This is a genomic window from Streptomyces sp. CC208A (assembly GCF_030010625.1).
GTDB lineage: Bacteria > Actinomycetota > Actinomycetes > Streptomycetales > Streptomycetaceae > Streptomyces.
The window spans coordinates 1-113,177 of record NZ_JASCXN010000008.1 but is presented as its reverse complement, the minus strand read 5'-3'; the positions used below and the strand labels follow the sequence as shown (position 1 = coordinate 113,177).

The window sequence follows — 113,177 nt, the reverse complement described above, 5'->3', positions numbered from 1 at the left end:
CTCCGGCGGGCATGCAGGGGCTCCAGGGGATGCCCGGCCGGCCGGGCGTGCAGGGCCAGCCGCCGATGGGCCAGCCGGGGCAGCCCGGAATGCCGGTCCAGGGTCTGCCGGGGGTTCCCGGTCAGCCGGTGCCGGGTCAGCCCGGGATGGCGGGCCCCGCCGGTCTGCCGGCCCCGGCAGGCATGCAGGCCCCCGGTCCTGTGCCGGGCCAGGGCGGGCCGGGCGGGCACTCCGGGGTCGTCGCGATGCGTTCGCTTCAGCAGGGCTGAGCCGGTGGCCGCCGGAGAAGTCCGGGCCGTGACGAGCCACTGCTGCGAGACGATGCGCAGGCAGATCGAGCACCACTGCGACGACCACGCCGACGCGTACGACTGTCCGGACGCGGTCGTCGCGTTCAGCACCCGCTTCCAGGAGTACGGGCTCATCATCCACGACGGTGGCAGGTCGAGCTTCGGCATCGCCTTCTGCCCCTGGTGCGGTAGCCGCCTTCCCGAGTCACAGCGCGACCGGTGGTTCGAGGAGCTGGAACGGCTCGGCCTCGACCCCTGGGAGGACGAGGTACCGCCCGCATACGAGGACGACCGCTGGCTCACGGGGGCCGGGCCCTCGGTGGGACCCGCCGCAGACTGACCGGACGGGCCACCGGGGGCGACCGAACCCGTCCCCGTCGGGTCGTCCGATCGGTGGACCCCCTGGTCCACCGGAGGGGGCAGAGGGCGTAGACGGGTGGGTGAGGGGGCCGGGGCTCCGGGGGACGGAGGATCGGGGGGCGGGAGGGGCCGGTTCGCGCGGTGTCCTCCTTCCGTCCCGCCCCGAGGAGCCCGAGATGACGAAGATCCGCCGCACGTCCCGTACCGCTCGCGTCCTGCTGTCCGCGGCGGTCGCCGGGGGCCTGCTCTCGGGATGCGCCCAGGCGGGCCCGGCTCCCGCCGCCACCGGAACCGTCATGCCTCCGGCCTCCGCCGGGTCGACCCCGGCGCCCGCGCCGAAGGCCGGGACGCTGCTCGTGAGCGACTTCGGGGCGGACACCGTGACGTTCGTCGATCCCGCGCGCGGGGCCACCGGTTCCGTGCGGGTGGGGACCGCGCCGTACGGGCTGGCGGTCGGGGAGGACGGGCGGGCGTGGGTCGCGACCGCCGAGGGGGTCGCCGTCGTCGACACCGCCGCCCGGGAGCGCCTGGCCCTCGTGCCGTACCGGACGGACACCGGTCCTGTGACCACCGGCGAGTACCGGGGCGGCGGGATGGGCATCGCGCTCTCGCCGGACGGGAAGCGGGTGTACGTGGGGGTGAACGTGCCCGGCGGGAACGGGACCCTGGAGGTGATCGACACCGCGTCCGTGGAGGTCGTGGACGTGGTGGAGGTGGGGCGCCGGCCGTTCGACGTGGACGTGAGCCGGGACGGCTCCGCCGTGTACGCGACGAACCACGACTCCTTCGACGTGACCGTCGTCGACGCGGGCTCGCTCGACGCCCGGCGCGTCGAGGTCGCCCCGTACGGCACCGGGGGCGGGCTCGGTTCCTGGCTGAAGCCGCACTACGCGGCCGTGCGCCCCTCGGACGGGAAGCTGCTGCTGCCGTTCGAGGGCGAGCGGCTGGCCGTCGTGGACCCGGCCACCGGGAAGGTCGGGATCGAGGAGATGACCGCGAACACCCACCAGCACGGGGCGACCGTGACGCCGGACGGGACGCTGTTCGCCGTCGGCACAGGACCGATCGACCCGAGCGTGGACCGGGGCCCGTCGCTGACCGTGCGGTCGCCCGGGGGCGTCGAGCGGGTCTACCCGCTCGACGGGCCGCACGAGGACGTGGCCGTCTCGGAGGACGGCCGGACCGCGTATGTGACCGGTGGTTTCACCCGGGACGGCTACTGGGACGGGATCAGCGTCGTCGACCTCGCCTCGGGCGAGGTGAAGCGCCTCGCGGCCGGGTCCCGTCCGCTCGGCGTCGTCGTCCTGCGGCTTCCGGAAAGCCGCTAGGAAGCACGCCGGTCCGCCGTGACCAGCCAGGCCGTGCTGAGGAGCCGCACGGTGCCGTCGGGCGCCTGGTGGGCGCGGAGGTGGTCGGTGAGGGCGGCGCGGGCGCGGGTCCCGGCCGGTTCGTCGGCCTGCCGCATCAGGTGGCGGCCGGGGCCGGTGCCCAGCAGGAAGTCCGCCGCGTCGGCGGCGTCCCGGCCCCAGGTGCCGTACGCCCTGCTCTCCTCGATCTCCACCGACGTGAATCCGGCGGCGGTGAGAACGGCGCGGACGTGGTCGGGCTCGGCGAGGGAGAACATGCCCGGCTCGCCCGGGCGGGCGGGGTCGCCGACGGGGAGGATGCCGCGCAGGGAGGCCATGGCGGTCGCCCAGCCGTTGAGGGCGGGGTCGGACGGGCAGACGAAGGCGATCCGTCCGCCGGGGCGCAGGGCGCGGGCGATGTTGCCGAAGGCCGCCTCGGGGTCGGCGAAGAACATGATGCCGTAGCGGCTGATCGCCGCGTCGAACGCGCCCTCGTCGAGGGGGTGCGTCTGGGCGTCGCCCCGGGTGAAGGCGACGTTGCCGACGCCCTCGCGGGCGGCCAGGGCGCGGGCCTCGGCGAGCATCGGGCCGGACAGGTCGAGGCCCAGGGCGTGTCCGCGCGGGGCGCGCCGGGCGGCGAGCCGGGTGGTGCGGCCGGCGCCGCAGCCGATGTCGAGGGTGCGGTGGGCGCCGGCGATTCCGGCGGCGGTGAGCAGCGGCTCGTCGAAGCCCTCGTTGACGGCGTTCCAGCGGTCCTGGTGGCGGGCCCAGTGTTCGCCTTCGGGGCCGTTCCACGCCTGGTCCTGCGCGGTGTTGACGATGCCGGTCATGGCTGCCTCCAGGGGTGACGTAAAGAATGGGCGAGTGCCCATTCTTGCGCGGCCCATAGTATGGGCGCATGCCCATTCCGGCAACGCCGTCTACGATCCAGGCAGTCGGGATGCCGGAGAGACACGAGGGAAAGGACGGCAGGGTCATGTCACCGCGTGGAGTGGCGACGCCGGACGTGCGCGAGCGACTGTTCGCGGCGGCCGAGCGGATCGTGGAGAGGGACGGGCCGGGCGCGCTCACCAGCCGGTCCGTGACCACCGAGGCGGGCTGCGCCAAGGGGCTGTTGCACACGCACTTCGCCGGGTTCGACGAGTTCGTGGCCGAGCTGTGCCTCGACCGTTTCGCCCGTACGGCGGTGAAGGCGGAGGCACTGGCGGGGGCCGTCGGGCAGGGCACGGTGGCCGGGAACCTCGACGCCGTCGTCTCGGCCCTCTTCGACTCCGGCGGCCCCGCCGTCTCCGGCCTCGCCATGGCCCGGCCCGCCGCCTCGCTCCGCGTCCGCGAGGCACTGGAAGGCGGGGCGCCGGGCTTCGCGGCGATCGAGGGGGCCGTCGCCGCCTACCTGGAGGCCGAGCGGGGTCTCGGCCGCGTCCCCGCCTCCCTCGACCCCGCCACGGCGGCCCTCGCCCTCGTCGGTACGAGCCACCACCTCCTGATGACCACCTGGCCCGACTCCCCCGACCCCCGCCCGGCGGTACGCCGCCTGGTGACCGCGCTGGTCGGGGCGGGGGCCTGAGGCGAGGGCGGACCGGGGCGGACCTCGCCGAAGAGCGATACCGCCGCATTGGCGATAGAAAGGGTGAACCACGGATAGTCAGCGAAAAGCTGCCGTACGCGCCCTTATGGGGTCATAGGCGACGGCGCTTTGCACGCTCATAGGGAAGGGCGGACAGCGTGACGCGACCGAGGATCCTCGTGGTGGGCGCCGGTTTCGCCGGAGTGGGCTGTGTGAAGCGGCTCGAACGGCGGCTCACGGAGCGGGAGGCGCGCATCACGCTGCTCTCCCCCTTCTCGTACCAGCTCTATCTGCCGCTGCTCCCCCAGGTGGCGTCGGGCGCCCTGACCCCGCAGTCGGTGGCGCTGTCGCTGCGGCGCAGCCAGAAGTACCGGACGCGGATCGTGCCGGGCGGTGCGGTGGGCGTGGACACGGCGGCGAAGGCCGTGGTCGTCCGGACGATCACCGGGGAGTACGAGGTGGAGCCGTACGACCACCTGGTGCTCGCGCCCGGCAGCGTGACCAGGACCTTCGACATCCCTGGGCTCTCCGACCACGCCCGGGGCATGAAGACCCTGGCGGAGGCCGTCTACGTCCGGGACCACGTGATCTCCCAGCTGGACCTGGCGGACGCGAGCGACGACGAGGCCGAGCGGGCCGCGCGGCTCCAGTTCGTGGTGGTCGGCGGCGGTTACGCGGGCACCGAGACGGCGGCCTGCCTCCAGCTGCTCACCCACAACGCGGTCAAGCGGTATCCGCGGCTCGACCCGGCCCTGATCAAGTGGCACCTGGTGGACATCGCGCCGAAGCTCATGCCGGAGCTGGGCGAGAAGCTCGGCAAGGCCGCGATGGACATCCTCACCCGGCGGGGCATCCAGGTCTCGCTGGGGGTGTCGGTGGCCTCGGTGGACGACGAGGCGGTCACCCTGACGGACGGCCGGGTGCTGCCCTGCCGCACCCTGATCTGGACGGCCGGCGTGGCCGCGAGCCCGCTCGTCGGCACGCTCGGCGCGGAGACCGTGCGCGGCCGGCTGGCGGTGACCCCGGAGATGAACGTGCCCGGCCTCGACGGGGTCTGGGCGCTCGGCGACGCGGCGGCCGTGCCGGACGTCGCCAAGGGCGAGGAGGGCGCGATCTGCCCGCCGACGGCCCAGCACGCGATGCGGCAGGGGAAGACGCTCGCCGACAACCTGGTGGCGACCCTGCGCGGGGAGCACCTGCGACCGTACACCCACAAGGACCTGGGCCTGGTGGTGGACCTCGGCGGGATGGACGGCGTGTCGAAGCCGCTGGGCGTGGAGCTGCACGGGGCGCCGGCGCAGGCGGTGGCACGGGGCTACCACTGGGCGGCGCTGCGGACCAATGTGGCGAAGACCCGGGTGATGACGAACTGGCTGCTGAACGCGGTGGCCGGGGACGACTACGTAAGGACCGGGTTCCTGGCCGCGAAGGCGGGGACGCTGCGGGACTTCGAGTACACCGACGCGTATCTGACGCCGGAGCAGGTCCGGGAGCACACCGGGGCGTTCCGGGGAGCGGTCGGCTGATCCCGCGCCCCGCGACGCTCCGGCCGGCTCCCGGACGCCCGTTCAGCGGGCGAGTTCGGGGGCCGGTCCCATGACGACGACGGGTTCGGCGGCCGGGTCGAGGGCGACGAGGAGGGTGCGCAGGTCGTCCCGGTCGAGGGCGACGCACGCCTGGGTGGGGCCGCCGTGGTCGACGTGGATCCAGACGCCGCCGCCCTTCCCCGCGCCGAGGGGGCGCTCCTTGTCGAGCGGGGTGCGGCCGGGGACGCGGTTGTAGTCGATGGCGATGACGTGGTCGAAGGAGCCTTCGAGGGGTTCGCCGTGGAAACCGGTGCCGCTGATGGCGAACTCGGGGTCCTCGTCGTACGGGAGGCGGGCGCCGGGGTCCGGCAGCCGTCCGCCGGCGTCGCCGAGGCGGAAGACGCCGGTGGGGGTGCGCAGGTCGCCGGCGACATGGTCGGCGGTCCAGCCCTTGAGGGCGTTGCGCGCGGACCAGGGGCCGCCGGCCTGGTACCAGCGGCCGTCGGGGCCGCGCTGATGGAGGACGGCGGTGGCGGTGTTGCTGTTCTCGGTGTCGCCGGTGACGACGAGGGCCTGGGCGGTGCCGTCGGGGAGGCGGGCCTGGGTGAGGGGGCCGATGCCGGGGATGCGGGAGACGCCGTCGGGGCGGGCGTCGGTGGCCTCGGTCGCGCCGGAGGGGGTCGGTGCGGCGGAGGTCTTCACGGTGGTGGGCGGGGTGGTGGGGGCGGGGTGTGCGCAGCCGGTGAGCAGCAGGGCCGCGCACAGGGTGCCGGCGCCGAGGAGCGCGGGGGCGCCCTTGCGGACGAAGGCGGGCATGGGAAGGCATCCTCCTGGCCGGGGGCAGTGGAGCGATCCGTACCCGCTCGGCGGGCGGCGGCGCGCGGGAGGGCGGCGGCCCACCCGTACGGAGGAGCGGGCGGGCCCGGGAAAGCGGTTGACCGGCCGGCGGCGGGCGGGGTTGGCTGCCCGGATGAACGTTCTTGAGGGGTCCGGGGAGCTGCGGGTCGTTCCGGCGGCGGGCGAGCGGGAGCTGGCCGACTGGCGGGCGGTGCACAACGCGATCATCCCGACGGCGGTGCTCTCCGCAGAGGAGGTGCGGGAGCGGGCCGGGCGCAACCGGCTGGAGACGGCGTACCTGGACGGGGTGGCCGTGGGGTGTTCGACGGTGCGGCCGCCGGACGAGGAGACACCGGCGGCGACGGTGATCGCGCGCGTCCTGCCGGAGTACCGGCGGAGGGGCTTCGGGACGGCTCTGTACGAGCGGGGGCTCGCGCACGCGCGGACGCTGAGCGAGGACGGGGTGGAGACGGTGGTGCTGGCCTCGAACGAGGAGGGGCTGCGCTTCGCGCTGGCGCGGGGCTTCACGGAGGTGGAGCGGTATCTGCTGCCGGGGGACACGATCCCGTTCGTGGCGCTGCGGCTGGCCTGATCTCCCGTACGGCACACGCAATCTGACGTAGCGTCATATCGGGGGGCCGCGGGTCTGGGAACCTCGCTCCCCCGGCGCTACCCTCCGCGCATGATACGGACGGTGGTGTGGGGAACCGGAAATGTCGGGCGGGCGGCCATCCGGGCCGTGGACGCCCATCCCGGGCTCGAACTCGCGGCGGTCCTGGTCTCCGACCCGGCGAAGGTCGGCCGGGACGCGGGGGCGCTCGCGGGGCTCGGACACGAGCTCGGCGTGGCCGCGACCGACGACGTCGGGGCGGTCCTCGGCACGCGGCCGGGGGCCGTGGTGTACGCGGCCTCCGGCGACGTGCGGCCCGACGGGGCGCTGGCGGACGTGGTGCGGGCGGTCGCGGCGGGCGCGGTGGTGGTGACGCCGTCGCTGTACCCGCTGTACGACCCGCGGAACGCGCCGCCGGAGTTCCGCGAGCCGGTGCTCGCGGCGGTGGCGGAGGGCGGCGGGTCGCTCTTCGCGTCCGGGGTGGACCCGGGCTGGGGCAACGACGTGCTGCCGCTGCTCGTCAGCGGGCTCGGCACGACCGTGGACGCGGTCCGCTGCCAGGAGATCTTCGACTACTCGACGTACGAGCAGGAGTTCTCCGTGCGCGAGCTGATCGGCATGGGCAAACCGCTGGAGTACGAGCCGCCGATGCTCCTCCCGTCGGTCCCGACGATGGTGTGGGGCGGGCAGATCCGGCTGATGGCCCGGGCGCTCGGCGCCGAGGTGGAGGAGATCCGCGAGACGGTGGACCGGCGGCCGCTCGAAGCGGCCGTGAGGACGCGGACGATGGGGGTCTTCGAGGCGGGCACGCAGGGCGCGGTCCGCTTCGAGGTGCAGGGGATCGTCGGCGGCGAGCCGCGGATCGTGATCGAGCACGTGACCCGGATCCATCCGTCCTGCGCGCCGGACTGGCCGGTGCCGCCGGACGGCGCCGGGGCGCACCGGGTGGTCGTCGAGGGCCGGCCGCGGATCGAGGTGACGGTGGCGGCCGTCGACGAGGGCGAGAACCGGGCGGCCGGCGGGAACGCGACCGCCGTCGGGCGTCTGGTCGGGGCGATCGACTGGCTGGCGGCGGCCGGGCCGGGACTCTACGACGCGCTGGACGTGCCGGTGCGTCCGACGGTGGGGAAGCTGGGAAGGAGACCGCGATGATCATCGACATTCCCGAGGGGCAGGAGCCGATCGGGTACGTGTGGGGCGACCTGGTCCCGGGGATCGGGACGGCGGCGGCGAACTTCTCGCTGTCGGTGTACGCCCATACGACCCTGGGGCTGCGCGAGTTCGAGGCGGCGCGGCTGCGGATCGCGCAGATCAACGGCTGCCGCTTCTGTCTGGACTGGCGTACGGACCGGGACGGGGTGAAGGTCGAGGAGGGCTTCGACGAGCTGGTGGCGGCGTGGCGGACGACGGAGGTGTCGGAGTCCTTCGACGCCCGGACGCGGCTGGCGGCGGAGTACGCGGAGCGGTACGCGCTCGACCACCACGGTCTGGACGAGGAGTTCTGGGCGCGGATGACCGCGCACTACGGCCAGGCGGAGATCGTGGAGCTGACGATGAGCCTGGGGTCGTGGCTGGCCTTCGGGCGGCTGAACCGGGTGCTCGGGCTCGACGAGGTGTGCGTGCTGCCGACGGGGTGAGGGGGCGTGCGGAGGGCCGGCCGGTCCTCCGCACTCCGCGGGTCACGTTCAGAAGTCCTCGGCGATGAGGCGCTCGATGTTGCGTTCGGCGAGGGCGGTGATGGTGACGAAGGGGTTGACGCTGGTGTTGCCGGGGATGAGGGCGCCGTCGATGACGTAGAGGCCCCGGTAGCCGTGGAGGCGACCGTGGTTGTCGGTGGCGCGGCCGAGGACGGCGCCGCCGAGCGGGTGGTAGGTGAGGTGGTCGCCCCAGATCTTGTAGGCGCCGAAGAGGTCGGTGCGGTAGATCGTCCCCTCCTTGGCGTTGATCCTGTCGAAGATGGACTTCGCCATGTCGATGGACGCCTGCTTCCAGGACCGGTCCCAGCTGAGGTCGACCCTGCCGGTGGCCGGGTTCCAGGTGAACTCGGCGCGGTGCGGGGTGCGGGTGATGGAGAGGTAGAAGGAGGCGTAGGTCTCGATGCCGGTGGGGAGCGGGGCGACCTCGGCGAAGGCTCCGCCCGCGTCCCAGTTGTCGATACCGGCGGTGGGCATGGCGGACTGGAGGGTGCCGGTGGGGTCCCACATGTGGTTGGCGCGGCCGCACATGACGTTGCCGTTGTCGCCCCAGCCCTTGCCGATGTGCTCGTTGAGGGCGGGCAGCGCGCCGGTGGCCTTGAGCCGGGTGAGGAGCTTGCTGGTGCCGACGCTGCCGGCGGCGAAGAAGACCCGGTCGGCGCGGACGGTCTTGGTGGCGAGGGTGGCGCCGGTGGTGTCGATCTGGTCGACGGCGACCGTGTAGCCGCCGGCGGCGGCCGGGGTGACCGAGGTGACCCTGTGGAGGGCGGAGACGGTGACCCGGCCGGTGGCGGCGGCCTGGGCGAGGTAGGTCTTCCGCAGGCTCTTCTTGCCGTGGTTGTTGCCGTAGATGACCTCGCCCGCCAGGGCGGACTTCGGGACGGTCCCGGCGGCCTCCTGCTTCATGTAGTCCCAGTCGTAGACGTTGGGCACGAAGACGAAGGGGAAGCCGGAGCGCTGGGCGTGCTTGCGGCCCACGCGGGCGTACTGGTAGGCGGCCGTGTTCTCCCACCAGGTCTCGTCGACGGGGGTGACGCCGAGGCCCGCGTTGGCGCGCGGGTAGTAGGTGGCGTACATCTCGGCCGGGTCGACGGTGGGGAGGATCTCGGGGAAGCGTTCCCGGCGCGGGGTGACGGCCATGCCGCCGTTGACGAGGGAGCCGCCGCCGATGCCGCGGCCCTGGTAGACGGTGATGCCGGCGAAGTCCTCGGCGTCGAGGATGCCGGTGTGGCGGGGCACGTCCTTGTCGAGGGGGTAGCCGAGGAACTGGCTCAGCGGCTGCTTGGTGCGGGTGCGCAGCCAGAAGGAGCGGTAGTCGGGCCGGGTGGTGTTGGCGAAGATCTTGCCGTCGGGGCCGGTGGCGTCCCAGGCCATGCCCATCTCGATCATGTGGACGTCGACGCCGGCGCGGGCGAGGCGGAGGGCGGCGACGGAGCCGCCGTAACCGGTGCCGATGACGAGGACGCGGACGTGGGAGCCGTCGGGGACGGGGCAGACGTTCAGGCCGGGGACCTCGGCGCGGGCGGGGGTGGCGAGGGTTCCGGCCAGGGCGGTGGCGCCGAGAAGGGAACCTGTTCCGGTCAGGAAGCGGCGGCGGCTGGTCCCGTGAGTTCCCTGGGCGGACAGGGAGCGTTCACTCATGTGATCTTCCTCACTCGTGAGCGAATGGGAACATGTTCTACGACCGCTCGTCGAGGAAGTCACGAGAAACCGACGGGTAACTTGTGGCTGGATATGCCCTCTTGATCGACCCGGCCGCAGGGGGGCGGGCCGGGTCCGAAGGGTTGTTTCCGGCCCGCGGGCGGAGGAGGGGGAGGTCGACGCCCGCGAGCCGGTGATCGGGGAGGCGTCAGACGCGCACCGGGAGCGGCGCGGCCTCGCGGGAGGTGCCGGTGGCGAGGGCGGGTTCGGCGCGGACCGGGCCTTCGAGGAGGCGGCGCAGGAGCACGGTGCGGCGGGCCGGGTCGTCGCCGTCGGTCGCGGCGAGGAGGGCGGCCAGGACGGCGATGCGGGCCTGGCCGGCCCGGAGGGTGCCGGCGAGCAGACCACCGGCGGCGACCAGGTCCACGGCGCCGCCGCCGGTGTAGATCTCGGCGAGCGGACCGGCGGGGACGCGGGTGGTGACGGCGACGAGGACGCCCTGGGCGGTGGCCTCGGCGACGGCCTCGGCGATCTCCGGGGTGGCGTTGCCGGCGCCGGTGGCGACGAGGACGATGCCGCGGGCCCCGGCGGCGAGGGCCGCGTCGAGGTGGAGCCGGTCGCCGTCGGTGTGATGGAAGACGATGTCCACCCGGGGCAGCGCGGGGCCGCCGGAGGCGTCCGGGTCCGCGGTGCGGGCGGCCTCCGGCAGCGGGAGGACGGCCGGGCGGTCGGGCAGGCGCTCGATGTCGACGCGGGAGAAGCCGACCCGGCCGAGCCGCTCGGCCGAGGGGTCGGAGAAGGCGTCGGCGGCCAGGGTCTGGGTCTTCACCGTGCCGCGGGCGGCGTGGACGCGGCCGTCGAAGACGACCAGGACGCCGAGTTCGCGGACGGTGGCGGCGACCTGGAGGGCGTCGTACAGGTTGCCGGGGCCGTCGCCGTCGCCGGTGCCGAAGGGGCGCTGGGCGCCGGTGAGGACGACCGGGCGGGCGTCGTCGTGGTGGAGGTCCAGGAGGAAGGCGGTCTCCTCCAGGGTGTCGGTGCCGTGGGTGACGACGATGCCGTCGACCCCGGGGTCCGCGAGGGTCTCGTGGACCGTGCGGAGCAGCGCGAGCTGGTGGGCGGCGGTGAGGCGCGAGCTGTTGACGTTGAAGAGGTCGCGGACCTCGACGGTCACGCCCTCGGGCAGCGGGGCGGTGGCGAGGACGGCGTCGCCGGAGGCGTCGGCGGCGTAGCCGGTGCCCTGCCAGCGGCTGGCGATCGTGCCCCCGGTGCTGATGACGACGATCCGGCGCGGGGTCCCGTCGTTCGTCCGCTGCATGTCCGTCGCCTCCCTGGCTGCCTGGGCCCCGGCGGTTCCGGGCCTGGCCCGCAACCATAGGCCAAAAGTATGAGCACGCGATTGCCGATATGGGCGGAGAAATGTTTCGGCGTGGCAGATGATTGCGCCATGGACAGAATCGATCTCCATATCTTGCGTGAGCTCCAGCAGGACGGCCGGCTGAGCAATCAGGAGCTGGCCCAGCGGGTCGGCCTGAGCCCCTCCCCCTGCCTGCGCCGGGTGCGCCAGCTGGAGCAGGACGGGGTGATCCGGGGCTACCGGGCGGTCATCGACCCGGAGGCGGTGGGGCGGGGCTTCGAGGTGCTGGTCTCGGTCGAGGTGAAGCGGGACCGGGAGACGGTGGAGGCCTTCGAGGAGGCGCTCCAGTCGATCCCGGACGTGATCGAGGCGTACCGCCTCTTCGGCAGCCCGGGGTGCCTGCTGCGGATCGCGGTCGCGGACCTCTCGGCGTACGAGCGGCTGTGGATCGAGCAGTTGACGGCGCTGGCCGGGGTCACCGAGGTGAACTCGCAGATCATCATGAAGCGGATCAAGGAGCCGAAGGGGATGCCGGTGGACCTCCGGGACGCCTGAGGCCGAAGGGGCAGGCTTCCCCCTCGGACAGTTGTCCTGTATGCGAGAACGTCACCGAATGGCTCTTTGTCCGTAACACGACAACACCCTCTCCCGTGCCACCCTCCCGGATGACACGCAGTCAACACGCGTAGAGCACCGGGCCCTGAGCCGGGGACGGCGCTCACCCGCGTGCCGTCCCCGGAAAGGGCCCCCATGTCGGTTGCACGGATACGCAGATGGAAGGTCTGGGCGGCGGTTCCCGCCGCCCTCGTCGGACTCACGCTCCCCGCGGTCACGGCGACGCCCGCCGCCGCCACCACGACCGCGTACGACAGCACGTACTACAAGAACGCGATCGGGAAGACCGGCACCCAGCTCAAGTCCTCGCTGCACACCATCGTCAGCGGCCAGAGCAAGATCTCGTACGACGCGGTCTGGAACGCCCTCAAGACCCTCGACCAGGACCCGAACAACACCGCCAACGTGCTGCTCCTGTACAGCGGCACCTCGCGCAGCAAGAACCTCAACGGCGGCTCCGTCGGCGACTGGAACCGCGAGCACACCTGGGCCAAGTCGCACGGCGACTTCGGCACCTCGACCGGCCCCGGCACCGACCTGCACCACCTGCGGGCCTGCGACGTCCAGGTCAACAGCATCCGCGGCAACAAGGACTTCGACAACGGCGGCGGCGCGGTGAACGGCGCCCCCGGCAGCTACACCGACTCGAACTCCTTCGAGCCGCGCGACGCCGACAAGGGCGACGTGGCCCGCATGATCCTCTACATGGCCGTGCGGTACGAGGGCGGCGACGGCTGGCCGGACCTGGAGCCCAGCGAGTCGACCTCCAACGGCAGCGTGCCCTTCCACGGCCGCCTCTCGGTCCTGAAGCGGTGGAACGAGCAGGACCCGCCGAGCGCCTTCGAGGAGCGCCGCAACAACATCATCTTCTCGACCTACCAGGGCAATCGGAACCCGTTCATCGACCACCCGGAGTGGGTCGAGGCGATCTGGTAGTCCGTCAGGACCGCGCACCGGGCTCCCCGCCGGCGGGGAGCCCGGCCCCGGTTTTGGTTTGTCGGACGATCCTCAATACGATCCGCCGATGATCACGAGAAAACGGCTGGCGACCGGAGCCTGCGCGCTGCTCGTCGCCCTGACCGCCGCACTGCTGCCGACGAGCGCGTCCGCCGACGAGCCGGCGGCGAAGGAATCCCCCAAGGTCGAGCTCGTCCTCGACGTCAGCGGCTCCATGCGGGCCAAGGACATCGACGGCAAGTCCCGCATGAGCGCCGCCAAGCAGGCGTTCAACGAGGTCCTGGACGCGGTGCCCGAGGAGGTCCGGCTCGGCATCCGCACGCTCGGCGCCGACTACCCGGGCAACGACCGCAAGCGCGGCTGCGAGGACACCCGGCAGCTGTACCCGGTCGGGCCGCTCGACCGGACCGAGGCCAAGACCGCCGTCGCCACCCTGGCCCCCACCGGGTGGACCCCGATCGGCCCGGCGCTGCTCGGCGCGGCCGACGACCTCGGCAAGGACGGGGCGACCAAGCGGATCGTCCTCATCACCGACGGCGAGGACACCTGCTCCTCCGACCCGTGCCAGATCGCCCGCAAGATCGCGGCCGAGGGCATCCACCTCGTGATCGACACCCTGGGCCTGGTGCCGGACGCCAAGACCCGGCAGCAGCTCACCTGCATCGCCGAGGCCACCGGAGGCACGTACACCTCCGTGCGCCACACCGAGGAACTCTCCCGCCGGGTACGCCAGCTGGTGGACCGCGCCGCCGACCCGGTGGTGACCCCGGTCGCCACCGAGGGCACCCGGCAGTGCGCGGACGCCCCGCAGCTCAGGCCCGGCCTCTACACGGACCGCGAGACCTTCGGCGAGCACCGCTGGTACAAGGTCGACCTGCTGCCCGGCCAGGAGCTCCGCGCCTCCGTCAGCGTCTCGGCCGACCGGGCCGTGAACAACGACTACGGCGTGCTGCTGCGGGCGGTGACCAAGCACGGCCGGGAGATCGTGCGCGGCTCCGAGGCCGGTGACGGCCGCACCGACGTGATCTCGACCGGTCTGCGCTACCCGAAGCCCGAGCGGGACGACGCGGACGCGGACGGCAAGCCAGCCGCCGAGACCGTCTGCCTCCAGGTCAGCAACTCCTTCTCCGCTCCCCCGGCGGTGAAGACCACGCCCGGCATGCCGATCGAGCTGACCGTGGACGTGGTGGACGGCCCGGCGAGCGCCTCGGACGTGGCCTCCTTCGGGCTCGGCCGCGGCTGGTGGCTGCTCGGCGCGCTGGTGCTCGCCGGTTTCCTGGCCGGTCTGATCTGGGGCTGGCTGTCCCGCTGGCGCGTCGCCGTCTGGAGGACCCACTGATGCGTACCGTACGGATGCTCGCGGCCGCCGCGCTGGCCGGCGCCGCCCTGCTGGGACCCGCAGCGCCGGGCGCCCTCGCCGACACCCCCACGCCCTCGGCCGACCCGAGCGCGGGCCCCACGGAGGCCGGCACCACCTTCCGCACCGCCGCCGCCTTCCGGCCGGGCCAGGAGGCCACCGCGCAGGCGGCGACGGGCGACTACCTGTACTGGGTGTTCCCCGCCGACACCGGCGAGCGGCCCACCGTGAAGGCGACGGTGACGCTCCCGGAGAGCGCCCTGCGGCACGGCCCCTCCACCTGGCGGGTCGACGTGTACGACGGGCTGCGGCGCCGCCAGCCGTGCATGTACGGGTCCCAGTCCCGTACCGCGGCGAAGGAGACCGGGGCGCTGGAACTCGCCTGCGTGCTGCGCCCGGTGCGGGCCTCCGCCGACGCCTGGGCGAACGACCCGCTGCCGGGCAGCTACTACGTCCGGCTGACCGTCACCGGGCTGCCGGAGGAGGACCTGGGGCAGCCGTTCTCGGCCCGCGTCGGCGTCGACGTCTCCGACAAGGGCGGCGCGTACGCCACCGACGGGGCGCTCGCCGCGCCGCTGGTGCCGGGCGCGACCACCGCCGAACTGGCCGAGGCCGAGGAGGAGGCGGGGCGCCGCACCGCGGTGGAGGCCGCCGCCCCTGAGGGCGGCTGGTCCTCCGGCTGGTGGTCCGACCGCTGGATCTGGACCGCGGCCGGCGGTGTCCTCGCCGCGCTCGCGGGCATCGGCGGCTACGCCCTGACCAGGGGTTCGGGCCGTCCTCCGCGGGTTCCGCCCGCCGTCTGAGCCCCTCCCGCCCCGGGCCCCCGTCGCACCGGCGACGGGGGCCTTCGCGCGTCCGGCCCCGCCTCCGTCAGGCCATGCGGCGCGCGCCTTCGAGGACGGCCTGCCGGATCCGGTGGTAGGTGCCGCAGCGGCAGATGTTGCGGAGCGCGTCGAGGTCGGCCTCGGTGACCTCCCGGCCCGCCTCCCGGGCCCGGCGGACCGCGTCGACGGCCGCCATGATCTGCCCGGGCTGGCAGTAGCCGCACTGGGAGACGTCGAGGTCGAGCCACGCCTCCTGCATCGGGTGCAGTTCGCTCCCGACGGTGTCGGGGAGGCCCTCGATGGTCGTGACCTCGTCGTCTGGGGCGAGTTCGCCGACGGGCACGGCGCAGGGCGTGAACGCCTTGCCGTTGAGGTGGCTCGTACAGGCCCGGCAGACGCCGACGCCGCAGCCGTACTTGGGTCCGGTGACGCCGAGGACGTCCCTGAGGACCCACAGGAGCCGCACGTCGGACTCGATCTCGGCGGTGACGGCCTTGCCGTTGAGGATGAAGGTGTGCTGGGGCACGGAACGACTCCGGGATCTCAGAGGATGCCGTCGCGGCCGTCGGTCGGGGAGGCCGGGATCGGGGGGACGGTCGGGGAGGGGGTGAAGGGGAGCGGGGTGGTGTGGTTGACCGGGAAGACGGTCGGCATCGTGCCGGTCGCCCGGCCGTAGGCGCAGGCGACGGCCGCCATCGCCGCCGCGACGGCCAGCTCGCCCGCGCCGCCGGGCGTGTCGCCGGTCGGCGGCATGACGACGATCTCCAGCTCGGGCGGGGTGTTCCACTGCCGGGTGTAGAAGTAGTTGTCCCAGCTGGACTCCAGGAAGGCGCCGTCCTTCAGGTGCAGCCCGGAGGTGAGGACGAGGGCGATGCCGTCGGAGACGCCGCCCATCATCTGCGCCTCCAGGCCCCGGGGGTTGACGGCGAGGCCCGCGTCGACGGCGCACACCACCTTGGTGACGCGGGGCCCGGTGTACGCGTTCGGGACGGTGCGGCCGGTGGTCGCGGGGCGGCAGTCGATCTCGGCGAGCACGGCCACGTACGAGTGGTACTCGGGGTGCACGGCGATGCCCTGCGCGGTACCGGGGGCCATGGGCCTGCCCCACCGGCCGAGCTGGGCGACCTTGTCGAGGACGGCCCGGGCGCGGGGTTCCTTCACCAGGCGGCGGCGCAGGGCGTAGGCGTCCTCGCCCATGCGGCGGGCCAGTTCGTCGAGGACGAGCTCCTGGGCGGTGCGCACGTTGGGCGAGTAGATGTTCCGCATCGAGCCGGTGTTGTAGCCCTTGTCGGTCTCGGCGAGGAGCTGGGTGGTGACGCCGAGGTGGTAGGGGCTGATCTGGGTGAGCTGGAACATCGCCTCGGAGAAGGTGAGGTCCGCGACCGGCAGCCGGGCCGCCTCCGCCGTGAGCACCTCGCCGATGCCGTGGCCGAAGTCGGTGGCGACCGAGGTGTGCCGCTGCTCGTACGTCAGGACCTCGCCGAGCGCGTAGGTGGCGCGGACCCGCGAGGTCGACATGGGATGCGTACGCCCCTGCCGGAAGTCGTCGGTGCGGTGCCACATCAGCTTCACCGGCTTGCCGAGCTTCCGGGAGATCTCGGCGGCCTCGTGGGCGGCGTCGTGGAAGAGCTTGCGCCCGAAGGAGCCGCCGCCCTCGGTGACATGGACCTTCACGGCGGTCACGGGCAGGCCGAGGCGGAGCGCGATCTGCTCCTGGGCGACGATCGGGGCCTTCAGCGAGGCCCAGATCTCGGCGGAGTCCGGACGGACGTCCGCGATGGCGCAGTTGGTCTCCAGGGCGGCGTTGCTGGCGAAGTGGAAGGTGAAGCGGGCGTCGACGGCTTTGGTGAGCAGCGGCAGCGGCGGGACCACGAGCGGGAGTTCGGCCCGGCGCAGCTCGGCGAGGACGGTGGCGTCGGTGGCGTCCTCGGCGGTGCCCGGCCCCCAGTCGACGTCGAGGGCGCGGACGGCGTCGACGCACTGGCCGAAGGTGCGGGCGCGGACGGCGACGCCGGTGGAGACGGTGACGACGTCGGTGACGCCCGGCATGGCCCGTACGGCGGCGAGGTTGGCGACCGACCGGACGGTGCCGTTGATGGTGGGCGGGCGGCAGACCATCGTCGGCAGGGCGCCCTCGACCCGGAGGTCCATGGCGAACTTCTTGCGGCCGGTGACGGCGTCGAGCGCGTCCTGGCGGCGGCGCGGGGTGCCGATGACCCGGAAGTCGGCGCGCTTCTTGAGCGTGACGGCGACGGCCGTGTCGGTCACGGCGGCGGCCCGGGCGGCGAGTTCGCCGTAGCCGAGGACGGCCCCGGCCGGGGAGAGGACGGTGCCGGCCTTGGTGGTGAGGGTGGAGACCGCCTCGCCGAGGACGAGGGAGGCGGCGTGCAGCAGCCGGCCGCGGGCGACGGCGGCGGCGACCCGGATCGGGGTGTAGGTGGAGACCGTGGTGTTGGAACCGCCGGTGAGCTGGTTGAAGAGCAGCTCGGGGCGGGCGTCGGCGAGGGTGACCCGCACCTTCTCCAGCGGCAGGTCGAGCTCCTCGGCGATGAGCATGGCGGAGGAGGTGGTGACGCCCTGGCCGACCTCGGCGCGCGGCAGCGCGAAGTGGGCGGTGCCGTCGGCGTCGACGCGGATGGTGACGAGGTGGCTCGTCGGCAGTGCGGCCGTGGTCAACAGGTCGTTGAGGTCGAGCAGTTCGGCCGGTCCCGGCAGGGAGGGGATGACGGCCTCGGCGGCCTCGGCGGTGGCCGGGGCGAGCGCCTCGGCGCCGGCCTGGGCGGCGACGGTGAGTGTGGGGGCGGCGAGCACGTAGCCGAGGAAACGGCGGCGGCCGATGCCGGGCGCGCCGGCGGGGACGTCGGCGGGCGGGGGGCTCTGCGGGTTCTCGCGGGCGGGGTGCCGCCTGGCCATGAGGGGATGCCTTTCGACGCTGCCGTACCGGCCCGGGGGCCGGCCCTTCTCGGGTGCGGGGGCGATCATCCCGTATTCCGGGGCGTGGCGGGGCCGCTTCGGTGAGGAAATCGCGAAAGAACGGGGCTGGTCAGAGGCGCTTTCGGTCAGGTCTGCCGGTTTTCGGCCGGTGGGTGGAGGGCGGCTGGGAGGCGGTTCGGGTGGGGCGGGGTGGGCGACGGTTAGGGTGCCGGGCATGACCGACACACGTCCGGGCGCCCTCGCGGGGGCCGTCGCCCGCGCCGACGCCACGCGCCGCTCGTACGACACCGTCGCCGTCGACTACCAGCGGCTGCTGGCCGACCAGCTGGAGGCCGCGCCCCTGGACCGGGCGGTGCTCGCCGCGTTCGCGGAGAAGGTGGCGGCGGGCGCGGAGGCGGACGGCCGTCCTGCGGCGATCGCGGATCTGGGGTGCGGGACGGGGCGGGTGACGGAGCGTCTGCGGCAGCTGGGCGCCGAGGCGTTCGGGATCGACCTCTCCCCCGGCATGGTCCGGGTGGCCCGGGAGACGTACCCGGGGCTCCGCTTCGAGGTCGGCTCGATGACGGCCCTCGATCTGCCGGACGGCTCGCTCGGCGGCGTACTCTCCTGGTACTCGACCGTCCACATGGACGAGGACGAACTCACCGTCACCTTCGCCGAGTTCGGCCGTGTCCTGGCGCCGGGCGGACTGCTCCTACTGGCCTTCAAGGCGACGAACGGCCCGGAGCGCGAGCGGCGTCGGCTGGAGCGGGCGTACGGGCACGCGGTGGACCTCGACGTCTACCGCTGGTCTCCGGAGCATGTCGTCCGGCTGCTGGCCGGCGCCGGTCTGGTGGAGTCGGCGCGGCTGGTGCGCGAGCCGGAGCCGGGGGACGCCTCGCCCCAGGGGTTCGTCCTGGCCCGCAGACCGCGCACGGCCTGAACCCGGCGGGCGTTCATCCGGCTCCCGCAGGTGCGCAGCTGCTGCCGGGAGAGGCGGGCGCGCTGCCCGCCGCCGGCGATGAACGCGTTGACCGAGACCATCGGGTCGCCGCCGACCGAGCGGGCGAGGAGGGCCCCGACCACGACCGGACCGAGCGCCACCACGAGGGCGGTGCCGGTGGCGGAGACGTGCCGGAGGGGCCGGGGGCGGGCCGGAGCGCGGAAGGTCATGGGTCCATTCCAGCCGGGGCGGACGGGCTGCGGATCCGCCGGTGTACTCAGCCGGCGGTGAGCGAGTACTCAGCCGGAGAGCCTCCCGGTGCGGTCAGCGGGTGCGGCGGGCGCGGGCGAGGGCCCGTCCGCCCAGTGCCGTGGCGGCGAGTCCGACGAGCAGGGACACGTAGGCGCCGCCGAGGCCGTTGCCGGTGCCGAGGCCGCCGTCGGCGGTGGCGGCGACCAGGCCGCCCAGGACCAGGGCGACCGTCCCGGCACCCAGGGCGAGCAGGGGACCGCGCGGTCCGGTCGTGGTGCCGAGGCGGCCGGTGGGACGGGTCAGGGCGCGCCACGCCGCGGCGAGGCCGATCAGACCGATCACCGCGCCCGCGCTGGAGCCGATCCGGCCGGCGCTGAAGGTGTAGACGGAGGCGGCCAGGGAGGAGGCCGGGGCGGCCGCGGCGGGTGCGGCGAGCACGACGCCCCCGAGCAGGGCGGACGCGGCGGTGGCGAGCAGACGGCGGACGGACATGGGCGGGCTCCTGTTCCTCGTACGGCTTCCTCGTACGGGCTCTTCGGACGGCTTCTTCGTGCGGGCTCTTCGGACGGTTTCTTCGTGCGGGCTCTTCGTGCGGCTTCCTCGTGCAGCCGGTGATCCGAGCATGTCCGGCACCCCCTCCCCCGGTCGTCCGCCGGGCGCGGACACTTCGTCTGCCGCCGGTGCGGCAGTGGACGCCCGCCTACCGCGTCCGTGGTAGGCGGAGGCTCCTTCCCCGGGGCGACGGCCCGGGCCGGGGAGCCGGTTAGGGTGCGCCCATGAAGGAAGCGGAGGCCGGTGTCCGGCAGCGGTACGGGGATGTGGTCATCGCCCTCGGAGTGGCGGCGGCGCTGCTGGTCACGGCGGCGTCCGGGCCTCGGCCCGCCCTGCCGCAGGCGGTGCTCGGGTACGGGCTGCTGGCGGCGGGCGGGCTGGCGCTGGTCGCACGGCGGCGCGCGCCCCGGGCGGTGCTCGCCGTCACCGGGGCGTGCGCGGTCGGCTACCAGGCGGTGGGTTTCGACGTGCCGGTCGTGGCCTATCTGTTCGCCGTGTACGCGGCCGTACGGGCGGGGCACCGCACCGTGACGGCGGTGGCGAGCGTGCTCATGCTCGCGGCGCTGCCGGTGGCGGCCCTGGTGTCGGGGCCGTACGGCGTGGCGGAGGCGTTCGCGCGGGCGCGGGGCGCGCTGGAGATCGCCTGGCTGATCGCGGCGGGCGCGGCGGGCGAGGCGCTGCGGCAGGCCGAGCGGCGGGCGGACGAGGCCGAGCGGACCCGGGAGGAGGCGGCCCGGCGCCGCGCCGACGAGGAACGGCTGCGGATCGCCCGGGAGTTGCACGACTCCCTCACCCACCAGATCTCGGTGATCAAGGTGCAGTCCGAGGTCGCCGTCCATGTGGCCCGGCGGCGCGGCGAGGAGGTGCCCGCGCCGCTCCTGGCCATCCAGGAGGCGGGACGGGAGGCGAGCCGGGAGCTGCGGGCGACGCTGGAGGCGCTGCGCGACGACGACACGACTCCGCCGCGCGGCCTCGCCGACATACCGGAACTCCTCGATCGGGCGCGGGCGTTGGGGCTCAACGCGACGCTGACCGTCGAGGGGCGGGAGCGGGAGGCGGACGTGCCGGCCGCCGTGGACCGGACGGTCTACCGGATCGTCCAGGAGTCGCTGACCAATGTCGCCCGGCACGCGGAGGCGACGTCTGCGGCCGTCCGGATCGACTGCCGGCCTGAGCTGCTCGCGGTCCGGGTCGACGACGACGGCAGGGCGACGCCGGCCGCCGCGCCCGTACCCGGTCTCGGCCTGCTCGGCATGCGCGAGCGCGTCACCGCTCTCGGTGGCCGGCTCACCGCCGGGCCGCGCGACGGGGGCGGTTTCTCGGTCCGGGCCGAACTCCCCGTGGAGCGCACGCCGTGATCAGGGTCCTGCTCGTCGACGACCAGCCGCTCATCCGCAGCGGGTTCCGCGCCCTGCTCGACCTGGAGGACGACATCGAGGTGGTCGCCGAGGCCGCCGACGGGCAGGAGGCCCTGGCCCTCGCCCGTGCACACCGCCCCGACGTCGCACTCGTCGACATCCGGATGCCCGTCGTCGACGGCATCGAGGCCACCCGGCGGATCGCCGCCGACCCGTCCCTCGCGGGGACGCACGTCGTGATCCTCACCAACTACGGCATGGACGAGTACGTCCTCGACGCGCTGCGCGCCGGCGCCGCGGGGTTCCTGGTCAAGGACGTGCTGCCGGAGGACTTCCTGCACGCCGTGCGGGTCGCCGCGCGCGGCGACGCCCTCCTCGCGCCGGCGATCACCCGCCGACTCATCCACCGGTACCTCGCCCAGCCGCTCCCCGCCGCCGCGCGGCCGGGCCCGGCCCTGGCGGAACTGACGGGACGGGAGCGCGAGGCGGTGGCCCTGGTGGCGCGGGGCCTGTCCAACGACGAGATCGCCGACCGCATGGTGATCAGCCCGTCGACGGCGAAGACCCACGTCAACCGGGCCATGACGAAACTCGGCGTCCGCGACCGGGCCCAACTCGTGGTCCTGGCCTACGAGTCCGGCCTCGTCACACCGAGCGGCCCCTAGATCCGGACGCCCGGTCGGCCGGGCGGGTGGGGTCCGGCGGGGCCGGGCGCCGTAGCGTACGGGGCACATGTCCGAGCACAGTGTGAGGAGCACGTCCCCATGGCCGACTACCGCGTCGAGACCGTCCGTACCGGGTACCGGCGGTGGACCGCCCGCAACGACCGGGGGGCGGAGGTGCTGATGGCCGCGGCCGACGACGACGGCGCCCAGCCGTCGTTCACGCCGGTGGAGCTGCTGCTTGCGGCGATGGGCGGCTGCGGCGGCCTGGTGATCGACCGGACCGCGCGGGCCGTGGACCACGACGAGCTGCGGATCGTCGTGGAGTCGGTGTCGGCGCCGGAGGACGGGGGGCGGATCGGGCGGATCCGGGTGAGTTACGAGTTCGACCTGCCGGACTCCAACCCGAAGGCGGCGGAGGTGTTCGCGCGCGGGGTGCGGCTCACGCACGAGAAGTTCTGCACGGTGAGCCGCACGGTCGAGCACGGGGCGCGGGTGGAGGCGCTCCTCCCGGACGGGACGGTCGGCTTCGAGGGCTGAGCCGCGAGGGGGCCGGGCGGGCGGACACCGCCGGTCCGGCCCCCGTCCCGTCGATCCGGCTCCCGTCGATCCGGCTCCCGTCGGCCCAGCCCCCCATCGATCCGGCTCCGTCGCTCCGGCCCCTGTCGGTCCCGGCCCCGTCGCTCCGGACCGTCCAGGCGTCCCGCCGGAGGCCCGCCGGTCAGGTCGACCAGAGGTCGCGGACGTGGCGGATCGGGTCGGCCTCGACGCGGGGCTCGGTGTCCCAGACCCGGGTGGCGCGGGTGCCGGGGGCGTAGCGGGGCCAGTCGGGGCCCGGGTCCTGGTCCTTGACGAAGGCCACCCAGGCGCGGTGCACGGCGTCGGCGAGGGCCTGCGGCGGCGTGGGTCCCGCGACCGCGTGGACGCCCTCGGCGTCGAGGAGGTCGAAGGCGAACGGCAGGTCGAGGCAGTGCGCGGCGTGACCGAGGACCGGCGAGCGCCAGGCGAACTCGTAGAGCCAGGTGGGGCGTTCGCGGGCGGCGCGGGCGTCGGCGACGGCCAGGTTCGGGGCCCGGAACATGACGTCGGTGAGGGCCTGGCCGAAGAGGGTCGACTCGGGCACGGCGGGGTAGGCGGCGGTGAACTCGCCCGCGCGTGCCGGGTCGAGGCCGAGCGCGCCGAGGAGGACCGGGAGCGGCACGCCCTCCGGGCCGGGGAACATCGAGAACTCGTCGGCGGTGAAGCCGAGCATGAGCGGGACCTCGGCGCCCGCGTCGCCGGCGGTGAGGGCCTCGGCGGGCGGTACGGGGATCAGCTCGCCGTCCGCGAAGGGGGCGAGGGCCAGCATCGGGGGCAGCCCCTCGCGGTCGGGCCCGTCCTCGGCGAGCCGGTCCTGGAGGGCGAGGAGCTCGTCGTCGTCCAGGTCGCGCAGGGCGGCGGCGGTGGCGGGGACGCCGGTGCGGGCGGTGAGGAGCCGGGCGGCGGCGCGGGCGGCTTCGGGGCCGTCGGGGCGGAGCACGGCGCCGGAGACGGCGAGCGCGCCCCGGAAGAGGCCGCCGGCGGAGGGCACGGAGAGCAGGGTGAGGACGGCGCCGCCGCCGGCGGACTGGCCGGCGATCGTCACCCGGCCGGGGTCGCCGCCGAAGGAGGCGATGTTGTCGCGGACCCATTCCAGGGCGGCGATCCAGTCGCGGACGCCGCGGTTGTCGGGGGCGTCCTCCAGGTGCAGGAAGCCCTCGATGCCGAGCCGGTAGCCGACGGAGACGAGGACGACGCCGTCGCGGTTGAAGGCGGCGCCGTCGTACCAGGGGCTGGCGGCGGAGCCCGCGACGTAACCGCCGCCGTGGATCCAGACGAGGACGGGCAGGCCCTCGGCGGGGGCGGTGTCGGGGGTGAAGACGTTGAGGTTGAGGACGCCGGCGCCCGGGACGCTGGGCTCGGGAATGGTGGTGACCTCGGCGAAGGGGCGGCGCTGGGCGGTCGGGCCGTAGGCGGTCGCGTCCAGCGGCTCGGTCCACGGCTCGGGCGGTTCGGGGGCGGCGAAGCGCAGCTCGCCGACGGGCGGCCGACCGTACGGGATGCCGAGGAAGCGGTACGTGCCGTCGGTGCGGCGCTCGCCGCGGACGGGGCCGCGGTTGGTGGTGACGAGGGGGCCGTGGGAGGTCATCTGGGCGGCTCCTGGGGCGCGGGTCCGGTGCGGCGGCGGCTCTGGGTGACAGGGGCAGCGTCGGGGCCGTCCCGCACGGGGGTCAAGGACTGGAGACGCAATGGTGACACGAGTCACTGACACGAGTCACCTCAGGGCCGTGGGCGGGGCACGGCATGCGGGGCGCCGCACGCGGGGCGCATCATGAAGTCATGACCGACCGGGACGCCTTCCTGACGTGGGTCAGGACCGATCTCCAGGCCGCCGAACGGGCGCTGCACGACGGGGACCCGGCGCCGCGCCGGGCGCTCTGGTCGCGCCGCGACCCGGTGAGCGTGCTGGGGGCCTGGTACAACGCCGTCGGGCAGGAGGACGTGGACACGCTGTTCACGGCGCTCGCCCGGCGCTTCTCCGCCTGCACGTCGTACCGCATCGAGGTGGTGAGCCACGACGTCGTCGGCGACATGGCCTACACGGCGTGCTTCGAGCACATCTCGGCGTCGGTGGACGGCGAGCCGCGCACCTACACCCTGCGGGCCACCCAGGCGTACCGGCGCGAGGACGGCGAGTGGCGCGTGGCGCACCGCCACGGCGACCTCGTCCAGGCGTGACCGGCCGCCCCGCACAGCCCGGACACGGCCGTGACCCGCGCCCGCCGCCGTAGGATCGTCGGCGGACGAAGGGGAGGACGGCAGTCGTGGGGGATCGTCTGAGCGCCGTCGTGGGCGGTGTGATCGTGGGTGGCGGCGGTCTCGGCCTGATCGCGGCCGGGATCCTGTGGAAGGGGCGCGCCACGCGCCCGTTCGCCGCGCGCCGCGCCCTGACGATGGCTCACCGGGCCTACGTCCGGGACCTGACGCGCGCCGCCGACCAGGCGATCGCCGCGGCCCGCCGGGCCGCCGGGGAGGGCGAGCCGGCGATCGTCACCGTCGGGGCCGTGGAACGGCTGGTACGGGAGCGGTACGGCCACGAGCGGGTCGAGCGGCGGCACGCGGCGGCCGCGCTGCGCCGCCGCTTCGACCACCACGGCTGCGCGGCCGACTGCGTGACGGACGCCTACGGGTGAGCCGTGCCCTCGGGCACCGGGGTGCCCTGGTGGTAGTAGAGGCGGAGCGTGTCGGCGGGGTCGCGGCGCCAGACGGAGGAACGGCGGGCGTGCCGGCCGTCGATGACGGTCTCGTAGGTGAGGTGGACGATCCCGGGGGCGAGCACGGTGCCGGCGAAACGCCCGGCGGTGATCGGCGGGCCGTCCTCGCCGCCGTGCAGCTCGGGCAGGGCGGCGAGCATCTCCTCGTACGTCCAGCGCCGCCCGGAGGCGCCCACCTCGATGAAATCGGGGTCGAACAGGGCTTCCGCGAGGGGCCGGGAGAGACGGACGGCGGGGTCGTGGAGGCGGCGCTCGCGCGCGATGGCCTCGGTGACGTCGGGGTGCTGAGGGGTCGTCATGTCCGTGCTCACTCCCCCGTGGTGCCGTCGATGCGCTCGCGGAGCAGATCGGCGTGGCCGTTGTGCCGGGCGTACTCCTCGATCATGTGGGCGAGGACGTAGCGGACGGAGTACGTCTCGTCCCCCAGGTGGCCGGTGTCGTCGAGGGAGCCCGCGGCGTCCACGATCGCGCGGGAGCGGGCGCACTCGGCGCGCCAGACCGCGAAGTCGGCCTCGGTGTCGGCATGTTCGACGTCGAAGTCGGCCCATTCGGTGGCGCCGGGCGGGGTCCAGGGGCTGCGGCTCTCCTCCCCCGCCAGTACGGTGCGGAACCAGCCGCGCTCGACCTCGGCGGCGTGCCGGACCAGGCCGAGGAGGGAGAGCCCGGAGGGCGGCACGGCGCGCTCCTTGAGCTGTTCCGGGGTGAGCCCGGCGCACTTGAGCGCGAGGGTGTCGCGCTGGAACTGGAGCACGGCCGTGAGCGTGGTGCGCTCGTCGGCGCCGGCGTACGGCACGGGCGTGCGGCGGTCGTCCTGGATCATGGCGGCATTGTGCCTGGTCACGACCGCCGGCTCAGGTGGTTTTCAGCGGGCGGACGGTCCCTCCCGGCGAGCCGCGGGCCGGTGCGCCGAGAGGCGGTGCGTCAAGGGCCTGCGCGTCCGGGGGCGACCGCCGGCCGCCCCCTCGCCCCGCCCCCGCCGTCAGGACGACGGCTTGGCGTAGTCGCCGACGCCGACCCAGTCGAGGGCCACGCAGGGTTCGTCGCCCACGACCCAGCCGTCGTGGCCGGGGCTGATCTCCATGAAGTCGCCGGGGCCGAAGTCGGCCTCCTCGCCGTCGTCCATGACGACGTGGAGCCGGCCGCTGACCACGTACCCCATGTGCGACGCCTGGCAGCTGTCCGTGCCGGCGAGCGGTTTCACGTGCTCGGACCACCGCCAGCCGGGTTCGAAGACGGCGCGCCCGACCGGACCCCCGTCCGTGGTGAGCAGGTCGAGCCTGCCCTTGCCGCCCTCGAAGGGACGGGTCTCGTCCGCGGTGTCGAAGCTTCTCCGTACGATGCCGGCCATCGTCTCGCCTCCGGCGCTGAGCGGGTGCCCCGAGTCCTCTCCCAGCGTACGCCGCTCCGGTCGGCCGCTCTCGTCCCCGCTTCACATAAGGAACATATAAGAGCACAATGGGACTGCGGCATTCGTGCCGCGAGCGCGGTCCGACACGCAGTACGCCAGCAAGGAGGCGAGTCACATGGCCGACGTCTCTCACCGCCGCGGTGACATCGCGGGACACCCGGACGCCACGGAGATGCGCGAGCGCTACGCGCAGATCCTGCAGACCAGAGGAGTGGCGGCCGTCGAGGAACTCGTCATCCTCGCGGGCGTCTGGATCGCGGTCTCCGCCTACACGGTCCACTTCGCGGCCGCCAGGCCGGAACTGGCCATCACCAACCTGGTCGTCGGCATCGCCCTCGCGGTCCTCGGCCTGTGCATGTCGATGGCCCCCGAGCGTTCCCAGGACCTCAACTTCGTGGTTCTGCTGCTCGGCGCCTGGACGATCATCGCGCCGTGGGTCGTCACCCGGAGCCCCGACACCGGCATGGTCCTCAGCAATGTCATCGCGGGCGCGTGTGTCTGTCTGTTCGCCCTCACCGCGGGCGGGCTGCTGATGAGCAAGCGCAGGACGTGAGGCACCTGCCTGATCCCGCCCGTGCGGCGGCGCTCTCCCGGGAGCGCCGCCGCACGCGTACGCGCCGCTCCGCCCAGTGACGAAGCGGCGCGTTTCCCCGCCCCGCCTTGTGCAGGATGGCGCAGGCCCCGCCGCCCGGCGCCCGCCTAGCCTCGCCGCAACGAGAGACACGGCACGCACACAACGGCACGCGGTCCGGCGGACGGCGTGCGCACGAGGGGCGGTACCACCGGTGAACTGGCACATCCACGACTACCGCGAGAGCGATCTCGCGGCCGTCGTCCATCTGATCGACACCACGGCCGAGCTCGGCCAGGAGTCCGTCTTCTCGCTCGCCGAGTGCATCGGCGCCCTCACCTCCCGCCAGCCGGCCGTCGTCGCCGTCCACCAGGGCGTGCCGATCGGCGCCGCCCTCGCCTGCGTCTCGGGGGAGCGCGCCTGGGTGATGCGGATCGCGATCGCCTCCGCCTGGCGCGGCCGGGGCCTGGCCAGCGCGCTCCTGGTGGAGCTGGAGCGCAGGCTCGTCGCCGCCCGGGTGGGGCGGATCGCGTACGTCCTGCCGGAGGAGGAACTGCTCGGCGAGGGGCTGCTGAACGCGGGCTACACGCGCCAGCCGGCGGTGGCGTACTTCGAGAAGACCGAGCCGCTGCACGGACCCGCCGCCGGGCTGCTCGACGACCTCGGCGGCCGTCTGCTCCCGGGCGACCTGTGGGCGAAGGTGGCCGGCATGGAGCGGGAGAAGGACCTCATCGAGCGGCGGGTGGTGCTGCCGCTCGCCGAGCCGGAGCGGGCCACCCGGCACGGGGTCCGGCCGCCCCGGGCGATCTGTCTCTTCGGTCCGCCCGGCACCGGCAAGACCACCTTCGCGCGGGCGGTCGCCTCCCGGCTCGGCTGGCCGTTCGTCGAGATCCTGCCGTCGCGCCTCGCCGACGGCGGGAACCTCGCGGCGGCGCTGCGCACGGCCTTCGCGCGGATCGCGGAGCTCGACCGGGTCCTCGTCTTCATCGACGAGGTCGAGGAGATCGCCCCGGTGCGCTCCGAGCCCGCGCGGCCGGGCGGGCTGCACGGGGTCACCAACGAGCTCCTCAAGCTGATCCCGGGGTTCCGGGAGCGCGACGAGCGGCTGCTCGTGTGCGCGACCAACTCGGTCCGCTCGCTCGACCCGGCCTTCCTGCGGCCGGGTCGCTTCGACTACCTGATCCCGATCGGTACGCCGGACAAGGCGGCCCGGGCCGCGATCTGGGCCCGCTACACCGACGGCCGCCCGGAGGTGGACATCGACGAACTGGTCCTCGCCAGCGACCTGTTCACCCCGGCGGACATCGAGCACGCGGCCCGGGTCGCCGCCCAGGCGTCCTTCGAGCGGGACCTCCTCGCCGTCGGCGGCCGGGGCACGGACGCCCCGGCGCCGGGCGCGAGCACGGCGGACTACCTGGCGGCGATCGCCGCCGCCCGCCCGACGGTGACGCCGGAGCTGATCGAGCAGTTCGCGGCGGACATCACGAGCCACGCCCGGACGTGACGGCCCGGTCCGGGAGCCCGGCGAGGGCCGCGGCCAGCTCCGCCCGGTCCGGCGGCCGGGCGCCGGACCGGGAGACCGTGACGGCGGCCGCGGCACCGGCCCGGGCCAGCAGCCCGGCGAGCTCGTCGGCGCCGAGCGCGGCGAGCCGGTCCCGGTCCCGGCCGGCGAGGGCGTCGAGGACGGCGGACATGAAGGAGTCGCCCGCGCCGACCGTGTCGGCGACGGTGACGGCCGGCGCCCCGGCGGCCACGGTGTGCTGCCGGGTCACCGCCAGCGAGCCCTCCCCGCCCCGGGTGACGAGCACCACGGCGGGCCCGAGGGCCAGCCAGCGGGCGGCCACCGCCTCCGGGGGCTCGCCCGGGTGGAGCCAGGCCAGGTCCTCGTCGCTCGCCTTCACCAGGTCGGCGAGGGCCACGCACTCCTCGACCCGGGCCACGGCCGTCCCGTGCTCCCCCATCAGCGCGGGCCGCACGTTCGGGTCGTAGCTCACCGTGGCGGTGGCCCGCAGCCGCCGGGTCAGGGCGAGCACGGTGGCGGCCCCCGGTCCGGTCACCGCCGCGATCGACCCGAGGTGCACGTGCCGGATCGGGTGCGGGGTCGCCGGCGGCTCCTCGGCGGCCAGGGTCCAGACGAGGTCGAAGGCGTACGCGGCCCGCCCCTCCCCGTCGAGGGAGACGACGGCCGCCGGGGTCCGCTCCGGAACGCCCCCGATCGCGAGCCGCACCCCCGCCCCGGTCAGGTGCTCCGCGATGAGCCGCCCCGGGGCGTCGTCGGCGAGCTGGGTGAGGAGGGTGGTCTCCCGGCCCAGGCGGGCGAGGCCGAAGGCGACGTTGGCGGGGCTGCCCCCGGGGTGGACGACGTCGGCGGCGCCGGGGGCGCGGACGATGTCGGCGACGCACTCGCCCATCACGAGAAAGGACATGGGGCCCAGCCTTCCACGATCCGCGCCCGGCACGGCGCCGGGCCGGTGTATCGCGGGCGTGTCAAGAACCGCATACGCCGCCGTGACACCCCTTCGGGTCCCCTGGGCGCATGAACGGCGACGCGTCCCTGTCCGCACCCGCCGGGCCCTGGCGCTCGGGGCGGGCTGCTCGGTCCTGGCCGAGACGGCGCGGTACGTGCTCCGCCTGGGCCGGGGGGCGTCCGTGGACGACGTCCTGCTCAACGCGTCGGGCGCCGCGCCGCCGGCCATCTCGCGGACGCCGCTCGACGTCACCGGCGGCGGCCTGATCGCCACGGTGCGGCTCCCCGGCGCGCGGTAGGGCTCAGGCGCGGCGGCGGTACAGGACCTGGTGGGCGTCCCACTCCACGAAGGTGCCGGCGTGCTCCAGGCCGACGGCCTCCAGGAGGCGGCGGGAGCGGTGGTTGGCCTCCTGGGTGACGGCGACCACGGTCGGCGCGGTCTCCAGGGCCCGGGCGACGGCCGCGGCCACCGCCTCGCGGGCGTACCCGCTCCCCCAGTGCTCGGGCAGGAACTGGTACGACACCTCGGTCTCGCCGCCCCGCCCCTCGGTCTCGACGGTGACGAGGCCCAGCAGCACACCGTCCTCGGCGCGGACCACGGCGTGGCAGCCGGGCGCGCCGACGATCCGCCGCTGCCGGATCCGTACGACCGACTCCACGACCGGCCCGCCGAGGTGCCGCCGCACCTCCGGATCGGTCCAGAGCCGGGTCACGGCCGGCACGTCCGCGCTCCGCACCGGCCGCAGCAGCAGCCGCTCGGTGCGGAGCGCGGCCCCGCCGGGAGTCCCGGAGGCGGTGGCCGCCGGGCGGCGCGAGGAGACGGTCATACGTCAGATCATCTCAGGACGCCGGGCGGCGGAGTGCCACCCGCGCGGCCCGGGGCGCCGGGCTCACGCCTTCAGCGCGGCCCGTACGGTCTCCCAGTCGGCGTCCATCGGCGTGACGGCCTCCTTCCCCGTGGCCACGTCCTTGTAGCCGCTGGAGGTGACGACGCAGACGACGGGGCCGTCCTCCCCGGCCGGGTCGGGGCCGTGCGCGCGCAGGCCCGCGAGGCCGGCCGCGGCGGACACCTCGCACCAGACGCCCTGCGAGGCCAGCTCCGCCCGGGCCGCCGCGAACTGCTCCTCCGTCACCGTCCGCGCGGCGCCGCCGGTCCGCCGCACCGCCAGGACCCCGCGGTAGCCGTTCACCTCGCAGTCGATGGCGTACGCGGCGGTCGGCCCGACGGGCACGCGGGCGGCCGGGCGGCCGGTCCGCAGCGCCTCGGTCAGCGCCCCCGCGGCGGCCGGCTCGGCGGCGTACATCCGGGGCACCGCGTCGGTCACCCCCAGCCGGGCCAGTTCCCGGAAGCCCTTGGCGATCCCGAACAGCAACTCCCCGTAACCGGTGGGCACATGGACGGCGGCCGGGGCCCGCCCGAGCGCGAGCGCGATCTCGTACGCGATCGTCTTGTAACCCTCGGGGCCGAAGGGGTGCCCGGTGTGCGCGGAGTCGGTGACGCTGCTGACCGGCTGGAAGCCGAGCTCGTCGACGATCCGCCGCATCAGGGGCCGTACGGAGGCGTACGGGACGGTCAGCACGGTCGCGCCGTAGGCCCGCAGGTGGGAGGCGACGGCGGGCGGGGCGTACGGCGAGGTGAACACGGCGCACGGCAGCCCCGCACGGGCCGCGTACGCGGCGGCCGCCGCGGCGTGGTTGCCGGACGAGGAGACGACCACGCCCCGCGCCCCGGAGGCCACGGCGGCGCTCACGGCCACCCGGTTCAGCCGGTCCTTGTGGCTCCATGTCGGGTTGCGCGACTCGTCCTTCACCCACACCCCGTCGGCCAGCTCCACCAGCGGCGTGTTCCCCTCCCCCAGCCCCGGCGCGGCCAGCGGCGGCAGCAGCGGCGCCCACCGTTCGAGCCCGTGCGCGGCGGGCCCGGCGAAGAGGTCCGCCGGCACCGCGTCGTAGTCGTAGTCGATCTCCAGCGGGTACGCGACCTCGGCGGTGGACGTCACCGGGCACCCCGCCGTGAGCGGCGGCCACAGCGGATGCCGGACGGACGGATCCGCGAGCGACCGCTGGGCACGGGCGAGAGACGTCATGAGGAACCTTCCCGCGGGTACGGGACTGTCCGGCCCGTCCGGGTCAGCGGGCGTGCATGCGGCGGCGGAGCGCTTCCAGGGCGCCGGGGCGGCGGCCCGGGACGCGGCGGCGGAGGGAGACGAGGGCGGGGCCGAGGGCGCGGGCGCGGGCCGGGTCGGTGATCTGCTCCCACTGGTGGTGGGCCCGGTCCACCGCGCCCTCGACGTCCCGGTCGTCCGGCCGCTGGCGCAGCCCGAGCCGCGCCTCGGCGACCGCGAGCCACAACTCGCAGCTGCGGGCCGGTTCGTCCGCCAGCCGGGCCAGGTCCGCCCGCACCTCCATCCAGTGCACCGCCTCCTCCGACCGGGGCCCGAACCGCCGCAGCGCGTCCCGCTCCCACGCGGCCGCCATCTCCGCCGCCTCGGCGTGCCGCCCGGCCATCGCGGCCGACAGGATCGCGGGGTGCGGATCGTGCGCGGCCGGTTCCTCGCCTTCCCGCTTCGGGGGGACCGACTTCATGGCCCCGGGGGACACTTCGGGATCCTCGGGGATCGGTACGGGCTCCCGCCGCAGCTCAGGGTCGGCCGGGGCCGGGGGTGCCGCCGGTACGGGCGGAGCCGCCGCGAAGCCCGCGGGGAGGGGCGGGACCCCGACGGGGGCGGGCTGCTCCGCGCGTACGGGAGCAGGACCGGACACGGGTACGGGAACGGGAGCGGGTCCCGGCACAGGGGCCGGAACCGGAGGGTGGGCCGGGGCCGGGGCGGGGAGTTGGGCCGGCCCCGGGGCGGGGGCTTGGGCCGGGGCGGGGGCTCGGGCCGGGGTGGAGGTCTGGGCCAGGGCGGGGAGTTGGGCCGGGGCCGGGGCGTGAGCCGAGGCCGGCACCGGGGCCGGGGCGGGGACCTGGGCCGGGGGCTGCGGCGCCGGGGCCGTCGGGTGGGTGGTCGGCGTCAGGAACAGGGCCTGCGGCGACTGCGTGCGGGTCGCCGCTTCCGCGTGGAGGGCGGGGAAGGGGAGGCGGGCGCCCGCGCGCCACTGGTCCGCCCAGGCGCGAAGGTAGTCGGGGGCGGCGTGTTCGCCCCGGCGCGGGGGTGCGGTGACGCGGGCGTAGAGGGCCGGGGAGGGCGTCAGGCGCAACAGGTCGGTGCCGGTGCCGAGGCGGGTCCAGGTCTCCGGGTCCGCGACCAGGTCGGCGACGACCGTCGTCGTCCCGGCCGGACGGGCCGCCGCCGCCTCCGCGAGCCAGTGCCAGGGCAGGGCGGTGTACCGCAGGGCCGCCGAGGTGCTGCGGGCCAGGGCGAGGTGGGGCAGCTGCTGACGGCGGTCCAGATGGAGCTGGCCCGCGAGGTAGAGGACGAGCGGGCCGGGGCTCTGCGCGGCGGCGCGCAGCCGGGTGAGGACGGCCTGGGGGTCGATGGGGTCGGCGAGTTCGACGAGCGTCGCGGTCGCCGTGCCGGTGAGGACGCCGGGCGGCACCGCGGCGAGCGCGGGCAGCACGGAGGCCGCGTCCATCGTGCGGCCGCGTCCGGCGGGCGCCGCCGCGAGCAGCACCGCCGTACCCGCAGGGCCCGAAGTCACCGCCGCCTCCCCCGTGTCCGTACCCACCGCTCCCGCCGTACCGTTCGCCTCGTCACTCACCACACCTGCACCGTAGCCTCTTGTGGCGTGGCCGATAACGGCCGGGCCTTTGACATATGCCAGAAGCACCACCGGATCGAGTGTCGCCGAATCCCTTACGAGCGCTCCGCCCCTGTGCCACAGTCGTCCTCAGGCCCCTTTTCCATCTGGGCCGCGCCGCGCCTGTATCGGAGTACGACATGCCGTCCCCTCTGTTCGCGGACCGTCCCGCCCAGCCTCCGGAGCCGGGCGCGGTGGACGCGCTGATCTCGCAGACGCGCCGTCTGCGCGGCGAGGTCGACGCCGTCCGCCGGGACGCCGCTGCCTACGACGACGATCCCCGACAGCGCTGGCAGCGCGCACTGTGCGATCTGGCCATGCATCAGCTCGACGACCTGAGGGCACAATTCGGCCAGCTTCGGGACGGCGCCCCGGTGGGCACGCTCCCGGGGCAGCGGGACGAGGCGCCCGAGGACGAGGCCCCGGTCCCCCACGGCTCGTTCACGAGCGACGCCGGGGCCGCCTACGGCGAGCCGCCGGCCCGTACCGGTTCCCTCCTCAGCCGCGTCGGCAGCGCCGAGTGGAACCTGCTGACCGACGAGGTGAGCTGGTCGGAGGAGCTGTTCCAGATCTTCGGCCGCTCGCGCGCGCTCGGCCCCATGTCGCTCGACGAGATGCCGACGGTGGTCTTCCCCGAGGACCAGCCGCTGCTCCAGGCGATGGTGACGGACTGTCTGATCGACGGGAAGCCGATCGACGGCGAGTTCCGGATCATCCGCACGGACGCCAGGATCCGGACCGTCCACATGACCGGCGAGCCGGTGCTCGACGCCGACGGCTGTACCGCCTCCATGTGGGCCGTGTTGCGGGACGTCAGCGAGCTGCGGCGCAGCGAGCGGGCCGTCCGCGAGAGCCGGGACAGGCTGGAGCGGACCCGGCAGATCGAGCGCACCGAGCGCCGGGTCGCGGTCGAGCTCCAGGAGGCGGTCCTCCCGCCGTGGCGCGGTTCGCTCCGCTTCGCGCACGGCGGCCCCGCCCCGCTCGACGTCGCCGGTCACTACCTCCCGGCCGCGTCCACCAACCTGATCGGCGGCGACTGGTACGACGCCCTCGCGCTGCCCTGCGGCGACGCCCTGCTGACCGTCGGCGACCTCACCGGGCACGGCGTGACGGCGATCTCCTCGATGGCGATGCTGCTCGGCGCGCTGCGCGGCATGGCCGTGGCCGGAATCCGCCCCGGCGCCCTCATGGGCCACCTCAACCAGCTCCTGGAGAGCTCCGGCCAGCCCGCCCTGGGCAGCGCGATGTGCTGCCGCTACGACCCGGTGGCGCAGACGCTCACCTGGGCGCAGGCCGGCCACCCCGCCCCGCTGCTGTTCCGCGACGGGACGGGGCGTCCGCTGCGCCGGCCGGAGGGCGTCCTCCTCGGGGCGACGGCAGGGGCCGCGTACGGGGAGACCGAGACCCCGCTCCGCCCGGGCGACGTGCTCGTGCTGCACACCGACGGTCTGACCCGTGGTGCGCGCGTCTTCGACGACACCGGTGTGGCACGGCTGCTCGCCCTCGCCCCCCGGCTGTCGGAGGCGCGGGACGCGCAGGAGTGCCTGCGGTCGGTCCTGGAGGAGTTCGGCGAGGGAGCGCGGGGGGACGACGCCTGCGTGATGGTCGTCCGCGTCGGTTCCTGAGCACCGGATCCCGAGGCGGCTTCTGAGCCGGTTCCCGAGGCGGTTCCTGATCCGGTTCCCGAACTGCGGCCCTCGGCACGGGAAGTCGTACGGAGGGCAGGCCGGAGCCCGATCCGGCGTGCTTTCTCCGTCCGCGTCTTCTCCGTCCGCGTGCGGACCGCTCCCCGGGGCCGTGCCCCGCTCTCAGATCAGCCCCGATCGCGGGGCCTCGGGCGACTTCGGCAGCTCGACCTCCAGCTCGGCCCGCAGGTCCTCGATCTTCGAGTAGCCCGCGTACTGGCCGGTGAGCCGGTACATCTCGCGCAGCCGGTGCCAGGTCCGGTGCGAGGAGGTCTCGCCCATGGAGATGAGGGCGAGCCGGGCGTAGCGGTCCGCCTGCTCGGGGTCGTCGGCGATGAAGCAGGCCGAGGCCATCGAGATGTGGTCGAAGAGCTTCGAGCGGTCGTGGCCGTCACGCCGCAGGTCCAGGGCGAGCTTGGCGTGGCGCTGGGCGGGGATCGCGGCCGCCGGGTCGTGCTCGGCGAGGGTGCGGTAGGCGAGCGCCTGCATGCCGTGCATGTCGGCCTCGTCGAAGTTCTGCATCCAGCTCGGCGTCTTGTCCTGGGCCTCGGAGACGAAGAGGTCCTCGGCCTCGCCGAGGGTGCGGCGCATCGCCTGGCCGCGGCCCATCGACGCCTGCGCCCACGCCTCGATGGTGTGGAACATGGCCTGGGTGCGCGGCAGCAGCCGTTCGCCCGCGCCGGACTTGGCGAGCTTCATCAGGTCGAGGGCGTCGTCCGGCCGGCCCAGGTGGACCATCTGGCGGGCGGCGCGGGAGAGCGCCTCGCCGGCCCGGGGCCGGTCGCCGCTCTCGCGGGCCGCGTGGGCGGCGATGACGAAGTACCGCTGGGCGGTGGGTTCGAGGCCCACGTCGTGGGACATCCAGCCCGCCAGGACGGCGAGGTTGGCGGCCACACCCCACAGGCGCCGCTGGAGGTGGTCGGCGTGGCGGTAGGCGAGCATGCCGCCGACCTCGTTGAGCTGGCCGACCACGGCCTTGCGCTGGAGGCCGCCGCCCCGGGAGGCGTCCCAGGCGCGGAAGACCTCCACGGAGCGCTCCAGCGCCTCGATCTCCTCCGACCCGATGGGGGCGGCCTCGTAGCGGTCGTACCCGGCGGGGTCGGCGTGGAGGGGATCGGTGGCGTGGGGGGCCGCGGTGGGGCGGGAGGGCTCGGTGCGGAGCCAGTCGTACAGGGAACTGCTGAGTGCGGATCCGGCGGTGAGCGCGATTCCCGCGCCCATCAGGCCGCGTCGGTTGAGCATGAGGTCCATTCCCGTGAATTCGGTGAGGACCGCAGCCGTACGGTCGGGAGCCCAGGGCATTCCGTCAGGGTTCTCGTCACTGTTCCTGACGTCCTGCCGCGTTCCGGCACGCCCGCGTCGTACGAACCCGAGGTCCTCGATGGTCACGACACGGCCGAGTCGCTCGGTGAACAGGGCTGCCAGCACCCGGGGGACGGGATCGCGCGGGGTCTCCCCCCTGTCGATCCAGCGCCGCACCCGCGAGGTGTCGGTCGACAGCTGGGGATGGCCCATGGCCGCCGCCTGCCGGTTGACCAGTCTCGCGAGTTCGCCCTTGGACCAGCCGGCCAGGCCGAAGAGGTCCGCCAGGCGGGTGTTGGTCTGTCCTGTCACGTCTAAGCCCCCAGGTTCTCGGCTGAGTTGACAGTAGCCCCCTGTCATAGGGCTGGCGACTATTCGCCAGGGTTCGCCAGGGTGCGCTCGGTGTTCCGCTACCCACGCGCGGGTGTCAGGTAGGTATGCGCCACCCCGCCCCGTCGACCGGCCCTCATTTTCCCCAGGGTGCGGACCGGGGGCGGGCGGGGCGACGCACGCGATTCGTCGGCACACGAAGGGATCTGTCACCTCCATGTACACAGCATCGTCCTCCGTGTCCGCCCCGCCCCGGCCGCAGACCCGCCTGGTGCCGGCCGGCGCCGGACCGTACCTCGCTCCCGCGCCGCAGGTCGTGCGGCCCCGGCCCCGGACGGCCGGGACCGGCACCGTGCCCGGTGCGCGGGTCAGCGGCAGGATCGACCTCTCCGGTCCGCAGGGGGCGCAGCTGAAGGTCGCCATCGCCTCGGTGCAGCGGATCTGCCCGGAGTTCAACCCGGTGCAGGTGCTGCGGCGCAGCGGCCGGTCCGTCCTGATCGTCGGGACGACCGGACGCACGACGGCGGTGGCGAAGTGTTTACTGGACCACTCCCCCGCGTGGGTCGAGCGGTTCCGGCACGAGATAGCGTCCTACCGCTCCTTCGTCCGTCACCGTCCGCCGGTGCGCGCGCCGCGGCTGATCGCGGCGGACCCGGAGAACGGCACGCTGGTGATCGAGCGGATGCCCGGGCGGGCCGCGGCCCTCTCGCGCCACCCCCTGGAGGCCCCGCCGCGGGCCGACGTACGGGCGGCGCTCGGAGCGATCGCCCGGCTCAACGCCTGGCGGCCGCCGGCCGGGACCTTCGACGCGCCGCTGGACTACGGGGCGCGGATCGCGCGCTACCACGAGCTCGGGCTCTTCACCGACCGCGACCGGGACGACCTGCAGAAGCTGCTGCACGGTCTGGCCCACGCGGGCGGGCGGCAGGGCATGGGCCAGTTCTGTCACGGTGACGCCCTGCTCTCCAACATCCTCCTCTCCCCCGCAGGTCCGGTCCTGGTCGACTGGGAGCACGCCGGCTGGTACCTGCCCGGCTACGACCTGGCGACGCTGTGGGCGGTGCTCGGCGACGCGCCGCTGGCCCGGCGTCAGATCAGCCAGCTCGCCCAGCAGGCGGGCCCGGCCTCCCGGGACGCCTTCCTGGTGAACCTGATGATCGTGCTGACGCGGGAGATCCGTACGTACGAGACGGCCGTGCAGCGGACCATCAGGGAGGCACCGCCGGCGGGTTCGGTGCCGGTGGCCTCGGGGGCGCTCACGCCCGGGGAGGAACAGCGGCTGCTGCTGAGGCGGCTGCACCACGACTGCGCCATGGCACGGCGGGCCGTGCGCGCGGCGGTCGGGACGCGCTGAGGTCCCGGCCGCGAGACGGGGGTGCGCCGCGCACCCGGTGCCGACACACCGGGAGTGCGGCGCTTCGCCGTCTCCGCCCCCCCTCATCGGTCGAGACCACCGACGTGCCGCCGGTGGGCGGGCCGTCACCGCGAAACCCGCCCCGTGCGGCCGCCGACACGGCACTGACGTGGGAACTCGCCTGGAGTGAGGGGTGATTGACGGATGGTCCGGGAGCCGCTACCCCTGTACGGGTTCGGTCCCGCACGCCCCCGTGTCACCCCCCACCCCTGGAGGCTGCCTTGCTCCGTTCCGCGTCCCGAGGGCGTGTGCTCTCCCTCGCCGCGTCCGCCGCCCTGCTCCTGCCGCTGCTGTCGGGCGCGCCGCCGGCCGGTGCCGACGTGCCGGTGGCGGACTCCCTGCAGCGCCGGTTCGAGGCGGCGGCCGAGCGCCACGGCGTGCCGGGGAGCGTGCTGCTCGCGGTCTCCTACCTCCAGTCGCGCTGGGACGGGCACGCCGGCGCGCCCAGTGTGACCGGCGGCTACGGGCCGATGCACCTGACCGACGCGGCGACGGCCCTGGCCCGCTCCGCACCGCACCACTCGGAGGACGGCGAGGACGCGCGCGGCGACACCGCCCGGCCCGCCCGCACCGGGGCCGGGACGGAGCCGCCCTCTCCTGAGGAGCTGCCCGCGCGGCTGCGGACCCTGGAGCGGGCGTCGGCGCTCTCCGGGATCCCCGCGGAGGAGCTGCGGACCTCGGCGGCGGCGAACATCGAGGGCGGTGCGGCGCTGCTCGCCGCGGCCCAGCGGGAGGCCGGGCTCGCGCCGAGCGCGGACCCGGCCGACTGGTACGGGGCGGTGGCGCGGTACTCGGGCGCCGACGACGCGGCCACGGCGGCGGCGTACGCGAACGACGTCTTCGAGGTGATCCGGACCGGCGAGGAGCGGGTCACGGACAGCGGGCAGCGGGTGGCGCTGCCGGCCGCGCCGGACGTGGTGCCGGAGACGGGCCGGTTGGCGGCGCTCGGGCTGCGGGCGCCGGAGCGCGGCCCGGTGGAGTGCCCGGAGACGGTGGCGTGCGAGTGGATCCCGGCGCCGTACGAGGAGTTCGGCGACGGGGACTACGGCAACCACGACAAGGCGGACCGACCGGTCTCGCAGTCGATCGACTACATCGTCGTCCACGACACCGAGGGGCCCTGGGACGTCACCCTGCGGCTGGTGCAGGACCCGACGTACGTCTCCTGGCAGTACTCGCTGCGCTCCTCCGACGGGCACGTCGCCCAGCACCTGCCGCTGAAGGACGTCGGCTGGCACGCCGGGAACTGGTTCGTGAACGCCAAGTCGGTGGGGCTCGAGCACGAGGGCTTCCTCACCGCCCCCGACTCCTGGTACACGGAGGCGATGTACCGCGCCTCGGCCCGGCTGGTGCGGTACCTGGCGCAGCGGTACGACGTCCCCCTCGACCGGCAGCACATCATCGGGCACGACAACGTGCCGGGCCCGGTGGCCTCGTCGGTCCGCGGCATGCACACCGACCCGGGGCCGTACTGGGACTGGGCGCACTACTTCCGGCTGCTCGGCCGGCCGCTCACGCCGAGCGCGGGCCCGGACGCGGACGTGGTGACGATCCGTCCGGAGTACGCGAGCCACCGGCCGGTCTACACGGGATGTTCGACCGCCGGGCAGGCGTGCCCGCCGCACGGCAGCGGCGCGGTGCGCCTGCACACCGCCCCGAGCGCCGACGCGCCCCTGGTGAAGGACATCGGGCTGCGGCCCGGCGGGCAGGACTCGACGACCGGGGTCAACGACACCGGGGCGCGCGCCTCCACGGGGCAGAGCTATGCGGTGGCGGAGCGCCGGGGCGACTGGACGGCGATCTGGTATCTGGGGCAGAAGGCGTGGTTCCACAACCCGGAGGCGGCGCCGACGGCGGTGAACGCGCGGGGGCCGCTGGTCACCCCGCGCGAGGGTCTCGCGGAGGTGCCGGTGTACGGGCGGGCGTATCCGGAGGCCTCGGCGTATCCGGCGGGGGTGCCGGTGCAGGCCGTGTCGCCGCTGCCGTACCGGCTGCTCGCGGGGCAGAAGTACGTGGCGGGGCTCAAGACGCCCGGCGAGTACTACTACGCACCGGTGTTCGACAGCAGCAACCACCGGGTGGTGCGGGGTCAGGAGGAGTACTACCAGATCCAGTTCGGCCATCGCATCGCCTTCGTGAAGGCCGCTGACGTGCGGGTTTCCCAGGACTGAGCGAGCGTGGCCGGAAGGTGCGGGGTGGTGCCGGAGTCCCCTTCCGACACCACTCATTCATCTGCTCATACGACTATTACGGAGCCCGGGTTCGCCGGCCGGGAGAGGGGTAAGGCTGGGCCGGAACAGCACCCGCCCACCGGAAAGGCCCGTCCGCACATGCCTCAGCCCTTCGTCATGCCGGATTTCTACGTCCCGTATCCGGCGCGCCTCAACCCCCATGTGGAGGCCGCCCGGACGCACACCCGGGACTGGGCCCGTGCCATGGGGATGCTGGAGGGTTCCGGGATCTGGGAGACGGCCGACCTCGACGCGCACGACTACGCGCTGCTCTGCGCCTACACCCATCCGGACTGCGGCGAGGAGGCGCTGAACCTCGTCACCGACTGGTACACGTGGGTCTTCTTCTTCGACGACCACTTCCTGGAGGTCTTCAAGCGCACCCAGGACCGGGCCGGCGGCAAGGAGTACCTCGACCGGCTGCCCGCCTTCATGCCGGCCGACCCCGCGGCCGGCCCGCCCGAGCCGGCCAACCCCGTCGAGGCCGGCCTCGCCGACCTGTGGCGGCGCACCGTCCCCGCCATGTCCGACGGGTGGCGCCGGCGCTTCGCCGAGGCCACCGAGGCCCTCCTCTACGAGTCCCTGTGGGAGCTCGACAACATCGGCGAGGGCCGGATCGCCAACCCCCTGGAGTACATCGAGATGCGCCGCAAGGTCGGCGGCGCCCCCTGGTCGGCCGGGCTCGTGGAGTACGCCGCCGGGGCCGAGGTCCCCGACCGGGTCGCCGGCGCGCGGCCGCTGCGGGTGCTCCGCGACGCCTTCTCGGACGCCGTCCACCTGCGCAACGACCTCTTCTCGTACCAGCGCGAGGTCGAGGACGAGGGCGAGAACAGCAACGGCGTGCTCGTCCTGGAGCACTTCCTCGGCTGCTCCACCCAGGAGGCCGCCGACGCCGTCAACGACCTGCTGACCTCGCGGCTCCAGCAGTTCGAGAACACCGCCCTCACGGAGGTGCCCGCGCTCGCCGTGCAGGAGGGCCTCACCCCGCTGGAGTGCGCGGCGATCGGCGCGTACACCAAGGGGCTCCAGGACTGGCAGTCCGGCGGCCACGAGTGGCACATGCGCTCCAGCCGGTACATGAACGAGGGCATGGTCGAGGACGCTTCCGGCGCACCGGCGCCCAGCACGCCGGTCCCCGGCCTCCCCGACCTCCCCCGCCTGTTCGGCGGCCGGGCCGCCGAGGCACGGACACGGAGCCTCACCCACACCCCGCACCAGCCCGTCGGCCCCCTGCCGCTGCCCGACTTCGACCTCCCCTACCCCCTCGCCCTCAGCCCGCACCACCAGGAGGCCAAGCGGCGCTCCGAGGACTGGGCCGAGGCCATGGGGCTGCTCGACGACATCTGGGACCGGCCGCTGATGGAGGGCTTCGACCTCGCGCTCTGCGCGGCCGGCATCGACCCCGACGCCACCCTGGAGGAGTTGGAGCTCAGCACTCTCTGGCTGACCTGGGGCACCTACGCCGACGACTACTACCCGATGGTCTTCGGCCGGAGCCGCGACCTGGCGAAGGCGCGGGTCCAGACCGACCGGCTGAAGGCCTGCCTGCCGGTGGACGACCCCGCCTCCGCGCCGGACCTCGCCGGGAACCCGATGGAGCGGGCGCTCGCCGACGTGTGGGCGCGGACCGCCGGGGCCATGGACCGGGAGGCGCGGGCCGCGCTGTGGAGCGCCCTCGAACGGATGCTGGAGAGCTGGATGTGGGAGCTGCACAACCAGACGCAGCACCGCGTGCCGGACCCGGTCGACTACGTGGAGATGCGCCGGAGCACCTTCGGCTCCGAACTGACCATGATGCTGGGCCGGCTCCGCACGGGCGCCGTCCTGCCGGAGGCGCTGCACCGCTCGGGCACGGTCCGCGGCCTGGAGAACGCGGTGGCGGACTACGCGACGCTCCTCAACGACCTCTTCTCGTACCAGAAGGAGGTCGAGGTGGAGGGCGAGCTGCACAACGGGGTGCTCGTCCTGGAGAAGTTCTTCGACGTCGGCCGGGACACCGCCGCCGGGATGGTGCACGAGCTGATGCGCGGCCGGCTGCGCCAGTACGAGCACCTGAAGCAGCGTGAAGTGCCGCAGCTGTACGCCCACTTCGGCCTGGACGCCGAGGGCAGGGCGGCGTTCGAGGCGCGGCTGCGGGAGCTGGAGGACTGGCTGGCGGGCATCCTGAACTGGCACCGCGGCGTACGGCGGTACGGGGCGGGGGACGTGCGCTCGGGCGCCGGGACGCCACTGCTCCGGCCGCGTGCCGAAACCGCGTCGCCCTCCCCGGACTGGACGGTGCCGCGCGGTCTCGGCACCACGGCGGCGCGGGTGGCCACCGCCTTCGCCGGCGCCCCGTCCTGAGGTGCGCGAAGGGCCGCCCCGGGGAGTCCGGGGCGGCCCTTCGGCCGTCTTCTTCGTCGGAGACGTTCCAGGAGGTCGGAGACGTTCTAGGGACGGCGGCCGCGGAGTTCGTCGAGTTCGCGGCGCTCCCGTTTGGTGGGGCGGCCCGTGCCGCGGTCGCGGACGGCGGCGAGGGCGACGTGCTCGCGCGGCGGCGGGGGCGGGCTGTTGTCCACGTACGCCTCGGCGGCCACCGGCGGGCCGACCCGCTTGGTCAGGAGCTCCTTGACCTCGACGATCCGTTCGCGGCCCGCGTGGAAGATCCGGACCTCGTCGCCGGGCTTCACGGCCTGGGCGGGCTTGGCCCGCTCGCCGTTGACCTTGACGTGCCCGGCCCGGCAGGCCGCGGCGGCCTGGGAGCGGGTCTTGGTCAGCCGGACCGCCCAGATCCAGGCGTCGACGCGTGCGCTCATCGGCCCCCGCTCCCTGCTCAGCCCTGCTGGAACAGCTCGGCGGGGAGCGGCTTGAGCAGCGCGTAGAGGTCGTCGGTGATCGGCCGGTCCCAACTGGCGATGGTCACCAGGACGTTGTCGCTGCGGTCGAACTGGACGCAGGAGATGCGGCTCTCGGAGAGCTTGAAGCGGCGCACGATGAGGAGGTTGTCGCCCTGCATGACGGGGACGTCCTCGGTGTCGATCACCTCGACCGGCTCGTCGTTCTCGAGGGCGGCGAGGAGCTGGGCGACCTCGAAGGGGATCTGGCCCTCGGCGAGCTCCCGGGCCGGGGAGCCCTCCGGGAGGTTTCCGATGATCATCGCGGGGCCGCGGCCGCCGAAGAGGTCGTAGCGCAGGAAGACACCCTGGCAGGAACCGTCGGGAGCGGGCAGCAGACCGGCGCCGAGATTGCCGGGCCAGTCCCCCGGGTCCATGGCCAGGACGTCGAAGTCCGGGCCCGCGGGAGTGGCGCTGCGGCGGCGGAGGAAGGACATACGGCCATGGTACGTGCCCGGGCGCGCGGCGCGGCGCCGGGCTCCGTCCTTTCCGGCGCCGCACGGGTCCCCTTCCGGGGTTTCAGTCCGCCGGGCCCGCCTCCCGGGGCGCCGGCTCCGTCCCGCCGGGCGCGTCGGGGTCGCCCAGGGCATGGGCGAGACCGGAGCGGTCGGTGCCGAGCTTGCGGTAGACGGCGGAGAGCAGGCGGGCGGCGGCTGTGGGGTCGATGCCGAGGACGACGGCCGGGTCGAGGCCGCGGACGGTGAGGCGGGCGGCCTCCCGCTCACGGGCGGTGAGCGAGTGGCTGTCGACAGTGTGCAGGGCGCGCGGGCGCAGTCCCGCGGCGGTCAGCTCGGCGCGGGCCTCCTCGACGAGGCCGTCGGCACCGCACTCCTGGGCGGTCTCCAGGCCGCGGTAGAGGTGCTCGGCGGCCTCGGCGTGGCGCTCGGTGCGGCGGAGGGCGGCGCCCAGGGCGACGAGCGAGCGGGCCAGCTCGTACGCGGCCGGGGACTGGTCGAGCCACTCGACGGACTCCTCCAGGAGCTTGATCCGCTCGGCGCCCTCGGAGACCTCGGCGGTCACCCGGAGCGCCTGGCCGATCGCGGAGGGCGCGCCGTACTGGCGGGCGCGGGCGACGGCGTCGTGGGCGGTCGCGAGGGCCCGTGCCGGGGAGGTGGCGGCCTGAGCGAGGGCGAGGTAGAGCTGCCAGGGGCAGCAGGAGGGGTTGCGCTTGCCGCGCGGGTCGAGGCGGCGGCCGATGTCGGCGAGGGCGACGGCGGCCTCCTCGGTGCGGCCGGTGGCGAGGAGCAGTTCGGCGTGGACGGTCTCGCAGTCGGGGATGGTGACGGTGACGGAGAAGGGCGCGCCGAAGTCGTGCTCGCGGGCGACCTGTTCGGCCTCGGTGGTGCGGCCGCGGGCGAGCAGGACCTCGATCATGACGCCGGTCGCGTACCACAGGGCGGGGGTGCCGGGGCCGACGCGCTCGGCGAGGCGGAGTCCGGCGCGGGCGAAGTCCTCGGCCTCCACGAGCCGGCCGCGCCGGAAGCGGATGTATCCGATGAGGGTGTAGGCGAAGGAGAGATGCGCTCCGCGCCAGCCCTGCTTCTCGAACTCGGCGGTGCCCGCGGCGAAGAGCTCCTCGGCGCGGCCGGGCCGGTCGGCGTAGAGGTGGATGAGGGCGACGAGGACCGGGACCTCGAAGCCGCGGGTCTCGTCGGCCCAGCTCAGGCCGCCTTCGAGGGCCCGCTCGGCGTGCCGGAGGGCGATGGCGGCGGGTTCGGCGCGCAGGGTGGCGTCCCAGGCGCGCAGTCCGATGATGTACCGCTCGGTGAGATCGCGGCCGGGGAGCCGCTCGGCGAGGGCCGCGAGGCGGCGGGAGCGGGCAGGCGACTCGGGTTCGTCGGCCCTCAGGGCGTCCCACATGAACCGCTCGGCCTGGATGCGGAGGCGGCTGCGGGCGTCGGTGGTCCGCCGGGCCTCTTCCTCCAGGAGTTCGGAGGCCTCGACGAGGCGGTCGCTGTGGGCGAGGACCTGGGAGAGGCGGTAGACGATGTTCTGGCGCAGGACCGGGTCGGAGATGGGCTCCTGCAGGGCCGCGCGCAGGTGGTTGACGGTGGTGGCGGGTTCGGTGAGGAGGGAGGCGGAGCCGAGCTCGAAGAGGACGGCGGCGCGCTCGTCGGCGGCCGGGGGTTCCCGCAGGGCGCGGGCGAGGTGGCGGCGGGCGGCGTCCGGGGCGCCGGCGCGCAGGTTCTCGCGGGCGGCGGCGCGGAGCTGGGCGACGACGCCGGGGTCGCCCTCCGGGTGGGTCTCCAGGAGGTGGCGGGCCGCGACGGCGGGGCCGAGTCCGGCGTCGGCCTGGCCGTGGAAGGCGACGCGGACGGCGTCGGGGATGGAGCGGTAGACGGTGGTGGCGATGAGGGGGTGGACGAATTCGAGCGGGGCGTCGGAGGTGGTCGCCTCGGCGAGGACGCGGGCCTCGCGGAGGCGTGCGGCGCAGTCGGCGACGGCCTCGTCGCCGAGTCCCGCGAGGTCTCCGGCGAGCGACGGCGAGATCTCGGTGCCGAGGACGGCGCAGGCCCAGGCGAGCCGGACGGTGGCGGGGCCGAGGCGTTCGATGCGGGTGATGAGGCCGCTGCCCTTCAGGGCGGCGGCGAGGTCGCGGAGTTCGTGGGCACCGTCGGCGGTGGGGTCGAGGCCGCGGTCGCGGACCTTGGCGGCGAGTTCGACGGTCTCGAAGGGATTGCCCGCGGTGACGGTCCAGAAGTCGCGGCAGAAGGCGTCGTCGGCGTGGGCGCCGATCCGGTCCCGGACCAGCCGGGCGACGGCGTCGGCGGTGAGGGGTGCGAGACCGTGCGGGCGCTGGCCGGACCGGTGTCCGGTGAACTCTGCTCCTTCCTCGGGGAGTTCGTCCGGCCGATAGCCGACGACGAGGAGCATGGGGAGATCCTCGGCGCGCGGGGCGAAGGAGGCGAGCCAGCCGAGGGACTCGGGATCGGCCCAGTGGGCGTCGTCGAGGACGAGGACGAGCGGGGCGCGGCGGACGGCGAGGTGGGTGAGGACCCAGTCCAGGCCGTCGCGCAGGCCCTGGGGGTCGGGCGGTGAGCCGGCGGTGGCGGCGCGCAGGCCGAGGGCGGGGCCGACGATGTCGTACCAGGAGCCGAGCCGTTCGCGGAGTTCGGCGTCGGAGGCGTGGGCGAGCTGGGGCTGGAGGAGCTGGCGGGCGACGTGGAAGGCGACGCGCTGTTCCTGGTCGCCGCCGCGGGCGGAGAGGACGGTGCAGCCGCGGGCGCCGGCGCGGCGGCGGATCTCGGCGAGGAGCGTGGTCTTGCCGAGTCCGGCGGGCGCGGCGTAGGCGAGGACGCCGCCGCGCGGGGCGGGCTGGTCGGCGGGGAAGGGGCGCGCGGTGTCGGCGGAGCCCGTACGGCCGGGGCGGAGGGGGATGACGTGGGCGCCGTGGGGGTCGCGCGGGGCGGGGACGGCAGGGACGGGGACGGGTGGCGACGGGGGCTCGTCGGCGTCGTTCGCCCCGGCGAGGCCGGTGAGGAGGTCCAGCGCCTCCTCGGCGGCGTCGAGCGCGGCCTCGCGTTCGAAGAGGCCGAAGCCCTGCCGGGTCGCCCTGCCGTCCTGTCGTGCCACGCTCCACCCCCACCCAGGGGGCGCACACCCGGCGCACGGTCCAAGCGCCGGGGCGATCACCCCGCGAAAGGCCCAGCGTACGCCGGAACGCGTCCTGTGTAACCGCATTCGTGCAAGCGGTTCACATGGGCGTGGGGTGTGGGGTACGGCTGTCGACGCGCAGGTCGGGGGGTGTTCGACGCACAGATGTACGGAGTTGGGGAACGGGTCGGGGAAGCGTGTCTTCCTTGACCGGAGTCCCGGCGAATACTCCCATATGACGGGCGGTCAGTTCATGATCGTCCCACGGTCCTGACAATGGGGATGAGCCGAAGCATGAGACCTCCTATTTCCCGTGCGCGGTCCTGGGCCGCGCGCTCGGTGTGCTCCCTCGCCCTGTGCGCCGCGGTGCTGACGGCGCCGCCCTCCTCGGTGCCCGCCTCCGCCGAGTCCGGCGCCCCGGCCGCCCCTGTCGCTCCGGCGGCCGGGCCGGCCGGGGCACCGGCGGCGGCGTACTCGGCCGGCGCGGCGCGGGCCGCGCTGGTACGCCTGCTGCCCCGGCACGCGGACCAGTTCGAGCTGGTGCTGACGCGCCGGGCCGACTCCGGCGACCGGTTCACGGTGTCGGGCACGCCGGGCCGCATCCTCGTCACGGGCGGCACCCCGGCGGTGCTGCTGCGCGGGGTGCACTGGTATCTGAGCTACACGGCGGGCGTGGACCTCGGTTCGCCCGGCGACAGTCTCGCGGCGCTGCCGGCCCGGCTGCCCGCGCCCTCCGGCATGATCAGCCGGTCGGCCTCGGTGCCGCACCGGTTCGCGCTCAACGACACGGACGACGGCTACTCGGGGGCGTACCGGGACTGGGACGCGTACGAGCGGCAGATCGACCTCCTCGCCCTGCACGGGGTGAACGAGGTGTTCGTGCAGATGGGCGCCGAGGCCGCCTATCACGCGGCGTTCCAGGAGTTCGGCTACACGAGCGAGGAGCTGCGCGCCTGGATCCCGGGGCCCGCCCACCAGCCGTGGTGGCTGATGCAGAACATGTCGTCGTTCGGCGGCCCGGTCACCGAACAGCTGATCGCCCGCCGGGCCGCCCTTGGCAAGCGGATCGTGGAGCGGCTGCGGGAGCTGGGCATGACGCCGGTGCTGCCGGGCTACTTCGGCACGGTGCCGCCGGGCTTCACCGACCGCAATCCGCAGGGGCGGGTGGTGCCGCAGGGCCGGTGGATCGGCTTCACCCGGCCGGACTGGCTCGATCCGCGCGGGCCCCTGTTCCCGGAGGTCGCCGCCGCGTTCTACCGGCACCAGGCCCACTTGCTCGGCACCACCACGATGTACAAGATGGACCTGCTGCACGAGGGCGGGAACCCGGGCGACGTGCCGGTCGGCGAGGCCGCGGCCCGGGTGATGGAGTCGCTCGACGCCTCCCGGCGGGGTGCGACGTGGGTGCTGCTCGGCTGGCAGCGCAACCCGAAGGCCGAGCTGCTCGCGGGCGTCGACACCTCGCGCCTCCTGGTGGTGGACGGGCTCTCCGACCGGTACGACGGGCTCGACCGGGAGACGGCCTGGTCCGGGACGCCGTACGCCTTCGGCACCATCCCCAACTTCGGGGGGCACACCACGATCGGCGCCAACACCTCCGTGTGGACCGAGCGGTTCGAGACCTGGCGGACGAAGCCGGGCAGCGCGCTGCGCGGCATCGCCTTCCTCCCGGAGGCCACCACCGCCGACCCGGTGGCCCTCTCGCTCTTCACCGAACTTGCCTGGCAGGACGCGCCGGTGGACCACGCCGACTGGTTCGCCCGGTACGCGGCCCGCCGTTACGGTTCCCCCGACCCGCACGCGGCCAAGGCCTGGGAGTGGCTGCGGCAGGGCCCGTACGGCACCCCGTCGAACGGCTGGAGCGAGTCGCAGGACAGCCTCTTCACCGCCCGGCCGAGCCTCACCGTCAGGACCTCGGCCTCGTGGGGGCCGAAGACGATGCGGTACGAGGCGTCGACGGTGGAGCGGGCGCTGGACGAGCTGTTGCGGGTGGCCCCGGAGCTGCGGTCCACCGACGCGTACCGCTTCGACCTGGTGGACACGGCCCGGCAGGCGCTCACCAACCGCAGCCGGGTGCTGCTGCCGCGGATCAAGGCCGCGTACGAGGCGAAGGACCTGGCGGCGTTCCGGGCGGAGGCGGCGGAGTGGCGCCGGTCCATGGAGCTGCTCGACGAGCTCCTCGCCACCGACCGGCGGTTCCTGCTCGGGCCGTGGCTGGAGGGCGCCCGCGCGTGGGGCCGCACCGAACAGGAGCGGGCGACGCTGGAGTTCGACGCCCGCTCGCTCGTCACGACGTGGGGGCACCGGGCGGGCAGCGAGGCCGGTCTGCACGACTACGCCAACCGCGAGTGGTCGGGGCTCGTCTCCGACTTCTACGCGCCCCGCTGGTCGGCGTACCTGGACTCGCTGGAGACCTCGCTGGTCACCGGGCGGGCGCCGGCCGCGATCGACTGGTTCGCCTGGGAGAACGACTGGAACCTGCGGCGGAACTCCTACCCGGTGACCCCGAAGGGCGACCCGGTGGCGCTGGCGGAGCGGGTGCGCGACGGCCTGCGCGCCTGAGGCCGTCAGGCGGCGGGCGGTTCGGCGCCCACCAGCCACATGGAGAAGAACTGGGCGCCGCCGCCGTAGGCGTGGCCCAGGGCCCGGCGGGCGCCGTCCACCTGGTGCTCGCCGGCCTCCCCCCGTACCTGGAGGGCGGCCTCGGCGAAGCGGATCATGCCGGAGGCGCCGATGGGGTTGGTGGAGAGGACGCCCCCCGAGGGGTTGACGGGCAGATCGCCGTCGAGTTCGGTGACGCCGGACTCGGTGAGCTTCCATCCCTCGCCCTCGGCGGCGAAGCCCAGGTTCTCCAGCCACATCGGCTCGTACCAGGAGAACGGCACGTACATCTCGACGGCGTCGATCTGCCGGCGCGGGTCGGTGATCCCGGCCTGCCGGTAGACGTCGGCGGCGCAGTCGCGGCCCGCGCGGGGCGAGACGAAGTCCTTGCCGGCGAAGAGGGTGGGCTCGCTGCGCATGGCGCCGCCGTGCACCCAGGCGGCGGGCCGGGGCGCCCGGTCCGCCCCGGCCCGGTCGGTGAGGACCATGGCGCAGGCGCCGTCGGAGGACGGGCAGGTCTCCGAGTAGCGGATGGGGTCCCACAGCATGGGGGACGCCTGCACCTTCTCCAGGGTGATGTCGTGCTCGTGGAGGTGGGCGTAGGGGTTCTTCAGGGCGTTGCGGCGGTCCTTGTACGCGACGAGGGAGCCGACCGTGTCGGGGGCGCCGGTGCGGCGCATGTAGGCGCGGACGTGCGGGGCGAAGAAGCCGCCGGCGCCGGCGAGGAGGGGCTGCTGGAAGGGGACCGGCAGGGACAGGCCCCACATGGCGTTGGACTCGGACTGCTTCTCGAAGGCGAGGGTGAGGACGGTCCGGTGCACCCGGGCGGCGACCAGGCTGGCGGCGACGAGGGCGGTGGAGCCGCCGACGGAGCCCGCGGTGTGGACGCGCAGGAGGGGTTTGCCGACGGCGCCGAGGGCGTCTGCGAGGTACAGCTCCGGCATCATGACGCCCTCGAAGAAGTCGGGCGCCTTGCCGATGACGACGGCGTCGACGTCCGCCCAGGTCAGCTCGGCGTCGTCGAGGGCCCGCAGGGCGGCCTCGCGGACGAGTCCGGCGATCGAGACGTCCCGGCGGGCGGCGACGTGCTTGGTCTGGCCGATGCCGACGACGGCCACGGGCTCCTTACCGGACATGGGGTTCCCCTTCGAGGACGGCGACCAGGTTCTGCTGGAGGCAGGGCCCGGAGGTGGCGTGGGCGAGGGCGCGGTCGGAGTCGCCCCGGTGCACGGCGGCGGCGGCCTCGCCGAGCCGGATCAGACCGGCGGCCATGACGGGGTTGGCGGCGAGCGCGCCGCCGGACGGGTTGATCCGGACCTCGTCGCCGAGGCCGAGGGCCCGGGTGAGGATCACCTCCTGGGAGGTGAAGGGGGCGTGGAGTTCGGCGGTGTCGACGGGCCGTTCGAAGGCTCCGGCGCGCTCGGCGGCGAGCCGGGTGGACGGCGAGTCGGTGAGGTCGCGGACGCCGAGCGCGTGGGCCTCGATCCGGTGGTCCATGCCGCGGATCCAGGCGGGCCGCGCGCACAGCTCGCGGGCCCGGTCGCCGGCGGCGAGGATCACGGCGGCCGCGCCGTCGCCGACCGGCGGGCAGTCGCCGGTGCGCAGTGGCGCCACGACGTGATCGCCCTGCGGGCGGGCGCCGGTGACCTGGGCGTGCGGGTTCGCGGCGGCGTCGGCGCGGCGGCGGGCGGCGAGCGCGGCGAGCGCCGCCTCGTCGGTGCCGCCGGCGTCGATGAGGGCCCGGGCCTGGAGGGCGGCGAGGGCGACGGAGTCGGGCCAGAGCGGGGCGAGGTAGTACGGGTCGAGCTGGCGGGTGAGCACGTCGCGGACGGAGCCGGGCGAGGACTTGCCGTAGGAGTAGACGAGGGCGGTGTCGGCCTCGCCGGTCAGCAGCTTCACCCAGGCCTCGTACAGGGCCCAGGCCCCGTCCGTCTCGACATGGGACTCGGAGATCGGCGGCCAGGCGCCGACGCCGTCGAGGGCCATGGTGAAGGAGAAGGCGCGCCCGGCGAGGTAGTCGGAGGAGCCGGAGCAGGTGAAGCCGATGTCGGAGGCTTTCAGACCGGTCCGCCGCAGCACGTCGTGGAGGACGGGCATCACCATCTCGACCTCGGAGAGGTCGTCGGTGCGGCGCCGGTGGTCGCTCTGGGCGAAGGCGACGATCGCCACGTCCCGGACGGGGGCGCTCATAGCAGCTCCTTGTACGTGTCGTAGTCGGCGTCGGGTTCGCCGGTGGGGCGGTAGTGGTCGGGGTAGCGGCCGTCCTCGCTCCACACGGGTTCGACGCGCAGGCCCATGCGGACCTGGTCGTAGGGGATGCCGCCGATCCGGCCGTGGAGGGCGAGGCCGGCGCCGTCGAGGGCGATGTGGGCGTAGACGTAGGGCACCTCGATGTCGAGGTTCGCCGTATGCGCGGCCTTGATGTTGACGATGCAGAAGGTGGTGACGGTGCCGCGCGGCCCGACCTCGACCTGCTCGGTGGTGGCGACGCCGCAGGTGGGGCAGGCGCCGCGGGGCGGGACGTAGACCTTGGCGCAGGAGGGGCAGCGCTCGCCGACGGTGCGGCGTTCGGCGAGGGCGTGGAGATAGCGGGTCTGGGCGCGGCCGGGGCTGTAGGTGTAGTCGAGGCGGGCGGGGGTGGTGAGGGTGGTGACGGGGTCGTCGAACGCGCCGGTGTGGGGGGTGGGTTCGGTGGCGGGGGCGGTGTGGTCGTACCGCTCGAAGCAGGCGATGTCGGTGATGGCGCCGGTGCGTTCGGCGGCCCAGCGGATCCGGACCCGCATGCCGGTGCGGACGGTCTCGGGTCCGGGGGCGTCGAGGACGTGCAGGAGGGCGGTGTCGGCGCCGTCGAGGCGGACGAGGACCCAGGCGAAGGGGGTGGTGAGGGGCTGGCCGGGGCGGGGCTCGGGGTTCCAGGCCCAGGTGGTGACGGTGCCGGTGGGCTCGACCTGGACGAGTTCACGCAGCTCGGCGGCGGTGTCGGGGTCGTACTCGACGGGCGGGACGAGGATCCGTCCGGTTTCGGTGCGGACGCCGAGGACGGTGCGTTCGCGGAGGGCGGTGAGGAAGGCGGACTGGACGGGACCGAGGGAGCGGGTGAAGGGGAACTCGACGACGAGGGGGGCGCGGAGGGTTTCCGGTGGGGGGGTGGTGGTCATGGGGGCGGGGCTCCTTGGGGGCGGCGGTCGGAGGGCGCGGCGGGGGTGCGGCGGGCGGCGGCGCGGAGGCCGCTGCGCGGGGCTTCTCCCCCACCCCGCCCCTTCCCGTAACCGGGGCTCCGCCCCGGACCCCGCGCCTCAAACTCCCCCTACGCCTAGCGGCGTGGGGGGACCCCCAGCGGGGCTGAGATCTGTCCTTTACGGGGGTCCGGGGGCTTGCCCCCGGTTACGGGAAGGGGCGGGGTGGGGAGAACTCACTCCCGCCGGTACACCGGCGGCCTCTTCTCCGCGAACGCCCTCGCCCCCTCCTTCGCGTCCGCCGTGTCGAAGATCGGCCAGCCCCGCTTGAGTTCGGCCGCCAGCCCCTCCGTCTCGGTCAGCTCGGCGGCCTCGTACACGGACGCCTTCACCGCCTCGACGGCGAGCGGGCCGCAGGCGTTGATCCGTTCGGCGAGGTCGAGGGCGGTGTCCAGGGCCTTTCCGTCGGGGACGACCCGGCCGACGAGTCCGATCCCGGCGGCTTCCTCGGCGGTGTACGGGCGGCCGGTGAGAAGCATTTCGAGGGCGTGGGTGCGCGGGATCTGACGGGGCAGCCGGACGGTGGAGCCGCCGATCGGGAAGAGGCCGCGGCGGACCTCGAAGAGGCCGAAGAGGGCGGAGGTGCCGGCGATCCGGATGTCGGTGCCCTGGAGGATCTCCGTGCCGCCGGCCACGCAGGCGCCCTCGACGGCGGCGATGACGGGCTTGCGGGGGCGGTGGTGGCGGAGCATCGCCTTCCAGTGCAGGTCGGGGTCGGCCTTGAGCCGCTCGCGGTACGCGTCCCCGGCCATGCCCTTCCCCGCGAGGGCCTTGAGGTCCATGCCGGCGCAGAAGGCGCCGCCCGCTCCGGTGAGGACGATCGAGCGGACGGCGTCGTCCGCGTCGGCCTCGATCCAGCCGTCGTACAGGCCGACGAGCATCGGCAGCGACAGGGCGTTCTTGGCCTCGGGGCGGTTCAGGGTGAGGACGAGCGTGGCGCCTTCGCGCCGCACGGTGAGGTGTTCGGTGCCGGCCATGGGCTTCTCCCGTCTCCAGTTCTGGAACAGGTTGCAGGAGTGGCGGGGGTAGTTCAATAGTTTTCTGACAGGCAGTCAGATTCTTTGGCCCATCCCCTTCCCACCTCCGCCCGTCGGCGCTCTAATGACCGCCCGAGTCCGAACGCGCCGGGGTCAGGAGGAACGGTGGAGTACAACCTTGCCGACCTGTTCGAATCGGTCGTGGACGTGGTGCCGGAGCGCGAGGCGCTGGTCTACGTCGACCACCCGGGCACGGGCGCCGAGCGCCGGCTCACCTACGCCGCGCTCGACGAGGCGGCCAACCGGCTGGCCCACCACCTCCTCGACGCGGGCGTCCGCCCCGGCGAACACCTGGGTCTCCACCTGTACAACGGCGTCGAGTACCTCCAGACCGTGCTCGCCTGCCTCAAGGCCAGGATCGTGCCGGTGAACGTCAATTACCGTTATGTGGAGGAGGAGTTGGTCTACCTCTACCGGGACGCCGATCTCACCGCGCTGGTGTACGACGCCGAGTTCACCGACCGCGTGGCGGCGGCCCTGCCGCGCACGGACAAGCTGCGGCACCTCGTGCGGGTGGGGACCCCGGCCGAGGGGGCCCGGCCGGAAGGGGCCGCCGCCCTCGACTCCGTACCGTTCGAAGAGGCGGAGGCGGCAGGCTCGCCCGGGCGCGGCTTCGACCCCCGGTCCGGCGACGACCTGTTCATCATCTACACCGGCGGCACCACCGGCATGCCCAAGGGCGTGCTGTGGCGCCAGGAGGACCTGTTCTTCGCGGGCCTGTTCGGCGGCGACCCGTCCGGCGAACCGGTCAAGCGCCCCGAGGAGGTGGCCGAGCGGGTGGCGGCCGGTGGTGCCGGTCTCACCTTCTTCCCCGCGCCGCCGCTCATGCACGGCACCTCCATCCTCACCACCTTCATCGCCTTCCACTACGGCCAACGGGTGGCGCTGCACCGCAAGTACGTGCCCGAGGAGGTGCTGCGGACCATCGAGAAGGAGAAGGTGTCCAGCATCTCCCTGGTCGGGGACGCGATGCTGCGCCCGCTGATCGACGCGCTCGCCGGGCCGCTGCGCGGCACCGACCTGTCCGCGCTGTTCAGCCTCTCCTCCTCCGGCGCGATCATGTCGGAGACCGTACGGGCGCAGCTGCGCGAGCTGATGCCGCACGTGCTGCTGCTCAACAACTTCGGCTCCACGGAGTCCGGTTCGAACGGGCGGGCCACCGACGACTCCGGCCCCGAGAAGGGCTTCCGGCTGCACGTCAACGAACGCACCCAGGTCGTCGACCCGGCCACCCGCGAGCCGGTCGCCGTCGGCGAGACCGGTCGGCTCGCCCAGCGCGGCCACGTGCCGCTCGGCTACTACAACGACCCGGCGAAGACGGCCGAGACCTTCTTCGAGCGGGACGGGGTGCGGTGGGTGCTCCTCGGCGACATGGCCACGGTCGGCGCGGACGGGGTGGTGACCGTCCTCGGCCGGGGCTCCCAGTGCATCAACACCGGCGGCGAGAAGGTCTATCCGGAGGAGGTCGAGCAGGCTCTCAAGTCGCACCCCGACGTGTACGACGCCCTGGTCGCGGGCGTGCCGGACGCGAAATGGGGCAACCACGTGGCCGCCGTCGTCCAGCAGCGCGAGGGCTCGGCCCCGCTGGACCTGGCGGCCGTCCAGGAGCACTGCCGTCGCCACCTCGCCGGTTACAAGGTCCCCCGCCAGCTCGTCCTCGCCGACCGCATCCAGCGCTCGCCGAGCGGCAAGGCGGACTACCGCTGGGCGAAGACGGTGGCGACGGAGGCGGACGCGCGGGAGCGCGGATAGGAGCCCCCGGCCCCGGCTACAGGCCGAACTCCCGGAGTGCGGCGAGGAACGCGGCCGGGCGGGTCTCGTGGACGAGGTGCCCGGCATCGGCCACGGTGACCAGGCGGGCGCCGGGGATGGCGGCGGCCAGGCCGGACAGCTGTTCCTGGGGGATGTGGCTGGTGGGGCCGCCGGCCAGGATCAGGGTGGGGGCCGTGATCGCGGGGAGCTCCGCGCGCCAGGCCGGGTCGGGGGCGTTCAGCTGGGCGTCGGTGGTGGGGACGATCTCCCAGTCGAAGGCGAGGGGGCCCTCGGGGCGCTCGGCCCGCGGGCGGGGCGGGTCGAGGGGGACGAAGGCCGGCGGCTCCTCCAGGACGAGGCGGCCGACGAGCTCCGGCTCGCGCTGGGCGAGGAGGTACGCGGCGGCGGCGCCCATCGAGTGGGCGACGACGGTGGCGCCGGCGAGGCCGAGGGCCCTGAGGAAGCCGCCGAGTTCGTCGCGGAAGTCCGCGAAGCCGTATCCGCCGGGCCGGTCGCTGAGCCCGTGGCCGCGCAGGTCCACCGCGTACACCCGATGGCCTGCGGCCAGCTCCTCGACGACCCCGGTCCAGGTGGTGCCGGATTCGCCGCGCCCGTGGACCAGGACGAGCGGTGGGGCGCCCTCGGGTCCCGCGACCCGGTAGGCGAGCCGTACGCCGTCGACGACGACCGTGCGGACGGGCGGCTCTCCTTCCCCGTGCACCGGTTCGGTCCCGTCGTGCGGCATGGACGTCGGCATGATCATGATCCTGACCGGCTCAGGACCGTCCGCGCAACCGGATTCGCCCGGGCCGCGGCCCTTCGCCGGGGCCGCGATACGGTGGGAGGATCGTCCCCGAGCCGTGAAGGAACCGTTCCACCGTGCCCGAGACCCGGGAATCCGCGCTGCGCGGCGACTGCGCGCAGTGCTTCGGCCTGTGCTGCGTGGCGCTGCCGTTCGCGAAGTCGGCGGACTTCGCCGTGGACAAGTCCGCCGGCGACCCCTGCCGCAACCTCCAGGACGACTTCCGGTGCGGGATCCACACCCGGCTGCGGCCCAGCGGTTTCCAGGGCTGCACGGTGTACGACTGCTTCGGCGCCGGCCAGCGGGTCTCCCAGGTCACCTTCGGCGGGGTGTCGTGGCGGGAGGCGCCGGAGACCGCCCGGCGGATGTACGAGGTCTTCCCGGTGATGCGGCAGCTGCACGAGCTGCTCCGCTACCTCACGGAGGCCCTGGAGCGGCCCGCCGCCCGCCGGATCCACGGTGAGCTGCGCTCGGCGCTCGCCCGGGTCGAGGAGCTGACCGCGCTGCCGGCCGCCGACCTGGAGAAGCTGGACGTGGCCCCCGTGCGGGCCGAGGTGAATCCGCTGCTGCTGCGGACCAGCGAACTCGTCCGCGCCACGGCCGGTGGCAAGCCGCGCGGCCGGCGGGGTGCCGACCTCGTCGGGAAGCGGCTGCGCGGGGCGAAGCTGCGGGGCACGGACCTGCGCGGCGCGCTGCTGATCGCCGCCGACCTGACGGGCGCGGACCTCACCCTCACGGACCTGATCGGCGCGGACCTGCGCGACGCCGACCTGTCCGGCGCCGTCCTGACGGACGCCCTGTTCCTCACCCAGCCGCAGCTGAACTCGGCGCGCGGCGACGCGAGGACCGTCCTCCCCGAGGGCTTCGCACGCCCCGCGCACTGGACGTCCTGAACGCAGGACCGCCTCATCGCCGCCTCCTCAGGCGTGGACGTACGGGGTGGTCGTGGTGAGCGGGAGGAAGCCGAGGCGCTGGAGGATCGGGCGGCTGGTGGGGGCCGCGTCGACCTGGAGCCAGCGGTGGCCGCGGGCGGCCGCGACGCGGGCGCGGTGGGCGACGAGCGCGCGGTAGAGGCCCCGGCCGCGCCACTCCTCGACGGTGCCGCCGCCCCACAGTCCGGCGAAGTCGGTGCCCGGGTACAGCTCCAGGCGGGCGGCGCTGACGGGGACCCCGTCGGCGAGGGCGAGGACGGCGGTGACGGTGCCGGGGTCGGCGGCCAACCGGTCGAGGAGGCGGCGGCCGAGGTCGGAGCTGTCGGTGCCGAAGGCCCGTTCGTGGACCTCGACGACCTGGCGTACACCCTCCGCGTCGGTGACCTCGCGGAGTTCGACGCCGTCCGGCAGCGGCACGGCGCCGGTCTGCGCGGCGGCCTCGGCGGCGAGCAGTGTCTCGGGCTCCTCGGGGGCGAATCCGGCCGCGAGGAGCCGTGCGCCGAGGTCGGCGGGGCCGTCGTGGCCGTACAGCTTCCACTCGAAGGGGACGCCCGCGGCGCGGTAGTGGGCGAGCTGGGCGGCGATGGCCGCGTCGGCGGTGTGCTCGTCGAGCCCTGACCAGAGGACGCCGTTCCAGGCGTGGCCGGGGCCGGTCTGGCGGACGACGTCACCGGCGCGTTCCACGCGGCAGCCGGGTCCGTCGGGGCGCGCCTCCCGCCGCAGCTGCCGGTCGTACAGGTCGAGGAGGTGCTCTGCGAGGTTCATCAGGGCCATTGAAGGACGGCCTCCGGGGCCGGGCAATGCCTTTTCGGCCACGCCCCGGCCCCGGCGGCTCACCCGGTCCCGGAGGCCGGCTCTCGAAGGTCCCCCGGGCCCCGTACCGTCACCCGCCGGCGTCGTGCCGGAGCGGGGTGATCTGCTCGATGTCGTAGCGGATGCGGAGCTCCTCGACGGCCGCGTGGTCGACCTCGCCGCCCTCCCCCGCGTCGGCGAGGATCTCCATCAGTTCCTCGAAGTACCGCTCGTGGTCGGGCGGCGGGGAGGCCTGGAAGAGCATCCGGGCCGGGGCGCCGGTGGGGTTGGCGAAGGCGTGCGGGCAGCCGGGCGGCACCAGGATGAGAGTGCCCGGGGTGGCCCGCACGGCCCGCTGCCCGGAGGCGGACTCCCATTCCCGCCAGCTGTCGCGGGTGCGGACGAGCGGTTCGAAGGCGAGGACGTCGAGTTCGCCGTCGAGGAGGTAGAACAGCTCCTCGCTGCGCCCGTGGGCGTGGGCACCGACGTCGAAGCCGGGCGGGACGACGACCTCGAAGGTGGAGGCCGCGCGGGAGTGCTCACCGGTCACCTTGAAGGTGACGTGCTGGGCGTCGGTGCGCAGGGTCCTGCCGTGGCCCGGCGGGACGACGAGGCCTCCGGCGGCCCCGATGGCGGTGGCTGTCACGGGTGGCTCGCTCCTGTCACCAGGTCACGGGGAGGGTCTCGGGGCCCCGGATGAGGGCGCCGCGCTGCCAGCGGAGCTCGTCCTCGGGGACGGCGAGCCGCAGGCCGGGGAAGCGGGTCCACAGGGAGCCGAGGAGGATCTCGGACTCGATGCGGGCGAGCGTGGAACCGGGGCAGTAGTGCGGGCCGTGGCCGAAGGCGACGTGCGGGTTGTACGCGCGGTCGAAGTCGAGCCGGCCGGGGTCGGGGAAGACGTCCGGGTCCCGGTTGGCGGTCAGGTACGAGACGTAGACCGGGTCTCCGGCGGGGATCCGGACGCCGCCGACCTCGACGTCCTCCATGGCGATCCGGGAGAGGCCGACGGCGTTGCGGTGCGGGATGTACCGCAGCAGCTCGTCGACGGCCTGCGGGATCAGCTCCGGCTCGGCGCGCAGTCGGGCCAGGTGGTCGGGGTGGGTGAGCAGCGCGTAGACCATGTTGGCGCTGTTGTTGCGGACGGCGTGGGCGCCGCCGATCTGGATGAGGACGGCGAGGCCGACGGCCTCGTCCTCGGTGAGGGTCCCGTCGCCGACGGCGTCGGCGAGGACGGCGGCGAGCCGGTCGCTGTCCGTGCCGTGGTCGCGGGCGATGAGCTCGGTGAAGTACCGCCCCATCTCGGTCTTGGCCCGCTCGCTGGCCTCCCGCCCCGCGCCGGCCGAGATGATGGTGTCGGACCAGTGGGCCATGCGGGGCTGGTCGGCCTCGGGGACGCCCATGAGTTCGCTGACCATGGCGAGCGGGAAGGGCCGGTTGACCGTCTCCATGAGGTCGGCGGGCGGGCCTGCTTCCTCAAGGCGGTCGAGGAGCCCGTCCATGACGGACTGGGCGTGGTCGCGCAGCGCGCGCAGGGCGCGGGCGCTGAAGGCGCGGGCGACGACCCGGCGCATCCGGGTGTGGTCCGGCGGGTCGGCGAAGCCGACGGCGCCCTCCATGGGGATGAAGTGGGGGGCGAGCCGGGTGACGGGGCGGCCCCAGACGGCCTGGCGGCTGAACCGGGGGTCGACGGAGACGAACTTGACGTCCTCGTAGCGGGTGACGAGCCAGGCGTGGCCCTCTCCGTGCGGGAGCCGGACGCGGGTGACCGGGTCCTCGTGGAGGAGTTTGGCGAGCATCGGGTCGAAGTCGAGCCCGGTGAGGTCGGGCACGGCCCAGAAGTGGACCTGGGGGGTGTCGGCGGTTCCGGGGGCGGTGGTGGTCACGGCGTCGCCCCCGCGGGGACGGGAGGGTACGGCACAGGCATGACGTTCGCTTTCGTCCGGGCACGCGGGCGGACCCGCCCGCCCGGTGCTGGGGACGGGGTGCTGCGGGACCGGGGCCCCGGCTGGTCGGACGGGTGCCCTGAGCTCGCGGCCCGTATGCGTACGGCTCCGGGAACCCACCCCATGGGGTGACACCGGCGCACCCACTCGCCGGGGAAAGGTGGTGCCGGGCTCTTGCCAACGCCCTCTCCGGGAACGTTTTACTGACCTCCACACGTATCTACCGAATGATCGGTCGCCCGCTTCACGCGGGCGACGACCGGGCGAGTGCGGACGAGTACGGACGAGTGCGAGGGGTGGCGGCGGATGAAGGAACTGCTGGACGGCGGCGAGCGGCTCGGGCGCGAGGAGCTGGCGGCGCTCCAGCTGGAACGGCTGCGGAGCACGCTGCGGCACGCGTACGCGAACGTGGACTTCCACCGGCGCGCCTTCGACGCGGCCGGGGTCCGCCCCGACGACTGCCGCTCCCTCGCCGACCTGGCCCGCTTCCCCTTCACCACCAAGGCGGACCTGCGCGAGCACTATCCCTTCGGGATGTTCGCCGTGGACCGGTCGCGGGTCCGCCGGATCCACGCCTCCAGCGGCACCACCGGCCTGCCGACCGTCGTCGGCTACACGGAGGGCGATCTGGAGGTGTGGGCCGAGGTGGTGGCGCGCTCGCTGCGCGCGGCCGGTGCCCGCCCGGGCCACCGGGTGCACGTGGCGTACGGCTACGGCCTGTTCACCGGCGGCCTCGGGGCGCACTACGGGGCCGAGCGGCTCGGCTGCACGGTGATCCCGGCCTCCGGCGGCATGACCGCCCGTCAGGTGCGCCTGATCCAGGACTTCGAGCCCGAGATCGTCATGGTGACGCCCAGTTACATGCTGACGCTGCTCGACGAGTTCGAGCGGCAGGGCGTGGACCCGCGCTCCACCTCCCTCAAGGTGGGCGTCTTCGGCGCCGAGCCGTGGACGGAGGCGATGCGCGCGGAGATCGAGGAGCGGTTCGCGATCGACGCGGTCGACATCTACGGCCTGTCGGAGGTGATGGGCCCCGGTGTGGCGCAGGAGTGCGTGGAGACCAAGGACGGGCTCCACATCTGGGAGGACCACTTCTATCCGGAGGTGGTGGATCCGGTCACGGGCGAGGTGCTGCCGGACGGCGAGGAGGGCGAGCTGGTCTTCACTTCGCTCACCAAGGAGGCCATGCCGGTGGTCCGTTACCGCACCCGGGACCTGACCCGGCTGCTGCCGGGTACCGCGCGGCCCGCGTTCCGGCGGATGGAGAAGGTCACGGGCCGCAGCGACGACATGATCATCCTGCGCGGGGTGAACCTCTTCCCCACCCAGGTCGAGGAGATCGTGCTGCGGACCCCCGCCGTCGCCCCGCACTTCCAGCTGCGTCTGACCCGCGAGGGCCGGCTCGACGCGCTGACGGTCAGGGCGGAGGCCCGCGCGGACGCGACGCCCGAGGACCGCGCGGAGGCGGCGCGGGCGATCGGGCGGGCGGTCAAGGACGGCATCGGCGTCTCGGTCGCGGTCGAGGTGGTGGACCCGGAGACCCTGGAGCGGTCGGTGGGCAAGATCAAGCGGATCGTCGACCTGCGGGACCGGTGAGCCCCGGGGGGCGGAGTACCCACTTTTTAGTGGGTACTTGTCGCCGTCCGCGCCCCGGGAGAGGCTGAGGACGTTCACGGGGACGGCGCCGCGAGGGTCCGGAAGGAGGGAGTCAGGAGGCGTCGCGGGTCTCGGCCAGCCGGTCGAGGTGATCGTGGCCCCAGTCGGAGAGCGGCGCCAGCGCACGCGAGAGTGCGAGACCGTGCCCGGTCAGGGAGTACACGGTCCTGAGTGGCACGACCTCGTGCGTCTCACGGTGCACGAGTCCGTCCTCCTCCATCTCGCGCAGGGCCTGGGTCAGCACCTTCTCGCTGATCCGCGGCACCTTCCGGCGCAGTTCGCCGGGCCGGTGCGGCCCTGATTCGAGCAGCCACAGCAGCAGGGTCTTCCACTTGCCGTCGAGCACGGAGATCGCCGCGGCCACGCCGCAGACCCCGCCGTCGTCGAGGCGGATGCGCGCCATCGTCCCTCTCCCGTTCCGCCGTCCGTGTGCCCGGGCGTGCGCGGCCGTTCCGCCGCGCCGTCGCCGTACCCACCTTAATCCACCGCAATCCGCATTCTCTGCACAGGAGTTCACTCATGTCCGTCGACCCGCAGTCCACGCCGCAGTCCATGTCGCGGCCCGCCGCCGTCACCGTGCTCGGCCTCGGTCCGATGGGCCGCGCCCTGGCCGGCGCGTTCCTCGCGGCCGGGGTGCGCACCACGGTGTGGAACCGTACGCCCGGCCGCGGCGCCGAGCTCGTCGAGCGGGGCACGATCCCGGCGGCGAGCGTCGCCGAGGCGGTCGCGGCGAGCCCGCTGACCGTCGTCTGCCTGGTCGACTACGACGCCACCGACGCGGTGCTGCGGCAGGACGCGGTCGAGGCCGCGCTCAAGGGCCGCGTCCTGGTCAACCTCTCCGCAGACACGCCCGGACGGGCCCGGGACACCGGGCGCTGGGCCGAGGAGCACGGCATCCGCTACCTCGACGGCGCCATCATGACGCCGGCCGGCACGATCGGCTCGCCGGACGGTGTGTTCCTCTTCAGCGGCCCGTCCGAGCTGTACGAGGAGAGCCGGGCGCTGCTCGGGGCGCTCGGCGGCACCCACACCCACCTCGGCGAGGACGTCGGCCGGGCCGCGGCGTACGACATCGCGCTGCTCGACATCTTCTGGACGGCGATGGCCGGCTTCACGCACGCGCTGGCGCTGGCGGACGCGGAGGGCGTCTCGCCGCGCGAACTGGCCCCGTTCGCCGCGGGGATCGCGCGGATCCTGCCGCCGATCTTCGACGAGTTCGCCGGGGACGTGGAGGACGGCACCTACTCCGGTGCGGTCAATCCGCTGACGTCGGCGGTGTCGACGATGGCGCACGTCGTGCACGCCGCGGAGGCGCACGCCATCGACTCGGGCGTGATGCGCGCCGCCGAGGGGCTGGCCCGCCGCACCGTGGCGCTCGGTCACGGTGCGGACGGCTTCTCCCGGATCGCGGAGGTCCTGCGCCGGCGCTGAGCGGAAGCCCGGTACGCCGGGGCGGGCCTCGGGCCCCGGCGTACCGGGCGTGCGACTCCCGGCCTCGGATACCGAACGGCATGTCGACAAGGCGTGGGCGCGGCTGACTGGATGGCCCGACCTGCTTTCACCGCATGCCCGTCGGGAGGCGCCTTGCCCGTCCGCACGCTTTTCTCCCGCCGTTCCCGGGAGCACCTCGCGCCGGCGGACGCGGTGGCGGAGCTGTGGGCGGCGGCTACGTGGAGGTCGCGCACGGCACGAGCCATGTGCAGGCGGTCGGCTGGGACGGCGGACACTGCCCGGCGGCCCGCACCCTGCTCACGTACTCCCCGCCCTCGAACCCCGACTCGCCGCACCACAGCGACCGGACGAGGCTGTGCGCGGGCGGGCGGTGGGTGACCTCCCGGTTCCGCGAGGAGGACATCCTGCGCTCGCCCGCGCTGCGTGTCGTGGCCGTCAGGGACCGAACAGGAGGGGACGGCGGCGGGCGGCGAAGGCGGGCCGGGTGCGTGACCGGCCGGATCCGGGGTACTCGCCGTGGTCGGGGAACACACCGTACGACGAGCAAGGGTTCCGAGGTGACGGACATGGCCGGCGGCAAGAAGGCCAAGAGCATGGCCAAGACCGCGAAGGGCAAGGCCAAGGAGACCACGGGCAAGGCCCTGGGGAACGAGAGCATGGAGATGGAGGGAAAGGCCGAGAAGATGACCGGGAAGGCCCAGCGGGCCGGCCAGAAGGCGAAGGACACCCTGAAGCCCTGACCGGGTCCTCAGCGCGACGGGCTGGAGGGGGCGACCCGCCGGCCCGTTCCGTGTCCGGAGGGACACGGAACGCCGTCGGCGCCCGGGAGGGCCCCGGCCTCCCGGGCGCTCCGGGTCACAGCGGGCGCTCGTGCCCCTCCCAGTACGGGTCGCGCAGTCGGCGCTTGTAGAGCTTGCCGTTGGGGTCGCGGGGCATGGCGGCGATGAAGTCGAGGGACTTCGGGCGCTTGAAACCGGCCAGGTGGCCGGCGCAGTGGGCCAGGATCTCCTCGGCGAGCGCCGGCCCCTCCTCGTACCCCTCGGCGGTCTCGACGACCGCCTTCACCTCCTCGCCCCAGTCGGCGTGCGGGATGCCGAAGGCGGCGGCGTCGGCGACGGCGGGGTGGGAGAGGAGCGCGGCCTCGATCTCGGCGGGGTAGATGTTGACGCCGCCGGAGATGATCATGTCGATCTTGCGGTCGCGGAGGTAGAGGTAGCCGTCCTCGTCGAGGTGGCCTAGGTCGCCGACGGTGAAGAAGTCGCCGACGCGGTTCTTCGCCGTCTTCGCCTCGTCCTTGTGGTACTGGAAGCCGCCGGTGTTCATCTTCAGGTAGACGGTGCCGAGTTCGCCGGGCGGGAGGCGCTTGCCGTCGTCGCCGAGGACGGCGATCTCGCTGATCGGCCAGGCGCGGCCGACCGTGCCGGGCCGTTTCAGCCACTCCTCGGCCGTCGCGAAGGTGCCGCCGCCCTCGCTGGCCGCGTAGTACTCCTCCACGCACCCGCCCCACCAGGCGATCATCGCCCGCTTGACGTGTTCGGGGCAGGGCGCGGCGCCGTGGACGGCGTGCCGCATCGAGCTCACGTCGTACCGCTCGCGGATCTCCTCGGGGAGGGCGAGGAGCCGGTGGAACTGGGTGGGGACCATGTGGGTGTGGGTGCAGGCGTACGTGTCGATCAGCCGCAGCATCTCCTCCGGCGCCCACTTGTCCATGAGCACCAGCGGGTGCCCGATGTGCAGCGACGCGGCGGCGAACTGGAGGACCGCCGTGTGATAGAGCGGCGAGCAGACGAGGTGCACGTTCCCGTCGTGGGGGCGGATGCCGAAGATGCCGAGGAAGCCGCCGAGATGGGACTCCTCGGGGAGGCGGCCCGACAGGGGGCGGCGGATGCCCCGGGGGCGTCCCGTGGTGCCCGAGGTGTAGTTCATGACCCAGCCGAGGGTCCGGGCCGCGGGCACCGACTCCGGCTGTCCGTCGAGGAGTTCGGCGTACGGACGGAAGCCGGGGACCGTGCCGACGGCGTACCGGTGGCTCGGCGCGAGGCCCGCCTCCTCGGCGGCGGCGACGGCCGCCTCGGCGAAGCGCTCGTGCGCGATCAGCACCTTGGCGCCGGAGTCGGCGACGATCCAGGCGATCTCCGCGCCCACGAAGTGGTGGTTGACCGGCACGAGGTAGAAACCGGCCTGGGTGGCGGCGAGATGGGCGGTGAAGAACTCTGCGCCGTTGGGCAGGACGACGGCGAAGGCGTCGCCGCGTTCCAGGCCGGCCGCGCGCAGCCCGTGGACCATGCGGTTCGCGGCGGCGAGCAGCCGGCCGGCCGACCACTCCTCGCCGTCCGGCGCCACCAGGGCCGTACGGTCCGGGTCCGCGGCGGCCTGGGCCCAGAAACCGTTCGGTGGCGTGTCGCCGCTCATCCCCGCCCCCTTCCGGCGATCCGGTTGATCCGGTCGACGGCCTTCTCGAAGCCTCGGGTCAGCTCGTCGACGACCTGCCGGACGCTGCGCTCGGAGTTCATCCGGCCCACGATCTGCCCGACGGGGGTGCCGAGCAGCGGGTCGACCTCGTACTTCTGGATCCGGGAGACGGCCTCCGCGACCAGCAGGCCCTGGAGCGGCATGGGCAGCGGGCCCGGTCCCGCCGGGTCCTCCCAGGCGTCGGTCCACTCGGTGCGGAGCTGGCGGGCCGGCTTGCCGGTGAGGGCGCGGGAGCGGACGGTGTCGCCGGAGCCGGCGGCGAGGAGCTTGGCGGTGAGGGCGCGCGAGTGGAGTTCGGCCTCGGTGGTGGTGAGCCAGATCGAGCCGAGCCACACGCCCTGGGCGCCGAGGGCGAGCCCGGCGGCGATCTGCTCGCCGCTGCCGATGCCGCCGGCGGCGAGCACCGGCAGCGGGGAGACGGCGTCGACGACCTCGGGGGTGAGCACCATGGAGGCGATCTCGCCGGTGTGGCCGCCCGCCTCGTACCCCTGGGCCACGACGATGTCGATGCCGGCCTCGGCGTGCCGGCGGGCGTGGTGGGCGCTCCCGGCGAGCGCCGCGACGAGCACGCCGTGCTCGTGGGCGCGGGCGACGACGTCGGGCGGCGGGGAACCGAGGGCGTTGGCGAGCAGCTTGACGGAGTAGTCGAAGGCCACGTCGAGCTGGCTGCGGGCGACCTCCTCCATCCAGCCGGTGATCCGCCAGCCGGACGCCTCGCCCTCGGCGAGCTCGGGCACGCCGTGCTTGGCGAGGACCGAGCGGACGTACTCCCGGTGCCCGGCGGGGATCATGGCCTCGACGTCGGCCTCGGTGACGCCCTCGACCTTCTTGGCGGGCATGACGACGTCGAGGCCGTAGGGCCGTCCGCCGGTGTGCTCCTGCATCCAGTCGAGGTCGCGGGCGAGGTCGTCCGGTGCGGTGTAGCGGACCGCGCCCAGGACGCCGAAGCAGCCGGCCCGGCTGAGGGCGGCGGCGACCGCGGGGAAGGGCGTGAAGCCGAAGATGGCGTGCTCGATCCCCAGTGTGCGACTCAGCTCCGTCTCCATGGGCGCAGGATGCCGCAGCGGCGTGGCGGAGGGAAGAGGTTTCCTGATGGAGCGTCAGATTCTTTGGTGGGGGGCTGTGGGTGTGGTGCGGGCCGACGGGGCGGGCCCGGGGGAGGCTGGGACCGTACGGGCGGGCGGGGCGGAGGACGGGAAGGCGGACGGGTGGACGGCGTGCTGCGGTGGGGTACGGCGGAGGAGGCCGGGCTGCTCGGACGGGAGCTGGAGGGCATGGTCGAGGACCTGCGCGGGTTCCTCGGTCCCTCCCCCGTGCATCCGTGGTGCGCGGGGGCCGTGGTGCTCGCCGGGCGGGGCGGGACGGTGGCGCTGCACCGGGCGGTCGGCTGGGCGGTGCGCTGGGCCGCGTACGACGAGGAGAGCGACACGGCGGTCGGGCTCCCCCCGGAGCTGCGGGTGCCGATGACCCCCGACACGGTCTTCGACCTGGCCTCGCTCACCAAGCTCTTCACCTCCCTCCTCGCCGTGCGCGAGGTCGAGCGGGGCACGCTGGAGCTCGGGGAGCGGGTCGCCGCGTACCTGCCCGGGTTCGGGCGGGCGGGGAAGGCGGGCATCACGGTCCGGCAGCTGCTCGCGCACACCTCGGGGCTCCGGGCGGAGCTGCCGCTGTACAGGGCGCCGGACCGGGAGGGGCGGCTGCGGCTGCTGCGGGAGGAGGAGCCGGAGTCGCCGCCCGGCTCGGCGTACCGCTACTCGGACCTCAACCTGATCGCGTCGCACCTGCTCCTGGAACGGATCACCGGTCGCGGTCTGGAGACACTGCTCCACGACGAGATCACCGCTCCGCTCGGGATGCACCGCACGCGGTTCGTTCCCCCGCTCTCGTGGCGGGCGGAGACCGCGGCGACCGAGGACGCCCGCCGGCCGTGGGCGCGCCTTGACCGGGGCATGGTGCGGGGCGAGGTCCACGACGAGAACGCGTACGCGATGGGCGGGGTCGCGGGCCACGCCGGGATCTTCTCCCGCGCCCGCGACCTCGCGGTCCTGGCCCGGACGCTCCTCGACGGCGGCGCGTACGGCTCCGTCCGCATCCTCTCCCCCGCCTCCGTGGACCTCCTGTTCACCGACGTCAACGCGGCCTTCCCCGGTCACGCGCACGGTCTCGGCTTCGAGCTGGACCAGCGCTGGTACATGGGCGCCCTCTCCGGGCCGCGCACCGCGGGGCACACCGGCTTCACCGGCACCAGTCTGGTCCTCGACCCGGAGGCCGACGCGTTCCTGATCCTCCTCGCCAACGCGGTGCACCCCGTCCGCACCTGGCGTTCCGGCTCGGCCCCCCGCGTGGCGGCCGCCGACCGTCTCGCCCGGGCGATCCCGGTACGCCCTCCGGCCGGTGCGGGCGCCACGGCCTGGTTCTCGGGCATGGCGGCCCCCGAGGGCGCCACGCTCGCCCTTCCGCCGACGGGTCCGGGCGCGGCCCGGTTCAGCTGTCTGCTGTGGTGGGACACGGCGCCGGAGACCGACCGGCTCGTCCTGGAGGACACGGCCGGCGGCCGCCCCGTCCCCTTCCGTACCGTCCCGCTCGACCGGCCGGAGGCCGAGCGCCTCCACCCGGACGGCACGGCCACCGGCTGGTCCGGCCGGTGCTGGCACCGTCTCACCGCCGACCTGCCGCACCGAGCCCCCGTCCGCCTCCGCTTCCGGTACGCCACCGGCTCGCCCACCGTCGGACGCGGGGTGTACGTGACCGGGCTCCGGGTCCTGGACGGCGCGGGCCGGGTCCTCTTCGACGAGGCCCGGCCGTCGGACGCGGCCCGCGTCGAGGCGGCCGGCTGGCACCGCTCGGCGGACTGAGGGGTGGCCCGCGCGGTGGCCGGTCGCGGCTCCGGCGCGGGGAGAGTCGGCGGTCCGGGGCGGGGCGGAGTGGAGTGGGAAGGACGGTGGGGGCGTGGTGGCGCGGCGGTCGCTGGGAGGGCGGTTCGGCCAGCTGTGGGCCGCGTACGCGGTGAGCACGTACGGGACGTGGCTCGGTTTCGGCGCCTTTCCGCTGCTGGCGGTGGTCGTGCTGGACTCGGGTCCGGCGCAGGTCGCGGCGCCGGCGGCGGCGGGGCGAGCGGTGGGGGCGGTGCTCGCGGTGCCGCTCGGGCCGTGGGTGGAGTTCCGGCGCAAGCGGCCCGTCATGGTCACGAGGGACCTGGTCCGGTTCGGGGCGCTGGCCAGCGTCCCCGCCGCGTATCTGCTGGGGTGGCTGGGCTTCGCCCAGCTCCTCGTGGTCTCCGTGGCCGTCGCGGCGGCGGACATCGCGTTCCGCGCGGCGAGCGGCGCCCTCCTGAGGGGGCTGGTGCCGCCGGACGACCTCCTCGTCGCGAACAGCCGCTTCGAGGCCACGAACTGGACGGCCTCGATGGCCGGGCCGCCGCTCGGCGGCGCCGCGATCGGGCTCTTCGGGCCGGTGACGACGATCCTCGCCGATGCCTGCAGTCATCTCCTCTCCGCCCTGGGCATCCGCTCCATCGGCGGGACGGAGCCGGAACCGGTGCGGCGCCCGGAGGGACGCGATCGCGGTCAACGGTCCGATCATGGCCTCCGAGCCGCTGCTCGCCATGCTCCTCCTGCGCGACCTGGGCTTCTCCCCTTTGCAGTACGGCCTCGTCTTCGCGGCGCCGTGCGTCGGCGGGCTCGTCGGCTCGCGGCTGGCTCCCCGGCTGGTGGCCCGGTTCGGTGACGGTCGCGTGCTCCGTACGGCGGGCGTGCTGCGCTCCTGCTGGTCGCCGGGGCTCGCGGTCGTGCCGTCCGGCGCCGCCGGGATGGCGGTGGTGAGGGGGGTGCAGCTCGGCCTGGTGGCGTGCTGCGGCGTGTTCGACCCGGTCCTCGCCACCCACCGGCTCCGCCACACGGATCCCGCCCGGCTCTCCCGCACCCTGGCCGCCTGGTCGGTCAGCGCGGGCCTGTCCGTCGCCGCCCTGACCGCCCTGTGGGGCCTCCTCGCCGCCGTCACCGGGCCGCGCACCGCCCTCGCCGCGGCGGGCGCCCTCCTCCTGGCCACTCCGCTGCTGCTCCGGCGGGCCGGTACTCAGGCGGGCCCTGAGCATGTGAGGTCCGGCCGCGGGTAGACGACAGATGGGCTTCGCTCACGTTCGACCGCGCTCGACGAGAGGGGCGCCGTATGAGCCAGGAGGACAAGGGGCCGGGCCGATCCGCCTCGCCGGCGAAGAGCCTCGGGGAAGAGAACCTGGACCGGCTGGAGCAGGGGCTGCGCCAGCTCGCCCGGGCGCACGGGCGGATGCAGGACCTGCTGGACTCGGTCCTGGCGATCAGCCGCGAGCTGAACCTCAACCTGGTCCTCCACAAGATCATCGGCACGGCGCGGCAGCTGGTCGGGGCCCGCTACGCCGCCCTGGGCGTGCTCGGCGGGGGCGGCGCTTTCACCGACCTGATCACGTCCGGGTTCGGGGCGGACCTGACCGCCCGGCTCAGCGGCACGCTCCCGCACGGCACCGGCCTGCTCGGTGACCTGGTCCGTGACCCGGCGCCGCTGCGCGTGGAGGACCTGGCCCATCACCCGCACGCCGCCGGGTTCCCGGAGGGGCATCCGCGGATGAGCACCCTCCTGGGGGTGCCGATCCGGGTCCGCAACACCGTCTACGGGAACCTGTACCTGGCGGACAAGACCGACGGCGGCCCGTTCACGGACGACGACGAGGCCGTCGTCACCGCCCTGGCCAGCGCCGCCGGCGTGGCGATCGAGAACGCCCGCCTGTACGAGCAGCTGCGCCGGGCCACCGAGGAGTTCCAGCGGCGCCTGCTCCCGGACATGCCGCGCCTGGACGGCCTTGAGCTGCACGCCCACTACCAGCCCTCCACCGAGGCGCCGCGGATCGGCGGCGACTGGTACGACCTCATCCACCTGCCCGACCGCGTCCCGTGCCTGATGCTCGGCGACGTCATGGGTCACGGCATCCCGGCGGCCACCGTGATGAGCCAGATCAGCAACATGCTCCGGGTGATCGCCTTCGACGAACAGGAGCCGCCCAGCCGCATCCTGCACCGGCTCGACGTCGTGCTGCACGAACTGCACGGCGGCCCCATGGCCACCGTCATCATCGCCCGCCTCGCACCCGAGGGCCCCGGCCGCCGCCTGCAGTGGGCCAGCGCCGGCCACCTCCCCCCGCTCCTGGTCACACCCGGCCACGAAGCCCGCTATCTGCACGCCGACACGGGTCTGCCCCTCGGCGTCGACCCCGACCTGCCCCGCCCCGACCACGAGGAACCCCTCCCGGTCGGCAGCATCCTGCTCCTGCACACCGACGGCCTGGTGGAACAGCGCGGCGAGCCGATCGACACCGGCATGGGCAAGGCGGCCGGCATCGCCGCCACCTACGTCGGCAGGCCGCTGCCCGACCTCGTCGACGCCCTCGTCGAAGCCCGCGGCGGCACCTTCGAGGACGACGTCGCCCTCCTCGCCGCCCGTGTCACCCCCCGCTCCGAGGAGGTCGGCTGAGCACTCCGTCGGCCGGTCAGGGGGACGGGTTCCAGGGGGTTCCGGCGCCCGGGGCCGCGGCGGCGCGGAGAGCCGTCAGGACGGGGCGGATGAGGGGGTGGTCCTCGGCGCCCCGGCGTACGGCGGCGAAGACGCGGCGGGTGGGGGCGACGCCGTCCACGGGCCGGATCCCGACGTCCGTGAGGTCCATGCCACGCAGGGCCGAGCGGGGCACGAGGGCCACTCCTGCGCCTGCGGCGGCGAGCGCGACAACGGCCCTGAAGTCGTCCGAGACGTGCTCGAAGCGGGGTGCGAACCCGGCGTACTCGCAGGCCAGGACGGTGACGTCGTGACAGGGGTTGCCCGCGGACTGGCCGATCCAGGCGTCCTTGGCGAGGTCGGCGAGGACGATCCGGTCGCTGCCCCCGAGGGGGTGGCCGGGCGGAAGCACCGCGTCGAAGGGTTCCGCGTAGAGCGGGACCCGGGTGAGGCGGTCGTCGTCCTCGCCCGGCGCTCCCCGGTACTCGACCGCCACGGCCACGTCCACCTGCCGGTCCAGGACCATCAGCAGGCTCTCGTCGCCCTCGGCGTCCCGCACCCTGACCCGGATGCCGGGCGAGGTGCCGGCGAGGTCCGCGATGGCCGGTGCGACGACCAGCCCGATGCCGGTGGCGAACGCCGCCACCGTGACCGTCCCCGCCTCGCCGGAGCCGTAGGCGGCGAGCTCCGCCTCCGCCCGCTCCAGCTGGGCGAGCACGGCGTTGGCGTGGTTCAGCAGGATCTCGCCGGCCGGCGTGAGCCTGGCCCCCCGCGCGCTGCGGTCCACAAGGCGGTGGCCCGTCTCCTGCTCCAGGGCGGCGAGCTGCTGGGAGACGGCGGAGGGGGTGAGGTAGAGCGCGGCGGCCGCCGCCGTGACCGTGCGGTGGTCGGCCACCGCACGGAGGATGTGCAACCGCCGTGCTTCGATCATGTGCCTAGTCTCCCAGGCCGGGGGCGGCGCTCATGCCCCTGGTCTGGGTTGTGGATCCAATATCCGGAATCCTGGATCCAGAATTCTGGAGAGGGGATTCGGGATATTGGATCCAAGATCCCTGATCCAGAGCTCAGCCGCGGAGCTCGGCGCGGGCCGCCACGAAGGCGTCCACCGCGCGGTTCACGTCCTCGGTGGAGTGGGCGGCCGAGAGCTGGACGCGGATGCGGGCCTGGCCCTGCGGGACGACCGGGTACGAGAAGCCGATCACGTACACGCCGCGCTCCAGGAGCAGCTCGGCCATCTTCCCGGCCTCCGCCGCGTCGCCGATCATGACGGGGGCGATGGCGTGGTCGCCGGGGAGGATGTCGAAGCCCTCCTCGGTCATGCGGGTGCGGAACAGCTTCGTGTTGGCGTTCAGGCGCTCGCGCAGGTCGCCGGCGGACTCCAGGAGGTCGAGGACCTTGAGGGAGGCGGCGGCGATGACCGGGGCGAGGGTGTTGGAGAAGAGGTACGGGCGGGAGCGCTGGCGCAGCAGGGCGACGATCTCGGCGCGGGCCGCGACGTAGCCGCCGGAGGCGCCGCCGAGGGCCTTGCCGAGGGTGCCGGTGATGATGTCGACGCGGTCCATGACGCCGTGCAGCTCGGGGGTGCCGCGGCCGCCGGCGCCGACGAAGCCGACGGCGTGCGAGTCGTCGACCATGACCATGGCGTCGTAGCGCTCGGCCAGGTCGCAGATCTCGTCCAGCGGGGCGACGTAGCCGTCCATGGAGAAGACGCCGTCGGTGACGATCAGCTTGCGCCGGGCGCCGCCCTCGGTGGCCTCCTTGAGCTGCTGCTCCAGGTCGGCCATGTCGCGGTTGGCGTAGCGGAAGCGGCGGGCCTTGGAGAGGCGGATGCCGTCGATGATGGAGGCGTGGTTGAGGGCGTCGGAGATGACCGCGTCCTCGGCGCCGAGGAGGGTCTCGAAGACGCCGCCGTTGGCGTCGAAGCAGGAGGAGTAGAGGATCGTGTCCTCCTGGCCGAGGAAGGCCGAGATACGGGCCTCCAGCTCCTTGTGCACCTCCTGCGTGCCGCAGATGAAGCGGACGGAGGCCATGCCGTAGCCCCAGCGGTCGAGGGCCGCGTGGGCGGCGGCGACGACCTCGGGGTGGTCGGCGAGGCCCAGGTAGTTGTTGGCACAGAAGTTCAGCACCTCGCCCGGACGGCCGCCTGCGGTGACCTCGACGGTCGCCGACTGGGGGGTGCCGATGACCCGCTCGGGCTTGTGCAGGCCGGCCGCCCGGATCTCGTCGAGGGTGGCGCGGACGTCGTCGCGTACGGAATCGAACATGGGTCAGGCTCCCGCAGTCCAGTCGAGGATGATCTTGCCGCTCTTGCCGGAGGCCGCGTCGTCGAAGGCGGCCTCGTAGTCGCTGTAGTGGTACCGGCCGGTGATGACCGGGGAGAGGTCGAGCCCGCCCTCCAGGAGGACGGACATGGCGTACCAGGTCTCGAACATCTCGCGGCCGTAGATGCCCTTGATCGTGATCATCGAGGTGACGATCCTCGCCCAGTCGACGGCGAAGTCCTCGCTCGGCAGGCCGAGCATGGCGATCTTTCCGCCGTGGGTCATGTTGGCGATCATGTCGCGCATGGCGTGCGGGTTGCCGGACATCTCCAGGCCGACGTCGAAGCCCTCCTTGAGCCCGAGGGTGCGCTGGCCGTCGGCGATGGTCTTCTCGGCGACGTTCAGGGCGAGGGTGACACCGGCCTTGCGGGCGAGGTCGAGGCGCTCCTCGCTGACGTCGGTGATGACGACGTTGCGGGCGCCGGCGTGCTTGGCGACGGCGGCGGCCATGATGCCGATCGGGCCGGCACCCGTGACCAGGACGTCCTCGCCGACCAGCGGGAAGGAGAGCGCGGTGTGGACGGCGTTGCCGAAGGGGTCGAAGATCGCGGCGACGTCGAGGTCGACCGGGACGCGGTGCACCCACACGTTGGAGGCGGGCAGCGCCACGTACTCGGCGAAGGCGCCGTCGCGGCCCACGCCGAGGCCGATGGTGGCGCGGCAGAGGTGGCGGCGGCCGGCGAGACAGTTGCGGCACTTGCCGCAGACGAGGTGGCCCTCGCCGCTGACCAGGTCGCCGACGGCGATGTCGGAGACGTCACGCCCGACGGAGACGACCTCGCCGACGAACTCGTGGCCGATGGTCATCGGCGTGGCGATGGTCTTCTGCGCCCAGCCGTCCCAGGAACGGATGTGCAGGTCCGTACCGCAGATACCGGTCCGCTTGACCTTGATCAGTACGTCCCCCGGGCCGGTCTCCGGCTCGGGCACGTCCGTGAGCCAGAGTCCCGGCTCCGCCTTCAGCTTGACCAATGCCTTCAATGCCACGGCTCCCGACGTGCGCGTCCTGTGATGTACGGGTCAGGGCACGCGCGCGTGCCCAAGATCCTCGGAGGAGAATCTTCCGTACCGAGGGCCCGCGGTCCATCGAGGTTTTCTTAAGCGCGCTCGCAGTTCAGCTTCACACCGACGCGTCGTCCCAGCTCAGGCCGGTTCGCCGACGGCCCCGGCGGTGACGAAGGAGGCCGGGAGCCACCCCGTACGGAGCAGTCCCAGGGTTCCCGCGACGGCGACGGCCGCCGCGTGGCCGTCGGCGGTGGGCACGCTCCGGACGTCCCAGCCGCCGGGGAGGGCGGAGGGATCGCGCTCGCCGAGGTAGTCCTTGTCCAGGGAGCGGGCGACGCCGATGCCGAGCCCCTTGAGGTATGCCTCCTTGCGGGACCAGACGCGGGCGAACACCTCGGGCGCGTACCCGGCCCCGGCGATCTCGGCCTGTTCCCCCGGGTGGAGGGCCGTGGTCACCTCGCGGGCGGTGCCGGCCCTGGGGAAGGTCTCGACGTCCACACCGACGGGGCGGGCGGCGATGCCGATGAGGACGACACCACCGCTGTGGGAGAGGGAGAAGTGCGGGGTGCCGGGCGGGCCGACGACGGCCGGGCGGCCGTGGAGGGCGCCGCAGCCGGGGCAGGGCTCCCTGTGGTACGTGATCGCCGCGGGCGCGACGCCCAGGCGGGGTGCCAGGAGGCGGCGCAGGGCGATGTGGCCGACGCCGTACCGGAGGCGGTCCGCCACGCGGAGGGGGGCGGTGAGCCGGGCGCGCTCCTCGGCGTCGAGTTCGGAGGGGTCGAGGTCGTCCTCGGAGACGTGGTCCACCCGGAGCTGCCACAGGTCGACGTCGACCCGCGCGGGTCCGGGGTCCGGGTCGGGGGCGGGTGCGCGGGGCTCGGGGCCCGCGTCGCCGGGGCGGTCGTCGATCACGTCGATCATTAAATCAGTGCGGTCGGGGCCGACTCAGCGGGCGTCGGTGGCGGTCGGCCCGCCGGGCGTGCCCGCGGTGCCGCCGCGCCGGACGGCGTCGGCCTCGGTGTGGCGGCCGAGCCGGTCGAGGCAGTGGGTGAGCTCGGCCAGGGCGGTGAGCGTGTCCGGGTGCAGGGGGCCGAGGGTCCGGCCGCGGGCCTCGGAGAGGGACCGCAACGGGGCGAGGGCCTCGTTCCAGCGGCCGAGGCGGCCGAGGACAGCGGCGGTCTCGCGGAGGCTGCGCAGGGTGTCGGGGTGGTCGGAACCGAGGACCCGCCGACGGGCCGCGTGCACCGCCTGGACGGTGTCGAGCGCCTCCTGCCAGTGGCCGAGCCGGGCGAGGTGGACGGCGAGGGCGTGCCGGACGCGCAGGGTCTCCGGGGCGTCGGCGCCCTGGGTCCGCGTACGGACGGCGACCAGGTCCCGGCAGACGGCGAGCGCGTCGGCGGCCCGCCCGAGCCGGCCGAGGCAGGCGCTGGTCTCGTAGCGGGCTGCGAGGGTGTCCGGATGGTCGGGGCCGAGCGAGGCGGCGCGGCCCTCGGCGACAGCGCGGTACTGGTCGAGGGCCTCCTCGGCCCGGCCCAGGCGGCCCAGGGTGTGGGCGAGTTCGTGGCGGGTGACGAGGGTGTCGGGGTGGTCGGGACCGAGCAGCCGGGTCCGGGTGTCGGCGACCGCCAGGGCCGTACGGTACGACTCCTCCAGGCGCCCGAGCCGGGCAAGGGTGTACGCGAGGTTGTGGCGGCAGCGCAGGGTGTCGGGGTGGTCGGGACCGGCCGTGCGCTCGCGGACGGTGAGGACGTCGGCGTAGAGCGCGTGCGCCTCGGCGTGCCGGCCCAGCCGGCCGAGGGTGTAGGCGCGCTCCTGACGGGCCGCCAGGGTGTCGGGATGGTCGGGGCCGAGGACGCGGTCCCGGGCCTCGGCGACGCGCTCGAAGGCCTCCAGCGCCTCGGCCGTGCGCCCGAGGCGGCCCAGGGCGAAGGCGACCTCGTAGGCGCTGGCCAGGGTGTCGGGGTGGTCGGGGCCGAGGACCCGGGTCCGGTCCCCTGCGACGGAACGGTGTAGCTCCTCCGCCTCCGTCCAGCGGCCGAGCCGGCCGAGGCCGAGGCCCGCCCGGTGACGGGCGGCGAGCACGGCGAGCAGTTCGGACGTGGCGTCCGCCGCGGGCCGGGCCGGGCCGTCGGAGCCCTCGGTGCCCGGCCCCGCGGTGGTCCACTCGGTGGTGAGGACGGCCGCGGCCGGATCGTGGCCGGCGACGCGGGGTACGCCGGGCGCGGCGGGTCGGGGCCCGCCGGTGAGGTTCCGGGCCCACGCGGGCGTGCCGCCCGCTTCCGGGACCGGCAGGGGGCGCGTCCCGCCGATGGCCGTACCGCCACCGGTCGTACGGCCGTCGACGATGCGGCGGCGCAGGTCGGAGGCGTCCCTCGGACGCTGGTCGGGCACCTTGGCGAGCAGGTCGACCACGAGCCGGTCGAAGTAGTCGGGCAGCTCGGAACGGTGGGCGCGCGGCGGCCTCGGCACGGTGTCCCGGTGGCCGACGAGGACGGCCCAGGAGTCGTCCAGGTCGAACGGCGGCGCGCCGGTGGCGAGTTCGTACAGGACGCAGCCGAGCGAGTACAGGTCGCTGCGGTGGTCGATGTCGCCGCCGCCGATCTGCTCCGGGGACATGTAGTGAGGGGTGCCCATGGCGATGCCGGTGCCGGTGAGGCGCGAGGTGAACCCCATGTCGGCCCCGAGGCGCGCTATCCCGAAGTCGCAGATCTTCACCGTGCCGTCGCGCAGCCGCATGATGTTGGCGGGCTTGAGGTCGCGGTGCACGATCCCCATGCGGTGGGTGTAGTCGAGGGCGTCGGCGACCTGGTCGGCGATGTCGACGACCTCGTGGACCGGCAGCGGGTTCCTGGCCTCGGCGGCGAGGAGCTGGCTGAGGTTGCGGCCCTCCAGGAGCTCCATGACGAGGAAGAGCACGCCCTCGTACTCGCCGAAGTCGTGGACGACGGTGATGCCCCGGTGCTGGAGCCCCGCCGCGACCCTGGCCTCGCGGCGGAACCGCTCCCGGACCACGGTCTGCACGCCCGCGTCCTGGTGCGGGCCGAGCGGCTTGAGGCACTTGACCGCGACCCCCCGGCCCAGCGCCTCGTCGGTGGCGCGCCACACCTCGCCCATGCCGCCGCGTCCGATGACCTCGTGCAGGCGGTAGCGCCCCTGGATCAGTCTGATGTCCCCCATCGTGTGCCGTCGCCCCCGTCGTCTTCGTGCACGCTCTCCGGCCCGTCCAGTATGGCCGCACGCTCGGACAGTGTGTACGGGTCGGGCCGGGCGTCCGGACCGAGGCGGTCCATGGCGCGGAGGATGTGGCGGGGCGGAAGCCGCCAGCGGAGCTCCGCGGGGATGCGGCGCAGCAGGCCGGCGGTGGCGGTGAGGCGCCGGGTGACGGTGGCGGCGGGCGGTACGGGCCGGCCGTAGAGGGCGTGGGCCCAGTCCGGCAGGGTGCCGTACGCGAGCGAGCTGATCCGCCGCCAGACGAGCGCCCGCCCGGCGAGCAGCGCCGGCGGCACGGGCGGTCTGCGCAGGAAGTCGAGCACGGCGTGCGCGTCCTCGCCCGCGGCGAGTTCGCCGCGCACGGAGTCGAAGTACGCGGCGAGCCCGGCCTCCGTACCCGGTACGGTCGCGGGGGCGAGCCCCACGAGCCGCGCGGAGGTGCGCTGTTCGTCCACGTACCGGTCGGCCGGCCCCCCGGTCAGCGGCAGTCCGGAGCGCCGTGCGACCGAGACGTACGAGTCGATCTCGGCGCAGTGCACCCAGAGCAGCAGCGCGGGGTCGTCCACCCCGAGCAGCCGGTGGATCCTCCGCACCCGCGCGCCCGCCTCCTCGGCGGCCTCCGTCGTCCCGTAACTGAGCGTCCCGACGAAGCTCGCCGTCCGCATGAGCCGCCCCCAGGGGTCCTCCCGGAAGCTGCTGTTGATCATGACTCCGCGTACGGCGACGGGGTGCAGGGCCTGGAGGTACAGGGCCCGCACCCCGGCGATCCACATCACCGGATCACTGTGCAGCTGCCAGGTCACGGAGCGGGGCCCGAAGAGCCCGGGATCGGCGTCCTGCCTCATGGGTTCAGGCTACGCAGGGCGGGGCGTACGGGAGCCCGCTCGTCAGGAAGACGGATCCGACATCCTGGATCCGACATCTTGGATCCAGGAGGGTGGATCTCGGATCCGGGACATTGGATCCAATGTCCCGGATGTTGGATCCGAGGTATGGGATCCAGGATCCCGGATGCCGGATCCCATCCCGTTCACCCGATCTCCACCACCCGCGCCCACCCCGGCGGCCGGTCCGGAGCCATGCCGTCCTCGTCGTCGTCCGGCCCCGAGACGGGTGGGCGGGGAAAGAGGCCGACGACGACACGGCAGGAGGGGGCGGCTTCGGGCCAGGGGGTCTGGCCGTCGGTGAGGACGACGAGGACGTCGGGGCGGGGGGGTGAGGCGGAGGGCGCGGGCGAAGCCGGCGCGGAGGTCGGTGCCGCCGCCTCCGACGAGGGGGACCTCGGCGGCGGCGCAGAGGCGCTGGGCGGTGTGGGCGGCCGCGTCGCAGGAGACGACGGTGACCAGGTCGCGGCGGCCGCCGAGGGCGCGGGTGAGGGCGGTGACTTCGAGGAGGGCGCTGCCGAGTTCGGCGTCGGAGACGGAGCCGGAGGTGTCGATGACGACGCCGACGCGGGGAGGGTGGCGACGGAGGCCGGGGAGGACGACGCCGGGGAGGGAGGCGGCGCGGCGGGCGGGGCGGCGGTAGGTGTAGTCGTCGCCGGCGCCCGCCGAGGAGACGGCGGCGCGGAGGGCGGCGCCGAGGAGTTCGCGCCAGGGCTGGGGCGGGTGGCAGACCTGTTCGGCCCAGCGCCGCCAGCCCTCGGGGGCGGTGCCGGGCAGACCGGTGATGCCCTGGGCGACGCGGTACACGACGGCCTCCCGCTCCTGGGGACTGAGGCCGTCGGCGCCGTCGGGGCCGAGCTCCCACGCGCGGTCGCGGCCGTCGGCGCCGCTGCCGCAGTCGAGCCAGGCCATCTCGGGGGTGCGGGGCGTGATGCGTACGGCCCGGAGGTAGTCCTCCATGAGCAGCCCGGTGGCCATCTCGATCATGCCGGGGTGGAGGGCGCCCGCGGGGCGCGGGAGGCCGTCGCCGTAGATGTCGTCGTTGATCTCGAAGTCGCCGGCGATGTTCATGCGGAGGCGTTCGGCCTCGTCGTCGCCGGAGCCGAGGTCGCGGGCGAGGCGGTCGCCGCGGCCGTGGTGGTCGCGGAGCAGGTGGGCGACCTCGTGGACCCAGACGCCGGCGAGTTCCCGCATCGGTGTGCGGTCGACGAAGGCCGGGGACACGTACATCCGCCAGTGCCGGTCGACGCCCATGGTGGGGACGTGACGCGAGGGCACGACCCGGAGGGCGAAGAGGGCGGTGGCGAGGTAGGGGCGGACGCGGACGGCGTAGAGCCGGGCCGTGTACAGCTTGTCGTGGTCGAGGGCCTCCCCGGCCGGGCGGACGGAGGCGGCGGAGGCAGGAGAGGCAGCGGGGGTGCTCATCGGCGCCCCCGCGTCGCGGCGGGCCGGACCGCGCGCCGGGAGAGGCCGACGGCCCCGGCGAGGCGTTCGATGGCGACGGGGACGTCCCAGTCGTCGCGGCGGAGTGCGGCGAGCGTGGTGGCGGGGACGACGACGAGGTCCGGCGGGCCGGTCTCGGCGGCGCGGGCGAGGAGGGCCCAGGCGGCGTCCCAGCGGTCGCGGGCGGGGCGTTCCCGGACGGCGGCGACGACGCCTTCGAGGGCGGCCTGGCGCCGGTCGCCGCGTTCGGGGAGCACGGCGCCGGCCGGGTCGGCGAGGAGGTCCTCGGGGTCGGGGAGGTCCATCCGGTCGAGCCAGGCGAGGAGTTCGAAGCCCGGACCGTCCCCGACGGTGCCGCGGACCAGGAGGGAGAGGACCTCGCGGGAGGAGCCCGCGACGGTCGCGAAGGCGATCAGACGCAGCGTCATGTCCCAGCTGCGGGGCGAGGGCCAGGGGCCGCCCCGGCGGGTCTCCTCCGCCGGCAGCCGGTGGACGAGCGGCGGCCGGGCGCCGAGCAGCCCGCACACCGCCCGGCGGGCCCGGTCCACCGCCTCGGGGAGCCGCAGCGGGTCGAGACGGGGCAGGGTGACGCGGGGCCAGGTGCCGCCGAGGCCGCGGACGACGACCTCGTGCTCGTGGGTCCACCGCAGGTGGACGAACCGGTTGGCGAGCGGCGCGCTCAACTCCCAGCCGTCGGCGGCCGAGGCGCGGGGGTTGGCGGCGGCCACGATCCGTACCCCGGGCGGCAGGGTGAGGGTGCCGACCCGGCGCTCCAGGACGAGTCGGAGGAGGGCGGCCTGGACGGCGGGCGGCGCGGTGGACAGCTCGTCGAGGAAGAGCAGGCCCCCGCCCTCCCGGACGAGGCGGACGGCCCAGTCGGGCGGCGCCATCGTCACTCCGCGCGCGGCCGGGTCGTCGCCGAGGACGGGCAGCCCGGAGAAGTCGGTGGGTTCGTGGACGCTGGCGATGACGGTGGTGAGCGGCAGGTCCAGCTCCTCGGCGAGCCGGGTGAGGGCCGCGGTCTTGCCGATGCCTGGCTCGCCCCAGAGGAGGACCGGCAGGTCGGCGGCGACCGCCAGGGTCAGCGCCTCCAGCTGGTCGTCGGCACGGGGCTCGGTGCGGGTGTCGCCGAGCAGGGCGAGGAGGTCGGAGGCGACGTCGAGCGGGGCGGCCGTCGCGGGGGCGTGGGTGTGCATGGGTGATCACCTGGGGTGGGTGCGGGCGTGCCGGGGCACGCGAGCGAGAAGGAGAAGGAGGGGGAAGCGATGGAGAAGCGGCGGAAAGGCCGAGGACGGCCGGGCGCGCGCCGTCGGCGGACGGGCACGGCAGATCAGCGGGTCAACGCGTCACCGGGTCAGCGCGTCAGCAGGTCAGCGGGCGAGAGCGTGGCGCGGGTGGTCGCGGCGGGCGAGACGGCGGCGGGCCGCGCGGGCGTCGTACCGGGGGCTGCGGGACCGCCGGAGACGGCCGCGATCGGGATCGGATGCGGATGCGGATGCGGACGAGGGTTCGGGGCCGGTGGCGCGCAGGCCCGCCCGGTAGAGCCCGTGCAGGACCTTCCGTTCGGCGGCGCGTTCCAGGGCCTGGCGCAGCGGACCGTCCCGGAGGGCGGCGCCGGGGCCGAGCAGGGCTTCGACCGCGGCGAGCGCGCCGGCCGTGTCGCCGTGGGCGAGGCGTTCGCGTACGCCGCTGAGGCAGTCGGGCCTGCGGCGGGCCTCGTCGATCGCCCGGAGGCAGGAGAGGGGTGTCCCGGAGAGGGCGACGAGCAGTTCCTCCCGGCGGAGTTCGTCCGGGTCGTGGTCGAGCGGCACGAGGACGCCGTCGACGAGCCCGATGCGGTGCACGCTCCCCCGGCACTCCACGAACCGCGGTCCGTCCGCCGTTCCGGCCGGGCGGGCGCCCGGGACGTGCCGGTGTCCGGGGACCAGTGCCTCGGCGACGAGCGGGTGGAGGTCGTCAGGGGTGACCAGGCCGGCGCGGAGCAGCGCGAGGTCGGGTAGGATCCAGGTCGCCGCGTCGGGGAGCAGGGGCGTACCGGCGTCACCGCGGCGGCCGGCGGCCGGGTGACCGGCCGGTCCGCGCCCCGGGGTTCCTCCCGGTCTTCTCGCCGCCGGTGCGGGTTCCGTACGGGCCCTCCCGTCCTCCTCCAGGGTGAGGAGGAGCCGGTGCCGGGCTCCGAGGCGTACGACGACGGGGCCGGGGTTCCCGCCGTCCGCGGCGAGCAGGAGCCGGGCCTCGGCCGCCCAGCGGTCCACGGCCCAGCCGGGTCCTGGCGGGTCGTCGGGGGCGGCCGGGAGGGCCGGCAGCCGGTCGGCGCCGGATCTGGTGCGGAGCTCTCCGGCGCGGGTGGCGTCCCACAGGTGCCGGTGGAGGTCGAACCGGAAGCGGCGGCTGGGGTGCGGGTGGGGGTGCGCGACGGCAGCCGGGTCGTACGGGCTCCGCCCGCGCGGGTCCGTGCCGGCGGGCGGGCCGTCCCAGAGGGCGAGGGAGATCCGCTGGCCGGCGTCGGCCCAGGCGGGGGCGGTGCGGGCCACCAGGTGGACCGGGCGTTCCCCTTTCCGGCCACCGCCCTCGTGGGCGTCGTAGACGGCCAGGGTGACGGTCAGGCCGGGGCGGAGCAGGCCGTCGGGGGCGGTTCTCGGCAGGTGCCGGCGGAGCAGGTCGGGGGCGAGGCGGCGGAGGTCGGCACGCACGCGCGTGGCGAGTTCGGTGCCGTGGGTCCTGGCCAGTGTCCGGGGTGCGAGGTCGAGGTCGACGCCGGCCGCGGCGCAGGCGCCGGCCCAGTCGCCGGCGAGGCGGCGGGCGGTGGCGGTCTCGATCGTGGCGGGCGGTACGGCGTAGGCACGCGCGCGCCGCCAGAGGGAAAGGCGGGTGTCCTCCCGCACGGGCGTGCTCATCAGCATGCACCGTGCGCGGTGAGGACCCCCCATCGGCGTGAGGAGTGAGTGATCATCGCGGTCACGCTAACGCCCCGCCCGCGGAAGGCGCCAGCGGTTTTCCAAGCCCCCGGGCGCCCGAGGCGACGCTTCGTGCGATTTGACGGGATTTCACGGTGATGTCGGAATGGAAGCGTCGTTCTTCGTCCCCGCCACCGCACGACGGGAGCAGTCATGACCGCTGGACCGGAGCCCATCAGCGAGGCCGCCCGCGCGGCGCTGAACCGTGAACTGTCCGAGCTGCGCGCCGAACGGGCGCACGTCGCCGCCACGCTCGGTGACGCCGGGGAGCCGGGTGACCAGGCCGATCAGGCCGACGAGTTGCGGCGGGCCACGGAGGCGGACCGGCTGGACGCGCGGATCGAGGAGATCGAGGAGCGGCTGCGGGAGGGTTCGCGTGCGGGGGCGCCGCCGGCCGGGAAGGTCGGCGTGGGCAGCACGGTGAGCGTGCGGTTCGGCGACGGGTCGGAGTCGACCGTGCACATCGGCGAGCTCGCGGACGCGGACGATCCCGCCCTGGTGACCGCCGACAGTCCGCTCGGCCGGGCGCTGCTCGGGCACGCGGCCGGGGACAGCGTCGCGTACGCGACGCCGCTGGGCCGGACCACCGCCGTCGTCCTCTCCGTGGGCGCGCCGGGCGGCGGCTCCTGACCGGCTCGGCCGAGACGGGTGCCGACCGGGCCCCGACCGACCGGCACCCGGTCGACCGGGACCTGGAGGAGGAGCGCCGGGCGGACCGCAAGGGCGGGCCGGGGCACACCGTGCTGATGGCGCTCGCGCTCGCCGTGCCCGTGGCCAAGGTCGCGTACACGGTGGGCGGCGGGGACGCGGTGCGGGACGTGTTCGTGGGCATGGAGCCGGCGAACTGGCCGGACGTGCTGCTCGGCATGGTGATCACCGATCCGCTGCTCGGTTCGGTGCTCGCCGTCGTCGTCTCCCGAGTCGTCTTCGGCGTCTTCGCGGCGCGTGGCGCCGTGCCCGGCGGCCGGGGCCCCGCGGCCGCCCTGCGCCGCGTGGCGCTGACCCTCGTGAACCCGCTCGCGGTCGGCGTCATCGACACCTGTCTCTTCGGGCCGTGGTGGGGGCTGGCGACTGCGCTCGCCGCGTACGCGCTCCGTGCGGGCGTGGTGGTGGAGTACCGGACCGGGCGGCGCCGTCCGCACCGCTCGCACGGCGCCTCGCACGATCCGGGCTACCGCCCTCCCCCGTGGCTGCGCCGCGCCGCGGGCGCGGAGCAGGTCGTGGCCCTGCTCCTCACCGTCGTCGTCCTGCCGTTCCTGTTCTTCCTCTCGGCGCTCGACGGACAGGCGTGGACCTCGATCGTGGAGTGCCGGGTCACCGACGGCACCCGCACCGCCGACGCCCGGCTGATCGAGCTGAGCCGGAAGGGCGACGGGGTGGTCGGCTGGAACCTGGACGCGGAGGAGGTCTCCAACGGCCTGGGCTGCACCGCCACGGAGAGCCGTTACGTACGCGAGCCCTGGTGGCGTACGTAGGCACGCGCCCTCCTCCCCCGCGCCCGCCGGGCGTTCGGTGTGACCGGCTACCGCCAGGGGGGCCGGACGCCCAGGTGGCGGAGGGCCGCCGCGGCCGCGCCCGCGCCGGACATGCCGTGGGCTCCGGGGCCGGGCGGGGTGGCGGCCGAGCAGAGGTAGACGCCGGGAAGGCCGGTGGCGTACGGGTCGAGGGCGGGGCGGGCGCCGAGGACGAGCTGGGGGACGGTCTTGGCGCCGGTGAGGATGTCGCCGCCGGCGAAGTTCGGGTTGGCGGCGGCGAAGTCAGCGGGGCGGGTGACGCGCATGCCGAGGATCCGGTCGCGGACGCCGGGGGCGAAGCGTTCGAGCTGGGCGAGGATCGCGCCGGTCGCGTCGCCGTCGTAGCCGTGCGGCACGTGCGCGTACGTCCAGACGGGGTGGACGTCGCCGGCGGAGCGGGAGGGGTCGGCGAGGTACTGCTGGCCGACCAGGACGAAGGGGCGCTCCGGCATCCGGCCGTCCGTCACCTCCCGCTCGGCGCACACCACTTCGGCGAGCGGGCCGCCGAGGTGCACGGTCCCGGCGCGGCGCGGCGGCTCCGCGCGCCAGGGCACGCCGCCCTCGACGGCGAGGTCGACCTTGAAGGCGCCGGGGCCGCGCCGGAAGCGGCGGTACGCGGCGGCCGTCCGGGCCGGCAGCAGGGCGCCGTACACGCCGGCGACCTGGGCGGGGTCGAGGTCGAGGAGGGTGACGTCGGCGGGCGGCAGCTGTTTGTGGTCCGTGATCCTGACGCCCGTCTCGATCCGGCCGCCGTGGGCGCGGAGGACGGCCGCGAGGGCGTCGGTGATCGCCCGGGAGCCGCCCTCGGCGACGGCCCAGCCGGCCGCGTGGCCGGCGGTGAGGATGCCGAGTCCGATGGCCGAGCTGAACGGCTCGGTCAGCGGGCGGTACGCGTGGGCCGCGACGCCCGCCCACAGGGCGCGGGCGGCCGGCGTGCGGAAGAGTCGGGCGAGGGCGGTGGCGGGCAGGGCGGTGGGCAGCCCGAACCGGGCGAGGAGCAGCGGGTGGTCGGGCAGGCGCAGCAGCGGCCCCATGACGTCCCCGGCGAGCGCCTCCCAGCGGCGTACGGAGGGGGCGAGCAGCGCCCGGTAGCGGGGGGCGTCGGCGCCGAGCCCGGCGGCGGTCCCGGCCACCGAGCGGTGCAGGGCGGCGGCGGTGCCGTCGTCGAGGGGGTGGGCGCAGTCGATCTCGGGGAGCCGCCAGTTCAGGCCGTACCGGTCGAGGCGGAGGTGGCGGAGGGCGGGCGAGGCGACCGCGAGGGGGTGGACGGCCGAGCAGTGGTCGTGGAGCAGTCCGGGCAGGATCGCCTCGTCGGTGCGGGTGCCGCCGCCGATCGTGTCGGCGGCCTCCAGGACCGTGACGCCGAGTCCGGTCTCCGCGAGGAGGGCGGCGGCGGCGAGCCCGTTGGGGCCCGCCCCGACGACGACGACGGTCGGGGTCGATCCGGCGGGACGGCGCGGGGGCGTGCTGCTCATGCCGCCGAGTCTGTCAGGCGGGTGCGGCGCCCTGCCTCCGGGTCATGTCTCCAGGACGACCACGGCCTCATCCGTGCAGGTGAAGCAGGTCAGGGTCTCGTGGAGGTACGGCTCCGCGGTGGAGGCGTCGTGCCGGGTGCAGCCGATGGGGACGTCCTGGCCGGGGCGGAGTTCGAAGTCCCCGCCGCGGGTGGGGAGCACGAAACCGCCCTTGACGGCGGGGGCCCGGATCGGCGGGCCGTCGAGCATCCGGGCGCGGTGGGCGGCGATCGGGTGGCCGTGGTCGGAGGTCTCGCTGACGGCCCGGTACTCCTCGGCGCCGAGGAGGAGGGCGTACGGGCCGTCGAAGACGGTGCGGTCCTCGGCGACGAGGGCGAGGGTGCGGGCGGCGTCCTTGACGGGCTGCCGGTCCGCGTCCTTGGCGCCGCGTTCGACGGAGTCGACGGCGGAGCGGTCGACGGTGAAGGGGACGCGGAGCTCGACCAGCGGACGGGCCTCGCGCAGCCGGGCGTCCGCCCCGTCAGCGGGCGCGGCGAGTTCGGTGAGGCGGCCGGCGGCGACGAGGACGGCGGCGGTGGCGGTGGCGGTGGGTCGCGTGGGGTTCTCGCTGCCCTCGACGAAGCCGAGGAGGTCGCGGTCGTCGAAGTAGGTGAAGCCGTGCGTCTCGTCGACGGCGATGACGGCGTCCCCGAAGCGGTCGAGGACGATCCGGGCGAGTTCGAAGCAGAGGTCGGCGCGCCGGGCCCGCAGGTCGAGCAGCAGGTCGCCGGGGGTGGCAGGGGCCCGGTGCCGAGGCCTCTGGAGCGGTGCGAAGGGGGAGGTCGCGGGGGCGGGGTCCGCCGACGAGCCGGTCCCGGGCGTCGGAGGAGAGGCCCGCGACGCAGGCGAGGGCGTCGTCACGGGCGCGGAAGGCGACGGAGCCGCTCAGCGCGGACAGCTCCTGGAGCCCTTCGCGTACCTCGCCCTCGCGGGCGGGTGCGACGGTGAGGGTGAGGAAGAACGCGGCTCTGGTGGGCGGGCCGAGGACGAGTCGGGGGACGGGCTGGGGGGACGGCCATGCGACTCCCGTCGAGAGCGGGGACGTGCCGGTCGCGCCGGGTGGCTGCGGTGCCCGGCGCGACCGGCCGGTGAGGGGACACCTCGGCGTCGTGCGCGAGCCGTCAGGCGGCCCGGGCTTCCTCCGTCGCCGTGCCGTCGCCCTTGCGGACGGTGCAGTGGAGGGAGTCGTCGATGACGTCGGCGACGATGGTGTCGCCGGGCTCCGCCTCGCCGCCGAGGAGGAGGGAGGCGATGCGGTTGTCGAGTTCGGTCTGGATGGTGCGGCGCAGCGGGCGGGCGCCGAATTCGGGCTGGTGGCCGTGGGCGACGAGCAGCCGCGTCGCGGCCTCGGTGACCTCCAGGGTCATGCCCTGGGCGTGGACGCGGTGCTTGCTGCGGTCGAGGAGGTGCTCGACGATCTCGGTGAGGTCCTTCTCGGTGAGGCTGTGGAAGACGATGATGTCGTCGATGCGGTTGAGGAACTCCGGCAGGAACCGGCTCCGCAGGTCCTCCATCAGTTCGTCCTTCAGCTCGGCCGCGTCGCCCCCGTGGGCGAGGATGCGGTGGGCGCCGATGTTGGACGTCATGATGACGACGCAGTGGCGGAAGTCGACCGTGCGGCCCTGACCGTCGGTCAGGCGCCCGTCGTCGAGGATCTGCAGGAGGGTGTTGAAGACGTCCGGGTGGGCCTTCTCGACCTCGTCGAAGAGGACGACGCTGTACGGCTGGCGGCGGACCTTCTCGGTGAGCTGGCCGGCCTCCTCGTAGCCGACGTACCCGGGAGGGGCGCCGACGAGCCGGGCGACGGTGTGCTTCTCCTGGAACTCGCTCATGTCGAAGCGGATCATCCGGCCCTCGTCGCCGAAGAGGAGCTCGGCGAGGGTCTTGGCGAGTTCCGTCTTGCCGACGCCGGTGGGGCCGAGGAAGAGGAAGGAGCCGACGGGCCGGTCCGGGTCGCCCATGCCGGCGCGGTTGCGGCGGACGGCCTCGGAGACGGCGGTGACAGCCTCGTCCTGGCCGACGATCCGGGCGTGCATCTCCTCCTCCAGCCCGAGCAGGCGTTCCCTCTCGCTGGTGGTGAGCTGGGCGACGGGGATGCCGGTGCGGCGGGAGACGATGTCGGCGATGTCGGAGGCGGTGACGGAGACGACGCCCTCGCGGCGCTCCTCGATGCCGGCAAGCTCGCCCTCGACCTCGGCGATCCGCTCCTTGAGCTCCTTGGCCTTCCCGAACTCCTCGGCGGCGACGGCCTGGTCCTTCTCCCGGCGCAGCTTGGCGAGTTCGTCCTCGCGGCTGATCACCTCGGTGGAGCGGCCCGCGCTGCGCAGCCGGACCCGGGCGCCCGCCTGGTCCATGAGGTCGATGGCCTTGTCGGGGAGGAAGCGGTCGCTGATGTACCGGTCGGAGAGTTCGGCGGCCGCGGCGAGGGCGCCGTCGGCGAACCGGACCTGGTGGTGGGCCTCGTAGGCGTCGCGGAGCCCTTCGAGGATCTGGACGGTCTCCTCGACGGTCGGCTCGGGGACGAGGACGGGCTGGAAGCGGCGTTCGAGCGCGGCGTCCTTCTCGACGTACCTGCGGTACTCGTCGATGGTGGTCGCGCCGACGACGTGCAGCTCGCCGCGGGCGAGGGCGGGCTTCAGCATGTTGCCGGCGTCCATGGAGCCCTCGCCGGTGGCGCCGGCGCCGACGACGGTGTGCAGTTCGTCGATGAAGAGGATGATGTCGCCCTCGGACTTCCGGACGTCCTCGATGACCTTCTTGAGGCGTTCCTCGAACTGGCCGCGGTACTGGGCGCCGGCGACCATGCCGGACAGGTCGAGGGAGACGACCCGCTTGTCCTTGAGGGTGTCGGGGACCTCACCGGCCACGATCCGCTGGGCGAGGCCCTCGACGATGGCCGTCTTGCCGACGCCGGGTTCGCCGATGAGGACGGGGTTGTTCTTGGAGCGGCGGGAGAGGATCTCGATGGTCTGCTCGATCTCCTCGGCGCGGCCGACGACCGGGTCGAGTCTGCCGGCCCTCGCCTCCTCGGTGAGGTCGCGGCCGAACTCGTCGAGGGTGGTGGCGGGTTGCTGCGGCGCGGCGGGCATCGCGGTGTCGCCGCCGCGCGCGGCCCGGTCGGCCACGCCGCGCAGCGCGGAGACGTCGAGGTCCTCGGCGCGCAGGAACCGGGAGGCGCCGGAGTCGGCGTCGCCGAGGAGGGCGCCGAGGATGTGCTCGGGGCCGATGTACGAGACGCCGGCGGCCTGCGAGGTGGCGTGGGCGAGCGCGAGGGTCCGCTTGGCGGCGGGGGTGAGGCCCGGCTCGGCGGAGGGCTCGGCCGCCTCGTGGGGCAGCACCTTGGCGATCCGGTCGGCGAGCCCGTCGGGGTCGACGCCGGCGCGGGAGAGGAGCCGGCGGGTGGGTTCGACCTGGGTGGCGGCCCACAGCAGGTGCTCGGTGTCGAGGTCGGTGGTGCCGTCCTCGACCGCCTTGCGGGTGGCCGTGCCCAGGAGTTCGCGGGACGACTCGGTGAGGAGGCGTCCGATGGGGACGCGCTGGACGGCCGGTGGCGAGGACGCCGGTGACATCCCGAAGAATCGGTTCAGCAGATCACCGAAGGGGTCGGAAGGACCGAAGGGGGAACCAAACGCCATCGACATGTCAGCACTCCTGAAGGGCGTGGGGGGTCACCCACACTCAAACCCGGGCGTCCCGGCTCCGCAAACGGAGCGGAGCGGCCGGGCGGGAGGGTCGGTCACGCGTCCTCCCGGACCCTCGCCCTCCCGGCCGGGCGGTCCGTCTCGGGCGGTCCGCCGGGCCCCTCTGCCGCCGACGGTGTCGTCGGGGGCGGCGGCGAAGTGGAACCGGACGACGAGACGCCCGTCGTCGGCGCCCGCGCGGAAGGTGCCGAGCAGGCCGTCGGCCATCCGGCGGCGGCCCGGATCACGGAGCTCCGGGAAGACCCGCAGGACGTGCGGGGCGGCGGGATCACCGTAGTACACCGCGGCGCCGTGGGCGCCGGTCCTGTGGGCGGGATTCATGGGACGAGCTTCGCCCGGGGTGACGAACGGCACGACCGCCGCCGACGGCACGACCGCCGACGGCACGACCGCGGACGGTACGGCCGCCGGCGGTCCGACCGCACGACCGCCGACGGCACGACCGCGGACGGTACGGCCGCCGGCGGTCCGACCGCACGACCGCCGACGGCACCCGACGCGCCCGCCGTGTCCACGGTGCCCGCCGTACCGCCGTACCCACCGCACGCCTACGATCGGCCGGATGACAGGACAGAGCCCGCTGATCCGCCCGGCCGTCCCGGGGACCTGGAGGCCGTCGCCTCCCTCTACGCCCACTACGTGCACCACACGGTGGTCACCTTCGACGAGACCCCGCCGCCGCTCCCGTACCGGCACGAGCGTCCGGCGGAGCTGACGGCGCGGGGCCTCCCGTTCCTGGTGGCCGAGGCGGGGGGGCCGGGTCGTCGGCTACGCGTACGCCGCCCCCTGGCGCCCGAAGCCCGCCTGCCGCCACTCGGTCGAGCACTCCGTCCACCTCGCCCCGGACGTGACCGGCCGGGGGCCGGGCGCCGCCCTGATGCGGGCCCTCGTCGCCGGCTGCGGCCGGGCCGGGGTCCGCCGGATGATCGCCGTCGTCGCGGACTCCGGCACGTCCGCCTCGCTCGCCCTCCACCGCCGTCTCGGCTTCACCGAGGCGGGCCGTCTGAAGGCCGTGGGCCACGAGCACGGCCGCTGGGTGGACACGGTGCTGCTCCAGCGGGCGCTGACCGAGGACGGGCGGACGGTCCCGACGGCCTGGGGACCATCCGGCCCTCCCGGGGGAACCGGCGCCCGCCGAGACTGGAAGGGACACCATGAAGGAGGCCCCATGCACTCCGCAGCCCTTTCGCACCACACCGTCAGCGACGTCATGACCCACACCGCCGTGGCGATCGGCCGTGACGCGCCCTACAAGGAGATCGTCGCGCTCATGGACCAGTGGAAGGTGAGCGCCCTGCCCGTCCTGGAGGGGGAGGGGCGTGTCGTGGGGGTCGTCTCGGAGGCGGATCTGCTGCCGAAGGAGGCGTTCCGGGGAGCGGATCCGGGGCCGGGGGAGCTCTCGGAGGCCGCGAAGGCCGGGGCCGTACGGGCCGGGGACCTCATGTCGAGTCCGGCGGTGACCGTGCACGCGGGCGCCTCCCTGCCCGAGGCGGCGCGGATCATGGCCCGGCGGAAGGTGAAGCGGCTGCCGGTGGTGGACGAGATCGGCATGCTGGAGGGGGTCGTCAGCCGGAGCGACCTGCTCAAGGTGTTCCTGCGGAAGGACGACGAGATCGAGGCGGAGATCCGCCGGTCGGTGCTCGACGGAGCGGCGCTCACGGGGCTGGACGTGACCGTGGTGGAGGGGGTGGCGACGCTGCGGGGCACGCTTCCCGACCGTGCGCTGGTGCCGCTGCTCGCGCGTGCCACCCGCGCCGTCGAGGGGGTCGTGGACGTCCGGATGGAGTTCGGCGGCCGGGAGGAGACCGCCCCGTGACGGACAGCCCCGGGGCCCGGTCGGGCCCGGCAGGGGACCGTTCGGCCCTCACGGAAGTCCGGCGGGCGGTGGACGGTGGTGAGTGACGAAGGAGGGTGACGGGAGGACCGGCCCGCTCTTCGACCGCGCAGAAGCAGGAGGACCGTGATGAAGCACCTGAAGGTCGCCGGCCTGATGACCGACGACGTGGTCACCGCCCTCCCCGACACGTCGTTCCGGGAGGCGGCGAAGCTGCTCGCCGTGCACGACATCAGCGGGCTGCCCGTCGTGGACGAGGACGATCACGTCGTCGGGGTCGTCTCCGAGAGCGACCTCCTGGCCCGCCGGGCCCCGACCGTCCACGGGGTGATGACCTCGCCGGCCGTCACCGTGTACGCCGAGGAGGCGGCGGCGGACGCGGCCCGTCTCATGGTGCGCCGCGGCGTGGAGCGCCTTCCCGTGGTCGACGAGGAGGAGCGGCTGGTGGGCATCGTGACCCGCCGCGACCTGCTCCGGGTCTTCCTCAGGCCGGACCCGGAGATCAGACGCCGCGTCCGCGAGGAGATCCTCGCGGACGCCATGGACCTGCCGCAGGACGCGGTCGACGTGCACGTGCTCGACGGTGTGGTGACCCTCGCGGGCCGGCTCCGGCTGCGGAGTCAGGCCGTGATGCTCCTGCGGCTCACCGAGCGCGTGGAGGGCGTCGTCGCCGTCGTGGACGAGCTGTCCGCACGCGAGGACGACACCCGTCTCACACCTCCGTCCACGCGGACGGCCTACGACTTCTCCGAGTGACCGTCCCCCGCACAGACAGGACGTACCGTGTTCCCCGACGCTCTGCCCCGTCCGCTCGTCACCTCCCTGGTCGAGGACGCCGTCACGGCGCCGTCGATGCACAACGCCCAGCCCTGGCGGTTCGTCCACCGCGAGGCGTCCGCCACCGTCGAGCTGCACGCCGACCCGTCGCGCGGCATGCCCCGGCAGGACCCCGACCACCGGGCCCTCCACCTCGGCTGCGGCGCCGCCCTGTTCAACCTCCGGGTCGCCGCCGTGCACCGGGGTCTGCGCCCCGTCGTCCGGCTGCTGCCGTCCCCCGGCGACCCGTGGCACCTCGCCGACGTCCGCTTCGACGGGCCCGAGGACGCCGACGCCGGACTGGACGTGCTCCACCCCGCTCTGTCCCGGCGGCACACCAGTCGCTTCCCCTTCACCGAGGAGCGGATTCCCGCCGAGTTGTTCGACGGTCTCCGCGCCGCCGCGCTCCTGGAGGGCTGCCGCCTGGTCGTCCCCGGCGACTGGCACACCGACACCGTGATGGGCCTCGTCCACGTCTCCGAGCTGTTCGAGGCCGCGGACGAGGCCGTACGGGCGGAGATCGCCGCCTGGACACGTACGGGCGCGGCCGGGGAGGCGGCCGACGCCGACGGCATCCCCGCCTATGCCTTCGGTCCCCGACAGTACGACGTGACCGCCCCGGTCAGGGACTTCGGCGGCCCGGGCCGGATGTCCGGCCGGCCGTCGGTGCGCTTCGAGAAGGCGCCGCAGATCGCCCTGCTCGGAACCGCCGAGGACACCCCGGAGGCGTGGCTGAGGGCGGGTCAGGCGATGCAGCGGGTGCTGCTCCAGGCCACCCTCGACGGGATCGCATCCTCCCTCATGTCACAGCCCCTCGAATGGCCGGAACTCCGTTTCGAGGCACGCGATCCCCTCTCGGCGATCGGTTACGTCCACATGGTGATCCGCCTGGGCTACGGACCGGCGGGCCGCGCGACGCCCCGTCGGCCCGCCTCGGAGGTGCTCGCCTTCGGCTGAGCTCCCGCCTGCCGGTCCGTTCACAGGGAGAACCACCGCTCCTCGCCGGGCGGGACGGCGAACCTCCGCTCCCCCGGCAGGACGAGGGGAAGGGGCCCGCCCGGTCCTGCGGGGACCCGTACCCCCAGCCGGCCGGGCAGGAAGCGCAGCCGTACGCCGCGGTGGCCGCCGCAGCAGAGGGTGAAGGAGAACCGGGGCAGCTCCTTCAGGGCCACCGGCGCCACCCGCAGGCCGTCCGGGCCCGCCTCCAGGCCGGTGATCCCGCGCTGGACCAGGTCGATCGTGCCGGCCATGGCTCCCAGGTGGATGCCCTCCCCCGTGGTGCCGCCCTGGATGTCGGCCACGTCGGAGAGCAGGGCCTCCTCGCAGTACCGCCAGGCGTCGGGGCCCTTCAGACGGGCGAGCACCCAGCCGTGGACGAGGCCGCTGAGGGTCGAGCCGTGGCTGGTGCGGCGCAGGTAGTAGTCCACGGTGGCGCGCCAGACGCCGTCGTCCATCCGGTGGCCGAGCCGCGCGAACAGCTCGGACAGTTCCCGGGGGCGGAAGAGGTGGCCGAGCATCAGGGTGTCGGCCTGCTTCGACGCCTGGTAGCGGTTGACGGTGTCGCCCTCCGCCTCCAGGATCCGGTCCAGGCGGCGGATGTCGCCGTAACGGGCCCGGTACGCCTCCCAGTCGAGCTCCGCCAGCTCCCCGAAGCCCTCGAACTGGCTCACCACGCCCTGGTGGAACGGCACGTGCAGGCGGCGGGAGACCTCGTCCCAGCGGGCGGTCTCCTCCTCGTCCAGGGCGAGGCGTTCGGACAGCTCCGCCCGCCGCGCACCGGGCAGTTCGCGCAGCAGGTCGAGGCCGCGGGCGAGGACCCAGGCGGCGGTCACGTTCGTGTAGGCGTTGTCGTCGATGCCCGGGGCCGCGGCACCGGGGTAGGCGTCGTGGTACTCGTCCGGTCCCACCACGCCACGGATGCGGTAGCGCCCCAGTGCCGGGTCGAGGACCGCCGATCCGGCCCAGTAGCGGGCGACCTCCAGCAGGATCTCGGCCCCTTCGCCGTGCAGGAAGCCGCTGTCCCCGGTGGCCCGCGCGTATTTCCAGACGTTGTACGCGACGGCCGAGCCGACGTGTCGCTGGAGGCGGGAGTGGTCGGGCAGCCAGCGGCCCGAGCGCGGGTTGAGGTGGACCTCCTGGGTCTCCTCCTCTCCCGAACTTCCGCTCTGCCAGGGGTACATGGCGCCCTGGCGGCCCGCCCGGCGGGCGGCCGCGCGGGCGGCGGGCAGGCGCCGGTGACGGTACAGGAGCAGGGCCCTGGCCACCTCGGGGAAGTGGAGGTCGAGGTAGGGCAGGACGAAGAGTTCGTCCCAGAAGACGTGCCCCCGGTACGCCTCGCCGTGCAGCCCCCGGGCCGGGACGCCGACGTCGAGTGCGGCCGTGTGCGGGGAGAGCGTCTGCAGCAGGTGGAAGACGTGCAGCCGCAGGATGCGGCCCGCCTCCCCCGGCACGCTCAGCTTCCCTTCCTCCCAGAGGCGTTGCCAGGCCGCCTCGTGCGCGGCCAGCAGGGCCGGGAAGGCGGGCGCGCGGCCGGCCGCCTCGACGGCCGCCGCCAGGGGCTCCTCCGGGGTGCCGGCCGGCGAGGTGTGCAGGGCGAGCGTCTTGGCCACCCGTGCGGGGCGGCCCCTGGCGACGGGCAGGCGGTACACCTGCACGGTGCCGGTCGACGTGCCGATCGTCCGGGCGGGGGCCTCGGGGTGGGTGTCCGTGCGAACGGCCAGGGCGATCAGATGGCCCGGGGTGTGCGTACGGCAGGACAGCCCGGCGACCCCGCCGGGTGCGAACACGGTCCGGTGGCCGGTGAGGTGCCGGCTCTCCAGGTCGTGGTAGCGCTCCACGCCCGCGTTGGCGACGTCGCCGTCGAGCACGGACTCGACCTCGACCTCGCCGCTCCAGCCGTACGCGTGGAAGGTGGTGAGCTGGGCGGCGAGCCCGGGGTCCCCCATGTGGACGAACCGGGTGTGCCCGACGCGCAGCCCGCGCCCCTCGGCGTCCTGGAAGAAGAGGTTCCGGACGAGGACCCCCCGCCGCAGGTCCAGCCGGGCCTCGTAGTGGCGCAGCCGGTCGGAGCCGGGCGTGAGCCACTCCCCGGCAGGGCGGTCCTCCGGCAGGCAGCGGTACCTCAGCAGGGTCCAGTTCGGCAGGTTGACCAGATCCTCGTTCTCGACCTCGCGGCCGTCGAGGAGCGAGGTGCGCCGGTCGTAGCAGCCTGCGAGGTAGGTGCCCGGGTAGTGCGTGGGGCCGGCGGCGCATTCGGGTGCGGAGCCGCGGGTGGCGAAGCGGCCGTTGCCGAGCGTGCAGAGCGCCTCCACCAGCCGCTCCCGCGCCGGGTCGTAGCCGTCGTACCGCCACACCCACCCCGGTCCGCCGGTCATGGGACGGCTCCCCACACGGTCTCCAGGAGTTCCACGAGGTCGGTGACGACGAGGTCGGCTCCCCGCTCCCGCATCGCGGGGGCGGCGGGCCGGCCGGCGGCGCGGTCGAGGCCGACGACGAGCCCGAAGCGGCCGCGGCGGCCCGCGAGGACCCCGGCGAGGGCGTCCTCGACGACCGCGCAGTCCCGGGGGCGGGCGTCGAGGACGCGTGCCGCGTGGAGGAAGAGCGCGGGATCCGGTTTACCGGGGAGTCCGAGCCGGGCCGCGTCCTCGCCGTCCACGACGGCGGTGAGGAGCCGGTCGAGCCCGGCGGCGGCGAGCAGGGCCCCGGCGTGCCGGGAGGCGGAGACCGCCGCGCACGGCACGTGGAGGGAGCCCAGGGCGGTCAGTGCCCGCCGGGCGTCCTCGAAGGCGGCGACCGGCCGGGTGCGCAGGGCGTCCAGGAAGGCTTGTTCCTTGCGCGCCGCGACGGCCCGGACCGTCCCGCAGCCGGGCCGGTCGTCGGCCGATCCGGGCGGCAGGCGGATGCCGCGGGCCGCGAGGAAGGCCGCGGCTCCGTCGTACCGGGATCTGCCGTCGACGAAGCGGCGGTAGTCGGTGTCGGCGTCGAACGGCTCGCTCCTCCGGCCCTCGCCCGCCCGCTCGGCGAGGCAGGCGTCGAACGCGGTCTTCCACGCCGCCGCGTGGACGGCGGCGGAGTCGAGCAGCACGCCGTCGGTGTCGAGGACGACGGCGTGCGGGGGCCCTGAGCCGGTGGGGTGGCCGTTCATCGGGCTTCCCGCGGCCGGATCCGCCCGAATGCCCGGGCGGTACGGGGCCAAGCACCGGAAGCGGCCATGCGCGGATCCTCCTGGACTGCGGTTCCTTCCAGGGTTCCGCGAAGCCGCGGCGGCGCAACCGGGACCGTCCCGCGCGACCGCGGCCGGTGTGGGCCCTTCGGACCTCCTGATGTGCCCTGCGCGGCCCTGCCGCCCGCCGCCGAGCGGCGGAAGGCTGAGCAGGGCAGGATCGGAAGGGCTGGAGGACACCATGACCTCACGACCGTTCACCGTCGCCGACGTGATGACCGAGAAGGTCGTCGCCGTTCGGCCCGACACCGCGTTCAAGGAGATCGTCGCCGCCATGGAGCGGTGGAAGGTGACCGCGCTGCCCGTCCTGGAGGGCGAGGGCCGGGTCGTCGGGGTGGTGTCCGAGGCGGATCTGCTCCTCAAGGAGGAGTTCCACGACCGCCGTCTCGGCATGGTCGAGCAGCTGCGGCGGCACGACGCCACCGCGAAGGCGGGTTCCGACCGGGCGGCGGAGCTGATGACCGCTCCGGCCGTCACCGTCGGCCCCGAAGCGTCCCTGTCGCAGGCCGCCCGGCTCATGGCCACCCGCCGGGTGAAGCGGCTGCCGGTCGTGGACGGGGACGGCGTGATCCGGGGCATCGTCAGCCGGTCCGACCTGCTCAAGGTCTTCCTCCGCCCGGACGAGGAGCTCGCCGACGAGGTCCGCCACGAGGTCGTCGCACACCTGTTCCCTCTCTCACGGGACCGGATCGAGGTACGCGTCGAAGCCGGTGTCGTCACCCTGACGGGCGATGTGCGCGACAGCTCCCTCATCCCGGTCGCGGAACGGCTGGCCCGGGCCGTCGAAGGCGTCGTGGACGTACGGTGCGGGCTCACCCTCGCCACCGAGCTGTGAGCGCGGCGCCCGGTGGAGCGGACGAGCCGTGCCACCGGGCCGAGGTGGCGGGTCCGGGGTGCGGCTCCCCGCCCCGGACGGGAAGGGTGCCGGAATGACGTGGCTCGCGACGCCGCTGGGCGCTCTTCTGGTGCTGCTCATCCTCCGGGAGGTGTTCCACACGCTCTGGCACCCGACCCGGCACGGCGGTCTGAGCAGGACGGTGATGCGTGCGGTGTGGCGTCTGTCGGCCCATCGCGGGGCGCGCCGGCGCCCCGCCGGGCTCGCGGGCCCGCTCGGCATGGTCACGGTGCTCGCCGTCTGGATGCTGGCGGTGGCCGTGGGCTGGGCGCTCGTCTACTGGCCGCGCATGCCGCAGGACTTCTCGTACGCGCCGGGGCTCGCTCCGGCCGAGCACGCGAGCCCGGTGGACGCCCTGTACCTCTCCCTGGTCAACCTGACGACGCTCGGCTTCGGCGACATCGCGCCGACCGCCGGCTGGCTGCGGGTGCTCGCGCCCCTGGAGGCCCTGGTGGGCTTCGTCCTCCTGTCGGCGACCGTGACGTGGATCCTCGGCATCTACCCCGCCCTCGCCCGCCGCAGGGCACTGGCCCTGCGGCTGTCCCACGTACGCCGCAGCCGGGTCACCGCCCGGGCGCTCGACTCCGACGGCGGGGCCGCGCTCCTCGACGGGCTCGCCGCCGCCCTGTCCACCGCCGCCGTCGACTTCATGCAGTACCCCGAGTCGTACTACTTCCACGACGGCGAAGAGAACACGGCCCTCCCCCGTCAGCTCGGCTACGCCCTCGGCCTCGCCGACCGTGCCGACGAGGCGCGCCACCCGGACGTCCGGCTCTCCGCCTCGGTGCTGCGCCGGGCGCTCGACGACCTGGCGGTCGTGCTCGACGAGCGTTTCCTGCGGACGGGCGAGGGGACCGAGCGGGTCTTCGCGGCGTACGCCGAGGACCACGGACACGCGTGGGGGCCGGACGGCCCTCCCAGGACCGACGGACACGGAGCACCCTGAGAGACGGGGGCACCGCAGGGAAGGTGACCGGACCATGAGGCACCGAAGCGTCGCCGAGCTGATGACGCCCACGGCCGTCAGTGTCGGACGGGACACGTCCTTCAAGGAGATCGCCCGGCTCCTGGACGAGTTCGACATCACCGCCGTCTGTGTGGTGGACGAGGAGGAGCGGCCGGTCGGCGTCGTCTCCGAGGCCGATCTGGTCCGCCGCCGCGCCGCCGGCAGCGGGCTCGACACGGCGGGCGGCCTCATGTCGAGTCCCGCCGTGGTCGCCCGGCCCGACTGGAGCGTGGTGCGCGCCGCCCGGGTCATGGACCGGGCCCGGGTGAAGCGCCTGCCGGTGGTGGGCGACGACGGGCGGCTGCTGGGGGTGCTGAGCCGCAGCGACCTGATCCAGCTGTTCCTCCGCAGGGACCGGGCCATCCAGGAGGAGATCGTCGAGGACGTGGTGACCCGCACCCTCGGGCTGAACCCGTCGGACCTGTCGGTGGAGGTCGAGGACGGCCGGGTCACCCTCAGCGGCACCGTTTCCCGTCCCGGCCTCGTGCCCGTCCTCCTCCGGCTCTGCAACAGCGTCGACGGCGTCGTGGGGGTCGTCGACCGGCTCGGGCAGGCGGACCAGGCCACATGAGACCGGGCCGCATGAGACCAGACCGGGCGGGGGCGCAGGACCGGGTGAGCGAGACCACCGAGTGAGTGAGACCGAGGAAGTGAGAGCATGGACACGCCACGTACCCCGTACGCCCCCGTCCAGGTGACGGCCGAACTCGACGCCCCTCTGTCCCGCTGGCTGTGGCTGGTCAAGTGGGTCCTGGTGATCCCGCACTGGATCGTGCTGTTCTTCCTGTGGATCGCCTTCCTGGTCGTGACGGTGATCGCCTTCTTCGCGATCCTGTTCACCGAGCGCTATCCGCGGGGCCTGTTCGACTTCAACCTCGGCGTCCTCCGCTGGTCGTGGCGGGTGTCGTACTACTCGTACGGGGCGCTCGGCACCGACCGGTACCCGCCCTTCAGCCTGGGCCGGGAGCCCGGTTACCCCGCGCGGCTCGACATCGCCTACCCGCAGCGGCTCTCCCGCGCACAAGTGCTCGTCAAGTGGTGGCTTCTGGCGATCCCCCACTACCTGGTCCTGGCGTTCTTCACCGGCGGCATGCGCGCCGGCTGGTGGAGCGGCGGCCTGATCACGCTGCTCGCGCTGATCGCGGCCTTCACCCTCGCCTTCACCGAGCGCTATCCCCGCGACCTGTTCGACCTGGTCGTCGGCCTGAACCGCTGGGTGCTGCGCGTCGCCGCCTACGCGAGTCTCATGACGGACGTCTATCCGCCCTTCCGCCTCGACCAGGGCGGCGGCGAAGCGGGCCCGGCCGGGACACCCAAAACCCTCTGAGGGGTGCCGGTGGGCCCGGACGCGGTGCGGCTCAGCGGGCGGGGTCGAGTTCGGCCCCGATGTGGTGGGCCCATTCCCGGATCCGGGCCGGGTCGCGGAAGTCCCCGCCCTTGCCCCGGCGGACCATGGCCCGGGCGAGGAAGCCGGGATTGTCGGCGGTGAGGGCGCCGCCGAAGGTGATGTGCTCCCGGGCGTCCAGCTGCCTCATCCGGCGGGCGACCCCGGGGACGGGCGGGATGTCGTGCTGTTCGGCGGAGCTGTCGACGGGCCCGCTGCTGAACAGCCAGAGCGGACGCCCGCGGAGCTGTTCCGCGTTGCGCCGGGCGCACCGGCGGGCCTTGCCGTTCCAGCGCCCGGCGTAGAGGGCGCCGCCGAGGACGACGCCGTCGTAGCCGCTGACGTCGGTGACGGCGTCGGCCGGCCGGACGTCGGCGTCGAAGCCGTCGTCGCGCAGGGTCCGGCCGATCTCGTCGGCGATGCCCGCGGTGGCACCGTGCTTGCTGCCGTAGGCGACCAGGACGCGTTTCGTGTTCATGACCGCTCCTCCGGTACGGGTCGGGGCGCCGTCCCGAAGCCGGCCGGGACGAGCTCCACGGGGCAGTGGGCGTGGTGGATGAGCGCGTGGGCGACGCGTCCGAGGGACGGCCCCGCGCCGAGGGTCCTGCGGCCCCGGCCCATCACCATGAGGTCGGTGTGCGCGCTCGCCTCGACGAGGATCCCTGCGGTCGTGGTGCCGGTCTCCACGTGGGGGGTCACGATCAGGTCGGGGTACCACTCCCGGACGCGTTCGGCGAGCGCCTCGACCTCCTGGACCCGCCGGCGCGCGGCCCCGTCGAGGCCGTCGAGCATGGTCGCCGCCTCGCCGACGTGGGTGAGGATGTTCCCCACGCTCAGGAGGCGGAGCGACGCCTTGCGGACGGAGGCCTCGGCCGCGGCGAGAAGCAGCCACCCCATGTCCTCGGCGTCGCGGACCGCCGCGGTCACGGAGCCCGTCCCCGGCCTGTCGGCCGCGCCGCGCACGACGATCACGGGCACCTCGGCGCGAGCGGCCACCCCAAGCCCCACGGAGCCGAGCAGGAGGGCGGAGAAGCCCCCGAGCCCCCTGCTGCCCACCACGACCGTCTTCTCTCCACCGGCGACCTCGCGGAGCTCGTCGACCGGCCCCCGCCGCCCGAGGAGCCGGGTGACGACGAGGTCCGGGAAGCGCTCCCTCACGGCGGCCTCGGTCCCGGTCAGCAGTTCGCGGCCGGCCTCCCGTACCGCCTGGATCGTCTCCGCGTCGCTCCAGTAGGCCCGCCGGTCGGTGTCGGCCGCGTGCACGAGGTGCAGGGGCCGGGACCGGCGGTCCGCCTCCGCGGCGGCCCAGAGCGCGGCCGTCCTCGCCGCGGGGGATCCGTCGATCCCGACGACGACATCGGCCGGCTCGGGACGGACGGGGGTCTCGCTGCTCATGGCTCCTCCTCGGTTCCTGCTCCTGCGTCCGCCCGGGGGCGCGTACGGCTCCCGGAAGGGGCGGCACTCCTCACGCTGGCACCGCCGCCGGCCGACGGCGATGGGCCGTTCGGCCCCGATCGAGACCTGCCCGGCCCTCACGGCGCGGGGGTGCCGGGGAGAAGCCTGGAACCCTGGACGGACACGGCCGAGGAGGCAGTGATGACAGCGCAGGTCACCGTAGGTCTGGACGGCTCGGAGGAGAGCCTCGCCGCGGCTCGCTGGGCGGCGGGGGAAGCGACGCTGCGCGAGGTCCCGCTCCGCCTGGTGCACGTGGAGGAGTGGCCGACCACTCCGGAGGTCCCGGTCCCGTACGCCCGGACGCTCACCGAGCGGGCCGAGGGCCTCCTGCGCGACGAGTCCGACCGCGCGCGGAAGGAGCACCCCGGCCTGGAGGTGTTCGCGGAGCGGGCGCGCGGCCGGGCGGCGGACGAGCTGACCGCCGCGGCGGACGACGCCGATCTGATGGTGCTCGGGTCCCGCGGACTCGGTGGCGTCCTCGGCTTCGTCGTGGGCTCCGTCTCCCTCGCGGTCGTCGGCGCGGCCCGGCGGCCGGTCGTCCTCGTGCGCGCGAAGTCCCCGGAGGCGGCCCCCTCCCCCGGCGGGATCGTGGCGGGCGTCGACATCGACCACCCGTGCGAGCCGCTCCTCGCCTTCGCCTTCGAGGCGGCGGCCCGGCGGCACCTCCCGATACGGTTCCTCAGCAGCTGGACCCTGCCCGCCACCTACGGCTACGCGGGCGTCGTGGACCCGAGGATCAGCGAGGAGCTGGGGGCCGGCGTGCGCGTCGGCCTGGACGAGCTGCTGACCCCGTGGCGCGCGCGGTATCCGGGGGTGGAGACCACGGCCGAGGCGGTCCTGGGCCCGGCCGCGTACCGGATGACGGAGGCGTCGCAGGACGCCGGACTCGTCGTCGTGGGGCGCCGCACCCGCAGGCTGCCGGTCGGCCCCCACCTCGGCCACGTGACCCACGCGGTCATCCACCACAGCCCCGCCCCGGTCGCCGTGGTCCCGCTGGGGTGAGCCGTGGGGGGGGCGGGACCACTCGGCGCCGCCTGCCAGGTGACGACGACCAGGAGGTTTCGCTTCGTCACCAGCGTGTATTCCAGGACACAGTTCTCCCAGATCTCTCCGCAGAATGCCCCTTAAATCTGATTAATCCTCACATTCCCCATGTTCGGGTCCGCTAAATTTCGCTTGATCGCCAACAGGCGACCCGTATTGGGGAGGAACAAGCAGGATGAGACGACGGACGTCCGCTCCGGGGGAGCGGCATCCGCTGCCGTCGCCTGGCCGTTTGAGGCGAATAGCCCTGGCCACGGCGTTGGTGATGACCTTCGGGTTCATGGAGGGGATGGCGGCCGCGGAGCCGCCGAAGGCCCCGGCTCAGGAGCCGCAGGTCAAGGGTCCGGCCGAGGCGGAGGACGCCGCCTCGGCCTTGCTGATGGCCCGGCTGCAGAACCGGCGGATCGAGGTGACAGGGGAACGGACCGAGTCCACGACGAGCTGGGCCAACCCCGACGGCTCGATGTCGCTGGAGTCGTACACCGGCCCGGTCCGGTTCAAGGACGACCACGGCACGTGGCGCACGGTCGACGCGAGCCTGGTCGAGACGCCGGGCGGCGAGGTCCAGGCCGCGGCCCACCCGCTGGACCTGACGCTGGCCGGCGAGTCGTCGGCGGCGGAGGTCGCGCGGATCAAGAAGTCGGGCGGTGAGCCGGGCGAGAAGAAGACGCCGGCGGTGCCGCTCGTCTCGCTCGACAGCGGCGAGGGCCACGAGATGACCCTCTCGTGGCGCGGCGCGCTGCCCGACCCGGTCGTGCACGGCACCGAGGCCCGCTACCCGGGTGTGACGACCGGCACCGACATGGTGATCGAGTCGACCCGTACCGGCTTCGAGCAGTTCCTGGAGCTGAAGGACCGCAGCGCCGTCGACGCCAACGGCTCGGTGACGATGTCGCTGAAGGCCAAGGGCCTGAAGGTCCGGGCGAACGCCGACCGTTCGGTATCGTTCCTGGACCCGGGCACCGGCAAGGAGGCGGGTGTCCTGCCCGCGCCGGTGATGTGGGACGCGACGGTCGACCCGAACACCGGCGAGCACGAGAACAAGGCCGACGTCGGCCTGAAGGTCACGCAGAACGGTGACACGGTCGACCTGACGCTGACGCCGGACCCGGGCCTTCCTCGCCGACCCGGCGACGAAGTTCCCGGTGACCGTCGACCCGGCGGTGAACATCGGGGCCAGCTTCGACACCTTCGTCCAGCAGGGCTACTCGACCGACCAGTCGGCCGCGACCGAGCTGAAGCTGGGCAACAACGGCTCGGGCCAGGTGGCCCGTTCGTTCCTGGCCTTCCCGATGTCGAAGATCACCGGCAAGGTGATCAAGTCGTCGAGCCTGAACCTGTGGAACTTCCACTCCTGGTCCTGCAACGCGCGCAGCTGGGAGGTCTGGGACACGTCTTCCGCCTCCACCGCCTCGCGCTGGACGGCCCAGCCGAACTGGAACCGGAAGTGGTCCACGTCCACGGCCACCAAGGGCTACTCGTCCTCGTGCGCCGACGGCTGGGTGAGCACGGACATCACCAGCCTGGCCGCCGCCTGGGCGGCGAACGGCAACGGCACCAACACGCTCGGCATCCGGGCGACGGACGAGACCGACTCCTACGCCTGGAAGCGGTTCAACTCCGGTAACGCCGCCTCCAACACGCCGTACATCTCGGTCACGTACAACACCAAGCCGGGCGCGGCCACGCCGCTGTCCCCGCTGACCGGCGCGGCGACGAACGACACCACGCCGACGCTGTCCGCGAAGGCGGTCGACGCCGACGGCAACACCGTCCAGCTGACCTTCGAGATCTGGAAGTCGGACGGCACGGCGGCCCTGCAGTCGGGCAAGTCGGTGTTCGTGGCCTCCGGCGCGACGGCGACCTGGACGCCCGGTACGGCGCTGCCCCAGGGCTCGTACAAGTGGCGGGCCGCGGTCTACGACGGCCAGGACTGGAACGGCACCTGGTCGGCGTGGCAGACCTTCACGGTCGACACCACCAAGCCCGGCGCGCCGTTCGTGTCCTCGACGGACTACCCGCAGGACAACCTGTGGCACGGTGGCGGCGGCACCCCGGGCAAGTTCACCTTCACCCCGGCCTCCGGCACCACGGACCTGGCCGGGTACGTGTACTCGCTGGACGGCGCCGCCGCAGCGACCGTCGCGGCGACCGGCACGACCACGGTGTCCATCACCCCGGCCGCCGACGGTCACCGCACGCTGCGGGTCCAGGCCAAGGACAAGGCCGGCAACCTCTCGACGGCGGTGGTGTACGACTTCCTCGTCGGCCAGGGCGCGATGGTGCGGCCGGCCGAGGGCGCGGTCAGCGCGCGGCGCGTGCAGATCGCGGTCGACGCGCAGCCGAAGTACACGCAGGTCACCTACCAGTGGCGCCGTGGTCCGGGCGCGAGCGTCTACAACATCCCGCTCGCCAACCTGACCAAGCAGGACAACACCCCGATCACCACGGTCAAGACGCCGCTGTCGCAGATCGGTGAGTACGCCAACTGGTCGGTCCTGGAGACCCTCGGCCAGGTCGGGGGTGTCGTCCAGGTCCGCGCCATGCTCTACACGGACAACGCCGCGGATGCCGCGTACATCAGTGAGTGGCGCGGCTTCACGGTCGACCCGAACGCCGACGGTGCCGCCTCGGAGGAGGTCGGCCCGGGTTCGGTGAACCTGCTGACCGGTGACTACTCGGTCGACGTCACGGACGCCGACGAGTTCGGTCTGTCGTCGTCCCGTACCGCCTCCTCCCGCGGCACGGACCGCGGCTGGGTACCGCAGGGTCAGCGCCTGACTGCCAACCAGCAGGACGTCTCCACGGACCTGACCGGTTTCTCGGCGACCACGGCGACGCTCACCCGGGACACCGCACTCGGCCAGGACGGCTCCACCGACTCGCTGAAGGTCGTCCCCACCACCAACACCAACGGCGACTCCTTCGCCATGGTCGGCGGTGACCAGAACGCCCTGCAGCTGGGCATGAAGCCGGGCAAGACCTACCGGTTCTCCGCCTAGGCGTACGTGCCCTCGGCGACCGGCCTGTCCCCGCAGCACGCGCGCGGTCTGCGGCTGTACGCCGGCTTCAGCACGCCCGGCGGCTACGTCGAGCCGACCTCCCGGAAGGTGCCGTACACAGACGCGTGGGCCGAGCTGACGCTCGACTTCACCGTCCCGAAGGACGCCACGACGGCGTTCCTGCGCCTGTACAACGGTTTCCCGGCCAACTCGGGCAAGGCCGTGTACTTCGACCACCTCTCCCTGCGCGAGCTGGTCGCCCCGTTCGGTCCGCAGTGGGCCGGCGGTGCGGCGGGCGGTGTGACGGACAACGAGCTGCACTCGCTGACCTTCCCGGGCAAGGACGTCGCGGTCATCACCGGCTACGACGACACCACGATCACCTTCGCGAAGAGCTCGGACGGCTCCTTCAGCCCCGAGCCCGGCTCCGAGGGCCTGATCCTGAAGGCGTCCGGCGCCGACTACGTCCTGACCGACGACGACGGCACGGTCACCCGCTTCACGAAGCAGACCGGCTCCGACGTCCACGTCGTGGGCTCCGTCTCCGGTACGGACGCGGCGTCGACCAGCCGGTACGTGTACGACACGACCGACGGCCGCACCCTCGTCAAGCGCGTGATCGCCGAGGTCGAGCCGGGCGTCGACGACGCCGGCCAGTGCACGGGTGCCGTCCCGGCACGCGGCTGCGAGGTCCTGGAGTACGTCTACGCGACGGCCACCACCGCCACGGCCACCACACCCGGCGACGTCGTCGACCGCGTGAAGGCCGTGAAGGTCTGGTCGTGGGACCCGGCCGCGGGTGCGGTGAACGCCGTCGAGGTGGCCGCCTATCGCTACGACGCCCAGGGCCGTCTGGTCGAGGCGTGGGACCCTCGCAAGGGCTCGGCCGCCGACACGGCCACGTTCAAGACCACGTACACCTACGACTCGGGTGACCGTCTGACCGGGATCGCCACCGCCGGCGAGCTGCCCTGGTACTTCGACTACGGCAAGGCCGGGGCCGACCAGGACCCGGGCCGTCTGCTCCAGGTCCGCCGTCCCGCGCTGAAGCCGGGCACCAAGGACACGGTCGAGGGCGAGACCGCCTCGAAGGTGGTCTACGAGGTTCCGCTGACCCGCGCCGCGGGCGGTCCGTACGACCTCGACGGGGCCAGCGCCGCGACGTGGGGCCAGGCGGACGTTCCTACAGACGCGACCGCCGTCTTCGACGTCGAGTCGACCCCGGCCACCCACACGGCCACCGCCACCGTCCCCGGCAAGGACGGCTACCAGGCGGCCACGGTCCACTACCTGAACGCCTCGGCCCTGGAGGTGAACACCGCCACCTGGTCCCCCACCGGTGTGGGTGACATCGACACCGCCGAGTACGACCGCTTCGGCAACATCGTCCGCAGCCTCGATGCCACCGGCCGCCTCCTGGCGCTCGGTCTCGGCGACGACGTGGACGAGAGGGTCGTCGAGCTGGAGCTGCCCGACGACTCGGCGGCCCGCGCCGCGCTGCTCGACTCCCGCAAGGTCTACAGCCGTGATGGCCAGGACCTGCTCGAAGAGCTCGGCCCGGTCTACCGCGCGATGCTGGACGAGGCGGTGCCGGCCCAGGCCGATCCGCCGATGCCCGCTCTCGCCGCCGGAACCTCGGTGGTCGTGCGCGAGCACACCGTGCACAAGTACGACGAGGGCAAGCCGGACGGCGCGGCCTACCACCTGGAGACCACGACTCTCGACGGTGCCCGCATCGAGGGGTACACCAACGACGTCGAGGTGCGGGTCACCAAGACCGGCTACGGCACGCCGATCGGCGGTACGTCGGGCTGGACGCTGCGCACCGAGACGTCGGTGACCACCGACGCGGTGACCGGCGGGGCGAACCTGACCGCCACCATCAAGTACGACGCGGCCGGGCGTGCCGTCGAGTCCCGCAGGCCGGGCTCGAACGGCGCCGACACCGGCACCGTCAAGACCGTGTTCTACACGGCCGGCGCCAACCCGGACGACGCCGCCTGCGGCAACCGTCCGGAGTGGGCGGGCAACCCGTGTGTCACGCTGCCCGGTGGCAAGGTCACCGGCGCGGACACCGCCCGCATGCCCGACACCCTGCCGGTGAAGCGGATCACCCGCTACTCCCGGTTCGGTGAAGTCGAGGAGGTCACCGAGACCAACGCGGGCAAGACCCGTGTGTCGACGACCGTCTACGACGCGGCCGACCGGATCGTCTCCACGAAGATCACCGGTGACCTCGGCCAGGACCTCCCGGAGGTCACCACCGAGTACGACCCGGTGACCGGCAACGCGGTCAAGACCATGGCCGGCGGGAAGACCATCACCCGGGTCTTCGACGCGCTGGACCGCCTGCTGTCCTACACGGACGCCGACGGCGGTACGACGACGACCGAGTTCGACAAGTTCGGCAAGCCGGTCAAGGTCACCGACAACACCGGTTCCACCACCTACACCTACGACCGCACCAAGGAACCGCGCGGCATGGTCACCTCGGTGACCGACTCCGTGGCGGGCACCTTCACCGCGAAGTACGGCCCCGACGGCCAGCTGGTCGAGCAGACCTACCCCGGCGGCTACGTCCGCAAGGACACCTTCAACGCCAGCGGCGCGGCCACCGGCCGTACGTACACCCGCGTCTCCGACGGTGAGGTCGTCTACGGCCAGCACCTGGACATGACGACCCAGGGCGCCGTCGCGGCGGACACCAACTCCACCGACAGCAAGGAGTACACCTACGACCGTCTCGGCCGCCTGACCAAGGCAGCCCAGACCACCATCGACGGCTGCACCACCCGCGCCTACGCCTTCGACGAGACCGGCCGCAGCATCGCCGGCCGCATGAACCGCACCTCCAAGACGGTCTACGCGCCGTCCGAGGACGGCGCGTGCACGTCGGCGAACGGCACGGTCACGACCAGCTCGTACGACAGCGCCGACCGGCTCCTGACCGCCGGCTACGTCTACGACGCCTTCGGCCGCACCACGGCCACCGGCACCGGCTCGGTCAACACCTACTGGGACAACGACCTCGTCGCCTCCCAGACCAAGGGTGACAAGCGCCAGTCCTGGTCCCTCGACCCCGCCCACCGCTTCACCGCCTTCACCACCGAGGTCAAGCAGGCGGACGGCACCTGGGCGAACGCCAGCAGCAAGCTCAACCACTACGGAGACGACTCCGACGAGCCCCGCTGGATCATCGAGGACACCACCCAGTCCACGCTGACCCGCAACGTCTCCGGTCCGGACGGCGACCTGACCGCCACCACCTCCGCCACCGGTGACGTGGAGCTGCAGCTCGCCAACCTCCACGGCGACGTGGCCGTCACCCTCGACACCGCGACGACCTCGCCGAAGGTCCACGTCTTCGACGAGTTCGGTGTCCCCGCCGAGGGTCAGGCCACCCAGCGCTACGGCTGGCTCGGCGCCAAGCAGCGCTCCTCCGAGGCCCTCGACGACGTCATCCTCATGGGAGCCCGCCTCTACGCCCCCGCGCTCGGCCGCTTCCTGCAGGTCGACCCGCAGCCCGGAGGCAACTCCAACCCGTACGACTACTGCAGCGGCGACCCCGTCAACTGCACGGACCTCGACGGCCACTGGGGCTTCAGTTTCAAGAAGATGTTCAAGAAGGTCGCCCGCGTCGCGGAAGTGGCCTCCTACATCCCCGGTCCCATCGGCAACATCGCCTCCGCCGTCGGAGCCATCTCCTACGCCGCCACCGGCAACTGGCGCAAGGCCGCGGAGATGAGCGTCGGCGTCGCCTTCGGCTCCGCCGGCCGCCTCGCCGTCAAGGGCTTCAAGGCAGCCCGCGCCATCCGCAAGGCCGGCCGCGTCAAGCGCCTGGCCTCACGGGCGAGGAAGGTCTTCCGCCGCTCCCGGTGCAACTCCTTCACCCCGGAGACGCTGGTCCTGATGGCCGACGGCAGCTACCTGCCGATCGGTGACATCATGGTCGGCGACTACGTCGCGGCGATGGACCCGGAATCGGGCGAGACCGCGGCCAAGCCGGTCCTCGAGGTCATCAGTGGCTACGGCATCAATCATCTGATCGAGATCGACACCGACCTCGATCCGGCGACCCCGCCGCTCCAGGCCACGGCAGAGCACCCGCTGTGGGTGATCGACAAGGGCTGGACCAAGGCCAGTGACGTATCGGTCGGAGACGTCCTCCTGTCCTCCGACGGGCCGGGGCAGCCCGTCACGGCCGTGTACAACCGCGGGGAGGTACCGGACACTCTCGTCCTCAACCTCAACGTCGGTGATCTGCACACCTTCGTCGTCAGCGTCGGAGACAGCGACGTACTGGCGCACAACCGCAACGGCCAGTGCCGGATCGACCTCAAGCACGTTCTCTCAGGCCACGGTTCGACAACCCGCACGGCCGGAAAGAGCCGGTTCCGTTCCCGGAACATCAAGGAGGTCAAGTACCTGATCCGTACGACGATCAAGAAGGGCAAGAGCCGTCGCAACACCGACGGCCGTGACGGCCGCCTGTATGAATACGATTTCGGCCGCCGCGTCGGCCGGGACGGCAAGGGCAGGGCGACCTCTCGCGTGCGAGTCGTCGTGAAGAACGGGCGCGTGAGAACGGCGCACCCGTACTAAATCGACACCCGCAGCGTACGGCGTGGTTGATGGGGCCCCCGCGGACAGTTCCGCGGGGGCCTCCCTGCGTCACCCCGTAAACTCATGTGCCTGGAAGGCGGACAAGGAGCGTGCCGTGATCGAGCTGGACCACCGGGTGAACGGCATCCGGGATGGCGTGGACAGCCCCGAGTTGCGCCGCAGGCTTGCGGTGGCAGACCTGTACGAGCTGACGTGTGAGATGTTCTGGGGGGATCTCACGTTCCGGGCTGAGGGCGCGGACTTCAGCGGCCCGGGGCCCGTGTTCGACGCCGCCTACTGCCTGTACCGCATCGGAGAGGACTTGAAGGCCCAACCCAAGAGGACGTACTCGGCGGCTGGCGGCGCGGGAGAGTACTTTTTCACACGAAAGGGTGAGTCCGTCCGGATCCGCGAAGAACACGGCCCCTCGGGATCAGTCTCCTACGAGGAGTTCCGGACTGCGACGAAAGCTTTTCTCCGTTCTGTGATCGCGGATCTGTGCGCGTGCTATCCGGAACTCGGCAAGAATCAGGAGATCTTGAGCCTCAAGTCCCGGCTGAAGACCGCGTAAAGCCAACGGGGAGATCGGGGGCGCTTCCGGTCGCAGGCGGCAGGGGTCGCTCGCCACGCGTTCACCGCCGGGTCCCGGCGCGGCGGGTGGCGCCTCGGACGGAGTCCCGGTGGACCAGGCCGACCGTGGACAGGCCCGATCCACCGGGCATGGAACATGGAGTGTCATCTCTTCGGGAGAGGGAGAGGGCGTGCGTGCCGGCCTCGGCCGGAAGGGGACCTCAGGACGAGGTACTGGCGGACGAGCGGAACCATGACGCACCAGGCGAGGGCTTCGGCGATCGGGCCGAGTTCGGACAGGCCGGCCAGGACGAGGGCCGGCAGGGTGCACAGGGCGGAGCCGAGGGCCCACTTCAGCCGGAACACGAGGACGGCGGGGAGTCCTTCGGCGGCCCATGCGCGGGCCCGGACGAGGGCGGAGCCTCCGGTGTGGAGGAGGAAGACGCCTGCGGAGGTCAGGGCGAGGACGAAGGCGAGTATGAACTCCGCCTCGTCTTCGGGGGTGTCGGCCGTTTCCTGGGTGGTTCCGTCGCGGGCCACGGCCACGGCGTAGTCGCGCCAGAGGGTGACGGTGACCTCGTCGCCCTGCGCGAGGTGTTCGAGGAGCGGCCCCTCACCGCCCATGTCGATCTCCCCGGGCACCCCGGGCGTGCTCCCCAGCCGGAGGGTGAACTCCTGCCGCTTGGGCTCGTCCCGGATGACGACCTTGGCCACGCGCGCCGTGCGGGTGCGGAAGCAGTTCCCGGTGGGGGCGGGGGCGGTGTCGGGGCATGCCGTGGCCTGCCGGTACAGGCGCTCGTCCGCCACCGCTTCCGGTACCGCCGCCAGGCCGGCGGCCGAGACCACGAGCACGGCGAGGCCCAGGAGCGCGGCGACGGCGCCCCACACCCGGTGCCCGGTCGTTCGCCGGCGCAGGCCCGTGGCGCTGTCCGGTATCCGCGGAGTCGGGCGGGAGGCGAAGCCGCCGGGGGTGGGGCGGTGTGGGGCGCGCACGTCTTCCCCAGGGATCGGCGTACAGCCGGTCAGGTGCGTGCGTGGGGGATCGTCTCGCCGGTGGCCGTCTTGTCGGTGGCCGTCTTGTCGGTCTCGCCGTCGGCCGCCGCCGGGGTGCGGGGCGTCGCCCCGGTGTCGACGAGGTCGTCGACGTGGAAGAGTCGGGCGATGGGGACGTCGGTGCTGCTGTGGGCGATGATCGAGAAAGCGATGCAGACCGCGATGAGCGTGTACGCCTCCTGGCCCTGCGGGATGCCGGCCTGGAGGACCAGGAGGCCGTAGACGACCGAGGCGAAGCCCTTGGGACCGAACCAGGCGGCGACCAGCTTTTCGCGCCGGTCGATCCGGGTTCCCCACAGGGACAGCAGCAGCGAGCCGGGCCGGATCAGCACGATGGCGAGGACGGCGGCCACGTAGCCGCCCCACGACAGGTCGCCGAACAGCTGCGGGGTCAGCAGGGCGCCGAAGACCAGCAGCGCGGCGAACTTGGCGAGTTCGGCGAGCGCCTCCCCCAGCGGCTCGAACTGCTTGTGGGACTCCGGTGCGACGGCGGCGAGGACGGCGCCCGCGGAGAAGGCGGCGAGGTAGGGGTTGGCGTGGGTGAGGTGGCAGGCGGCGTACAGGATGATGCCGGTGGCCAGCGGCAGCAGGGGCTGCAGCTTGGGCTCGGCGCCGAGCAGCGGGAGGCGTACGAGCCCGTTGACGATCAGCGGGAGCAGGACGCCGAAGGCCAGGCCGAGGCCGAGTTCGAGGGCGATGCTTCCGTACGACGCCTCGGCGCCGGCGGCGGTCGGGCCGGCGGCGGCGATGAGGATCAGGACCACCGGGAGGGCGAGGCCGTCGTTGATGCCGCTCTCGACGTTCAGCAGCTCCCGCAGACGGGCCGGGACCTCCTTGCGGCCCACGATCGCGGAGGCGAAGACCGGGTCGGTCGGCGCGAGGACCGCGCCGACGAGGAAGGAGGTCGTCCAGTCCAGGCCGACGAGGTAGTGGGTGATCAGCGCCATGCCGACGCAGGCGAGCGGCATGCCCAGGCCGAGCGCGCGGGCGGGGTTGCGCCAGTTGGCCCGCAGCTTGGCGAAGGAGACGTGCATGCCGTCGGTGAACAGGACGGCGAACAGGGCGAGGTCGGCGGTGACCGAGACGATCTCGCTCTCGGGCGTGACGTGGATCAGCCCGAAGAACCCGTCGCTGACGAGCGCCCCGCCCACGAGGAAGAGCAGCGAGGTCGACAGGACGGTACGGGCCGCGAGCCCGGACAGCAGGACCGCGACGAGCAGCGCGGCCCCGAAGACGGCGACGAGCACCATGGTGGAGGTTCCCCCGATCGGCAGTGTGAGAGACGTGTCCCTTGTTCGCCGACCAGGCTTCCCGGCACACCACCAGGGACTTTACACCGTCCTTACGCGCCCTTGACAGGCCCCTTCCGCTCCGTGCGCGGCGGTGCGGGGGCAGGCGGTTCCCCGGTCACTGGGCGCGGCCGGGGAGGGCGTCGGCCTCGGTCTGGTAGCAGTCGGGGATGCCGTCGTTGTCGTCGTCGCGGTTCTCCTCCTCGTACAGCTTCTTGTACACGCGGTTGCGGCGGCGGAGGAGGACGGCGGCGAGGACGGCCGCGGTGAGGGATCCGATGAGGACGGCCGCCTTGACGTGCTCGGCCTGGGTCGGGTCGGGAAAGGCCAGTTCGCCGATGAGGAGGGCGACGGTGAAGCCGATGCCGGCGAGTGTGGCGAGTCCGAGGACGTCGGCCCAGGCGAGGTCGGGGTTGAGCCGGGCCCGGGTGAAGCGGGCGGCGAAATAGGTGCCGAGGAAGATGCCGAGGATCTTGCCCGCGACGAGGCCGATCAGGACGGCGAGGGGCTCGGGGTCGGTGAAGACGTGGCGGAGCGCGTCGCCGGAGACGCTGACGCCGGCGGCGAAGAGGGCGAAGAGGGGGACGGCGACACCGGCCGAGAAGGGGTGGACGAGGTGGGAGACGCGTGCGCCCGGCGAGGACTCCTCGCCCTTGTCCCGGACGGTGCGGAGGATGAGGCCCATGGCGAC

95 protein-coding genes and 4 pseudogenes (1 of these 99 running past the window's edge) are annotated in these 113,177 nt (G+C 74.1%); 49 read left to right on the top strand and 50 right to left on the bottom strand.

The window, feature by feature from the left end:
- The 3 genes from QK442_RS11930 to QK442_RS11920 all read left to right on the top strand — a co-directional run.
- Window positions 1–269 carry the 3' portion of a hypothetical protein gene (locus QK442_RS11930; protein WP_282693869.1) on the top strand. 160 nt of this gene lie to the left of the window's left edge, so only the last 269 of its 429 coding nucleotides appear in the window; its start codon lies beyond the left edge, outside the window; it ends in the stop codon at window positions 267–269.
- Between the two features lie 28 nt (window positions 270–297).
- Window positions 298–630 (top strand): hypothetical protein, encoded by a 333-nt coding sequence (locus QK442_RS11925; RefSeq protein ID WP_282693868.1) that lies wholly within the window; start codon window positions 298–300, stop codon window positions 628–630.
- 196 nt (window positions 631–826) lie between these two features.
- A complete protein-coding gene (locus QK442_RS11920) occupies window positions 827–1,978 on the top strand; it encodes a hypothetical protein (protein WP_282693867.1) in 1,152 nt (383 codons plus the stop codon).
- Here the strand turns inward: QK442_RS11920 and QK442_RS11915 are convergent.
- Complete coding sequence (locus tag QK442_RS11915; RefSeq protein WP_282693866.1) at window positions 1,975–2,826, bottom strand: class I SAM-dependent methyltransferase; 852 nt, start codon at window positions 2,824–2,826, stop codon at window positions 1,975–1,977. The two genes, QK442_RS11920 and QK442_RS11915, sit on opposite strands and share 4 nt — an antisense overlap.
- Before the next feature lie 146 nt (window positions 2,827–2,972).
- Between QK442_RS11915 and QK442_RS11910 the strand changes: the two genes are divergently transcribed.
- The gene (locus QK442_RS11910) at window positions 2,973–3,563 is read left to right on the top strand and encodes a TetR/AcrR family transcriptional regulator (RefSeq protein WP_282693865.1); all 591 of its coding nucleotides are present in this window, start codon (window positions 2,973–2,975) and stop codon (window positions 3,561–3,563) included.
- A gap of 158 nt (window positions 3,564–3,721) precedes the next feature.
- A complete protein-coding gene (locus tag QK442_RS11905; protein WP_282693864.1) occupies window positions 3,722–5,089 on the top strand; it encodes an NAD(P)/FAD-dependent oxidoreductase in 1,368 nt (455 codons plus the stop codon).
- 42 nt (window positions 5,090–5,131) lie between these two features.
- Here QK442_RS11905 and QK442_RS11900 read toward each other — a convergent pair whose 3' ends face one another.
- A complete protein-coding gene (locus QK442_RS11900; RefSeq protein WP_282693863.1) occupies window positions 5,132–5,905 on the bottom strand; it encodes a L,D-transpeptidase family protein in 774 nt (257 codons plus the stop codon).
- Window positions 5,906–6,059: 154 nt separating this feature from the next.
- Between QK442_RS11900 and QK442_RS11895 the strand changes: the two genes are divergently transcribed.
- The 3 genes from QK442_RS11895 (at window position 6,060) to QK442_RS11885 (ending at window position 8,173) form a co-directional block, all read left to right on the top strand.
- Window positions 6,060–6,518, top strand: a complete 459-nt coding sequence (locus QK442_RS11895) for a GNAT family N-acetyltransferase (protein ID WP_282693862.1) — start codon at window positions 6,060–6,062, stop codon at window positions 6,516–6,518.
- A 90-nt stretch (window positions 6,519–6,608) separates the two neighbouring features.
- Window positions 6,609–7,688, top strand: a complete 1,080-nt coding sequence (locus QK442_RS11890; RefSeq protein WP_282693861.1) for a dihydrodipicolinate reductase — start codon at window positions 6,609–6,611, stop codon at window positions 7,686–7,688.
- The gene (locus tag QK442_RS11885; RefSeq protein ID WP_282693860.1) at window positions 7,685–8,173 is read left to right on the top strand and encodes a carboxymuconolactone decarboxylase family protein; all 489 of its coding nucleotides are present in this window, start codon (window positions 7,685–7,687) and stop codon (window positions 8,171–8,173) included. Before QK442_RS11890 ends, QK442_RS11885 begins: the two co-directional genes overlap by 4 nt.
- Before the next feature lie 48 nt (window positions 8,174–8,221).
- On the opposite strand, the gene QK442_RS11880 is transcribed toward QK442_RS11885, so the two are convergent.
- Window positions 8,222–9,871 (bottom strand): GMC oxidoreductase, encoded by a 1,650-nt coding sequence (locus QK442_RS11880; protein WP_282693859.1) that lies wholly within the window; start codon window positions 9,869–9,871, stop codon window positions 8,222–8,224.
- 208 nt (window positions 9,872–10,079) lie between these two features.
- Entirely contained in the window at window positions 10,080–11,189 is a 1,110-nt protein-coding gene (locus QK442_RS11875) for an asparaginase (protein ID WP_282693858.1), read from the bottom strand.
- 129 nt (window positions 11,190–11,318) lie between these two features.
- Between QK442_RS11875 and QK442_RS11870 the strand changes: the two genes are divergently transcribed.
- The 4 genes from QK442_RS11870 to QK442_RS11855 all read left to right on the top strand — a co-directional run bounded on the left by QK442_RS11870 (window position 11,319) and on the right by QK442_RS11855 (window position 14,960).
- Window positions 11,319–11,783, top strand: a complete 465-nt coding sequence (locus tag QK442_RS11870; protein WP_282693857.1) for an Lrp/AsnC family transcriptional regulator — start codon at window positions 11,319–11,321, stop codon at window positions 11,781–11,783.
- Window positions 11,784–11,978: 195 nt separating this feature from the next.
- Window positions 11,979–12,779, top strand: a complete 801-nt coding sequence (locus QK442_RS11865) for an endonuclease (RefSeq protein ID WP_282693856.1) — start codon at window positions 11,979–11,981, stop codon at window positions 12,777–12,779.
- Between the two features lie 88 nt (window positions 12,780–12,867).
- Window positions 12,868–14,139: a VWA domain-containing protein gene (locus QK442_RS11860; protein ID WP_282693855.1), complete on the top strand. Its 1,272-nt coding sequence runs from the start codon at window positions 12,868–12,870 to the stop codon at window positions 14,137–14,139.
- Window positions 14,139–14,960: a hypothetical protein gene (locus QK442_RS11855; protein WP_282693854.1), complete on the top strand. Its 822-nt coding sequence runs from the start codon at window positions 14,139–14,141 to the stop codon at window positions 14,958–14,960. Before QK442_RS11860 ends, QK442_RS11855 begins: the two co-directional genes overlap by 1 nt.
- Window positions 14,961–15,027: 67 nt before the next feature.
- Here QK442_RS11855 and QK442_RS11850 read toward each other — a convergent pair whose 3' ends face one another.
- Window positions 15,028–15,507, bottom strand: a complete 480-nt coding sequence (locus QK442_RS11850) for a 2Fe-2S iron-sulfur cluster-binding protein (RefSeq protein WP_282693853.1) — start codon at window positions 15,505–15,507, stop codon at window positions 15,028–15,030.
- A 17-nt stretch (window positions 15,508–15,524) separates the two neighbouring features.
- Window positions 15,525–17,894 carry a molybdopterin cofactor-binding domain-containing protein gene (locus tag QK442_RS11845; protein WP_282693950.1) on the bottom strand — a complete coding sequence of 790 codons (2,370 nt, stop codon included), beginning with the start codon at window positions 17,892–17,894 and terminating at the stop codon, window positions 15,525–15,527.
- A gap of 235 nt (window positions 17,895–18,129) precedes the next feature.
- On the opposite strand from QK442_RS11845, the gene QK442_RS11840 reads away from it, so the two are divergent.
- Entirely contained in the window at window positions 18,130–18,837 is a 708-nt protein-coding gene (locus QK442_RS11840; protein ID WP_282693852.1) for a class I SAM-dependent methyltransferase, read from the top strand.
- A 324-nt stretch (window positions 18,838–19,161) separates the two neighbouring features.
- Here the strand turns inward: QK442_RS11840 and QK442_RS11835 are convergent, their stop codons facing one another.
- Window positions 19,162–19,581 carry a DUF6223 family protein gene (locus QK442_RS11835; RefSeq protein WP_282693851.1) on the bottom strand — a complete coding sequence of 140 codons (420 nt, stop codon included), beginning with the start codon at window positions 19,579–19,581 and terminating at the stop codon, window positions 19,162–19,164.
- Window positions 19,582–19,865: 284 nt separating this feature from the next.
- On the opposite strand from QK442_RS11835, the gene QK442_RS11830 reads away from it, so the two are divergent.
- The 3 genes from QK442_RS11830 to QK442_RS11820 all read left to right on the top strand — a co-directional run bounded on the left by QK442_RS11830 (window position 19,866) and on the right by QK442_RS11820 (window position 22,201).
- A complete protein-coding gene (locus QK442_RS11830; RefSeq protein ID WP_282693850.1) occupies window positions 19,866–20,999 on the top strand; it encodes a histidine kinase in 1,134 nt (377 codons plus the stop codon).
- Complete coding sequence (locus tag QK442_RS11825) at window positions 20,996–21,664, top strand: response regulator transcription factor (RefSeq protein WP_282693849.1); 669 nt, start codon at window positions 20,996–20,998, stop codon at window positions 21,662–21,664. The genes QK442_RS11830 and QK442_RS11825 overlap by 4 nt, the downstream gene beginning before the upstream one ends.
- Before the next feature lie 99 nt (window positions 21,665–21,763).
- The gene (locus QK442_RS11820) at window positions 21,764–22,201 is read left to right on the top strand and encodes an OsmC family protein (RefSeq protein ID WP_282693848.1); all 438 of its coding nucleotides are present in this window, start codon (window positions 21,764–21,766) and stop codon (window positions 22,199–22,201) included.
- A gap of 181 nt (window positions 22,202–22,382) precedes the next feature.
- Here the strand turns inward: QK442_RS11820 and QK442_RS11815 are convergent, their stop codons facing one another.
- A complete protein-coding gene (locus QK442_RS11815; RefSeq protein WP_282693847.1) occupies window positions 22,383–23,828 on the bottom strand; it encodes a carboxylesterase family protein in 1,446 nt (481 codons plus the stop codon).
- 191 nt (window positions 23,829–24,019) lie between these two features.
- Here QK442_RS11815 and QK442_RS11810 point away from each other — a divergent pair, with 191 nt between their 5' ends.
- Window positions 24,020–24,418 carry a nuclear transport factor 2 family protein gene (locus QK442_RS11810; protein ID WP_282693846.1) on the top strand — a complete coding sequence of 133 codons (399 nt, stop codon included), beginning with the start codon at window positions 24,020–24,022 and terminating at the stop codon, window positions 24,416–24,418.
- A gap of 86 nt (window positions 24,419–24,504) precedes the next feature.
- A complete protein-coding gene (locus QK442_RS11805; protein ID WP_282693845.1) occupies window positions 24,505–24,873 on the top strand; it encodes a hypothetical protein in 369 nt (122 codons plus the stop codon).
- Here the strand turns inward: QK442_RS11805 and QK442_RS11800 are convergent.
- The 3 genes from QK442_RS11800 to QK442_RS11790 all read right to left on the bottom strand — a co-directional run bounded on the left by QK442_RS11800 (window position 24,864) and on the right by QK442_RS11790 (window position 26,302).
- Window positions 24,864–25,253: a nuclear transport factor 2 family protein gene (locus QK442_RS11800; protein ID WP_282693844.1), complete on the bottom strand. Its 390-nt coding sequence runs from the start codon at window positions 25,251–25,253 to the stop codon at window positions 24,864–24,866. The two genes, QK442_RS11805 and QK442_RS11800, sit on opposite strands and share 10 nt — an antisense overlap.
- Before the next feature lie 8 nt (window positions 25,254–25,261).
- Window positions 25,262–25,774 carry a DinB family protein gene (locus QK442_RS11795; RefSeq protein WP_282693843.1) on the bottom strand — a complete coding sequence of 171 codons (513 nt, stop codon included), beginning with the start codon at window positions 25,772–25,774 and terminating at the stop codon, window positions 25,262–25,264.
- Window positions 25,775–25,933: 159 nt separating this feature from the next.
- Complete coding sequence (locus QK442_RS11790; protein WP_282693842.1) at window positions 25,934–26,302, bottom strand: cupin domain-containing protein; 369 nt, start codon at window positions 26,300–26,302, stop codon at window positions 25,934–25,936.
- Window positions 26,303–26,477: 175 nt separating this feature from the next.
- Here QK442_RS11790 and QK442_RS11785 point away from each other — a divergent pair, with 175 nt between their 5' ends.
- Together QK442_RS11785 and QK442_RS11780 are read left to right on the top strand one after the other, a co-directional pair.
- Window positions 26,478–26,915 (top strand): SPW repeat protein, encoded by a 438-nt coding sequence (locus QK442_RS11785; RefSeq protein ID WP_282693841.1) that lies wholly within the window; start codon window positions 26,478–26,480, stop codon window positions 26,913–26,915.
- Window positions 26,916–27,147: 232 nt separating this feature from the next.
- Complete coding sequence (locus tag QK442_RS11780) at window positions 27,148–28,437, top strand: bifunctional GNAT family N-acetyltransferase/ATP-binding protein (RefSeq protein WP_282693840.1); 1,290 nt, start codon at window positions 27,148–27,150, stop codon at window positions 28,435–28,437.
- Here the strand turns inward: QK442_RS11780 and QK442_RS11775 are convergent.
- The gene (locus QK442_RS11775) at window positions 28,415–29,359 is read right to left on the bottom strand and encodes a carbohydrate kinase (RefSeq protein ID WP_282693839.1); all 945 of its coding nucleotides are present in this window, start codon (window positions 29,357–29,359) and stop codon (window positions 28,415–28,417) included. The genes QK442_RS11780 and QK442_RS11775 overlap by 23 nt on opposite strands.
- Before the next feature lie 82 nt (window positions 29,360–29,441).
- On the opposite strand from QK442_RS11775, the gene QK442_RS11770 reads away from it, so the two are divergent.
- On the top strand, window positions 29,442–29,699 hold the full coding sequence (locus tag QK442_RS11770; RefSeq protein ID WP_349239646.1) for a VanZ family protein: 258 nt from the start codon (window positions 29,442–29,444) through the stop codon (window positions 29,697–29,699).
- Window positions 29,700–29,702: 3 nt separating this feature from the next.
- On the opposite strand, the gene QK442_RS11765 is transcribed toward QK442_RS11770, so the two are convergent.
- From QK442_RS11765 to QK442_RS11755, 3 genes are all read right to left on the bottom strand, one after another.
- On the bottom strand, window positions 29,703–30,227 hold the full coding sequence (locus tag QK442_RS11765) for a GNAT family N-acetyltransferase (RefSeq protein ID WP_282693838.1): 525 nt from the start codon (window positions 30,225–30,227) through the stop codon (window positions 29,703–29,705).
- Window positions 30,228–30,290: 63 nt separating this feature from the next.
- Window positions 30,291–31,487 carry a pyridoxal-phosphate dependent enzyme gene (locus QK442_RS11760; RefSeq protein WP_282693837.1) on the bottom strand — a complete coding sequence of 399 codons (1,197 nt, stop codon included), beginning with the start codon at window positions 31,485–31,487 and terminating at the stop codon, window positions 30,291–30,293.
- Window positions 31,488–31,530: 43 nt separating this feature from the next.
- Entirely contained in the window at window positions 31,531–33,042 is a 1,512-nt protein-coding gene (locus QK442_RS11755; protein ID WP_282693836.1) for a hypothetical protein, read from the bottom strand.
- Window positions 33,043–33,281: 239 nt separating this feature from the next.
- On the opposite strand from QK442_RS11755, the gene QK442_RS11750 reads away from it, so the two are divergent.
- Window positions 33,282–34,766: a SpoIIE family protein phosphatase gene (locus QK442_RS11750; RefSeq protein ID WP_282693835.1), complete on the top strand. Its 1,485-nt coding sequence runs from the start codon at window positions 33,282–33,284 to the stop codon at window positions 34,764–34,766.
- A gap of 183 nt (window positions 34,767–34,949) precedes the next feature.
- Here QK442_RS11750 and QK442_RS11745 read toward each other — a convergent pair whose 3' ends face one another.
- Complete coding sequence (locus tag QK442_RS11745; RefSeq protein WP_282693834.1) at window positions 34,950–36,440, bottom strand: hypothetical protein; 1,491 nt, start codon at window positions 36,438–36,440, stop codon at window positions 34,950–34,952.
- A gap of 235 nt (window positions 36,441–36,675) precedes the next feature.
- Between QK442_RS11745 and QK442_RS11740 the strand changes: the two genes are divergently transcribed.
- From QK442_RS11740 to QK442_RS11730, 3 genes are all read left to right on the top strand, one after another.
- Entirely contained in the window at window positions 36,676–37,812 is a 1,137-nt protein-coding gene (locus tag QK442_RS11740) for an aminoglycoside phosphotransferase family protein (protein ID WP_282693833.1), read from the top strand.
- Between the two features lie 281 nt (window positions 37,813–38,093).
- Window positions 38,094–40,043 (top strand): peptidoglycan recognition family protein, encoded by a 1,950-nt coding sequence (locus QK442_RS11735; protein WP_282693832.1) that lies wholly within the window; start codon window positions 38,094–38,096, stop codon window positions 40,041–40,043.
- A gap of 159 nt (window positions 40,044–40,202) precedes the next feature.
- A complete protein-coding gene (locus tag QK442_RS11730) occupies window positions 40,203–42,446 on the top strand; it encodes a germacradienol/geosmin synthase (protein WP_282693831.1) in 2,244 nt (747 codons plus the stop codon).
- A gap of 86 nt (window positions 42,447–42,532) precedes the next feature.
- Here the strand turns inward: QK442_RS11730 and QK442_RS11725 are convergent, their stop codons facing one another.
- From QK442_RS11725 to QK442_RS11715, 3 genes are all read right to left on the bottom strand, one after another.
- Window positions 42,533–42,898: an RNA-binding S4 domain-containing protein gene (locus QK442_RS11725; RefSeq protein ID WP_282693830.1), complete on the bottom strand. Its 366-nt coding sequence runs from the start codon at window positions 42,896–42,898 to the stop codon at window positions 42,533–42,535.
- 17 nt (window positions 42,899–42,915) lie between these two features.
- Entirely contained in the window at window positions 42,916–43,413 is a 498-nt protein-coding gene (locus QK442_RS11720; protein ID WP_282693829.1) for a hypothetical protein, read from the bottom strand.
- 82 nt (window positions 43,414–43,495) lie between these two features.
- Window positions 43,496–46,549, bottom strand: a complete 3,054-nt coding sequence (locus tag QK442_RS11715) for an AAA family ATPase (protein ID WP_282693828.1) — start codon at window positions 46,547–46,549, stop codon at window positions 43,496–43,498.
- Window positions 46,550–46,864: 315 nt separating this feature from the next.
- Here QK442_RS11715 and QK442_RS11710 point away from each other — a divergent pair, with 315 nt between their 5' ends.
- Window positions 46,865–49,132 (top strand): alpha-N-acetylglucosaminidase, encoded by a 2,268-nt coding sequence (locus QK442_RS11710; protein ID WP_282693827.1) that lies wholly within the window; start codon window positions 46,865–46,867, stop codon window positions 49,130–49,132.
- 5 nt (window positions 49,133–49,137) lie between these two features.
- On the opposite strand, the gene QK442_RS11705 is transcribed toward QK442_RS11710, so the two are convergent.
- The 4 genes from QK442_RS11705 to QK442_RS11690 all read right to left on the bottom strand — a co-directional run bounded on the left by QK442_RS11705 (window position 49,138) and on the right by QK442_RS11690 (window position 53,384).
- Entirely contained in the window at window positions 49,138–50,307 is a 1,170-nt protein-coding gene (locus QK442_RS11705; RefSeq protein WP_282693826.1) for a thiolase domain-containing protein, read from the bottom strand.
- On the bottom strand, window positions 50,297–51,361 hold the full coding sequence (locus QK442_RS11700) for a thiolase domain-containing protein (RefSeq protein WP_282693825.1): 1,065 nt from the start codon (window positions 51,359–51,361) through the stop codon (window positions 50,297–50,299). Before QK442_RS11700 ends, QK442_RS11705 begins: the two co-directional genes overlap by 11 nt.
- Entirely contained in the window at window positions 51,358–52,329 is a 972-nt protein-coding gene (locus tag QK442_RS11695) for an OB-fold nucleic acid binding domain-containing protein (RefSeq protein WP_282693824.1), read from the bottom strand. Before QK442_RS11695 ends, QK442_RS11700 begins: the two co-directional genes overlap by 4 nt.
- Window positions 52,330–52,583: 254 nt before the next feature.
- Window positions 52,584–53,384 carry a crotonase/enoyl-CoA hydratase family protein gene (locus QK442_RS11690; RefSeq protein WP_282693823.1) on the bottom strand — a complete coding sequence of 267 codons (801 nt, stop codon included), beginning with the start codon at window positions 53,382–53,384 and terminating at the stop codon, window positions 52,584–52,586.
- Window positions 53,385–53,549: 165 nt separating this feature from the next.
- Between QK442_RS11690 and QK442_RS11685 the strand changes: the two genes are divergently transcribed.
- Complete coding sequence (locus tag QK442_RS11685) at window positions 53,550–55,196, top strand: acyl-CoA synthetase (RefSeq protein WP_282693822.1); 1,647 nt, start codon at window positions 53,550–53,552, stop codon at window positions 55,194–55,196.
- Window positions 55,197–55,212: 16 nt separating this feature from the next.
- On the opposite strand, the gene QK442_RS11680 is transcribed toward QK442_RS11685, so the two are convergent.
- Window positions 55,213–55,953 carry an alpha/beta hydrolase gene (locus tag QK442_RS11680; RefSeq protein ID WP_349239645.1) on the bottom strand — a complete coding sequence of 247 codons (741 nt, stop codon included), beginning with the start codon at window positions 55,951–55,953 and terminating at the stop codon, window positions 55,213–55,215.
- Between the two features lie 122 nt (window positions 55,954–56,075).
- Here QK442_RS11680 and QK442_RS11675 point away from each other — a divergent pair, with 122 nt between their 5' ends.
- On the top strand, window positions 56,076–56,891 hold the full coding sequence (locus QK442_RS11675) for a pentapeptide repeat-containing protein (protein ID WP_282693821.1): 816 nt from the start codon (window positions 56,076–56,078) through the stop codon (window positions 56,889–56,891).
- Window positions 56,892–56,918: 27 nt separating this feature from the next.
- On the opposite strand, the gene QK442_RS11670 is transcribed toward QK442_RS11675, so the two are convergent.
- The 3 genes from QK442_RS11670 to QK442_RS11660 form a co-directional block, all read right to left on the bottom strand.
- Window positions 56,919–57,695 carry a GNAT family N-acetyltransferase gene (locus QK442_RS11670; RefSeq protein WP_282693820.1) on the bottom strand — a complete coding sequence of 259 codons (777 nt, stop codon included), beginning with the start codon at window positions 57,693–57,695 and terminating at the stop codon, window positions 56,919–56,921.
- Between the two features lie 118 nt (window positions 57,696–57,813).
- Entirely contained in the window at window positions 57,814–58,353 is a 540-nt protein-coding gene (locus QK442_RS11665) for a cupin domain-containing protein (protein WP_282693949.1), read from the bottom strand.
- 31 nt (window positions 58,354–58,384) lie between these two features.
- Window positions 58,385–59,605, bottom strand: coding sequence for a cytochrome P450 (locus QK442_RS11660; RefSeq protein WP_282693819.1), 1,221 nt, complete (start codon window positions 59,603–59,605; stop codon window positions 58,385–58,387).
- Window positions 59,606–59,971: 366 nt separating this feature from the next.
- Between QK442_RS11660 and paaK the strand changes: the two genes are divergently transcribed.
- On the top strand, window positions 59,972–61,261 hold the full coding sequence (gene paaK / locus QK442_RS11655; RefSeq protein ID WP_282693818.1) for a phenylacetate--CoA ligase PaaK: 1,290 nt from the start codon (window positions 59,972–59,974) through the stop codon (window positions 61,259–61,261).
- 112 nt (window positions 61,262–61,373) lie between these two features.
- Here the strand turns inward: paaK and QK442_RS11650 are convergent, their stop codons facing one another.
- Window positions 61,374–61,724 carry a helix-turn-helix domain-containing protein gene (locus tag QK442_RS11650; RefSeq protein WP_282693817.1) on the bottom strand — a complete coding sequence of 117 codons (351 nt, stop codon included), beginning with the start codon at window positions 61,722–61,724 and terminating at the stop codon, window positions 61,374–61,376.
- A gap of 116 nt (window positions 61,725–61,840) precedes the next feature.
- On the opposite strand from QK442_RS11650, the gene QK442_RS11645 reads away from it, so the two are divergent.
- From QK442_RS11645 to QK442_RS11635, 3 genes and pseudogenes are all read left to right on the top strand, one after another.
- On the top strand, window positions 61,841–62,752 hold the full coding sequence (locus tag QK442_RS11645; RefSeq protein WP_282693816.1) for an NAD(P)-binding domain-containing protein: 912 nt from the start codon (window positions 61,841–61,843) through the stop codon (window positions 62,750–62,752).
- 230 nt (window positions 62,753–62,982) lie between these two features.
- Window positions 62,983–63,219, top strand: a pseudogene (locus QK442_RS11640) (penicillin acylase family protein); the annotation flags it as partial.
- Between the two features lie 120 nt (window positions 63,220–63,339).
- Window positions 63,340–63,513, top strand: coding sequence for a CsbD family protein (locus tag QK442_RS11635; RefSeq protein WP_282693948.1), 174 nt, complete (start codon window positions 63,340–63,342; stop codon window positions 63,511–63,513).
- Between the two features lie 115 nt (window positions 63,514–63,628).
- Here QK442_RS11635 and QK442_RS11630 read toward each other — a convergent pair whose 3' ends face one another.
- Window positions 63,629–65,185: an acyl-CoA synthetase gene (locus tag QK442_RS11630; RefSeq protein WP_282693815.1), complete on the bottom strand. Its 1,557-nt coding sequence runs from the start codon at window positions 65,183–65,185 to the stop codon at window positions 63,629–63,631.
- Window positions 65,182–66,291, bottom strand: coding sequence for a nitronate monooxygenase family protein (locus tag QK442_RS11625; RefSeq protein ID WP_282693814.1), 1,110 nt, complete (start codon window positions 66,289–66,291; stop codon window positions 65,182–65,184). The genes QK442_RS11630 and QK442_RS11625 overlap by 4 nt, the downstream gene beginning before the upstream one ends.
- A gap of 162 nt (window positions 66,292–66,453) precedes the next feature.
- Between QK442_RS11625 and QK442_RS11620 the strand changes: the two genes are divergently transcribed.
- The 3 genes and pseudogenes from QK442_RS11620 (at window position 66,454) to QK442_RS11610 (ending at window position 70,747) form a co-directional block, all read left to right on the top strand.
- Entirely contained in the window at window positions 66,454–68,100 is a 1,647-nt protein-coding gene (locus tag QK442_RS11620; protein ID WP_282693813.1) for a serine hydrolase domain-containing protein, read from the top strand.
- 94 nt (window positions 68,101–68,194) lie between these two features.
- Window positions 68,195–69,359: pseudogene (locus QK442_RS11615) on the top strand (MFS transporter).
- Window positions 69,360–69,412: 53 nt separating this feature from the next.
- Window positions 69,413–70,747, top strand: coding sequence for a SpoIIE family protein phosphatase (locus QK442_RS11610; RefSeq protein ID WP_282693812.1), 1,335 nt, complete (start codon window positions 69,413–69,415; stop codon window positions 70,745–70,747).
- Window positions 70,748–70,763: 16 nt separating this feature from the next.
- On the opposite strand, the gene QK442_RS11605 is transcribed toward QK442_RS11610, so the two are convergent.
- The 9 genes and pseudogenes from QK442_RS11605 to QK442_RS11565 form a co-directional block, all read right to left on the bottom strand.
- Window positions 70,764–71,696, bottom strand: coding sequence for a LysR family transcriptional regulator (locus tag QK442_RS11605; protein ID WP_282693811.1), 933 nt, complete (start codon window positions 71,694–71,696; stop codon window positions 70,764–70,766).
- Window positions 71,697–71,829: 133 nt separating this feature from the next.
- Window positions 71,830–73,029, bottom strand: coding sequence for a glycine C-acetyltransferase (locus tag QK442_RS11600; RefSeq protein ID WP_282693810.1), 1,200 nt, complete (start codon window positions 73,027–73,029; stop codon window positions 71,830–71,832).
- Between the two features lie 3 nt (window positions 73,030–73,032).
- Window positions 73,033–74,067, bottom strand: coding sequence for an L-threonine 3-dehydrogenase (gene tdh, locus QK442_RS11595; RefSeq protein ID WP_282693947.1), 1,035 nt, complete (start codon window positions 74,065–74,067; stop codon window positions 73,033–73,035).
- Between the two features lie 162 nt (window positions 74,068–74,229).
- Entirely contained in the window at window positions 74,230–75,012 is a 783-nt protein-coding gene (locus QK442_RS11590; RefSeq protein WP_282693809.1) for a 4'-phosphopantetheinyl transferase superfamily protein, read from the bottom strand.
- Window positions 75,013–75,036: 24 nt separating this feature from the next.
- Window positions 75,037–77,268, bottom strand: a complete 2,232-nt coding sequence (locus tag QK442_RS11585; protein ID WP_282693808.1) for a serine/threonine-protein kinase — start codon at window positions 77,266–77,268, stop codon at window positions 75,037–75,039.
- Complete coding sequence (locus QK442_RS11580; protein ID WP_282693807.1) at window positions 77,250–78,146, bottom strand: oxygenase MpaB family protein; 897 nt, start codon at window positions 78,144–78,146, stop codon at window positions 77,250–77,252. Before QK442_RS11580 ends, QK442_RS11585 begins: the two co-directional genes overlap by 19 nt.
- A gap of 185 nt (window positions 78,147–78,331) precedes the next feature.
- Window positions 78,332–79,610: pseudogene (locus QK442_RS11575) on the bottom strand (VWA-like domain-containing protein).
- Window positions 79,607–80,824: a MoxR family ATPase gene (locus QK442_RS11570; protein ID WP_282693806.1), complete on the bottom strand. Its 1,218-nt coding sequence runs from the start codon at window positions 80,822–80,824 to the stop codon at window positions 79,607–79,609. The pseudogene QK442_RS11575 and the gene QK442_RS11570 overlap by 4 nt, the downstream one beginning before the upstream one ends.
- A 174-nt stretch (window positions 80,825–80,998) precedes the next feature.
- Window positions 80,999–82,531 carry a hypothetical protein gene (locus tag QK442_RS11565; RefSeq protein WP_282693805.1) on the bottom strand — a complete coding sequence of 511 codons (1,533 nt, stop codon included), beginning with the start codon at window positions 82,529–82,531 and terminating at the stop codon, window positions 80,999–81,001.
- A 207-nt stretch (window positions 82,532–82,738) separates the two neighbouring features.
- Here QK442_RS11565 and QK442_RS11560 point away from each other — a divergent pair, with 207 nt between their 5' ends.
- Together QK442_RS11560 and QK442_RS11555 are read left to right on the top strand one after the other, a co-directional pair.
- Window positions 82,739–83,215, top strand: a complete 477-nt coding sequence (locus tag QK442_RS11560) for a GreA/GreB family elongation factor (protein ID WP_282693804.1) — start codon at window positions 82,739–82,741, stop codon at window positions 83,213–83,215.
- A gap of 62 nt (window positions 83,216–83,277) precedes the next feature.
- Window positions 83,278–84,060 (top strand): hypothetical protein, encoded by a 783-nt coding sequence (locus QK442_RS11555; RefSeq protein WP_282693946.1) that lies wholly within the window; start codon window positions 83,278–83,280, stop codon window positions 84,058–84,060.
- Window positions 84,061–84,107: 47 nt separating this feature from the next.
- Here the strand turns inward: QK442_RS11555 and QK442_RS11550 are convergent, their stop codons facing one another.
- The 4 genes from QK442_RS11550 to QK442_RS11535 form a co-directional block, all read right to left on the bottom strand.
- On the bottom strand, window positions 84,108–85,574 hold the full coding sequence (locus QK442_RS11550; RefSeq protein ID WP_282693803.1) for an NAD(P)/FAD-dependent oxidoreductase: 1,467 nt from the start codon (window positions 85,572–85,574) through the stop codon (window positions 84,108–84,110).
- Between the two features lie 42 nt (window positions 85,575–85,616).
- Window positions 85,617–86,474 carry a family 1 encapsulin nanocompartment shell protein gene (locus QK442_RS11545; protein ID WP_282693802.1) on the bottom strand — a complete coding sequence of 286 codons (858 nt, stop codon included), beginning with the start codon at window positions 86,472–86,474 and terminating at the stop codon, window positions 85,617–85,619.
- Window positions 86,475–86,734: 260 nt separating this feature from the next.
- On the bottom strand, window positions 86,735–89,254 hold the full coding sequence (locus QK442_RS11540; protein WP_282693801.1) for an AAA family ATPase: 2,520 nt from the start codon (window positions 89,252–89,254) through the stop codon (window positions 86,735–86,737).
- Between the two features lie 27 nt (window positions 89,255–89,281).
- Window positions 89,282–89,635: a hypothetical protein gene (locus tag QK442_RS11535; protein WP_282693800.1), complete on the bottom strand. Its 354-nt coding sequence runs from the start codon at window positions 89,633–89,635 to the stop codon at window positions 89,282–89,284.
- A gap of 463 nt (window positions 89,636–90,098) precedes the next feature.
- Here QK442_RS11535 and QK442_RS11530 point away from each other — a divergent pair.
- From QK442_RS11530 to QK442_RS11515, 4 genes and pseudogenes are all read left to right on the top strand, one after another.
- Window positions 90,099–90,242 (top strand): annotated as a pseudogene (locus QK442_RS11530) (GNAT family N-acetyltransferase); the annotation flags it as partial.
- A 240-nt stretch (window positions 90,243–90,482) separates the two neighbouring features.
- A complete protein-coding gene (locus QK442_RS11525) occupies window positions 90,483–91,130 on the top strand; it encodes a CBS domain-containing protein (RefSeq protein ID WP_282693945.1) in 648 nt (215 codons plus the stop codon).
- Between the two features lie 147 nt (window positions 91,131–91,277).
- Complete coding sequence (locus QK442_RS11520; RefSeq protein WP_282693799.1) at window positions 91,278–91,904, top strand: CBS domain-containing protein; 627 nt, start codon at window positions 91,278–91,280, stop codon at window positions 91,902–91,904.
- A 27-nt stretch (window positions 91,905–91,931) separates the two neighbouring features.
- Entirely contained in the window at window positions 91,932–92,921 is a 990-nt protein-coding gene (locus QK442_RS11515; RefSeq protein WP_282693798.1) for a nitroreductase family protein, read from the top strand.
- A 20-nt stretch (window positions 92,922–92,941) separates the two neighbouring features.
- Here the strand turns inward: QK442_RS11515 and QK442_RS11510 are convergent, their stop codons facing one another.
- Together QK442_RS11510 and QK442_RS11505 are read right to left on the bottom strand one after the other, a co-directional pair.
- Complete coding sequence (locus QK442_RS11510; protein ID WP_282693797.1) at window positions 92,942–95,338, bottom strand: glycoside hydrolase family 65 protein; 2,397 nt, start codon at window positions 95,336–95,338, stop codon at window positions 92,942–92,944.
- Window positions 95,335–96,108 (bottom strand): HAD-IA family hydrolase, encoded by a 774-nt coding sequence (locus QK442_RS11505; RefSeq protein ID WP_282693796.1) that lies wholly within the window; start codon window positions 96,106–96,108, stop codon window positions 95,335–95,337. Before QK442_RS11505 ends, QK442_RS11510 begins: the two co-directional genes overlap by 4 nt.
- A 259-nt stretch (window positions 96,109–96,367) precedes the next feature.
- On the opposite strand from QK442_RS11505, the gene QK442_RS11500 reads away from it, so the two are divergent.
- The 4 genes from QK442_RS11500 to QK442_RS11485 all read left to right on the top strand — a co-directional run bounded on the left by QK442_RS11500 (window position 96,368) and on the right by QK442_RS11485 (window position 99,414).
- The gene (locus QK442_RS11500; protein WP_282693795.1) at window positions 96,368–97,021 is read left to right on the top strand and encodes a CBS domain-containing protein; all 654 of its coding nucleotides are present in this window, start codon (window positions 96,368–96,370) and stop codon (window positions 97,019–97,021) included.
- Window positions 97,022–97,115: 94 nt separating this feature from the next.
- On the top strand, window positions 97,116–98,027 hold the full coding sequence (locus QK442_RS11495; RefSeq protein ID WP_282693794.1) for a potassium channel family protein: 912 nt from the start codon (window positions 97,116–97,118) through the stop codon (window positions 98,025–98,027).
- A 34-nt stretch (window positions 98,028–98,061) separates the two neighbouring features.
- Complete coding sequence (locus tag QK442_RS11490) at window positions 98,062–98,658, top strand: CBS domain-containing protein (protein WP_282693793.1); 597 nt, start codon at window positions 98,062–98,064, stop codon at window positions 98,656–98,658.
- 87 nt (window positions 98,659–98,745) lie between these two features.
- On the top strand, window positions 98,746–99,414 hold the full coding sequence (locus QK442_RS11485) for a DUF4389 domain-containing protein (RefSeq protein WP_282693792.1): 669 nt from the start codon (window positions 98,746–98,748) through the stop codon (window positions 99,412–99,414).
- A 31-nt stretch (window positions 99,415–99,445) separates the two neighbouring features.
- Here the strand turns inward: QK442_RS11485 and QK442_RS11480 are convergent, their stop codons facing one another.
- Together QK442_RS11480 and QK442_RS11475 are read right to left on the bottom strand one after the other, a co-directional pair.
- Window positions 99,446–99,949 (bottom strand): flavodoxin domain-containing protein, encoded by a 504-nt coding sequence (locus QK442_RS11480; RefSeq protein WP_282693791.1) that lies wholly within the window; start codon window positions 99,947–99,949, stop codon window positions 99,446–99,448.
- Window positions 99,946–100,866 carry a universal stress protein gene (locus QK442_RS11475; RefSeq protein ID WP_282693790.1) on the bottom strand — a complete coding sequence of 307 codons (921 nt, stop codon included), beginning with the start codon at window positions 100,864–100,866 and terminating at the stop codon, window positions 99,946–99,948. The genes QK442_RS11480 and QK442_RS11475 overlap by 4 nt, the downstream gene beginning before the upstream one ends.
- Window positions 100,867–101,067: 201 nt before the next feature.
- Between QK442_RS11475 and QK442_RS11470 the strand changes: the two genes are divergently transcribed.
- The 4 genes from QK442_RS11470 (at window position 101,068) to QK442_RS11455 (ending at window position 110,145) form a co-directional block, all read left to right on the top strand.
- Window positions 101,068–101,928, top strand: a complete 861-nt coding sequence (locus tag QK442_RS11470) for a universal stress protein (RefSeq protein ID WP_282693789.1) — start codon at window positions 101,068–101,070, stop codon at window positions 101,926–101,928.
- A 1,187-nt stretch (window positions 101,929–103,115) separates the two neighbouring features.
- On the top strand, window positions 103,116–104,972 hold the full coding sequence (locus tag QK442_RS11465; protein WP_349239644.1) for a DNRLRE domain-containing protein: 1,857 nt from the start codon (window positions 103,116–103,118) through the stop codon (window positions 104,970–104,972).
- Between the two features lie 6 nt (window positions 104,973–104,978).
- Entirely contained in the window at window positions 104,979–109,574 is a 4,596-nt protein-coding gene (locus QK442_RS11460) for an RHS repeat-associated core domain-containing protein (RefSeq protein WP_282693788.1), read from the top strand.
- A 115-nt stretch (window positions 109,575–109,689) separates the two neighbouring features.
- Window positions 109,690–110,145 (top strand): hypothetical protein, encoded by a 456-nt coding sequence (locus QK442_RS11455; RefSeq protein ID WP_282693787.1) that lies wholly within the window; start codon window positions 109,690–109,692, stop codon window positions 110,143–110,145.
- 164 nt (window positions 110,146–110,309) lie between these two features.
- Here QK442_RS11455 and QK442_RS11450 read toward each other — a convergent pair whose 3' ends face one another.
- The 3 genes from QK442_RS11450 to QK442_RS11440 form a co-directional block, all read right to left on the bottom strand.
- Window positions 110,310–111,137 (bottom strand): hypothetical protein, encoded by an 828-nt coding sequence (locus QK442_RS11450; protein ID WP_282693786.1) that lies wholly within the window; start codon window positions 111,135–111,137, stop codon window positions 110,310–110,312.
- 29 nt (window positions 111,138–111,166) lie between these two features.
- Entirely contained in the window at window positions 111,167–112,447 is a 1,281-nt protein-coding gene (locus QK442_RS11445) for a cation:proton antiporter (RefSeq protein WP_282693785.1), read from the bottom strand.
- 157 nt (window positions 112,448–112,604) lie between these two features.
- On the bottom strand, window positions 112,605–113,177 hold a 573-nt coding region (locus tag QK442_RS11440), incomplete at its 5' end, for a Na+/H+ antiporter NhaA (protein WP_282693784.1).

What these genes read in the sequence shown, in the direction of transcription:
- QK442_RS11920 (WP_282693867.1), top strand. Translation starts at nt 827, where the DNA reads ATGACGAAGATCCGCCGCACGTCCCGTACCGCTCGCGTCCTGCTGTCC.
- QK442_RS11915 (WP_282693866.1), bottom strand. Translation starts at nt 2,826, where the DNA reads ATGACCGGCATCGTCAACACCGCGCAGGACCAGGCGTGGAACGGCCCC.
- QK442_RS11910 (WP_282693865.1), top strand. Translation starts at nt 2,973, where the DNA reads ATGTCACCGCGTGGAGTGGCGACGCCGGACGTGCGCGAGCGACTGTTC.
- QK442_RS11900 (WP_282693863.1), bottom strand. Translation starts at nt 5,905, where the DNA reads ATGCCCGCCTTCGTCCGCAAGGGCGCCCCCGCGCTCCTCGGCGCCGGC.
- QK442_RS11895 (WP_282693862.1), top strand. Translation starts at nt 6,060, where the DNA reads ATGAACGTTCTTGAGGGGTCCGGGGAGCTGCGGGTCGTTCCGGCGGCG.
- QK442_RS11890 (WP_282693861.1), top strand. Translation starts at nt 6,609, where the DNA reads ATGATACGGACGGTGGTGTGGGGAACCGGAAATGTCGGGCGGGCGGCC.
- QK442_RS11885 (WP_282693860.1), top strand. Translation starts at nt 7,685, where the DNA reads ATGATCATCGACATTCCCGAGGGGCAGGAGCCGATCGGGTACGTGTGG.
- QK442_RS11880 (WP_282693859.1), bottom strand. Translation starts at nt 9,871, where the DNA reads ATGAGTGAACGCTCCCTGTCCGCCCAGGGAACTCACGGGACCAGCCGC.
- QK442_RS11875 (WP_282693858.1), bottom strand. Translation starts at nt 11,189, where the DNA reads ATGCAGCGGACGAACGACGGGACCCCGCGCCGGATCGTCGTCATCAGC.
- QK442_RS11870 (WP_282693857.1), top strand. Translation starts at nt 11,319, where the DNA reads ATGGACAGAATCGATCTCCATATCTTGCGTGAGCTCCAGCAGGACGGC.
- QK442_RS11865 (WP_282693856.1), top strand. Translation starts at nt 11,979, where the DNA reads ATGTCGGTTGCACGGATACGCAGATGGAAGGTCTGGGCGGCGGTTCCC.
- QK442_RS11860 (WP_282693855.1), top strand. Translation starts at nt 12,868, where the DNA reads ATGATCACGAGAAAACGGCTGGCGACCGGAGCCTGCGCGCTGCTCGTC.
- QK442_RS11855 (WP_282693854.1), top strand. Translation starts at nt 14,139, where the DNA reads ATGCGTACCGTACGGATGCTCGCGGCCGCCGCGCTGGCCGGCGCCGCC.
- QK442_RS11845 (WP_282693950.1), bottom strand. Translation starts at nt 17,894, where the DNA reads ATGGCCAGGCGGCACCCCGCCCGCGAGAACCCGCAGAGCCCCCCGCCC.
- QK442_RS11840 (WP_282693852.1), top strand. Translation starts at nt 18,130, where the DNA reads ATGACCGACACACGTCCGGGCGCCCTCGCGGGGGCCGTCGCCCGCGCC.
- QK442_RS11835 (WP_282693851.1), bottom strand. Translation starts at nt 19,581, where the DNA reads ATGTCCGTCCGCCGTCTGCTCGCCACCGCCGCGTCCGCCCTGCTCGGG.
- QK442_RS11830 (WP_282693850.1), top strand. Translation starts at nt 19,866, where the DNA reads ATGAAGGAAGCGGAGGCCGGTGTCCGGCAGCGGTACGGGGATGTGGTC.
- QK442_RS11820 (WP_282693848.1), top strand. Translation starts at nt 21,764, where the DNA reads ATGGCCGACTACCGCGTCGAGACCGTCCGTACCGGGTACCGGCGGTGG.
- QK442_RS11815 (WP_282693847.1), bottom strand. Translation starts at nt 23,828, where the DNA reads ATGACCTCCCACGGCCCCCTCGTCACCACCAACCGCGGCCCCGTCCGC.
- QK442_RS11810 (WP_282693846.1), top strand. Translation starts at nt 24,020, where the DNA reads ATGACCGACCGGGACGCCTTCCTGACGTGGGTCAGGACCGATCTCCAG.
- QK442_RS11800 (WP_282693844.1), bottom strand. Translation starts at nt 25,253, where the DNA reads ATGACGACCCCTCAGCACCCCGACGTCACCGAGGCCATCGCGCGCGAG.
- QK442_RS11795 (WP_282693843.1), bottom strand. Translation starts at nt 25,774, where the DNA reads ATGATCCAGGACGACCGCCGCACGCCCGTGCCGTACGCCGGCGCCGAC.
- QK442_RS11790 (WP_282693842.1), bottom strand. Translation starts at nt 26,302, where the DNA reads ATGGCCGGCATCGTACGGAGAAGCTTCGACACCGCGGACGAGACCCGT.
- QK442_RS11785 (WP_282693841.1), top strand. Translation starts at nt 26,478, where the DNA reads ATGGCCGACGTCTCTCACCGCCGCGGTGACATCGCGGGACACCCGGAC.
- QK442_RS11775 (WP_282693839.1), bottom strand. Translation starts at nt 29,359, where the DNA reads ATGTCCTTTCTCGTGATGGGCGAGTGCGTCGCCGACATCGTCCGCGCC.
- QK442_RS11765 (WP_282693838.1), bottom strand. Translation starts at nt 30,227, where the DNA reads ATGACCGTCTCCTCGCGCCGCCCGGCGGCCACCGCCTCCGGGACTCCC.
- QK442_RS11760 (WP_282693837.1), bottom strand. Translation starts at nt 31,487, where the DNA reads ATGACGTCTCTCGCCCGTGCCCAGCGGTCGCTCGCGGATCCGTCCGTC.
- QK442_RS11750 (WP_282693835.1), top strand. Translation starts at nt 33,282, where the DNA reads ATGCCGTCCCCTCTGTTCGCGGACCGTCCCGCCCAGCCTCCGGAGCCG.
- QK442_RS11740 (WP_282693833.1), top strand. Translation starts at nt 36,676, where the DNA reads ATGTACACAGCATCGTCCTCCGTGTCCGCCCCGCCCCGGCCGCAGACC.
- QK442_RS11730 (WP_282693831.1), top strand. Translation starts at nt 40,203, where the DNA reads ATGCCTCAGCCCTTCGTCATGCCGGATTTCTACGTCCCGTATCCGGCG.
- QK442_RS11725 (WP_282693830.1), bottom strand. Translation starts at nt 42,898, where the DNA reads ATGAGCGCACGCGTCGACGCCTGGATCTGGGCGGTCCGGCTGACCAAG.
- QK442_RS11720 (WP_282693829.1), bottom strand. Translation starts at nt 43,413, where the DNA reads ATGTCCTTCCTCCGCCGCCGCAGCGCCACTCCCGCGGGCCCGGACTTC.
- QK442_RS11710 (WP_282693827.1), top strand. Translation starts at nt 46,865, where the DNA reads ATGAGACCTCCTATTTCCCGTGCGCGGTCCTGGGCCGCGCGCTCGGTG.
- QK442_RS11705 (WP_282693826.1), bottom strand. Translation starts at nt 50,307, where the DNA reads ATGTCCGGTAAGGAGCCCGTGGCCGTCGTCGGCATCGGCCAGACCAAG.
- QK442_RS11700 (WP_282693825.1), bottom strand. Translation starts at nt 51,361, where the DNA reads ATGAGCGCCCCCGTCCGGGACGTGGCGATCGTCGCCTTCGCCCAGAGC.
- QK442_RS11695 (WP_282693824.1), bottom strand. Translation starts at nt 52,329, where the DNA reads ATGACCACCACCCCCCCACCGGAAACCCTCCGCGCCCCCCTCGTCGTC.
- QK442_RS11690 (WP_282693823.1), bottom strand. Translation starts at nt 53,384, where the DNA reads ATGGCCGGCACCGAACACCTCACCGTGCGGCGCGAAGGCGCCACGCTC.
- QK442_RS11680 (WP_349239645.1), bottom strand. Translation starts at nt 55,953, where the DNA reads ATGCCGACGTCCATGCCGCACGACGGGACCGAACCGGTGCACGGGGAA.
- QK442_RS11670 (WP_282693820.1), bottom strand. Translation starts at nt 57,695, where the DNA reads ATGAACCTCGCAGAGCACCTCCTCGACCTGTACGACCGGCAGCTGCGG.
- paaK (WP_282693818.1), top strand. Translation starts at nt 59,972, where the DNA reads ATGAAGGAACTGCTGGACGGCGGCGAGCGGCTCGGGCGCGAGGAGCTG.
- QK442_RS11650 (WP_282693817.1), bottom strand. Translation starts at nt 61,724, where the DNA reads ATGGCGCGCATCCGCCTCGACGACGGCGGGGTCTGCGGCGTGGCCGCG.
- QK442_RS11645 (WP_282693816.1), top strand. Translation starts at nt 61,841, where the DNA reads ATGTCCGTCGACCCGCAGTCCACGCCGCAGTCCATGTCGCGGCCCGCC.
- QK442_RS11635 (WP_282693948.1), top strand. Translation starts at nt 63,340, where the DNA reads ATGGCCGGCGGCAAGAAGGCCAAGAGCATGGCCAAGACCGCGAAGGGC.
- QK442_RS11630 (WP_282693815.1), bottom strand. Translation starts at nt 65,185, where the DNA reads ATGAGCGGCGACACGCCACCGAACGGTTTCTGGGCCCAGGCCGCCGCG.
- QK442_RS11625 (WP_282693814.1), bottom strand. Translation starts at nt 66,291, where the DNA reads ATGGAGACGGAGCTGAGTCGCACACTGGGGATCGAGCACGCCATCTTC.
- QK442_RS11610 (WP_282693812.1), top strand. Translation starts at nt 69,413, where the DNA reads ATGAGCCAGGAGGACAAGGGGCCGGGCCGATCCGCCTCGCCGGCGAAG.
- QK442_RS11605 (WP_282693811.1), bottom strand. Translation starts at nt 71,696, where the DNA reads ATGATCGAAGCACGGCGGTTGCACATCCTCCGTGCGGTGGCCGACCAC.
- QK442_RS11600 (WP_282693810.1), bottom strand. Translation starts at nt 73,029, where the DNA reads ATGTTCGATTCCGTACGCGACGACGTCCGCGCCACCCTCGACGAGATC.
- QK442_RS11590 (WP_282693809.1), bottom strand. Translation starts at nt 75,012, where the DNA reads ATGATCGACGTGATCGACGACCGCCCCGGCGACGCGGGCCCCGAGCCC.
- QK442_RS11585 (WP_282693808.1), bottom strand. Translation starts at nt 77,268, where the DNA reads ATGGGGGACATCAGACTGATCCAGGGGCGCTACCGCCTGCACGAGGTC.
- QK442_RS11580 (WP_282693807.1), bottom strand. Translation starts at nt 78,146, where the DNA reads ATGAGGCAGGACGCCGATCCCGGGCTCTTCGGGCCCCGCTCCGTGACC.
- QK442_RS11570 (WP_282693806.1), bottom strand. Translation starts at nt 80,824, where the DNA reads ATGCACACCCACGCCCCCGCGACGGCCGCCCCGCTCGACGTCGCCTCC.
- QK442_RS11565 (WP_282693805.1), bottom strand. Translation starts at nt 82,531, where the DNA reads ATGCTGATGAGCACGCCCGTGCGGGAGGACACCCGCCTTTCCCTCTGG.
- QK442_RS11560 (WP_282693804.1), top strand. Translation starts at nt 82,739, where the DNA reads ATGACCGCTGGACCGGAGCCCATCAGCGAGGCCGCCCGCGCGGCGCTG.
- QK442_RS11550 (WP_282693803.1), bottom strand. Translation starts at nt 85,574, where the DNA reads ATGAGCAGCACGCCCCCGCGCCGTCCCGCCGGATCGACCCCGACCGTC.
- QK442_RS11540 (WP_282693801.1), bottom strand. Translation starts at nt 89,254, where the DNA reads ATGTCGATGGCGTTTGGTTCCCCCTTCGGTCCTTCCGACCCCTTCGGT.
- QK442_RS11535 (WP_282693800.1), bottom strand. Translation starts at nt 89,635, where the DNA reads ATGAATCCCGCCCACAGGACCGGCGCCCACGGCGCCGCGGTGTACTAC.
- QK442_RS11525 (WP_282693945.1), top strand. Translation starts at nt 90,483, where the DNA reads ATGCACTCCGCAGCCCTTTCGCACCACACCGTCAGCGACGTCATGACC.
- QK442_RS11520 (WP_282693799.1), top strand. Translation starts at nt 91,278, where the DNA reads ATGAAGCACCTGAAGGTCGCCGGCCTGATGACCGACGACGTGGTCACC.
- QK442_RS11510 (WP_282693797.1), bottom strand. Translation starts at nt 95,338, where the DNA reads ATGACCGGCGGACCGGGGTGGGTGTGGCGGTACGACGGCTACGACCCG.
- QK442_RS11505 (WP_282693796.1), bottom strand. Translation starts at nt 96,108, where the DNA reads ATGAACGGCCACCCCACCGGCTCAGGGCCCCCGCACGCCGTCGTCCTC.
- QK442_RS11500 (WP_282693795.1), top strand. Translation starts at nt 96,368, where the DNA reads ATGACCTCACGACCGTTCACCGTCGCCGACGTGATGACCGAGAAGGTC.
- QK442_RS11495 (WP_282693794.1), top strand. Translation starts at nt 97,116, where the DNA reads ATGACGTGGCTCGCGACGCCGCTGGGCGCTCTTCTGGTGCTGCTCATC.
- QK442_RS11490 (WP_282693793.1), top strand. Translation starts at nt 98,062, where the DNA reads ATGAGGCACCGAAGCGTCGCCGAGCTGATGACGCCCACGGCCGTCAGT.
- QK442_RS11485 (WP_282693792.1), top strand. Translation starts at nt 98,746, where the DNA reads ATGGACACGCCACGTACCCCGTACGCCCCCGTCCAGGTGACGGCCGAA.
- QK442_RS11480 (WP_282693791.1), bottom strand. Translation starts at nt 99,949, where the DNA reads ATGAACACGAAACGCGTCCTGGTCGCCTACGGCAGCAAGCACGGTGCC.
- QK442_RS11475 (WP_282693790.1), bottom strand. Translation starts at nt 100,866, where the DNA reads ATGAGCAGCGAGACCCCCGTCCGTCCCGAGCCGGCCGATGTCGTCGTC.
- QK442_RS11470 (WP_282693789.1), top strand. Translation starts at nt 101,068, where the DNA reads ATGACAGCGCAGGTCACCGTAGGTCTGGACGGCTCGGAGGAGAGCCTC.
- QK442_RS11445 (WP_282693785.1), bottom strand. Translation starts at nt 112,447, where the DNA reads ATGGTGCTCGTCGCCGTCTTCGGGGCCGCGCTGCTCGTCGCGGTCCTG.